113 protein-coding genes (2 of these 113 running past the window's edge) are annotated in these 112676 nt (G+C 74.7%); 85 read left to right on the top strand and 28 right to left on the bottom strand.

Annotated features, from left to right (window positions below; genetic code table 11):
* The 14 genes from O2W15_RS15655 to O2W15_RS15590 all read left to right on the top strand — a co-directional run.
* Nucleotides 1–947, top strand: the 3' portion of a protein-coding gene (locus O2W15_RS15655; protein WP_269180049.1) for a glycosyltransferase family 4 protein. 280 nt of this gene lie to the left of the window's left edge; the window shows 947 of its 1227 coding nt (coding positions 281–1227); its start codon lies off the left edge, out of view; it ends in the stop codon at nucleotides 945–947.
* Between the two features lie 11 nt (nucleotides 948–958).
* Complete coding sequence (locus O2W15_RS15650) at nucleotides 959–1495, top strand: hypothetical protein (RefSeq protein ID WP_269166780.1); 537 nt, start codon at nucleotides 959–961, stop codon at nucleotides 1493–1495.
* Nucleotides 1496–1559: 64 nt separating this feature from the next.
* Nucleotides 1560–2465, top strand: a complete 906-nt coding sequence (pdxS, locus tag O2W15_RS15645; RefSeq protein ID WP_269180048.1) for a pyridoxal 5'-phosphate synthase lyase subunit PdxS — start codon at nucleotides 1560–1562, stop codon at nucleotides 2463–2465.
* A complete protein-coding gene (pdxT, locus tag O2W15_RS15640; RefSeq protein ID WP_269180047.1) occupies nucleotides 2462–3139 on the top strand; it encodes a pyridoxal 5'-phosphate synthase glutaminase subunit PdxT in 678 nt (225 codons plus the stop codon). Before pdxS ends, pdxT begins: the two co-directional genes overlap by 4 nt.
* On the top strand, nucleotides 3136–3888 hold the full coding sequence (locus O2W15_RS15635) for a YebC/PmpR family DNA-binding transcriptional regulator (protein WP_269156890.1): 753 nt from the start codon (nucleotides 3136–3138) through the stop codon (nucleotides 3886–3888). The genes pdxT and O2W15_RS15635 overlap by 4 nt, the downstream gene beginning before the upstream one ends.
* Before the next feature lie 146 nt (nucleotides 3889–4034).
* Nucleotides 4035–4616 (top strand): crossover junction endodeoxyribonuclease RuvC, encoded by a 582-nt coding sequence (ruvC, locus tag O2W15_RS15630; RefSeq protein WP_231558013.1) that lies wholly within the window; start codon nucleotides 4035–4037, stop codon nucleotides 4614–4616.
* Entirely contained in the window at nucleotides 4613–5248 is a 636-nt protein-coding gene (gene ruvA / locus O2W15_RS15625) for a Holliday junction branch migration protein RuvA (RefSeq protein ID WP_164700382.1), read from the top strand. The genes ruvC and ruvA overlap by 4 nt, the downstream gene beginning before the upstream one ends.
* Complete coding sequence (gene ruvB / locus O2W15_RS15620; protein WP_331253874.1) at nucleotides 5245–6372, top strand: Holliday junction branch migration DNA helicase RuvB; 1128 nt, start codon at nucleotides 5245–5247, stop codon at nucleotides 6370–6372. Before ruvA ends, ruvB begins: the two co-directional genes overlap by 4 nt.
* 160 nt (nucleotides 6373–6532) lie before the next feature.
* Nucleotides 6533–6868 carry a preprotein translocase subunit YajC gene (yajC, locus tag O2W15_RS15615; RefSeq protein WP_269162271.1) on the top strand — a complete coding sequence of 112 codons (336 nt, stop codon included), beginning with the start codon at nucleotides 6533–6535 and terminating at the stop codon, nucleotides 6866–6868.
* 13 nt (nucleotides 6869–6881) lie between these two features.
* The gene (secD, locus tag O2W15_RS15610) at nucleotides 6882–8522 is read left to right on the top strand and encodes a protein translocase subunit SecD (protein WP_269180046.1); all 1641 of its coding nucleotides are present in this window, start codon (nucleotides 6882–6884) and stop codon (nucleotides 8520–8522) included.
* A complete protein-coding gene (gene secF, locus O2W15_RS15605; protein WP_269180045.1) occupies nucleotides 8519–10066 on the top strand; it encodes a protein translocase subunit SecF in 1548 nt (515 codons plus the stop codon). Before secD ends, secF begins: the two co-directional genes overlap by 4 nt.
* A complete protein-coding gene (locus O2W15_RS15600) occupies nucleotides 10063–10650 on the top strand; it encodes an adenine phosphoribosyltransferase (RefSeq protein ID WP_331253785.1) in 588 nt (195 codons plus the stop codon). The genes secF and O2W15_RS15600 overlap by 4 nt, the downstream gene beginning before the upstream one ends.
* Before the next feature lie 100 nt (nucleotides 10651–10750).
* Entirely contained in the window at nucleotides 10751–13156 is a 2406-nt protein-coding gene (locus O2W15_RS15595) for a RelA/SpoT family protein (protein WP_269162274.1), read from the top strand.
* Nucleotides 13156–13428 carry a hypothetical protein gene (locus O2W15_RS15590; protein WP_269180044.1) on the top strand — a complete coding sequence of 91 codons (273 nt, stop codon included), beginning with the start codon at nucleotides 13156–13158 and terminating at the stop codon, nucleotides 13426–13428. Before O2W15_RS15595 ends, O2W15_RS15590 begins: the two co-directional genes overlap by 1 nt.
* Before the next feature lie 19 nt (nucleotides 13429–13447).
* Here O2W15_RS15590 and O2W15_RS15585 read toward each other — a convergent pair whose 3' ends face one another.
* The gene (locus O2W15_RS15585; protein ID WP_269180043.1) at nucleotides 13448–14092 is read right to left on the bottom strand and encodes a methyltransferase domain-containing protein; all 645 of its coding nucleotides are present in this window, start codon (nucleotides 14090–14092) and stop codon (nucleotides 13448–13450) included.
* A gap of 77 nt (nucleotides 14093–14169) precedes the next feature.
* Nucleotides 14170–14970, bottom strand: a complete 801-nt coding sequence (locus tag O2W15_RS15580) for a peptidylprolyl isomerase (protein WP_269180042.1) — start codon at nucleotides 14968–14970, stop codon at nucleotides 14170–14172.
* Between the two features lie 159 nt (nucleotides 14971–15129).
* Here O2W15_RS15580 and O2W15_RS15575 point away from each other — a divergent pair, with 159 nt between their 5' ends.
* The 4 genes from O2W15_RS15575 to aspS are packed head-to-tail and all read left to right on the top strand — an operon-like array spanning nucleotide 15130 to nucleotide 19938.
* Entirely contained in the window at nucleotides 15130–15813 is a 684-nt protein-coding gene (locus O2W15_RS15575) for an MBL fold metallo-hydrolase (protein ID WP_269162278.1), read from the top strand.
* Nucleotides 15813–17078, top strand: coding sequence for a histidine--tRNA ligase (gene hisS / locus O2W15_RS15570; protein ID WP_269180041.1), 1266 nt, complete (start codon nucleotides 15813–15815; stop codon nucleotides 17076–17078). Before O2W15_RS15575 ends, hisS begins: the two co-directional genes overlap by 1 nt.
* The gene (locus O2W15_RS15565) at nucleotides 17075–18100 is read left to right on the top strand and encodes an aldo/keto reductase (RefSeq protein WP_269180040.1); all 1026 of its coding nucleotides are present in this window, start codon (nucleotides 17075–17077) and stop codon (nucleotides 18098–18100) included. The genes hisS and O2W15_RS15565 overlap by 4 nt, the downstream gene beginning before the upstream one ends.
* A 56-nt stretch (nucleotides 18101–18156) precedes the next feature.
* A complete protein-coding gene (aspS, locus tag O2W15_RS15560) occupies nucleotides 18157–19938 on the top strand; it encodes an aspartate--tRNA ligase (RefSeq protein ID WP_269180039.1) in 1782 nt (593 codons plus the stop codon).
* A gap of 90 nt (nucleotides 19939–20028) precedes the next feature.
* Here aspS and O2W15_RS15555 read toward each other — a convergent pair whose 3' ends face one another.
* Entirely contained in the window at nucleotides 20029–20907 is an 879-nt protein-coding gene (locus tag O2W15_RS15555) for a DUF559 domain-containing protein (RefSeq protein WP_269180038.1), read from the bottom strand.
* 209 nt (nucleotides 20908–21116) lie between these two features.
* A complete protein-coding gene (locus O2W15_RS15550) occupies nucleotides 21117–21974 on the bottom strand; it encodes an aldo/keto reductase (RefSeq protein WP_269180037.1) in 858 nt (285 codons plus the stop codon).
* A gap of 34 nt (nucleotides 21975–22008) precedes the next feature.
* On the opposite strand from O2W15_RS15550, the gene O2W15_RS15545 reads away from it, so the two are divergent.
* From O2W15_RS15545 to nusB, 16 genes are all read left to right on the top strand, one after another.
* Entirely contained in the window at nucleotides 22009–23343 is a 1335-nt protein-coding gene (locus O2W15_RS15545) for a replication-associated recombination protein A (protein ID WP_269162284.1), read from the top strand.
* Between the two features lie 97 nt (nucleotides 23344–23440).
* On the top strand, nucleotides 23441–23866 hold the full coding sequence (locus O2W15_RS15540) for a DUF948 domain-containing protein (protein ID WP_269162285.1): 426 nt from the start codon (nucleotides 23441–23443) through the stop codon (nucleotides 23864–23866).
* The gene (locus O2W15_RS15535; protein WP_036334195.1) at nucleotides 23866–24162 is read left to right on the top strand and encodes a hypothetical protein; all 297 of its coding nucleotides are present in this window, start codon (nucleotides 23866–23868) and stop codon (nucleotides 24160–24162) included. The genes O2W15_RS15540 and O2W15_RS15535 overlap by 1 nt, the downstream gene beginning before the upstream one ends.
* 63 nt (nucleotides 24163–24225) lie before the next feature.
* Nucleotides 24226–26895 (top strand): alanine--tRNA ligase, encoded by a 2670-nt coding sequence (gene alaS, locus O2W15_RS15530; protein ID WP_269180036.1) that lies wholly within the window; start codon nucleotides 24226–24228, stop codon nucleotides 26893–26895.
* Nucleotides 26892–27242 (top strand): hypothetical protein, encoded by a 351-nt coding sequence (locus O2W15_RS15525; RefSeq protein ID WP_269162287.1) that lies wholly within the window; start codon nucleotides 26892–26894, stop codon nucleotides 27240–27242. The genes alaS and O2W15_RS15525 overlap by 4 nt, the downstream gene beginning before the upstream one ends.
* A 40-nt stretch (nucleotides 27243–27282) precedes the next feature.
* A complete protein-coding gene (gene ruvX, locus O2W15_RS15520) occupies nucleotides 27283–27714 on the top strand; it encodes a Holliday junction resolvase RuvX (RefSeq protein ID WP_269180035.1) in 432 nt (143 codons plus the stop codon).
* Entirely contained in the window at nucleotides 27711–29750 is a 2040-nt protein-coding gene (gene mltG, locus O2W15_RS15515; protein WP_269180034.1) for an endolytic transglycosylase MltG, read from the top strand. The genes ruvX and mltG overlap by 4 nt, the downstream gene beginning before the upstream one ends.
* 28 nt (nucleotides 29751–29778) lie before the next feature.
* Nucleotides 29779–30570, top strand: a complete 792-nt coding sequence (locus tag O2W15_RS15510) for a shikimate dehydrogenase (protein WP_269162290.1) — start codon at nucleotides 29779–29781, stop codon at nucleotides 30568–30570.
* Nucleotides 30571–30580: 10 nt separating this feature from the next.
* The gene (locus O2W15_RS15505) at nucleotides 30581–31231 is read left to right on the top strand and encodes a prepilin peptidase (RefSeq protein ID WP_269180033.1); all 651 of its coding nucleotides are present in this window, start codon (nucleotides 30581–30583) and stop codon (nucleotides 31229–31231) included.
* A 72-nt stretch (nucleotides 31232–31303) separates the two neighbouring features.
* Nucleotides 31304–32482 (top strand): chorismate synthase, encoded by a 1179-nt coding sequence (gene aroC, locus O2W15_RS15500; RefSeq protein WP_269162292.1) that lies wholly within the window; start codon nucleotides 31304–31306, stop codon nucleotides 32480–32482.
* On the top strand, nucleotides 32479–33015 hold the full coding sequence (locus O2W15_RS15495; protein WP_269180032.1) for a shikimate kinase: 537 nt from the start codon (nucleotides 32479–32481) through the stop codon (nucleotides 33013–33015). The genes aroC and O2W15_RS15495 overlap by 4 nt, the downstream gene beginning before the upstream one ends.
* Complete coding sequence (gene aroB / locus O2W15_RS15490; protein ID WP_269180031.1) at nucleotides 33012–34076, top strand: 3-dehydroquinate synthase; 1065 nt, start codon at nucleotides 33012–33014, stop codon at nucleotides 34074–34076. Before O2W15_RS15495 ends, aroB begins: the two co-directional genes overlap by 4 nt.
* On the top strand, nucleotides 34073–34507 hold the full coding sequence (gene aroQ / locus O2W15_RS15485; RefSeq protein WP_036335050.1) for a type II 3-dehydroquinate dehydratase: 435 nt from the start codon (nucleotides 34073–34075) through the stop codon (nucleotides 34505–34507). The genes aroB and aroQ overlap by 4 nt, the downstream gene beginning before the upstream one ends.
* Nucleotides 34504–35601, top strand: a complete 1098-nt coding sequence (locus O2W15_RS15480; RefSeq protein ID WP_269180030.1) for a M24 family metallopeptidase — start codon at nucleotides 34504–34506, stop codon at nucleotides 35599–35601. Before aroQ ends, O2W15_RS15480 begins: the two co-directional genes overlap by 4 nt.
* Nucleotides 35602–36162: an elongation factor P gene (gene efp, locus O2W15_RS15475; protein ID WP_269162296.1), complete on the top strand. Its 561-nt coding sequence runs from the start codon at nucleotides 35602–35604 to the stop codon at nucleotides 36160–36162.
* A gap of 4 nt (nucleotides 36163–36166) precedes the next feature.
* Nucleotides 36167–36571, top strand: coding sequence for a transcription antitermination factor NusB (gene nusB / locus O2W15_RS15470; RefSeq protein WP_269162297.1), 405 nt, complete (start codon nucleotides 36167–36169; stop codon nucleotides 36569–36571).
* Nucleotides 36572–36687: 116 nt separating this feature from the next.
* Here nusB and bldD read toward each other — a convergent pair whose 3' ends face one another.
* On the bottom strand, nucleotides 36688–37230 hold the full coding sequence (gene bldD, locus O2W15_RS15465) for a transcriptional regulator BldD (protein WP_052091032.1): 543 nt from the start codon (nucleotides 37228–37230) through the stop codon (nucleotides 36688–36690).
* A 253-nt stretch (nucleotides 37231–37483) separates the two neighbouring features.
* Here bldD and pyrR point away from each other — a divergent pair, with 253 nt between their 5' ends.
* The 16 genes from pyrR to O2W15_RS15385 all read left to right on the top strand — a co-directional run bounded on the left by pyrR (nucleotide 37484) and on the right by O2W15_RS15385 (nucleotide 55107).
* Nucleotides 37484–38107 carry a bifunctional pyr operon transcriptional regulator/uracil phosphoribosyltransferase PyrR gene (gene pyrR, locus O2W15_RS15460; RefSeq protein ID WP_269180029.1) on the top strand — a complete coding sequence of 208 codons (624 nt, stop codon included), beginning with the start codon at nucleotides 37484–37486 and terminating at the stop codon, nucleotides 38105–38107.
* A complete protein-coding gene (locus O2W15_RS15455; protein WP_269162300.1) occupies nucleotides 38104–39024 on the top strand; it encodes an aspartate carbamoyltransferase catalytic subunit in 921 nt (306 codons plus the stop codon). The genes pyrR and O2W15_RS15455 overlap by 4 nt, the downstream gene beginning before the upstream one ends.
* On the top strand, nucleotides 39021–40307 hold the full coding sequence (locus O2W15_RS15450; RefSeq protein ID WP_269180028.1) for a dihydroorotase: 1287 nt from the start codon (nucleotides 39021–39023) through the stop codon (nucleotides 40305–40307). Before O2W15_RS15455 ends, O2W15_RS15450 begins: the two co-directional genes overlap by 4 nt.
* Before the next feature lie 73 nt (nucleotides 40308–40380).
* Complete coding sequence (carA, locus tag O2W15_RS15445; RefSeq protein WP_269180027.1) at nucleotides 40381–41541, top strand: glutamine-hydrolyzing carbamoyl-phosphate synthase small subunit; 1161 nt, start codon at nucleotides 40381–40383, stop codon at nucleotides 41539–41541.
* Entirely contained in the window at nucleotides 41541–44855 is a 3315-nt protein-coding gene (gene carB, locus O2W15_RS15440) for a carbamoyl-phosphate synthase large subunit (RefSeq protein WP_269180026.1), read from the top strand. Before carA ends, carB begins: the two co-directional genes overlap by 1 nt.
* Complete coding sequence (locus O2W15_RS15435; RefSeq protein ID WP_269180025.1) at nucleotides 44852–46216, top strand: dihydroorotate oxidase; 1365 nt, start codon at nucleotides 44852–44854, stop codon at nucleotides 46214–46216. Before carB ends, O2W15_RS15435 begins: the two co-directional genes overlap by 4 nt.
* Nucleotides 46213–47091 (top strand): orotidine-5'-phosphate decarboxylase, encoded by an 879-nt coding sequence (pyrF, locus tag O2W15_RS15430; protein ID WP_269180024.1) that lies wholly within the window; start codon nucleotides 46213–46215, stop codon nucleotides 47089–47091. Before O2W15_RS15435 ends, pyrF begins: the two co-directional genes overlap by 4 nt.
* Nucleotides 47088–47402 carry a hypothetical protein gene (locus O2W15_RS15425; RefSeq protein WP_269180023.1) on the top strand — a complete coding sequence of 105 codons (315 nt, stop codon included), beginning with the start codon at nucleotides 47088–47090 and terminating at the stop codon, nucleotides 47400–47402. The genes pyrF and O2W15_RS15425 overlap by 4 nt, the downstream gene beginning before the upstream one ends.
* Nucleotides 47403–47619: 217 nt before the next feature.
* Nucleotides 47620–47949 (top strand): integration host factor, actinobacterial type, encoded by a 330-nt coding sequence (gene mihF, locus O2W15_RS15420; protein ID WP_269162307.1) that lies wholly within the window; start codon nucleotides 47620–47622, stop codon nucleotides 47947–47949.
* 50 nt (nucleotides 47950–47999) lie between these two features.
* Nucleotides 48000–48575, top strand: coding sequence for a guanylate kinase (gene gmk, locus O2W15_RS15415; protein WP_036335032.1), 576 nt, complete (start codon nucleotides 48000–48002; stop codon nucleotides 48573–48575).
* A gap of 83 nt (nucleotides 48576–48658) precedes the next feature.
* Nucleotides 48659–48922 carry a DNA-directed RNA polymerase subunit omega gene (gene rpoZ / locus O2W15_RS15410; RefSeq protein WP_269162309.1) on the top strand — a complete coding sequence of 88 codons (264 nt, stop codon included), beginning with the start codon at nucleotides 48659–48661 and terminating at the stop codon, nucleotides 48920–48922.
* 114 nt (nucleotides 48923–49036) lie between these two features.
* Nucleotides 49037–50299, top strand: a complete 1263-nt coding sequence (gene coaBC, locus O2W15_RS15405) for a bifunctional phosphopantothenoylcysteine decarboxylase/phosphopantothenate--cysteine ligase CoaBC (protein ID WP_269180022.1) — start codon at nucleotides 49037–49039, stop codon at nucleotides 50297–50299.
* A gap of 127 nt (nucleotides 50300–50426) precedes the next feature.
* Nucleotides 50427–51653 (top strand): methionine adenosyltransferase, encoded by a 1227-nt coding sequence (gene metK, locus O2W15_RS15400; RefSeq protein WP_164700409.1) that lies wholly within the window; start codon nucleotides 50427–50429, stop codon nucleotides 51651–51653.
* On the top strand, nucleotides 51650–53647 hold the full coding sequence (locus tag O2W15_RS15395; RefSeq protein WP_269180272.1) for a primosomal protein N': 1998 nt from the start codon (nucleotides 51650–51652) through the stop codon (nucleotides 53645–53647). Before metK ends, O2W15_RS15395 begins: the two co-directional genes overlap by 4 nt.
* Before the next feature lie 69 nt (nucleotides 53648–53716).
* Complete coding sequence (locus tag O2W15_RS15390; RefSeq protein WP_269180021.1) at nucleotides 53717–54319, top strand: winged helix-turn-helix domain-containing protein; 603 nt, start codon at nucleotides 53717–53719, stop codon at nucleotides 54317–54319.
* A complete protein-coding gene (locus O2W15_RS15385) occupies nucleotides 54316–55107 on the top strand; it encodes an SRPBCC family protein (RefSeq protein ID WP_269180020.1) in 792 nt (263 codons plus the stop codon). The genes O2W15_RS15390 and O2W15_RS15385 overlap by 4 nt, the downstream gene beginning before the upstream one ends.
* A 32-nt stretch (nucleotides 55108–55139) precedes the next feature.
* Here the strand turns inward: O2W15_RS15385 and O2W15_RS15380 are convergent, their stop codons facing one another.
* Nucleotides 55140–55634, bottom strand: coding sequence for a hypothetical protein (locus O2W15_RS15380; protein ID WP_269180019.1), 495 nt, complete (start codon nucleotides 55632–55634; stop codon nucleotides 55140–55142).
* 61 nt (nucleotides 55635–55695) lie between these two features.
* Between O2W15_RS15380 and def the strand changes: the two genes are divergently transcribed.
* The 3 genes from def to O2W15_RS15365 are packed head-to-tail and all read left to right on the top strand — an operon-like array spanning nucleotide 55696 to nucleotide 58603.
* Nucleotides 55696–56253 (top strand): peptide deformylase, encoded by a 558-nt coding sequence (gene def / locus O2W15_RS15375; protein ID WP_036335020.1) that lies wholly within the window; start codon nucleotides 55696–55698, stop codon nucleotides 56251–56253.
* A complete protein-coding gene (gene fmt / locus O2W15_RS15370; protein WP_269180018.1) occupies nucleotides 56178–57191 on the top strand; it encodes a methionyl-tRNA formyltransferase in 1014 nt (337 codons plus the stop codon). Before def ends, fmt begins: the two co-directional genes overlap by 76 nt.
* Entirely contained in the window at nucleotides 57188–58603 is a 1416-nt protein-coding gene (locus tag O2W15_RS15365; protein ID WP_269180017.1) for an RsmB/NOP family class I SAM-dependent RNA methyltransferase, read from the top strand. The genes fmt and O2W15_RS15365 overlap by 4 nt, the downstream gene beginning before the upstream one ends.
* Before the next feature lie 3 nt (nucleotides 58604–58606).
* On the opposite strand, the gene O2W15_RS15360 is transcribed toward O2W15_RS15365, so the two are convergent.
* The 4 genes from O2W15_RS15360 to O2W15_RS15345 all read right to left on the bottom strand — a co-directional run bounded on the left by O2W15_RS15360 (nucleotide 58607) and on the right by O2W15_RS15345 (nucleotide 61657).
* Nucleotides 58607–59149, bottom strand: coding sequence for a hypothetical protein (locus tag O2W15_RS15360; RefSeq protein ID WP_269180016.1), 543 nt, complete (start codon nucleotides 59147–59149; stop codon nucleotides 58607–58609).
* 53 nt (nucleotides 59150–59202) lie between these two features.
* Nucleotides 59203–59556, bottom strand: a complete 354-nt coding sequence (locus tag O2W15_RS15355; protein WP_269180015.1) for a VOC family protein — start codon at nucleotides 59554–59556, stop codon at nucleotides 59203–59205.
* Between the two features lie 105 nt (nucleotides 59557–59661).
* Nucleotides 59662–60030 carry a hypothetical protein gene (locus tag O2W15_RS15350; RefSeq protein WP_269180014.1) on the bottom strand — a complete coding sequence of 123 codons (369 nt, stop codon included), beginning with the start codon at nucleotides 60028–60030 and terminating at the stop codon, nucleotides 59662–59664.
* 148 nt (nucleotides 60031–60178) lie between these two features.
* Nucleotides 60179–61657 (bottom strand): aldehyde dehydrogenase family protein, encoded by a 1479-nt coding sequence (locus tag O2W15_RS15345; protein WP_269180013.1) that lies wholly within the window; start codon nucleotides 61655–61657, stop codon nucleotides 60179–60181.
* Nucleotides 61658–62007: 350 nt separating this feature from the next.
* Here O2W15_RS15345 and O2W15_RS15340 point away from each other — a divergent pair, with 350 nt between their 5' ends.
* The 9 genes from O2W15_RS15340 (at nucleotide 62008) to O2W15_RS15300 (ending at nucleotide 69175) form a co-directional block, all read left to right on the top strand.
* Nucleotides 62008–62877, top strand: a complete 870-nt coding sequence (locus O2W15_RS15340; RefSeq protein ID WP_269162319.1) for an esterase/lipase family protein — start codon at nucleotides 62008–62010, stop codon at nucleotides 62875–62877.
* Between the two features lie 354 nt (nucleotides 62878–63231).
* Nucleotides 63232–63897: a ribulose-phosphate 3-epimerase gene (gene rpe, locus O2W15_RS15335; protein ID WP_269162320.1), complete on the top strand. Its 666-nt coding sequence runs from the start codon at nucleotides 63232–63234 to the stop codon at nucleotides 63895–63897.
* Nucleotides 63894–64949, top strand: coding sequence for a bifunctional diaminohydroxyphosphoribosylaminopyrimidine deaminase/5-amino-6-(5-phosphoribosylamino)uracil reductase RibD (gene ribD / locus O2W15_RS15330; RefSeq protein WP_269180012.1), 1056 nt, complete (start codon nucleotides 63894–63896; stop codon nucleotides 64947–64949). Before rpe ends, ribD begins: the two co-directional genes overlap by 4 nt.
* Before the next feature lies 1 nt (nucleotide 64950).
* On the top strand, nucleotides 64951–65568 hold the full coding sequence (locus O2W15_RS15325) for a riboflavin synthase (RefSeq protein WP_269180011.1): 618 nt from the start codon (nucleotides 64951–64953) through the stop codon (nucleotides 65566–65568).
* Nucleotides 65565–66860 carry a bifunctional 3,4-dihydroxy-2-butanone-4-phosphate synthase/GTP cyclohydrolase II gene (locus O2W15_RS15320; protein WP_269180010.1) on the top strand — a complete coding sequence of 432 codons (1296 nt, stop codon included), beginning with the start codon at nucleotides 65565–65567 and terminating at the stop codon, nucleotides 66858–66860. The genes O2W15_RS15325 and O2W15_RS15320 overlap by 4 nt, the downstream gene beginning before the upstream one ends.
* A gap of 70 nt (nucleotides 66861–66930) precedes the next feature.
* Nucleotides 66931–67440, top strand: coding sequence for a 6,7-dimethyl-8-ribityllumazine synthase (ribH, locus tag O2W15_RS15315; protein ID WP_036335008.1), 510 nt, complete (start codon nucleotides 66931–66933; stop codon nucleotides 67438–67440).
* Nucleotides 67437–67700, top strand: coding sequence for a phosphoribosyl-ATP diphosphatase (locus tag O2W15_RS15310; protein ID WP_269180009.1), 264 nt, complete (start codon nucleotides 67437–67439; stop codon nucleotides 67698–67700). Before ribH ends, O2W15_RS15310 begins: the two co-directional genes overlap by 4 nt.
* 94 nt (nucleotides 67701–67794) lie before the next feature.
* Nucleotides 67795–68658, top strand: a complete 864-nt coding sequence (gene hisG / locus O2W15_RS15305) for an ATP phosphoribosyltransferase (RefSeq protein ID WP_269162324.1) — start codon at nucleotides 67795–67797, stop codon at nucleotides 68656–68658.
* 19 nt (nucleotides 68659–68677) lie between these two features.
* Nucleotides 68678–69175 (top strand): SSI family serine proteinase inhibitor, encoded by a 498-nt coding sequence (locus tag O2W15_RS15300; protein WP_269180008.1) that lies wholly within the window; start codon nucleotides 68678–68680, stop codon nucleotides 69173–69175.
* A gap of 21 nt (nucleotides 69176–69196) precedes the next feature.
* On the opposite strand, the gene O2W15_RS15295 is transcribed toward O2W15_RS15300, so the two are convergent.
* Complete coding sequence (locus O2W15_RS15295; protein ID WP_269162326.1) at nucleotides 69197–70192, bottom strand: DUF2877 domain-containing protein; 996 nt, start codon at nucleotides 70190–70192, stop codon at nucleotides 69197–69199.
* 312 nt (nucleotides 70193–70504) lie between these two features.
* Between O2W15_RS15295 and O2W15_RS15290 the strand changes: the two genes are divergently transcribed.
* The 4 genes from O2W15_RS15290 to O2W15_RS15275 all read left to right on the top strand — a co-directional run bounded on the left by O2W15_RS15290 (nucleotide 70505) and on the right by O2W15_RS15275 (nucleotide 75408).
* Nucleotides 70505–72418 carry a PucR family transcriptional regulator gene (locus O2W15_RS15290; protein WP_269162327.1) on the top strand — a complete coding sequence of 638 codons (1914 nt, stop codon included), beginning with the start codon at nucleotides 70505–70507 and terminating at the stop codon, nucleotides 72416–72418.
* Between the two features lie 153 nt (nucleotides 72419–72571).
* Complete coding sequence (locus O2W15_RS15285) at nucleotides 72572–74020, top strand: uracil-xanthine permease family protein (RefSeq protein WP_269162328.1); 1449 nt, start codon at nucleotides 72572–72574, stop codon at nucleotides 74018–74020.
* Nucleotides 74021–74123: 103 nt separating this feature from the next.
* Complete coding sequence (locus O2W15_RS15280) at nucleotides 74124–74552, top strand: glyoxalase superfamily protein (protein ID WP_331253880.1); 429 nt, start codon at nucleotides 74124–74126, stop codon at nucleotides 74550–74552.
* A 136-nt stretch (nucleotides 74553–74688) separates the two neighbouring features.
* On the top strand, nucleotides 74689–75408 hold the full coding sequence (locus O2W15_RS15275) for an SDR family NAD(P)-dependent oxidoreductase (RefSeq protein WP_269180270.1): 720 nt from the start codon (nucleotides 74689–74691) through the stop codon (nucleotides 75406–75408).
* A 32-nt stretch (nucleotides 75409–75440) separates the two neighbouring features.
* On the opposite strand, the gene O2W15_RS15270 is transcribed toward O2W15_RS15275, so the two are convergent.
* Entirely contained in the window at nucleotides 75441–75836 is a 396-nt protein-coding gene (locus O2W15_RS15270) for an SRPBCC family protein (RefSeq protein ID WP_269180007.1), read from the bottom strand.
* 61 nt (nucleotides 75837–75897) lie between these two features.
* Here O2W15_RS15270 and O2W15_RS15265 point away from each other — a divergent pair, with 61 nt between their 5' ends.
* From O2W15_RS15265 to O2W15_RS15255, 3 genes are all read left to right on the top strand, one after another.
* A complete protein-coding gene (locus O2W15_RS15265; protein ID WP_269162331.1) occupies nucleotides 75898–76548 on the top strand; it encodes a hypothetical protein in 651 nt (216 codons plus the stop codon).
* Between the two features lie 100 nt (nucleotides 76549–76648).
* Complete coding sequence (locus tag O2W15_RS15260) at nucleotides 76649–77572, top strand: DMT family transporter (RefSeq protein WP_269162332.1); 924 nt, start codon at nucleotides 76649–76651, stop codon at nucleotides 77570–77572.
* Nucleotides 77573–77743: 171 nt separating this feature from the next.
* On the top strand, nucleotides 77744–78568 hold the full coding sequence (locus O2W15_RS15255; protein WP_269180006.1) for a sulfite exporter TauE/SafE family protein: 825 nt from the start codon (nucleotides 77744–77746) through the stop codon (nucleotides 78566–78568).
* Here O2W15_RS15255 and O2W15_RS15250 read toward each other — a convergent pair.
* Nucleotides 78561–78950: an ArsR/SmtB family transcription factor gene (locus tag O2W15_RS15250; protein ID WP_269180005.1), complete on the bottom strand. Its 390-nt coding sequence runs from the start codon at nucleotides 78948–78950 to the stop codon at nucleotides 78561–78563. The genes O2W15_RS15255 and O2W15_RS15250 overlap by 8 nt on opposite strands.
* A 117-nt stretch (nucleotides 78951–79067) precedes the next feature.
* Between O2W15_RS15250 and arsB the strand changes: the two genes are divergently transcribed.
* From arsB to O2W15_RS15230, 4 genes are read left to right on the top strand one after another with little or no spacing between them, the layout of a single operon-like run.
* Entirely contained in the window at nucleotides 79068–80195 is a 1128-nt protein-coding gene (gene arsB, locus O2W15_RS15245; protein WP_269180004.1) for an ACR3 family arsenite efflux transporter, read from the top strand.
* A gap of 49 nt (nucleotides 80196–80244) precedes the next feature.
* Entirely contained in the window at nucleotides 80245–81660 is a 1416-nt protein-coding gene (locus O2W15_RS15240) for an FAD-dependent oxidoreductase (RefSeq protein ID WP_269180003.1), read from the top strand.
* Between the two features lie 26 nt (nucleotides 81661–81686).
* Entirely contained in the window at nucleotides 81687–82100 is a 414-nt protein-coding gene (locus O2W15_RS15235) for an arsenate reductase ArsC (protein ID WP_269180002.1), read from the top strand.
* Nucleotides 82097–82522: an arsenate-mycothiol transferase ArsC gene (locus O2W15_RS15230; protein WP_269162337.1), complete on the top strand. Its 426-nt coding sequence runs from the start codon at nucleotides 82097–82099 to the stop codon at nucleotides 82520–82522. The genes O2W15_RS15235 and O2W15_RS15230 overlap by 4 nt, the downstream gene beginning before the upstream one ends.
* Nucleotides 82523–82554: 32 nt before the next feature.
* On the opposite strand, the gene O2W15_RS15225 is transcribed toward O2W15_RS15230, so the two are convergent.
* A complete protein-coding gene (locus O2W15_RS15225; RefSeq protein ID WP_269162338.1) occupies nucleotides 82555–83010 on the bottom strand; it encodes a hypothetical protein in 456 nt (151 codons plus the stop codon).
* A 161-nt stretch (nucleotides 83011–83171) separates the two neighbouring features.
* Between O2W15_RS15225 and O2W15_RS15220 the strand changes: the two genes are divergently transcribed.
* The gene (locus O2W15_RS15220; RefSeq protein WP_269180001.1) at nucleotides 83172–84425 is read left to right on the top strand and encodes an APC family permease; all 1254 of its coding nucleotides are present in this window, start codon (nucleotides 83172–83174) and stop codon (nucleotides 84423–84425) included.
* Here the strand turns inward: O2W15_RS15220 and O2W15_RS15215 are convergent.
* Together O2W15_RS15215 and O2W15_RS15210 are read right to left on the bottom strand one after the other, a co-directional pair.
* Entirely contained in the window at nucleotides 84389–85642 is a 1254-nt protein-coding gene (locus O2W15_RS15215; protein ID WP_269180000.1) for an MFS transporter, read from the bottom strand. The two genes, O2W15_RS15220 and O2W15_RS15215, sit on opposite strands and share 37 nt — an antisense overlap.
* Complete coding sequence (locus tag O2W15_RS15210; protein WP_269179999.1) at nucleotides 85642–87051, bottom strand: FAD-dependent oxidoreductase; 1410 nt, start codon at nucleotides 87049–87051, stop codon at nucleotides 85642–85644. The genes O2W15_RS15215 and O2W15_RS15210 overlap by 1 nt, the downstream gene beginning before the upstream one ends.
* A 91-nt stretch (nucleotides 87052–87142) precedes the next feature.
* Between O2W15_RS15210 and O2W15_RS15205 the strand changes: the two genes are divergently transcribed.
* The gene (locus tag O2W15_RS15205; RefSeq protein ID WP_269162342.1) at nucleotides 87143–87502 is read left to right on the top strand and encodes an ArsR/SmtB family transcription factor; all 360 of its coding nucleotides are present in this window, start codon (nucleotides 87143–87145) and stop codon (nucleotides 87500–87502) included.
* 19 nt (nucleotides 87503–87521) lie between these two features.
* On the opposite strand, the gene O2W15_RS15200 is transcribed toward O2W15_RS15205, so the two are convergent.
* A complete protein-coding gene (locus O2W15_RS15200) occupies nucleotides 87522–88322 on the bottom strand; it encodes a DUF998 domain-containing protein (protein WP_269162343.1) in 801 nt (266 codons plus the stop codon).
* 49 nt (nucleotides 88323–88371) lie between these two features.
* On the opposite strand from O2W15_RS15200, the gene O2W15_RS15195 reads away from it, so the two are divergent.
* A complete protein-coding gene (locus O2W15_RS15195; protein WP_269156815.1) occupies nucleotides 88372–88704 on the top strand; it encodes a YnfA family protein in 333 nt (110 codons plus the stop codon).
* 9 nt (nucleotides 88705–88713) lie between these two features.
* On the opposite strand, the gene O2W15_RS15190 is transcribed toward O2W15_RS15195, so the two are convergent.
* Nucleotides 88714–89139, bottom strand: coding sequence for a hypothetical protein (locus tag O2W15_RS15190; protein ID WP_269179998.1), 426 nt, complete (start codon nucleotides 89137–89139; stop codon nucleotides 88714–88716).
* A 101-nt stretch (nucleotides 89140–89240) separates the two neighbouring features.
* Here O2W15_RS15190 and O2W15_RS15185 point away from each other — a divergent pair, with 101 nt between their 5' ends.
* Both O2W15_RS15185 and O2W15_RS15180 read left to right on the top strand, forming a co-directional pair.
* Nucleotides 89241–90758, top strand: coding sequence for a Mur ligase family protein (locus O2W15_RS15185; protein ID WP_269179997.1), 1518 nt, complete (start codon nucleotides 89241–89243; stop codon nucleotides 90756–90758).
* Nucleotides 90759–90801: 43 nt separating this feature from the next.
* Nucleotides 90802–92013: an MFS transporter gene (locus O2W15_RS15180; RefSeq protein WP_269179996.1), complete on the top strand. Its 1212-nt coding sequence runs from the start codon at nucleotides 90802–90804 to the stop codon at nucleotides 92011–92013.
* Between the two features lie 64 nt (nucleotides 92014–92077).
* Here the strand turns inward: O2W15_RS15180 and O2W15_RS15175 are convergent, their stop codons facing one another.
* From O2W15_RS15175 to O2W15_RS15165, 3 genes are all read right to left on the bottom strand, one after another.
* A complete protein-coding gene (locus O2W15_RS15175) occupies nucleotides 92078–92281 on the bottom strand; it encodes a hypothetical protein (RefSeq protein WP_269162347.1) in 204 nt (67 codons plus the stop codon).
* Between the two features lie 91 nt (nucleotides 92282–92372).
* Nucleotides 92373–92732, bottom strand: a complete 360-nt coding sequence (locus tag O2W15_RS15170) for a hypothetical protein (protein ID WP_269179995.1) — start codon at nucleotides 92730–92732, stop codon at nucleotides 92373–92375.
* A 104-nt stretch (nucleotides 92733–92836) separates the two neighbouring features.
* The gene (locus O2W15_RS15165; protein ID WP_269179994.1) at nucleotides 92837–93898 is read right to left on the bottom strand and encodes a helix-turn-helix domain-containing protein; all 1062 of its coding nucleotides are present in this window, start codon (nucleotides 93896–93898) and stop codon (nucleotides 92837–92839) included.
* Nucleotides 93899–94098: 200 nt separating this feature from the next.
* Here O2W15_RS15165 and O2W15_RS15160 point away from each other — a divergent pair, with 200 nt between their 5' ends.
* Nucleotides 94099–94920 carry an alpha/beta fold hydrolase gene (locus tag O2W15_RS15160; protein WP_269179993.1) on the top strand — a complete coding sequence of 274 codons (822 nt, stop codon included), beginning with the start codon at nucleotides 94099–94101 and terminating at the stop codon, nucleotides 94918–94920.
* A 116-nt stretch (nucleotides 94921–95036) separates the two neighbouring features.
* Here O2W15_RS15160 and malQ read toward each other — a convergent pair whose 3' ends face one another.
* Genes malQ through hrpB form a run of 7 tightly spaced genes read right to left on the bottom strand, consistent with a single transcriptional unit; the run spans nucleotide 95037 to nucleotide 104009 of the window.
* Nucleotides 95037–96965 (bottom strand): 4-alpha-glucanotransferase, encoded by a 1929-nt coding sequence (gene malQ, locus O2W15_RS15155; RefSeq protein WP_269179992.1) that lies wholly within the window; start codon nucleotides 96963–96965, stop codon nucleotides 95037–95039.
* A 57-nt stretch (nucleotides 96966–97022) separates the two neighbouring features.
* Nucleotides 97023–98231, bottom strand: a complete 1209-nt coding sequence (locus tag O2W15_RS15150; protein WP_269162352.1) for an MFS transporter — start codon at nucleotides 98229–98231, stop codon at nucleotides 97023–97025.
* On the bottom strand, nucleotides 98228–98827 hold the full coding sequence (locus O2W15_RS15145; protein ID WP_269179991.1) for a TetR/AcrR family transcriptional regulator: 600 nt from the start codon (nucleotides 98825–98827) through the stop codon (nucleotides 98228–98230). Before O2W15_RS15145 ends, O2W15_RS15150 begins: the two co-directional genes overlap by 4 nt.
* Nucleotides 98824–99393, bottom strand: coding sequence for a sugar O-acetyltransferase (locus O2W15_RS15140; RefSeq protein ID WP_269179990.1), 570 nt, complete (start codon nucleotides 99391–99393; stop codon nucleotides 98824–98826). Before O2W15_RS15140 ends, O2W15_RS15145 begins: the two co-directional genes overlap by 4 nt.
* Before the next feature lie 58 nt (nucleotides 99394–99451).
* On the bottom strand, nucleotides 99452–100066 hold the full coding sequence (locus tag O2W15_RS15135) for a TetR/AcrR family transcriptional regulator (protein ID WP_269179989.1): 615 nt from the start codon (nucleotides 100064–100066) through the stop codon (nucleotides 99452–99454).
* Complete coding sequence (locus tag O2W15_RS15130) at nucleotides 100066–101478, bottom strand: amidase family protein (RefSeq protein ID WP_269179988.1); 1413 nt, start codon at nucleotides 101476–101478, stop codon at nucleotides 100066–100068. Before O2W15_RS15130 ends, O2W15_RS15135 begins: the two co-directional genes overlap by 1 nt.
* Nucleotides 101479–101534: 56 nt before the next feature.
* On the bottom strand, nucleotides 101535–104009 hold the full coding sequence (gene hrpB / locus O2W15_RS15125) for an ATP-dependent helicase HrpB (RefSeq protein ID WP_269179987.1): 2475 nt from the start codon (nucleotides 104007–104009) through the stop codon (nucleotides 101535–101537).
* A gap of 107 nt (nucleotides 104010–104116) precedes the next feature.
* On the opposite strand from hrpB, the gene O2W15_RS15120 reads away from it, so the two are divergent.
* The 6 genes from O2W15_RS15120 to O2W15_RS15095 form a co-directional block, all read left to right on the top strand.
* Nucleotides 104117–106201 carry an elongation factor G-like protein EF-G2 gene (locus O2W15_RS15120; RefSeq protein ID WP_269179986.1) on the top strand — a complete coding sequence of 695 codons (2085 nt, stop codon included), beginning with the start codon at nucleotides 104117–104119 and terminating at the stop codon, nucleotides 106199–106201.
* Between the two features lie 44 nt (nucleotides 106202–106245).
* Nucleotides 106246–107925, top strand: a complete 1680-nt coding sequence (locus O2W15_RS15115; RefSeq protein ID WP_269179985.1) for an SLC13 family permease — start codon at nucleotides 106246–106248, stop codon at nucleotides 107923–107925.
* A 115-nt stretch (nucleotides 107926–108040) separates the two neighbouring features.
* Complete coding sequence (locus O2W15_RS15110) at nucleotides 108041–109246, top strand: cation:proton antiporter domain-containing protein (RefSeq protein WP_269179984.1); 1206 nt, start codon at nucleotides 108041–108043, stop codon at nucleotides 109244–109246.
* Between the two features lie 47 nt (nucleotides 109247–109293).
* Entirely contained in the window at nucleotides 109294–110343 is a 1050-nt protein-coding gene (locus tag O2W15_RS15105) for a TIGR03885 family FMN-dependent LLM class oxidoreductase (protein ID WP_269179983.1), read from the top strand.
* Between the two features lie 11 nt (nucleotides 110344–110354).
* Nucleotides 110355–112034: an alpha-amylase family protein gene (locus tag O2W15_RS15100; RefSeq protein WP_269165517.1), complete on the top strand. Its 1680-nt coding sequence runs from the start codon at nucleotides 110355–110357 to the stop codon at nucleotides 112032–112034.
* Nucleotides 112035–112210: 176 nt separating this feature from the next.
* A protein-coding gene (locus O2W15_RS15095; protein ID WP_269165516.1) for a hypothetical protein crosses the window boundary here: on the top strand, nucleotides 112211–112676 show its 5' portion. It continues 167 nt past the right edge of the window; only the first 466 of its 633 coding nucleotides appear in the window; it begins with the start codon at nucleotides 112211–112213; its stop codon lies off the right edge, out of view.

The raw sequence follows: 112676 nt of genomic DNA, 5'->3' as shown, positions 1-112676 counted from the left end.
TGCACGAGCCGGCGTCGGTCTCGCTCTCCCTGCTCGTCTGCGTGATCGCCGACGGCCCGATCGTGGCCACCTTCCACGCGGCGACCACCCGGTCCAAGGTGCTGGCCGCGCTGGGTCCGGTGGCCCGCCCGTGGCTGGAGCGGATCAGCGGGCGGATCGCGGTCTCCGACTTCGCCCGTCGCGTCCAGGTGGAGCACCTGGGCGGGGACGCGGTGGTCATCCCGAACGGGGTGCACGTGGCGGCCTTCGCCGACGGGCCGACGCTGCCCGGCCACGCGCGGGGCACCGAGGCGCCGACGATCGGCTTCCTCGGCCGCTACGACGAGCCGCGCAAGGGCCTGCCCGTGTTGCTGGAGGCGATGCGGACGGTGGTCGCCGAGCACCCGCGGGCCCGCCTGCTCATCGCCGGCCGCGGCGATCCCGACGAGCTGGACGAGCTGGTGGCCGACGACCTGCGTCCGCACGTCACGGTGCTCGGGGAGCTGGACGAGTCGGCCAAGGCGGCCTTCCTCCGCTCGGTCGACGTCTACTGCGCGCCGAACCTGCTGGGGGAGTCCTTCGGCGTGATCCTGCTGGAGGCGATGGGGGCCGGCGCACCGGTGGTCGCCAGCGACCTGGACGCCTTCGCCCGGGTCCTGGAGGACGGCACCGCCGGTGTGCTGGTCAAGCGCGGGGACGCCGCCGCGCTGGCCACGGCGCTCGGTGGCCTGCTGGCCGATCCGGCCCGACGGGCCGAGCTGCAGGCGGCCGGCCGGCGGGCCGTGGCCGACTACGACTGGGCGGTGGTCGCCCAGCGGATCCTCGCCGTCTACGAGACCGTCGCCCCGCCGGGTGGCACCGGGGTCACCGCCTCCGCCGCCGACGACGACGCGCTGCTGGGGAACGTGCCGGACGCCACCGGCGGACTCGGGCCGTCGGGGCCCTTCCGCAGGCGGGCGCGCCGCTAGCCTCGGACCCCATGACCACCGCGACCTGGCTGCTCCTCGCCGCCGGTCTCCTGGTGGTCCTGGTGCTCGGCTGGGCCGGCTGGACGCTCACCCGGTTGCGTCGGCTGGCCGGGCGGGTCCGCCGCGCGCGGGAGGTGCTCGACGCCGGTCTGCTGCGGCGGGCCGAGCTGGCCGCGGCGCTGGCCCGGGAGCACGCCGAGGACCTCGGTCCCGAGCTCGCCGCCGCCCTGGCGACCGCAGCGGCCGGGGCCCGGGCGCCGTCGGCCGGGGACCGGGAGGCCGCCGAGAACCTGCTGGGCCGGCGGCTCCGCCGGGTCCCCACCGGGGTGCTGACCCCGGAGCTGCAGGACGCCGGCATGCGGGTGGGGCTGGCCCGGCGGTTCTACAACGACGCCGTCCGGGACACCCGGACGTTGCGCCGGGGCCGGCTGGCCCGGGTGCTGCGGCTGCACGCCGACCGGCCGCTGCCCCGGTACTTCGACATCGACGACGGCCTCGACGCGGTGCTCACCGGCCCCGGTTCCGGCGCCGCGCGGTCCGCCGGCTGACCCGCCGTACGCTGGGACGTCCCCTCCCGCCGGTCCCCGGCCCGACGACCTGCGAGGCAGCAGCATGTCCTTGAACCACAGCGAGCCCACCGGCACCGGCACCGAGCGCGTCAAGCGCGGGATGGCCGAGCAGCTGAAGGGCGGCGTCATCATGGACGTCGTCACCCCCGAGCAGGCCAAGATCGCCGAGGACGCCGGCGCGGTCGCGGTGATGGCCCTGGAGCGGGTGCCCGCCGACATCCGCGTCGAGGGCGGCATCGCCCGGATGAGCGACCCCGACATGATCGAGGGGATCATCGGCGCGGTCTCCATCCCGGTGATGGCCAAGGCCCGGATCGGCCACTTCGTCGAGGCCCAGGTGCTGCAGGCGCTCGGCGTCGACTACGTCGACGAGTCCGAGGTGCTCACCCCGGCCGACGAGGCCCACCACATCGTCAAGAGCGCGTTCACCGTGCCCTTCGTCTGCGGCGCCACCGACCTGGGGGAGGCGCTGCGGCGGATCTCCGAGGGCGCGGCGATGATCCGCTCCAAGGGCGAGGCCGGCACCGGCAACGTGGTCGAGGCCACCCGGCACATGCGGGCGATCCGGGCCGGCATCAAGCGGCTGGCGACGCTGGACGAGACCGAGCTGTTCGTCGCCGCGAAGGAGCTGCGGGCCCCGTACGACCTGGTGGCCGAGGTCGCCCGCACCGGCGCGCTCCCCGTCGTCCTGTTCACCGCCGGCGGCATCGCCACCCCGGCGGACGCGGCGATGATGATGCAGCTGGGCGCCCAGGGCGTCTTCGTCGGCTCGGGCATCTTCAAGTCCGGTGACCCGGCCCAGCGCGCAGCCGCGATCGTGCAGGCCACCACCTTCTTCGACGACCCGTCCGTGATCGCCAAGGTCTCCCGCGGGCTCGGTGAGGCCATGGTCGGCATCAACGTGAGCACGCTGCCGGAGAGCGAGCAGTACGCCAAGCGCGGCTGGTGACCCCGCCGACGATCGGGGTGCTCGCGCTGCAGGGTGACGTGCGCGAGCACCTGGCCGCGCTCCGGGCAGCCGGTGCCGAGGCCCGGCCGGTCCGCCGGCCCGCCGAGCTGGCCGAGGTCGACGGGCTGGTCGTGCCCGGCGGGGAGTCGACCACGATGGGCAAGCTCGCCGAGCGGTTCGGGATGCTGCAGCCGCTGCGGGACGCCGTCCGCGCCGGGTTGCCCGCCTACGGGTCGTGCGCCGGGATGATCATGCTGGCCGACACGGTGCTCGACGCCCCGGCCGACCAGCTGACCATCGGCGGGCTGGACGTGACGGTGCGCCGCAACGCCTTCGGCCGGCAGGTCGACTCCTTCGAGGCGGCGGTGCAGCTGGCCGGGGTCCCGGGGCCGCCGGTGCACGCCGTGTTCATCCGCGCGCCGTGGGTCGAGGCGGCCGGGCCGGACGTCGAGGTGCTCGGCCGGGTGGAGGGCGGACCGGCCGACGGTAAGATCGTCGCCGTCCGTCAGGGCCGGCTGGTGGCCACCAGCTTCCACCCCGAGCTGACCGGCGACAGCCGGGTGCACGCGCTGTTCGTGGAGCTGGTGCGGGAGGCGACGGCGATGAGGGCACGAGACCATGCGAGCAGTGCCGGCGCCGGAGCGGACGCGGGCAGTGAGGGGAGAACGTCGTGAGCGGGCATTCCAAGTGGGCGACGACCAAGCACAAGAAGGCCGGCATCGATGCCAAGCGCGGCAAGCTCTTCGCCAAGTTGATCAAGAACATCGAGGTCGCCGCGCGCACCGGTGGCGCTGACCTGTCGGGCAACCCGACGCTCTACGACGCCGTCCAGAAGGCGAAGAAGAGCTCGGTGCCCAACGACAACATCGACCGCGCGGTCAAGCGCGGCGGTGGCCTCGAGGCCGGTGGGGTCGACTACCAGGGCATCACCTACGAGGGCTATGCCGCCGGCGGCGTCGCCGTGCTGATCGAGTGCCTCACCGACAACAAGAACCGGTCGGCCATGGAGGTGCGCACCGCGATGACCCGCAACGGGGGGAACATGGCCGATCCCGGCTCGGTCTCCTACCTCTTCTCCCGCAAGGGCGTCGTCGTGGTCCCCGCGACCGGTACCACCGAGGACGACGTGCTGATGGCTGTGCTCGACGCCGGCGCGGAGGAGGTCCGCGACCTGGGCGACACCTTCGAGGTGGTCTGCGAGCCCACCGACCTGGTCGCCGTGCGCACCGCCCTGCAGGACGCCGGCATCGACTACGACTCCGCCGACATGGGCTTCCTGCCCAGCGTGCAGGTCGAGCTGGACGCCGACGGTGCGGGCAAGGTCTTCCGGCTCATCGACGCCCTCGAGGACCTCGACGACGTGCAGAACGTGTACGCGAACTACGACGTCTCCGACGAGGTCATGGAGTCCATCGACGCCTAGCAGAAGGACCCCGCTGCCCCCCACGCTTCGCGAGCTCAGCGCGGGACCCTGCAGCGGGGCCGCTCCGTGACGTCGCGTGGCGTGTCGGTGGGGGACCAGTGGACCTCGGCGGTTAGCGTGGTTCGAACACGTGTTCGCGTCGGCTGGTGGAGGTCCTCATGCGGGTGCTCGGCATCGACCCGGGGCTCACCCGGTGCGGGTGGGGCGTGGTCGAGGGGCGCCCCGGTGCCCGACCGGTGGCCCTGGGGGTCGGCGTCGTCCGCACCTCGCCCGACCTCGACCTGGAACTGCGTCTGCTGGAGGTGCACACCGCCGTGACCGCACTGCTCCGTGAGCACCGGCCGACCGCGGTCGCGATCGAGCGGGTGTTCACCCAGAACAACAAGGGGACGGCGACCGGCACCGCGCAGGCCGCGGGTGTCGCCGCGCTGGCCGCGGCGCAGGCCGACGTGCCGGTCGCCTGGCACACGCCGAGCGAGGTCAAGGCCGCCATCTCCGGCAACGGCCGGGCGGACAAGGACCAGGTCACCCTGATGGTCACCCGTGTCCTGGGGCTCGCCACCGCTCCCAAGCCCGCCGACGCCGCCGACGCCCTGGCCCTGGCCGTCTGCCACGTCTGGCGCGGGCCGGCGCAGCAGCGACTGCGGGTCGCGGCGCTGGCCGGCGGCATCGGCGCGCCGGTCCGCCCGGCGACCCTGCCCCGCTGGACGGGGGTGTCGGCGCGATGATCGCCTCGGTGAACGGCCGGGTCGCCGCGGTCTCGCCCGATGGCGCCGTCGTCGAGGTCGGCGGTGTGGGCCTGTCCGTGCAGTGCACCCCCGGCACGATCGCCCGGCTGGCGGTGGGGGAGCAGGCCCGGCTGTCGACCAGCCTGGTGGTCCGCGAGGACTCGCTGACCCTCTACGGCTTCGCCGACGACGACGAGCGGCAGCTGTTCGAACTGCTCCAGACCGCCAACGGCGTGGGCCCGCGGCTCGCCCAGGCGGTGCTGGCGATCCACCCACCCCGCGAGGTGCGCCGCGCGGTGTCCATGGGCGACCTCAAGGCGCTGATGCAGGTGCCCGGGATCGGCAAGAAGGGCGCCGAGCGGCTGGTCCTGGAGCTCCGCGACCGGCTGGGCACGACCGCCTCGGACACCTCGCTGGACGGCCCGCCGGCGGCCGGTCTCGGCGCGGTCACCCCGGTGGCCCCGTGGCGCGACCAGCTCACCGCGGCCCTGGTCGGGCTGGGCTGGACGAGCCGGGAGGCGGAGACGGCGCTCACCGCCCTCGAGCCGGTGGCCGAGGAGCAGCAGCTGGCCGGCGGCGTCCAGGTCGCGGTCCTCCTCCGCCAGGCGCTGCAGATCCTGGGGCGGTCGTGAGCAGCCCGTTCGACCGCGGGCTGTCCGCCGCCGACGCCGGGCCGGGGCGGTTCCCAGACGACCCCGTCGACCCCAGGGCCGGCGACGAGGAGCGGGTCGTCGAGACCGCGCTGCGCCCGCACTCGCTGACCGACTTCATCGGCCAGCCGAAGGTCGCTCGCCAGCTGGACCTGGTGCTGGAGGGCGCGAAGCGCCGTGGCCGGCCGCCGGACCACGTGCTGCTCTCCGGTCCGCCCGGGCTGGGCAAGACCAGCCTGGCCCTGATCATCGGCTCCGAGCTCGGCACCGCGGTGAAGATCACCAGTGGGCCGGCGATCGAACGCTCCGGTGACCTGGCCGCGATGCTGTCCAACCTCAGCCCCGGTGACGTGCTGTTCATCGACGAGATCCACCGCATCGCCCGGCCGGCCGAGGAACTGCTCTACATGGCGATGGAGGACTTCCGGGTCGACGTCGTCGTCGGCAAGGGGCCGGGCGCCACGGCCATCCCGCTGGAGATCCACCCGTTCACCCTGGTCGGGGCCACCACCCGGGCCGGGCTGCTCACCGGCCCGCTGCGCGACCGGTTCGGCTTCGTCGGGCAGATGGAGTTCTACGAGGTCGCCGACCTGCAGCGGGTGCTGGCCCGCAGTGCCGACCTGCTCGGGGTCGAGCTGTCCCCGGAGGGGTCGCTGGAGATCGCCGGGCGGTCCCGCGGCACCCCGCGGATCGCCAACCGGTTGCTGCGCCGGGTGCGCGACTTCGCCGAGGTGCGCGCCGACGGGCGGGTCACGCTCGAGGTGGCCCGGGCCGCGCTGGCGCTCTACGACGTCGACGACCTGGGTCTGGACCGGCTGGACCGGTCGGTGCTCGACGCGCTGGTGACCAAGTTCGGTGGCGGCCCGGTCGGGGTGGCCACCCTCGCGGTCGCCGTGGGGGAGGAGCCGCACACCGTCGAGGAGGTCTGCGAGCCCTTCCTGGTGCGCGCCGGGCTGCTCGCGCGCACGCCCCGCGGCCGGGTCGCCACCGAGGCGGCCTTCCGGCACCTGGGCCACCCGGTGCCCCGCGGTGGCGTCTCACTCGGCGGGGGCGCAGCCGACCCGCCGTCGGACGGGGCGTCGTCACAGACCCTGTTCGACGCCTAGACTCCTCCGCGCTGGCGCGCAACCCGGCTGCGGCCGGGGCGCCCCGCCCCGGAGCCACTCCCTGCGCAGGTGGGCGTGCGCCGGCGCCGATGTACCCGAGCGGCCCGATCCCGGGCCGCACCCACCGCGCGACTCGCTGCGGTAGAGAGGCTCACCCGTCGTGGAACAGTTCTTCCCCTTGATCCTGCTCGTCCTGGCGTTCGCCCTGCTGATCGTGCTGCCCGCCCGGCAGCGCAAGAAGATGCAGGCGAAGGCGGAGGCGCTGCAGGCCTCGCTGACCGTGGGCACCCCGGTCATGCTGACCAGCGGGATCCACGGCACCGTCGCCTCGCTCGGTGAGGGCACCGTCGGCCTGGAGGTCGCCCCGGGCGTCGTCATCACCGTGGCCCGCCCAGCGGTCATGGAGGTCCGCCAGCCGGCGTCCGGCGCCGTCCCGCCCCAGGGGGCGACCGGCACCATCGACGGCGACGGCGACCCCACCGACCGCACCCGCTGAGCCGGGTCGACGCATGGCCGCCCGCCAGCTCCCCGCCCGCCGCTACTTCGCGGCGTTCCTCGCGATCGTCGCGGGGCTGTACGCCCTGGTCTTCCTGACCGGCGACCAGCGCACCCCCCAGCTCGGACTCGACCTGCAGGGCGGGACGACGGTGACCCTCGCCGCCCGCACGCCGGACGGCCAGGCCCCGGACCAGGAGGACCTCGAGCTCGCCCGCCAGATCATCGAGCAGCGGGTCAACGGCCTGGGCGTGGCCGAGGCCGAGGTCGTCACCGAGGGCGACAGCAACATCGTCATCTCCGTGCCGGGCGACGACGGCGAGCGGGCCCGGGAGCTGGGCGCCACCGCGCAGCTGCGCTTCCGGCCGGTCCTCGGCGGTCCCGAGCCGGCGGCCGCGGCCGACCCCGAGGCGACCGACCCGGCGGCCACGGACCCCGCGGCCACCGACCCGGCGGCGACCGACCCGGCGACCGACCCCGAGTCGACCGACCCGGCGGCCGACCCGGCCGCCACGGACCCCGCCGCCACCGAGCCGGCCGTCGCCGACCCGGACGCACCGGCCGTGACCCAGGAGGAGGCGATCGCCGAGTACGCGACGCTCACCTGCGACACCACGACCACCGAGATCGACCAGCCCGACTCCTTCATCGCCGCCTGTTCCGACGACGGGACCGCCAAGTTCCTGCTCGGTCCGGCCGTCATCGAGGGCACCGACGTCGCCGACGCCACGTCCGGTACCGAGGTGGGCACCGGCGAGTGGGTCGTCAACCTGGACTTCACGTCGGCGGGCTCCGCCGCGTGGGCGGAGTACACGACCGCCAACGTCGGCAACAACGTGGCGATCACGCTGGACGGACGGGTCGTGTCGGCGCCGACGATCAACTCGGCCATCGCCGGGGGCACCACCCAGATCACCGGCAGCTTCGACCAGGCTGCCGCCACCGAGCTGGCCAACCAGCTGCGGTACGGCGCCCTGCCGCTGACGTTCAGCGAGGCGACGGCGCAGTCCATCACCACCGAGCTGGGCAGCGAGCAGTTACGCGCCGGGCTCATCGCCGGTGCGATCGGCGTCGCGCTGGTGTTCGTCTACGCGCTGCTCTACTACCGACTGCTCGGCCTGGTCATGATCGCCAGCCTGGTGCTGTCGGCCGTCGTGATCTACGCCTGCCTGGTGCTGCTCAGCCGGGAGATCGGCTTGGCGCTGAGCCTCGCCGGGATCGCCGGGTTCATCGTGTCGATCGGCATCACCGCCGACTCGTTCGTCGTCTACTTCGAACGGCTCAAGGACGAGGTGCGCGAGGGGCGCAGCCTGCGCAGTGCCACGCCACGTGCCTGGGTGCGGGCCCGCCGGACGATCCTGTCCGCCGACGCGGTGAGCTTCCTCGCCGCCGCCATCCTCTACTGGCTGGCCATCGGCGACGTGAAGGGCTTCGCGTTCACCCTCGGCCTGTCCACGGTGCTCGACCTGATCGTCGTCTTCCTCTTCACCCATCCGCTCATGGCGGTGCTCAGCCGGGTCAAGGGCTTCGGGAGCAACCGCTTCTCCGGGCTCGGCCAGGTCGACCACAGCCGACGCCCCGCCGGGCCGCCGCGGGGCGACCGCGAGCTGGTCGGCGCCGCCACCGGCAGCAGCACGAACGGGAGCAACCGATGACCCCCCGCGACCGGGCCGTCCCCGACGGCGCCGTCCCCGACGGTCTCACCCCGGAGGAGGCGCCGATGCCGGCGCACACCGGCGCGACCGCCGCCGGCGTCCCGGCGCAGGGCGCCGACGAGGCGCCGGCCGTCCCGGCCGACGAGCGGGTGGCCGTCCCGGCCGACGAGCGGGTGGACGCGACGGCGGACGAGCGGGTGGACGCGACGGCGGACGAGGAGGTCGACGACGCCGAGGTGCGCGACGAGGCGGCCGGGGACAGCACCGGCGACCAGGCGCTCGCCGACGCCGGGCTCCCGGCCGAGGGGACGACCCCGCCCGCGACCCCGGGACGGCCGCGGGCGTCGCTGGCCCACCGCCTCTACAACGGCGAGGCCGGTCTGGACGTGGTCGGCCGGCGGCGCTTCTGGTTCCGGGTGACCGCCGTCGTGATGCTGCTGTGCGTCGCGGCCATGGTCTTCCGCGGGTTCAACTTCGGGATCGAGTTCGCCGGCGGCAACAGCGTGCGGGTGGCGGCCACCAGCGCGGAGCTCGGTGACGTCCGGCAGGCCGCCGAGGACGCCGGGGCCCAGGTGTCCAGCGCCCAGGTGGTCGGCGGTGACTCCGTGCTGCTGCGCACCAGCGCCCTGGACGAGGAGACCGAGACCGCCGTCGTGGCCGCGGTCGCCGACGCCGCCGGCGTCGACCAGTCCCAGGTCAGCCAGCAGTCGGTGAGCGCGGACTGGGGCGGCGACGTCACCAACCAGGCGCTCATCGCGCTCGCCGTCTTCCTGGTCGCGGTGGTCGCCTTCCTCGCCGTGCGGTTCCGGCCGACGATGGCGATCGCCGCCATCGTCGCGCTGCTGCACGACATCGTCGTCACCGCCGGCATCTACGCGCTGGTCGGGTTCGAGGTCTCGCCGTCGACGGTCATCGGATTGCTCACCATCCTGGGCTTCTCGCTGTACGACACCGTCGTGGTGTTCGACAAGGTCGACGAGAACACCAAGGACCTGGAGAAGAACGCCCGGTCGACCTACGGCGAGGCCGCGAACCTGGCGGTCAACCAGACGCTGATGCGCTCGATCAACACCTCGGTCATCGCGCTGCTGCCGGTGGCCGGGCTGCTGTTCGTCGGCGCCGGGCTGCTCGGGGCGGGCACGCTGAAGGACCTCGCCCTGGTGCTCTTCGTCGGCCTGGCCGCCGGCACGTACAGCTCGATCTTCCTGGCCACCCCGGTCCTCGCCGAGCTGGAGGAGCGCCGGCCCGAGCAGCAGGCGCTGCGCCGGCGGGTGCTCGCCCGCCGATCGGCCGAGACCCGCCAGGGCGGCGCCCTGGTCGATGCCCCCGTGGCGACGGCCCGGCGGGGGAGCGGGGCCACCCGGCGGTCCGCGGTGGCGCTCGCCGAGCGGGACGAGGCCCTACCCGAACAGCCGACGGCGGACGTGCCGATCGAGTCGCCGGCGTCGGTGCGGCCCGGCGTCCGGGGCGGGACGACCACGCCCCGGCCCGGTCAGCGGCCGACCCGGCCGGGACAGCGTCCGGCCGGCCGGAAGCGGCGATGAGCACCCTCCGGGACGGCGAGCTGCCGATCGAGGAGCTGATCGCCACCTTCTCGGTGGACGTGCCCGACTTCCCCGCGCCTGGGGTGCTGTTCCGCGACCTGACCCCGGTCTTCGCCGATGCCGGGGCGTTCCGGCGGGTCGTCGACGCGCTCACCGAGCCCGCCGACGTCGACCCGCGGGCGGCTGCGCTGGGCCGGGCCGACGGTGGGCCGGGCTTCGACGTCGTCGCCGGCGTCGAGGCGCGCGGGTTCCTGCTCGCGGCGGCCGTCGCCCTGGACGCCGGGACCGGCGTCCTCCCGGTGCGCAAGGCCGGCAAACTGCCCCGCGAGGTCGTCTCGGCCGAGTACGCGCTGGAGTACGGGACGGCGACCCTGGAGCTGCACACCGACTCGATCACGCCCGGTCAGCGGGTGCTGCTCGTCGACGACGTGCTGGCCACCGGGGGCACGTTGCAGGCCGCGATCGCCCTGGTCGAGCAGCTCGGCGGGGTGGTGACCGCGGTCGCCGTCGTCGTGGAGCTCATGGCGCTCGGCGGCCGGGAGCGCATCGCGCCGCACCCGGTGCACGCGCTCTGGCGGGTCTGAGCCCGACAGCACCCCACCCCGGGTGAGCGCAGGGCGCGAGACCCGGCGGGGCGCGGCTAGCATGGGAAGGGTCCACCTCCTCAACAGTGCAGGAGCACCCGTGGCCTCTGACGTCGTCGCACCGCAGACGTCCGGCGCGCCTGCCGTCGAGGAGGCGCCGCCCCGGGTGGCGCTGCCCGAGCGGCCCGCCGTCCGTCGTCCCGACGACGTGGCCCCCGAGCCGGGCGGGGAGGCCGAGACCGCGCCCCGCCGCCGGGTCCGCGACCGGCTGGCCCGGCGCATCGTCGCCGGGCAGCGCTCCACTGGCATCCGCCCGGTGCTCGAGCCGCTGTCGGTGCTGCACCGGCAGAGCCACCCGAAGGCCGACCTCGCCCTGCTGCAGCGGGCCTACGACGTCGCCGAGGAGGCGCACGCCGAGCAGAAGCGCAAGAGCGGCGACCCCTACATCACCCATCCGCTCGCCGTCGCCACCGTGCTGGCCGGGCTGGGGATGGACACGACGACGCTGGTCGCCGCGCTGCTGCACGACACGGTCGAGGACACCGGCACCACGCTGGAGTCGATCACCGCCGACTTCGGCCCCCAGGTGGCGCACCTGGTCGACGGCGTCACCAAGATCGACAAGGTCAAGTTCGGCGACGGCGCCCAGGCCGAGACGATCCGCAAGATGATCGTGGCGATGTCCCGCGACCCGCGGGTGCTGGTCATCAAGCTCGCCGACCGGCTGCACAACATGCGCACGCTGCGCTTCCTCCCGCCGGAGAAGCAGGAGAAGAAGGCGCGCGAGACGCTGGAGATCCTCGCCCCGCTGGCCCACCGGCTGGGCATGAACACGATCAAGTGGGAGCTCGAGGACCTCGCGTTCGCCACGCTGTACCCCAAGCGGTACGACGAGATCGTGCGCCTGGTGGCCGAGCGTGCGCCGTCCCGGGACACCTACCTGGCCGAGGTCACCTCGGCGGTCACCGAGCAGCTGAAGGCGGCCAAGATCGAGGCCGCCGTCACCGGCCGGCCCAAGCACTACTACTCGATCTACCAGAAGATGATCGTCCGCGGCCGGGACTTCACCGACATCTGGGACCTGGTCGGCATCCGGATCCTGGTCGAGTCCGTCCGCGACGTGTACGCGGCGCTGGGCATCATGCACGCGCACTGGCAGCCGGTGCCGGGCCGCTTCAAGGACTTCGTGGCGATGCCGAAGTTCAACATGTACCAGTCGCTGCACACGACGGTCATCGGTCCGCAGGGCAAGCCGGTCGAGCTGCAGATCCGCACGCACGACATGCACCGCACCGCGGAGTACGGGATCGCGGCGCACTGGAAGTACAAGGACAAGGCCCGCGCCGCCGGCGGCAAGGCCGACCTGGCGCCGGCGCCGGGTGCGCCGGGCGACGACATGCTCTGGCTGCGCCAGCTGCTCGACTGGCAGCGCGAGGCGCAGGAGCCCGGCGAGTTCCTGGAGACACTGCGCTACGACCTCGGTCCGCAGGAGGTCTTCGTCTTCACGCCCAAGGGCGACGTGATCAGCCTGCCGGGGGAGTCGACGCCGGTCGACTTCGCCTACGCGGTGCACACCGAGGTCGGTCACCGGTGCATCGGCGCCCGGGTCAACGGCAACCTGGTCTCCCTGGACAGCCGGCTGTCCAACGGCGACGTCGTGGAGGTCTTCACCTCCCGCTCGCCGAGCGCCGCTCCCTCACAGGACTGGCTGTCCTTCGTCGGCAGCTCGCGGGCCCGCACCAAGATCCGCCAGTGGTTCACCAAGGAGCGTCGCGAGGACGCCGTCGAGGCCGGCAAGGACGCGCTGACCAAGGCGATGCGCAAGGCCGGCCTGCCGCTGCAGCGCCTGCTGGGCGGGGAGTCGCTGGCCACCCTCGCCGCCGACCTGCACTACCCCGACGTCAGCGCGCTGTACGCCGCCGTGGGGGAGAACCAGGTCTCCGCGCACTCGCTGGTGGAGAAGCTGCTCACCGCACTCGGCGGCTCCGAGGGCGCGGCCGAGGACATCGCCGAGACCGCGATCCCGACCAAGCGCACCGTCGCCCGCACCGCCAGCGGCGACCCGGGGATCGTCGTGCACGGCATGACCGACGTGTGGGCCAAGCTCGCCAAGTGCTGCACCCCGGTGCCCGGCGACGACATCCTGGGCTTCGTGACCCGCGGTGGCGGGGTGAGCGTGCACCGCACCGACTGCACCAACGCCGCGGACCTGCAGGCCAAGCCCGAGCGGCTGGTCGAGGTCGACTGGGCCTCCCAGCCCGGGGCGGTGTTCCTGGTCGCGATCCAGGTCGAGGCGCTGGACCGGCACCGGCTGCTCTCCGACGTCACCCGGGCGCTGGCCGACGAGCGGGTCAACATCCTCTCCGCCTCGGTGCAGACCAGCCGGGACCGGGTGGCGATCAGCCGGTTCACCTTCGAGCTGGCCGACCCGGCGCACCTGGGCTCGGTGCTGCAGACGGTCCGCAACGTCGACGGCGTCTTCGACGTGGAGCGCGTCACCGCCTGATGGACGTCCGGGGGGTCGACCCGCGGGACGTGCGCTGGGAGGTCGACCAGCCGCGGTACCGCGTCCACTTCTGGATCGGCTCGGCCGACCCGATGAGCATGCGGGTCTGCGACGAGTACGAGCTCGCCGGCCCCGACGTGGCCGCGGTGTCGGTGCTCGCCTGGGCCGCCGAGCAGGCAGGAGAACGCCGCGCCGACTGGTTCGAGGTGTTCGTCGTCGTCGACCACGTGCCCGGCGACCGCGGGCTCGTGCGGCTCACGCCGTCCCGCTGACGGCCGGGCCGACGGTCGGTCAGCCGCGGCGGGCGGCGACGACGGCGTAGAGGGGGTCGCCGACGCCCAGGGCGGTACGCAGCTGGATGGTCGGCTCGGTGAAGCGGCCGCTCCGGCGCACCAGCTCGGAGATGACGGCGCCGTGCTGCTCGTCGTCGGTGGCCAGCCACCCGCGGACGGCCTTGGTGGGGAAGCACCGGTTGGAGAAGGTCACCGCCAGCACCCCGCCCGGGCGCAGCACCCGGCCCAGCTCGGCCAGCACCTCGACCGGCCGGGTGAGGTAGTCGATCGACACGCAGCACACCGCCGCGTCGACGTCGTCGTCGGGCAGCGGGACGGTCGGGTCGGCGTTCAGGTCGTGCACCAGGCGCGTGGTGGCCGCGGGGTTCGCCGCGAGCTCGTCGGCGTTCATGCCCAGCACGACCAGGTCGGCCGGCGGGGTGCGGAAGTGCGACACCCAGGAGGACATCAGGTCCAGCACGCGGGTCGGCCGGGGCGCCGACCCGTCGATGCCCAGCTCGGCGTAGAGGTCCCCGACCGCGCTGACCGCCGCCTCGTCGATGTGGGTCACCAGCCGGGGCCGGTCGTAGAAGTGCACGTCCGGGCCGTCGTCGCTGCGGTCGAAGAAGCCCGGGGGGAAGCCCGCGTACGGGTCGGCGTCCATGGCCCCAGTGTGGCCGCGGACGCAGGAGGGCCCGGCCTCCAGGTGGAGACCGGGCCTTCCCGCCACGTGCGTGTGCGCTACTGCTGGACGGTGGCCGACTCGATCGTCACCGGCTGGGCCGGTGCACCGTCGGTGGCGCCGCCCTCTATGCCGGCGGCCGCGATCGCGTCCAGCGTCGCCAGCCCGGCCTCGTCGACGGTGCCGATGATGGTGTAGTCCGGCTGCAGCTGGCTGTCGGCGTAGACCAGGAAGAACTGGCTGGCGTCGGTGCCCTGCCCGGCGTTGGCCATCGCGAGCGTGCCGCGCGGGTAGGTCTCCTCGCCGGTCACCTGGGTCGGGAAGTCGTAGGTCGGGCCGCCGGTACCGGTGCCGCTGGGGTCACCGCACTGCAGCACGCTCAGCCCGCCGCTGGTCAGCCGGTGGCAGGGCGACCCGTCGAAGAAGCCCTGCTGCGCCAGGTAGACCATGCTCGCCGCGGCGCAGGGCGCGTTCTCCTGGTCCAGGGTCAGCCCGATGTCCCCGGCGGAGGTGGCCAGCGTCAGGCCCGTGGTGCCGGTCGTCGGCACCTCGGCCGGCGGGACGCCGACGTCGGTGAGGGTGTCGCTGCCGGAGGTGTCCGGGACGAAGTCGCAGGTCCCGTCGCTGCCGTCGACCACCGGGGCAGCGGTGGTGGTCTCGGGGGCGGCCGCGGTGTCGGGCTCCTCGTCGTCGCCCAGGCCGGTGATGAGGAACAGCGCGGCGACCACGGCGACGACGGCGAGGACGGTCACCCCGATCAGCGTGTTGCGCCGGCGCTTCTGGGCGAGCTCCTCGCGCCGCTCGAGCTGGCGCTGCAGCCGTCGCTGCGCAGCCTCACGACGCTGCTTGTTGGTCGGCACTCTTCTCGGCTCCTCGGGCTCTGCGCTGCGCCGGGGGCGGCCGCGACCTGGGCCGCGCGCCCACACCACGGCGTGTGTCGAGTGCGGAGTGTAGGTGGGTTCCCTGTCCGGACCCTGGCAGCGCCAGCTGGGCGGATGTCGCCCGCGTAACCTGCACGGGTGCTCATCCGCTCCTTCCCCGCCGGCGCGTTCGGCACCAACTGCTACGCCGTCGCCCCCGGGGCCGGGCAGGAGTGCATCGTCGTCGACCCGGGGATGGACGCCGTCGAGCCGCTGGCCCGGATGCTGGCCGACGACGGGCTCAAGCCGGTCGCGGTCGTGCTCACCCACGGCCACCTCGACCACACTTTCTCCGTGCTGCCGGTCTGCTCCGGCTACGACATCCCCGCCTACCTGCACCCCGAGGACGCCGGCATGCTGTCGGACCCGGCGCGCTGGCACGGCCCACAGCTCGCCCCGCTGATCACCGGCGTCCGGCTGCCCGATCCCGCCGACGTGCTGCCGCTCGCCGACGGGGCGACGATCTCGCTGGCCGGCGTCGACCTCACCGTGCGGCACGCCCCAGGCCACACCCGCGGCTCGGTGGTCTTCTCCCTGGACCTGGGCGAGGCCCCCGGACTGCTCGCCGGCGACGTGCTGTTCGCCGGCTCGGTGGGCCGGGTCGACCTCCCCGGCGGGTCCTGGGAGGACATGCTCGGCTCGCTGCGCGACGTCGTCCTGCCGCTGGACGACGAGACCGTCGTCCTCCCCGGGCACGGGCCGGCCACCACGATCGGGCGCGAGCGCGCCACCAACCCGTACCTCGCGGAAGCCGCGAGTGCACCGAAGGGACGAGGACTCTGATGACCGAGCCCATGCGGGCTCCCAAGGGCACGTTCGACACGCTGCCCCCGGACTCGGCGCAGTTCCTCGCCGTCCGCGACACCCTCACCGCGCCGCTGCGGCGCGCGGGTTACGGCTACATCGAGACGCCGACGTTCGAGGACACCGCCGTCTTCTCCCGCGGGGTCGGGGAGTCCACCGACGTCGTCTCGAAGGAGATGTACACGTTCACCGACCGCGGTGGCCGGTCGCTGACGCTGCGACCCGAGCTCACCGCCGGGCTGATGCGGTCGTTCATCGAGCACCGGCTCTACTCCGGTGCGCTGCCGGTGAAGCTGTGGGCGGTCGGGTCGGCGTTCCGCTACGAGCGCCCCCAGGCCGGCCGCTACCGGCACTTCACCCAGGTCGACTGCGAGGCCCTCGGCGTCGACGACCCGGCGCTGGACGCCGAGGTCGTGGCGCTGGCGGTGCAGGGGTTCCGCGACCTGGGCCTGCGCGACTTCGAGCTGCAGCTGACCTCGCTCGGCGACGCCACCTGCCGCCCGCAGTACCGCGAGCTGCTGGTCGACTTCCTGGCCAAGCTGGACCTGGACTCCGACACCCGGCGCCGGGCGGAGATCAACCCGCTGCGGGTGCTGGACGACAAGAGGCCCGAGGTGCAGGCCCAGCTGGACGACGCCCCGCTGATGGTCGACCACCTCTCGGACTCCACGAAGGCGCACTACGACGCCGTCCGCGAGCACCTCACCGACCTCGGGGTGGCCTGGACCGAGGCCCCGCGGCTGGTGCGCGGGCTGGACTACTACACGAAGACGACGTTCGAGCTGGTCCACTCCGGGCTCGGCTCGCAGTCGGCGATCGGCGGCGGCGGCCGCTACGACGGGCTGTCGGAGTCCCTCGGCGGGCCGGACCTCTCCGGCATCGGCTACGCCGTCGGGGTGGACCGCACGCTGCTGGCTGTGCAGGCCGAGGGGCTGGACCTCGCCACGTCGGCCGGCGTGCAGGCGTTCGTCGTCCCGCTCGGCGCGGAGGCCAAGCGGCTCGCGGTGAAGCTGGTCGGCCAGCTGCGGGAGGCCGGGGTCTCTGCCGACACCGTCTACGGCGACCGCGGGCTCAAGGGCGCGATGAAGGCCGCCGACCGGTCGGGTGCCACGCACGCGGTGGTGCTCGGCGACCGGGACCTGGCCGAGGGGGTCGCGCAGCTGCGCGACCTGCGATCGCACGAGCAGGTCGCCGTCCCCCTGGGCGAGCTGTTCGAGCGGGTGCGTGCGACGGTGGGTGCGTGACAGTCACCGACGGCATCGCCGAGTCCGCCAACACCCCGCTCGAGACCCGCCCCCTGGGCCGGACCGGTGCCGACGTCTCCGTCGTCGGCCTCGGCACCTGGCAGCTGGGCGGTGACTGGGGGAACGTGTCCGAGGACGACGCCGCCGCGGTCCTCGACGCCGCGCTGGACGCCGGCGTCACCCTGCTGGACACCGCCGACGTCTACGGCGACGGCCGCTCCGAGGAGCGCATCCGCAAGGCGCTGGCGGCCCGCGGCGAGCGCCCCTTCGTGGCCACCAAGGCCGGCCGTCGCGCCGACCCGTTCGCCGCCGAGACCTACACCCCGGAGAACCTGCGGGCCTGGATCGACCGGAGCCGGCGCAACCTCGGCGTCGACACCCTGGACCTGGTGCAGCTGCACTGCCCGCCCCCGGCCGTCTACTCCGACGAGCGGGTCTACGAGACCCTCGACGCGCTCGTCGAGGAGCAGGCGATCGCCGCCTACGGCGTCTCGGTCGAGACCGTCGCCGAGGGCCTGACCGCGCTGCAGCACCCCGGCGTGCAGTCGATCCAGGTGATCCTCAACGTCTTCCGGCGCAAGCCGCTGGAGCAGCTGCTTCCCGCCGCCCAGCGCGCCGAGGTCGGCATCCTCGCCCGGGTGCCGCTGGCCAGCGGCCTGCTGTCGGGCAAGTACTCCACCGACACGACCTTCGCCGCCGACGACCACCGGAACTTCAACCGCAACGGTGAGGCCTTCGACGTCGGCGAGACCTTCGCCGGGGTGCCCTTCGAGGTCGGTGTCGCCGCCGCCCGCGAGGTCGCCGAGATCGCCGGCCCGGACGTCACCACCGCCGCCTTCGCGCTGCGCTGGGTCATCGACCAGCCCGGTGTCACCACCGTCATCCCGGGTGCGCGCAACGTGCAGCAGGCGCTGGGCAACGTCGCCGCCGCCTCGCTGCCGTCGCTCAGCGCCGGCCAGCTCGCCGACCTCGAGCGGGTGTACGACGAGCGCATCCGCGCCCACGTGCACGACCGCTGGTGACCGCCGCCCCGTCCCGCACCTGTTGAGAGTCCGCACCCCCTGAGAGAGGCACTACCTTGCTCCGCACCCACGACGCCGGCACGCTCCGCGCGACCGACGCCGGTTCCACGGTCACCCTCGCCGGCTGGGTCGCCCGCCGGCGCGACCACGGCGGGGTCGTCTTCCTCGACCTGCGCGACGCCTCGGGCTACGCCCAGGTCGTCGTCCGCGAGGAGGAGGCGCACGCGCTGCGCAACGAGTACTGCGTGCTCGTGACCGGCGACGTCCAGCGGCGTCCGGCCGGCAACGAGAACGCCGACCTGCCCACCGGGGAGATCGAGGTCGTCGCCAGCACGCTGCAGGTGCTCTCGGCGTCCGCGCCGCTGCCGTTCCCGATCGAGACGGCCCAGGCCGCCGGTGACGACGTCCGGTACGCCCACCGCTACCTGGACCTGCGCCGGCAGGGGCCGGCCTCGGTGCTGCGGCTGCGCAGCGAGGTCAACCGGATCGCCCGCGGCGTGATGGCCGGTCACGGGTTCACCGAGGTGGAGACGCCGTCGCTGACCCGGTCCACGCCCGAGGGGGCACGGGACTTCGTCGTCCCGGTGCGGTTGCAGCCGGGCCACTGGTACGCCCTGCCGCAGTCGCCGCAGCTGTTCAAGCAGCTGCTGATGATCGGTGGGCTTGAGCGGTACTACCAGATCGCCCGCTGCTTCCGGGACGAGGACTTCCGCGCCGACCGGCAGCCGGAGTTCACCCAGCTGGACTTCGAGATGAGCTTCGTCGACCGGGACGACGTGCTCGCCATCGCCGAGGACGTCATCCGGGCGCTGTGGCAGGAGCTGGCCTCCTACACCGTGCCGGAGATCCCGCGGATGACCTACCGCGAGGCGATGGACCGGTTCGGGTCCGACAAGCCCGACCTGCGCTTCGGCATCGAGCTCACCGAGCTGACGTCGTACTTCGCGGACACGCCGTTCCGGGTGTTCCAGGCGCCCTACGTCGGCGCGATCGTGATGCCCGGCGGCGGCTCGCAGCCGCGGCGGGCCTTCGACGCCTGGCAGGACTGGGCCCGCTCGCGCGGCCACAAGGGCCTGGCCTACGTGACCATCGCCGAGGACGGCACCCTCGGCGGCCCGGTCTCGAAGAACATCTCCGAGTCCGAGCGGGCCGGCCTGGTCGAGGCCGTCGGGGCTGAGCCGGGGGACTGCGTCTTCTTCGCCGCCGGGCCCCGCCGCGGTGCCCAGGAGCTGCTCGGGGCCGCGCGCAACGAGATCGCCAAGCGACTGGAGCTCATCGAGCCCGGGTCGTGGTCGTTCCTGTTCGTCGTCGACTTCCCGATGTTCGAGGAGACCGAGGACGGCGACTGGACCTTCATGCACCACCCGTTCACCTCGCCCACCCCGGAGTGGCGGGAGCGGTTCGCCGAGGACAAGGGCGCGGCGCTGTCCGACGCCTACGACCTGGTCTGCAACGGCAACGAGCTGATGAGCGGCTCGGTCCGCATCGCCGACGCCGCGCTGCAGGAGCGGGTGTTCCAGACCCTGGGCATGACCCAGGAGGAGGCCCGGGCGCAGTTCGGCTGGTTCCTGGAGGCCTTCGACTACGGCCCGCCGCCGCACGCCGGTGCAGCGATCGGCTGGGACCGCACCGTGGCGCTGCTGGCCGGCGTCGACTCGATCCGTGAGGTCATCGCCTTCCCGAAGACCGGCGCCGGCTACGACCCGCTGACGGGTGCCCCCACCCCGATCACCCCGGCCCAGCGCACGGAGGCCGGCATCGACGTCGACCCCGACGCCGAGCCCGCCCCGGGTGAGCCCGGCGCCCCCGGCCCGACCGACCCGACGAAGCCGGCCTGAGTCCCGCCCTGGCGCTTGCCGGGGCCGAGTGAGCAGTTGTGGTCGCTCGACGCGGCGTGTCCCGCCGTGTCGACGACCACAACTGCTCACTCACGCGCGCCGCAGCGCGGCACCTCGGCTGAGCAGGGCGTCTGCGACCCGGTCGACCACCATGTCCCGCCGACCCAGGTGGAGGGCACCGAAGCGCAGGACGAGCCAGCCGCGGCTGGCCATGAAGGAGTAGCGGTCGATGTCCCGGCCGAACTGCCGCCACTCAGCGTGCTGGCGGCCCTCGTACTCCACGGCGATCTTCCAGCGGCTGTAACCGAGGTCCCCGTGCACCACCGCGACGCCCCGGTGGTCGAACACCGGTACCTGCACCTCGGGCGCAGGGAGATCGCTGACCACCAGCCAGTACCGGATCAAGCTCTCCGGGCGGGAGGCGGCCAGCGGCGTCAGGATCGGGGCGCACCGCCGGGCCAGCACGACTCCGCGCACGCGCCCCGCTCGGGCGAGACGCCGCTCCAACGCGTCGGCGCTGAGGTGCCCGGCCCGCACGAGGGCGTCCCCGATGGCCACCAGCTCGTCCGGTGGAGTGTCGGCGGCGAGGTCGAGCCAGGTCTGGGCGCCGCTGGTCACCGGCAGTCCGCGGTGCACGACCCGGTCAGCGGCGCCCAGGTCGCGGACGTGCACTCGTAGGCCGCGGCGCCGGGGGCGGGGGCTGTCCGGAGGCACCACGATCCGCAGTGGATCGACGTCCCGCACGGGCGCGCCCATGAGTCCGGCCGCCGTGTAGTGGCTGAACGCCGCGCCGTCGGGCAGCACGGCCACGAGCGATCGGCACATCGCGTGCACGGTCAACGGCAGGGCCTTGGAGACGTACACCCCGCGGCTGATCCGGACGCCGTCGTCCCGCAGTTGTGCTCTGGTCATGCCGGCTGACCGGGCGTCCTGGCGGGTGTACGTCGGCGGCAGCCCAGCGGTGGTCATCCACCGACGCTCGATCGGGCAGGGATGGAAGCGCCAGGCGCCCACCCAGTCTGTGGAGACCGGTGGTGGTTGTGGACGAGTTGGCTGCGCACGTCGAGTGGGCAGTTGTGGTCACCCGGGCCGGCGTGTCCCTCTGCGCCGGCGACCGCAACTGCTCACTCACGGGGCGGGCGACAGCAGAACCATCGACCTGGACTAGAGGTCGAGGGTCAGGCGGCGTTCAGGCGGGCGAGGTGTTCCGGGGCCAGGTGCAGGGCGGCGCCGGCTGCGGAGTCGGTGATCGACTCCTGCCGTGAGGCCCCGGGGATGGGCACGACGACGTCGGCCTGGGCCAGGTGCCAGGCCAGCGTCACCCGGTACACCGAGACGCCCAGCTCGTCGGCGACGGCGCCGAACTCCGCGGCCGTCGATCCCAGCGACTTGGCGGCCGACACCCCGCCGAACGGGCTCCACGGTAGGAAGGCCAGCCCGTGCTGCGCGCAGTGCGCGAGCTCCCCGGCCGAGGACCGCCAGCCGGGGGAGAACTGGTTCTGCACGCTGAACAGCGCATCGCCCACGATCTCCCGGGCCGCGTCGATCTGGCCGACGTCGGCGTTGGAGATCCCGGCCAGCTGCACCAGCCCGTCGTCCACCAGCCCGCGGAGCGCCCCCATCGACTCCTCCCACGGCGTCTCCGGGTCGGGCCGGTGGAACTGGTACAGCCCGATCGCCTCGACGCCCAGCCGGCGCAACGAGGCCTCGCAGGCCCGGCGGAGGTAGGCGGGCGAGCCGTCGAGGCCCCACTCGGCGCCGCTCCGGGTGTGCCCGCCCTTGGTGGCCACCAGCACGTCGTCCACGTTGCCGTAGGAGGCCAGCGCGCGGGCGACCAGCTCCTCGTTGTGGCCGAAGTCCGCGTCGGTGTGCGAGTAGGCATCGGCGGTGTCGATCAGCCTGACGCCGGCGTCCAGCGCGGCGTGCACCACGGCCGCGGCCTCGTCCGATGACGGGCGAGGGTCCTTCGTGGACAGGGGCATCGCCCCGAGCCCCACTGCGCTGACGGTCCGATTTCCGATGCGTCGCTGCTCCATGGGACGGTCGTGCCCCCCAGGTAGCTTCGCAACCGTGACCTCCCTGTTCGACCCCGAGCCCGCCGACGGCCCGCCGCCGGTCGACCCGGGGGCTCCGCTGGCGGTCCGGATGCGGCCGCAGTCGCTGGACGAGGTGGTCGGCCAGCAGCACCTGCTCGGCCCGCGCGCCCCGCTGCGGCGGCTGGTCGAGGCCGACGAGCCGATGTCCCTGGTGCTCTACGGCCCACCGGGCACCGGGAAGACGACGCTGGCGCACGTCATCTCGTTGGCCACCCAGCGCTCCTTCGTCCAGCTGTCCGCGCTGGACTCCGGGGTCAAGGAGGTCCGCGCGGTCATCGCGAACGCCAAGCGCGAGCTGACCCACGCCGGCCGGCGCACCGTGCTGTTCATCGACGAGGTGCACCGCTTCTCCAAGACCCAGCAGGACTCGCTGCTGTCCGCGGTCGAGGACCGGATCGTGAGCCTGATCGCCGCGACCACCGAGAACCCGTTCTTCTCCGTCGTCAGCCCGCTGCTGTCGCGCAGCCTGGTGCTGGCGCTGCAGTCGCTGGACGACGAGGACGTGCGCACGGTGCTGCGCCGGGCGCTGACCAGCGAACGCGGGCTGGACGGCGCCGTGACGCTGACCGCCGAGGCCGAGGAGCACCTGCTGCGGGTGGCCGGCGGCGACGCCCGGAAGGCGCTGACCGCGCTGGAGAGCGGCGCCGGCGCGGCCCGGGCGGCCGGCTCCGACGTCCTGGACCTGGCCACCCTGGAGACGGCGGTCGCCCAGGCCGCGGTGCGCTACGACCGCTCCGGCGACCAGCACTACGACATCGCCAGTGCGCTGATCAAGAGCATCCGGGGCAGCGACGTCGACGCGGCGCTGCACTACCTGGCGCGGATGGTGGAGGCGGGTGAGGACCCCCGCTTCATCGCCCGCCGGCTGGTGATCTCCGCGAGCGAGGACATCGGGATGGCCGACCCGACCGCGCTGCTCACCGCGGTCGCCGCCGCCGATGCGGTCGCCTTCATCGGCATGCCGGAGGGGCACTTCCCGCTGGCGCAGGCCGTCGTCCACCTGGCCACCGCACCGAAGTCCAACGCGATCACCACGGCGATGGGGGAGTCGGTCGCCGACGTGCGCGCCGGGCTGGCCGGTCCGGTGCCGGCCGGGCTGCGCGACGCGCACTACGCGGGGGCGAAGAAGCTCGGGCACGGGAAGACCTACGTCTACCCGCACGCCCACCCCGACGGCGTCGTCCCGCAGCAGTACCCGCCCGACGCGCTGGTCGGCCGCGACTACTACCGCCCGACCGGGCGCGGGGTGGAGGCGCAGATCGGTGCGCGGCTGGCCAAGCTCCGGGCGATCGTCCGCCGCCGCAGCTGAGCCGCACGAGCGGGCGTCGTCGGTGGCGGCGGATAGGGTGACCCGACCGGTGGGCTGCCACCGCGAACGTGCACGAGACGACGAAGGGGACCCTCGAGTGTCTGCAGGAGAGTGGGCCGGGCTGATCGCAGCCGGTGCCTTGGTGCTGCTGGTGGTGTTGGTGGCGGTGCCGCTGCTCAAGCTCGGGCGCACCCTGGACGAGACCACGCTGACCATCCGCCAGGTCCGGGAGCAGAGCCAGCCGATCCTGAGCCAGGCGTCGACGACGGTCACCCACGTCAACGCCAACCTCGAGCGGGTCGACGACATCACCGGCAACGCCGCGAACGTCTCCAGCAACGTCGCCGCCCTCACCAGCGTGTTCGCCGCCACCCTCGGCAGCCCGCTGATCAAGGTCGCCGCCTTCAGCTACGGGGTCCGCAGCGCCGCCCGCAAGAAGCGGGAGGGCCAGGCCGTCGCCGACGCCCAGCGCTCCGCCCGTGAGGACCGTCGCAACCGGCGCGCAGCCCGGCGGGCCGCCTGATGCGCCGGCTGTTCTGGCTGGCCATGGGGATCACCATCGGTGCCCTCGTCGTCCGCAAGCTGACCAAGACCGCGGAGAAGCTCACCCCGCAGGGCATCGCCGGCCAGCTCGCCGAGGGCTTGCGGGAGCTGGCCGACGCGATCGGTGACTTCGGCGCCGACGTCCGCGCCGCCGCCGCGCTGCGGGAGGACGAGCTGCGTGCCGGCACGGGGCTCGACGCCCCGCTGCCCGACAGCGGCCAGGTCTCCCTGCCCGACGCGCTGCCCCGCCGCGGCGCCCACGCCGCGGACAGCTGAACCACCTCCTCTCCGGGCGCCGCCCCTGCGCCCACCCCGCGCTGAAGGACCGAGACCACCCGCATGCAGACCGCCGAGATCCGCCGCCGCTTCCTGGAGCACTTCGAGAGGCGGGGGCACACCGTCGTCCCGAGCGCCTCGCTGGTGTCGCCCGACCCCTCGCTGCTGTTCACGGTGGCCGGGATGGTGCCCTTCATCCCGTACCTGACCGGCCGTGAGCCGGCGCCGTACCCACGCGCGACCAGCGTGCAGAAGTGCGTCCGCACCCTCGACATCGAGGAGGTGGGCAAGACCACCCGGCACGGCACGTTCTTCCAGATGAACGGCAACTTCTCCTTCGGCGACTACTTCAAGGCCGAGGCGATCCAGTTCGCCTGGGAGCTGGTGACGGGGCGGGTCGACGACGGCGGCCTGGGGCTGGACGCCGAGCGGATCTGGCCGACGGTCTACCTGGACGACGACGAGGCCTTCGACGCCTGGCGGGCCTATGTCCCGGCCGAGCGCATCCAGCGCCGCGGCAAGGACGACAACTACTGGTCCACGGGTGCGGCCGGCCCGGCCGGGCCCTGCTCGGAGATCCACTACGACCGCGGGCCGGAGTACGGCCCCGACGGTGGCCCGGAGGCCGATCCCACCGGCGACCGGTTCCTGGAGATCTGGAACCTGGTCTTCATGCAGTACGAGCGGGGCCCGGGGGAGGGGAAGGAGTTCCCGATCCTCGGTGACCTGCCGAAGAAGAACATCGACACCGGCATGGGTCTGGAGCGGGTGGCGTTCCTGCTCCAGGGCGTCGACAACATGTACGAGATCGACCAGGTCGCCCCGGTTCTGCACCGGGCCGCGGCCCTCGCCGGGGTGCGCTACGGCGCCGACCACGAGGCGGACGTGCGACTGCGGGTGGTCGCCGACCACGTGCGCAGCGGCCTGATGCTCATCGGCGACGGTGTGACCCCGGGCAACGAGGGGCGGGGCTACATCCTGCGCCGGCTGCTGCGCCGCGCGGTCCGCTCGATGAAGCTGCTCGGGGTCGAGGAGGCGTCGCTGCCGGAGCTGCTGCCGGTCTCCCGCGACGCGATGAGCCCCAGCTACCCCGAGCTGGCCACCGACTTCGCCCGCATCTCCGGGATCGCCTACGCCGAGGAGGAGGCGTTCCGGCGCACCCTCACCGCCGGCACGGCGCTGTTCGACACCGCCGTCGGCCAGGCCAGGAAGGCGGGCACCCCGGCCCTGTCGGGGGAGCAGGCCTTCTCGTTGCACGACACCTACGGCTTCCCGATCGACGTGACCCTGGAGATGGCCGCGGAGCAGGGCGTCCGGGTCGACGAGGAGGGCTTCCGCGCCCTGATGAGGGAGCAGCGGGACCGGGCTCGCGCCGACGCCCGTGCCAAGCGCACCGGCGCGGTCGACGTGCTGGCCTACCGGCGGCTGCTGGGCGAGCACGGGCCCACCGACTGGCGGGCCTACGACACCCTGCGCACCGACTCCCGGGTGCTCGGCGTGGTCGACGAATCCGACACCGACGGTGAACCGGTCGTCGGCGCGGGCGCGGTCACCCGGGTCGTGCTGGACCGGACGCCCTTCTACGCGGAATCCGGCGGTCAGGTCGCCGACGCCGGCGAGCTGACCTGGGACGGCGGCCGGGCCGAGGTCATCGACGTCCAGCGCCCGGTCAAGGGCCTGGTCGCCCACCAGGTGCGGGTGCTCGAGGGAGAGCTGCGGGCCGGCACCGAGCTCACCGCCCAGGTCGACCGCGAGTGGCGGCTCTCGGCCTGCCAGGCGCACTCCGGCACGCACGTGGTGCACGCCGCGCTGCGCCAGGTGCTGGGCCCGCAGGCACTGCAGTCCGGGTCGTACAACCGGCCGGGCTACCTGCGACTGGACTTCGCCTGGCAGGGGGCACTGTCCGCGCAGCAGCGGATCGACGTCGAGGACGTCGCCAACGCCGCCGTCCGGGCCGACCACGGGGTCCGCGCGCTCTACATGACGCTGCCGGAGGCGCGGGAGTTCGGTGCACTGGCGCTGTTCGGGGAGACCTACGGCGAGCAGGTCCGCGTCGTGGAGATCGGCGGCGAGTGGTCCCGCGAGCTCTGCGGTGGCACGCACGTCCACGGCAGCGCCCAGATCGGCACCCTCGCGCTGACCGGCGAGAGCTCGGTCGGCTCCGGGGCCCGCCGGGTGGAGGCCGCCGTGGGCCTGGAGGGCTTCCGGTACCTGGCGCGCGAACGCGACCTGGTCCGCCAGCTGGCCGACCTGCTCAAGACCCCGCAGGACGGGATCGCCGACCGGGTGAGCGGCATGCTCGAGCGGCTGCGGGAGGCCGACAAGGAGCTGGCGGACCTACGCGCCCGGCAGACCCTGGCCGCCGCCGGTGACCTGGCTGCCGGCGCCCGCGACCTCGGTGGGGTGGCCGTCGTGACCGGCGCACCGGCCGGGCTGTCCGGTGGCGACCTGCGCAGCCTCGCCCTGGACGTGCGCGGCCGGCTCGGTGAGCGGCCGGCGGCCGTGTTGCTCGCCTCCGCCGCGGACGGCAAGGTGGCCCTGGTGGCCACCGTGAACCCGGCGGCCCAGCAGCAGGGCCTGTCGGCGAACGACCTGCTGCGGGCGGCAGCGCCGGCCGTGGGTGGTCGCGGTGGTGGCAAGGCCGACGTGGCGCAGGGTGGCGGTACCGATCCCTCCGGCATCCCTGCGGCCCTCGCGGCCGTCGAGCAGACGATCGGAGCGGCCACGACGTGAGCGAGGCGTCCGACGGGCCCGGCACCGGGCCGGTGGAGGGGCAGACCAGACGGTCCGGTCGCCCGCCGGTGCCGCCCGCCGCGCCGCCGGAGGACGCCGCGCCCGCGCGGGACGGCACCGGGAACGACGGCACCGAGCACGACGGCCAGCACCGCACCGAGCGGGTGACGTTCCCGGTCCCCGGGCCCGGTGGGCGAGCCGCCGCACCGCCGGCCACCGTCGAGCAGCCTGCCGCTCGGCCGCCGGAGACCGGCCGGCTGCACCTCGGTGGCTACCCGCCCCGGGTGCCCGGGGCCGCCCGCCGCGAGGCCGCGCCGCCGCACGACGGTGCCCGCGATGACGACTGAGGGGAGCGGGCCCGCCTGGGTGCCCGGCCGCAGACTCGGCGTGGACGTCGGGACCGTCCGCGTCGGGCTCGCGCTCTCCGACGCCACCGGCATGCTGGCCAGCCCGTTGGAGACGGTCCGGCGCGCCAAGGACCAGCGCGACCTGGACCACCTCGCTGAGCTGGTTGTGACACACGAGGTGGTCGAGGTAGTTGTGGGATTGCCAAAGCATTTGTCCGGAGCGTCGGGCGCGTCGGCAAGAGATGCCAGTGCATACGCTGAAGCCCTGGCCAGTCGCATCGGGAACGTCCCGGTGCACCTCGTCGACGAGAGGCTCTCCACAGTGACCGCAGCGAGTCACCTGCGCGCCGGCGGCATCGATGCCCGCCACCAGCGCTCGGTGATCGACCAGGCGGCTGCCGTGGTGATCCTGCAGAGCCACCTCGACGAGCGACGACGCACTGGCCCCGACCTCAGGGGGCGCCACTCGTGACGGACCCGACCCAGCCGCACGCGAGCGGCCGCCACTCCGACGCCGACGCCGGCTCCGGACGCCCTGCAGCCGAGTTCCTGGCCGCCTGGGCGGGCGCCGCGACCCTGCAGCTCCCCGACGACCCGGCCGACGCCACCCTGCGACCGCGCCGACGCCGCCGGCACGCCCCGGACACCGGTGCCCAGGTCAGCGCGGCAGGCGGTGGCGTCGACGTGGCCGACGTGGAGATCACCGGGCTGGCCGCCTCCGGCATCGCCGATGCCGGCCTCGCGGCCGCCGGCCTCGACATGAGCGCCTTCGACCTCGGTCGGCGGAACTCGACCGCAGCGGCCCCCAGGGGTCTGGGTCCGGGTGGGATCGTCCCCGGCGCACGGGCCCGCGAGGTCACCGTGCCGCAGACCGCCGAGATGCCCGCCGTACCGCCGGCCGTCCCGACCATCGGGGGAGCCGCGCGCGGCGCCGGTCCGGCCGCCGCCCGGCGCCTCCCGGCCCCTCGGCCGTCCACCGAGCCCACCACCGCCGACCACGTCCGGGCGGACCGGTTCGCCGACGCCGGGACCGACCCTGGTTGGCTGTCGGCAGCCAACCGTCCCGTCCCCGGGCCGGTTGGACCGTCGTCGGTCCCGACGAGCGGGCCCTCCGGTGCGCTGGCCGGGCTCGTGACCGGGCAGGGCGGCGCCGAGGTGCACACCGCACCTCGGGACACGCCTGTCGACGAGCCGGCGACGGTGGTGCACGCTGCACTGACCGTCGACGGCGCCGACCCGGACGAGGAGCGCTGGCGGATGGTCTCCGAACGGCACGGGAGCGATGAGGGCGACCTCGACCCCGCCCATCACGACCCGCACGACGACGGTGCCTTCGCGTCGGCGTCCCCGCAGACCGGCGGCCTCGACGTCGTCGGTGGCGGTGACCACGACGAGCACCACGACGAGTACTACGACGGACACGACGACGGCGGTGTCGGCGGCGGTCGTCGCGGGCGCGGTGGACGCGGCCGTCGCCGGGGCCCGATGGTCGTCGGCCTGTCCCTGGTCGTCCTGGCCGCGCTGATGGCCGGGATCTTCGTCGGCGGCAAGGCCCTCTGGGACCGGGTCAACCCGGTGGCGGAGGACTACCCGGGGGCCGGCACCGGCGAGGTCGACGTCCGGGTGGAGCCGGGCGACTCGCTGCGCGCCATCGGCACCACGCTCGTGGAGGCCGACGTCATCGCCTCGGTGGCGCCGTTCACCGAGGCGGCCGAGGCCAACCCGGCCGCGACCGGCATCCAGCCCGGCGTCTACCGGCTGCGCCAGCAGATGTCCGGGCAGGCCGCGCTGGACCTGCTGCTGGACCCGGCGTCCCGCCAGGTCACCCGGGTCACCCTGCCCGAGGGCCTGCGGGTCACCCAGGTGCTGCAGCGACTGGCCGACGAGAGCGGTCTGCCGCTCGCGGAGCTGGAGGCCGCCGCCGCCGACCCGGCCCAGCTGGGGCTGCCCGCCTACGCCAACGGCCTGCTGGAGGGCTTCCTCTTCCCGGCCACCTACGACATCGAGCCCGGCGAGACCGCGGTCGAGGTGCTCAGCGAGATGGTGGCGCGCACCGATCAGGTGCTCACCGACCTGCAGATCCCGGTGGAGCAGCGGCTCACGGCGCTGACCAAGGCGAGCCTGGTCCAGGCTGAGGCCGGCTCGGTCGAGGACATGGGCAAGGTCGCCCGGGTGCTGGAGAACCGGCTGGCCGACGGCATGCCGCTGCAGCTGGACACCACGGTGAACTACGCCAACGACAAGGCCGGGATCACCACCAGCGCCGAGGACCGCGCCAACCCCTCCCTCTACAACACCTACGTCCACCCGGGCCTGCCGCCCGGCGCCATCAACAACCCGGGGGAGGAGGCGCTGCGCGCGGTGCTCGCCCCGACCCCGGGTGACTGGCGCTTCTTCGTGGTGGTCGACCCCGACACCGGGGAGACCCGGTTCGCCGCGACCGGCGCCGAGCACCAGCAGAACGTGCTGCTGTTCCAGCAGTGGCTGCGGGACAACCCGGGCAATTGACGCACCGTCGCACCCCGGTCCGGCCGGCATGAGGGCAGCTGTCCTCGGCCGGCCGGTCGGGCACTCGTTGTCGCCCCTGCTCCACCGGGCGGCCTACGCCGCGCTCGGGCTGGACGACTGGAGCTACGACGCCCTGGACGTCGGGGCCGAGGACCTGCCGGTGCTGCTGGCCGGGCTGGGCCCGGAGTGGCGGGGCTTCTCGGTGACCATGCCGTGCAAGCAGGCGGCGGTGGCGGTGGCCGACGAGGTCGACCAGCTGCCGCGCCTGCTGGGCGCGGCGAACACCCTGCTGCGCACCGACGCCGGCTGGCGGGCGGAGAACACCGACGTCACCGGCGTGGGCATGGCCCTCCAGCTGGGCGGTGTCGAGCGGGTCGAGCACGCCGCCGTCCTCGGGGCCGGGGGGACGGCGGCCGCAGCGGCCACCGCGCTCGCCTCCCTCGGTGCCCAGCAGGTGGACGTCGTGGTCCGGGAGCCTGCGCGGGCCGGTGACCTGCTGCGGGTGCTCGGCGCCCTCGGGGTGAGCGCCGACGTCCAGCGGCTGGACCGCACCGGCACGCTCACCGCACCGGTGGTGGTGAGCACGGTCCCGGCCTCCGGTCAGGCGGCCGTCGCCGACCTCACCTGGTGGCGCGGGCAGACGGTGCTGGACGTGCTCTACGCCGGTTGGCCGACGCCGCTCGCCCAGCGCGTACAGGCGGCGGGGGGCCGGACCATCAGCGGCTTGGAGGTGCTGTTCTGGCAGGCGACCGCCCAGGTCGAGCTGATGACCGGTCATCCGGCGCCGATCGAGGCCATGCGCGCCGCGCTGGACGCCTGACCGCACCCCGGTGACCGGGCTGCTCACCGTTGCCGCCGCCGTCCTCGGCCTGCTGCTCGGCCCTCGGCTGGCCACCACCACGGTGCGGCTGGCCGAGCGTGACCGTGCGGCGCGTCCGTCGTCCCGGCGGGTGGTGGGCACGGCGGTCGTCACGGCGGCGGCGCTCGCCGCCGCGCCCGCCCTCGCCGGACCGCGGCCGGCCACCGTCGCCCTCGCCTGGTTCGGTGCGGCCGCCGTGGTGCTGGCCGGGGTGGACCTCGCCCGGCACCGGCTGCCCGACCGGGTCGTCTTCCCGGCGGCCGCGGTCGGCGTCCTCGCGTTGGCCGTGGACGCCGCCGTGCTGGGCACCTGGCCCGCGCTGGGCCGGGCCGTCGCAGCCGCCGCGGTGGCCTGGGGGCTGGGCACCCTCGCCCGGCTGGTGCAGCCCGGCGGGTTCGGCGGCGGCGACGTGAAACTGCTCGGCCTGCTCGGTCTGCTGCTGGGCTGGGTGGGCTGGAGCGTGCTGCTGGCCGGGGTGCTGGCCGGCTTCGTGCTCGGTGCGCTGGGCGCGCTGCTGCTCATCGCCCTGGGGCGGGCCGGCTGGCGCACGGCCGTGGCGTTCGGCCCGCCGCTGCTGGGCGGCGCCTACGTCGCCCTGGCGCTGGCCGCGCCGCTGCCGTGATGCCCCCGCCCAGTGGCCCGTCCCCGGCCCGCGGCGGACGGCGGGAGAGGGGGTCCTTCTAGAATCGCCGGCATGTTGCGCTGGTTGACCGCAGGTGAGTCGCACGGTCAACAGCTCACCGCCATCCTGGAGGGGCTGCCCGCCGGGGTGCGGGTGCAGACCGCCGACCTCGACGCCCAGCTCTCCCGCCGCCGGCTCGGCCACGGCCGGAGTGCACGGATGAGCTTCGAGGAGGACGTCGTCACCCTCACCGGCGGCGTCCGGCACGGGGTGACCCAGGGCGGACCGATCGCCGTCCAGGTCGGCAACACCGAGTGGCCGAAGTGGCAGAGCGTCATGGCCGCCGACCCGGTCGACGCGGAGGTGCTGGAGGGGCAGGCGCGCAACGCCCCGCTCACCCGCCCCCGGCCCGGCCACGCCGACCTCGCCGGCATGCAGAAGTACGGCTTCGACGACGTCCGGCCGGTGCTGGAGCGGGCCAGCGCGCGGGAGACCGCCGCCCGGGTGGCGCTGGGCACCGTGGCGCAGGCGTTCCTGCACCAGGTGCTCGGCGTGCGGGTGGTCAGCCACGTGGTGGGGATCGGGCCGGTCACCGTCCCCGACGGGGTGCTGCCCGGCCCGGAGGACAACCCGCGGCTGGACGAGGACCCGGTGCGCTGCGCCGACCCGGCCACCAGCGCGCGGATGACCGCCGAGATCGACGACGCCCGCAAGGCCGGCGACACCCTGGGCGGCGTGATCGAGGTCGTCGTCCACGGCCTGCCGCCGGGCCTGGGCAGCCACGTCCACTGGGACCGCCGGCTGGACTCCCGGCTGGCCGGGGCGCTGATGGGCGTGCAGTCGGTCAAGGCGGTCGAGGTCGGTGACGGGCTGGAGACCGCCCGCCGGCGCGGCTCGGTCGCCCACGACGAGATCGAGCTGGACGGGGGCGAGCTCCGCCGGCTCACCGACCGGGCCGGCGGTGTCGAGGGCGGCATGACCAACGGCGAGGTGCTGCGGGTGCGCGCCGCGATGAAGCCGATCAGCACCGTGCCGCGCGCGCTGGCCACGATCGACACCGCCACCGGCGAGGCCGCGGTCGCGATCAACCAGCGCAGCGACGCCTGCGCGGTGCCGCGCGGCAGCGTGGTGATGGAGGCGATGGTCGCCCTGGTGCTCGCCGACGCGGTGCTGGAGAAGTTCGGTGGTGACTCCGTGCCGGAGACTCGCCGCAACGTCCAGGGGTACCTCGACGCCCTCACCTACCGATGAGCGGGACCGGCCCCGCGCTGGTCGTGGTCGGCCCGCCGGCGTCGGGCAAGTCGACGGTGGGGGCGGCTGTCGCCCAGGCCCTGGGCCTGCCGTTCCGGGACACCGACGCCGACGTGGAGGCCCAGACCGGGACGACGGTGGCCGACCTCTTCGTCCAGCAGGGCGAGCCGCACTTCCGGGCGCTGGAGGAACAGGCCGTGGCCCGGGCGATGGCCGAGCACGACGGGGTGCTGGCCCTCGGCGGCGGTGCGGTCACCAGCGCGGCCACCCGGGAGCGGCTGGTCGCTCACGGCCGGGCCGGCCGGGCGGTCGTCTGGCTGGACGTCGACGTCACCTCGGCGGCCAAGCGGGTGGGGCTGTCCCGGGACCGGCCGCTGCTGGCGGTCAACCCACGCGCCATGCTGCGGACCATGCTCGAGACCCGCGCCCCGCTCTACGCCGAGGTCGCCACCGCGACCGTCGTCACCTCGGCCCGTCCGGTGGAGGACGTGGTGGCCGACGTGCTCACCGCCGTCGGGGCGGGCACCCCGTGACCGCCCAGCGGATCACCGTCGGCGGTGACCGGCCCTACGACGTGCTCATCGGCGCGGGCGTGCAGGCGCAGCTCGGTCTGGTGCTCGACGGCACCGCCCGCGCGGCCGTGGTGCACAGCCGGGCGCTGGCGGCCGCGGCCGGTGCCGCGGTCGAGACGCTGCAGCAGGCGGGGGTCGCCGTCGAGGCGGTCGTCGTCCCCGACGGCGAGGCCGCGAAGACCGCCGAGGTCGCCGCCGGCGCCTGGGAGGAGTTCGGCCGGCTGGGGCTCACCCGGTCCGACGCCGTGGTGGGCATCGGTGGGGGAGCGGTCACCGACCTGGCCGGCTTCCTGGCCGCCACCTGGACCCGCGGGATCCGGGTGGTGCAGGTGCCGACCAGCCTGCTGGCCATGGTGGACGCCGCGGTCGGCGGCAAGACCGGCATCAACACCGCCGCCGGCAAGAACCTGGTCGGCGCCTTCCACCCACCGGCCGCTGTGCTGGCCGACACCGATGCGCTGGCCGACCTGCCCGAGGCGGAGTTCCGGTCCGGGCTGGCCGAGGTGGTCAAGTGCGGGTTCATCGCCGACGGGCGCATCCTCGAGCTGCTGGCGGCCGATCCCACCGGCCGGGCGGACACCGCCGAGCTGATCGCCCGCGCCGTGCAGGTCAAGGCCGACGCGGTGGCCGACGACCTCTACGACACCGGACGCCGGGAGTTCCTCAACTACGGCCACACCCTGGGGCACGCGATCGAGCGGGTCGAGGACTTCGGCTGGCGGCACGGGGAGGCCGTGGCGGTGGGGCTGGTGTTCGCCGCCGAACTGGCCTGCCAGGCCGGGCGGCTCTCCCGCGCCGACGCCGACCGGCACCGTGAGCTGGTCGCCGCCCTGGGGCTGCCGACCACCTACCGGGGCGACTGGGCACAGCTGCAGTCGGTGATGCGGGTGGACAAGAAGGCCCGCGGTGCCTCGCTGCGCTTCGTCGTCCTCGACGGGCTGGGCGCCCCGGCCATCCTGACCGATCCCGACCAGGCCTGGCTGGACGCCGCCTGGGCAGCCGTGAACGGAGACCGTGCATGACGATCCAGGTGCTCAACGGCGCCAACCTCGGCCGGCTCGGCACCCGCGAGCCCGAGGTCTACGGCACGACCACGCACGCCGAACTGGTGCAGCTGATCGAGGCCGCCGCCGCCGAGCTGGGGCTGGACGTCGTCGTCCGGCAGACCGACTCCGAGGGCGAGCTGCTCGGCTGGGTGCACGACGCCACCGACGCCGGCGACCCGGTGGTGATCAACCCCGGCGGGTGGTCGCACACCTCCGTCGTCCTGCGCGACGCGCTGGCCGCCGTCCCCGCCCCGGTGGTGGAGGTGCACATCAGCAACGTGCACACCCGCGAGCCGTTCCGGCACCACTCCTACGTCTCCGCCGTCGCCGACGGGGTGATCGTCGGGCTCGGCGTGCAGGGCTACGAGCTGGCGCTGCGCCACCTGGCCGCGCGGGGTGCACGATGACCCGGCCCGAGGCCGGGCGCCGGGACCGGCTGCGCGCCACCGCAGCGTCGGCCGGGCTGGACGCCGTCCTGGTCACCGACCTGCTCAACGTCCGGTACCTGACCGGCTTCACCGGCTCCAACGGCGCGCTGCTGCTGCGCGTGGACGGGGCCGACGTGTTCGGCACCGACGGCCGGTACACCACCCAGGCCGGCACCCAGGTGCCCGACGTGGAGCTGCTGGTCGACCGCGCCACGATGCCCGCCCTGGCCCGGGCCGCGCGCACCGGCGGGGCGACCCGGCTGGGCTTCGAGTCCCACGTGGTCACCGTCGACGAGCTGCGCGGCCTGGAGCGGCTGCTCGGTGAGGACGGCGCGGCCGTGGAGCTGGTGAGCGTCCGGCGGGCGGTCGAGGCGCTGCGGGCGATCAAGGACGAGGGCGAGGTGGAGGCGCTCCGCCGGGCCTGCGCGGTCGCCGACGCCGCGCTGGCCGAGCTGGCCGCCGAGGGTGCGCTGCGGCCGGGGCGCACCGAGCTGCAGGTGGGCCGGGAGCTGGACGCCCGGATGCTCGCCCTGGGTGCCGAGGCGCCGAGCTTCGAGACGATCGTGGCGACCGGGGCGAACTCGGCCATCCCGCACCACCGGCCCGACTCCACCGAGCTGGCCGAGGGCGACTTCCTCAAGCTCGACTTCGGGGCCACCGTCGACGGCTACCACTCCGACATGACCCGCACCCTCGTGCTGGGCCACGCCGCCGACTGGCAGCGCGAGGTGTACGAGCTGGTGGCGGCCTCGCAGGCGGCCGGCCGTGCGGCCCTCGCGGTGGGTGCCGAGGTGACTGCGGTGGACGCCGCGGCCCGGGACGTCATCGTCGCCGCCGGGCACGGTGAGCACTTCACCCACGGCCTCGGGCACGGTGTCGGCCTGGAGATCCACGAGGCTCCGGGCATCTCGGCGCTGGGCGCAGGTACCCTGGCCGCTGGCATGGCCGTCACCGTGGAGCCAGGCGTGTACCTGCCCGGCCACGGCGGTGTCCGGATCGAGGACACCTTGATCGTCACGGACGACGAGCCCGAGTTGTTGACCCTCACGAGCAAGGAACTGCTGGTCCTCTAGATGGCTACCACCAACGACCTCAAGAACGGCACCGTCCTCAACCTGGACGGGCAGCTGTGGACCGTCACCGACTTCCAGCACGTGAAGCCGGGCAAGGGCGGCGCCTTCGTGCGCACGACCCTGAAGAACGTGCTCTCCGGCAAGGTCGTGGACCGGACGTTCAACGCCGGCACCAAGGTCGAGACGGCGAACGTCGACAAGCGGTCGATGACCTACCTCTACCAGGACGGCGCCGACTACGTCTTCATGGACGGCGACACCTTCGACCAGATCCCGGTCTCGGCCGCGACGCTGGGCAGCGGGGCCGACTACCTGCTGGAGAACACCGAGGTCACCGTGGCGGTGCACGACGGCACTCCGCTGTACGTCGAGCTGCCGGTGACCCTGGAGCTGGTCGTGCAGCACACCGACCCGGGCCTGCAGGGCGACCGCTCCACCGGCGGCACCAAGCCGGCGACCCTGGAGACGGGGGCGGAGATCCAGGTGCCGCTGTTCATCACCACCGGCGAGAAGCTGAAGGTCGACACCCGCGACGGTCGCTACCTCGGCCGGGTCAGCTGACCTCGTGGCAGCCCGTTCCAAGGCGCGCAAGCGCGCGGTCGACGTCCTCTACGAGGCCGACCTGCGCTCCAGCGACCCGCTGGAGGTCCTGCGCGACCGCGTCGCCGACGGCAACCCGCCGGTGCCCGAGCACGCCGTCCGGCTGGTCGAGGGCGTCGTCGGGCAGCAGGCCCGGATCGACGAGCTGATCGAGGAGCACGCCTCCGGCTGGTCGCTGGACCGGTTGCCCGACGTCGACCGGGCCATCCTGCGGATGGCGGTCTACGAGCTGCTGTGGGTCGACGACGTCCCCGACGCGGTGGTGATCGACGAGGCGGTGGAGTTGGCCAAGGCGCTGTCCACCGACGACTCGCCGGCCTACGTGAACGGAGTCCTCGGCGGCATCGTCCGCGCCGAGATCCCCACCTGATGAAGGACCCCGTTGCCCCCCACCACTCGCAGGCTCGCGGCGGGGCCCTGCAACGGGGCCACTGACGCCGACGGCCCACTCCGCAGCGCGGAGTGGGCCGTTCGCGTCCGGTCCTGCTAGCGCGGGGCGCGGCGGCGGTCGCCCCAGTTCGCCTCGTCGTCGTCCTCGGTGGCGTAGCCGACGCCGTCGGCGCCCGGGGAGAGCACACCCCACTCGATGAGCCGGGTGGTCAGCTCGTCGGGGCTCATGTCGTAGATGATCGCCAGCGACTTGAGGTCCTCGGCACGGATCGAGAGCACCTTGCCGTTGTAGTCGTGCCGCTGCGCCTGGATGGTCGAGGCGTAGCGGGCCAGCGGGCCCGCCTCGTCGGCGGGCAGCGAGCCCAGCGACTCCAGGTTCAGCACGATCTTGGTGCTCTTGGTGACCGCGGAGCTCGGCCGCGGGTCGGGCAGCAGCTCGGAGACGGGGACGCCGTAGAAGACGGCCAGCTCGGACAGCCGCTGCACGGTGACCGCCCGGTCGCCGCGCTCGTAGGAGCCGACGACGACGGCCTTCCACCGGCCGTGGGACTTGTCCTCCACGCCCTGCAACGACAGCCCTTGCTGGTTGCGGATGGCCCGCAGGCGGGCGCCCAGCGCCCTGGAGTAGTCGGTGCTCATGACCTCTGCTCACTGACTGTCGTCGGTAGGGAACGGTTCTGGTGACGCAGAGTACTGGCACAGCCCGCGCGGCGACAGTCCGGGCGCCCCCAACGGGTCAGATCCCGTTCACGTGGCCGCCTCCCGGGCGCGATGCGGGTCACCTGCGCCGGTGCAGTACCGTCGTCGCCGGTCCCACTCGCCGTCGGCCGATCCGGCCGGCGGCGCAGATCTCCTTTAACGACCCGTCCCGTGAGGCGGGGAAGGAGGCTTGATGACCATGTCATCAGAGCTGCCCGCACCACCGCCCACCGAGCCTTCCGCCGGTGGCCCCCCGCCGTTGCTGAGCGCGGACGACGTCGCCCGGGTGGTCGACCGGATCGCCCACCAGCTGATCGAGCGGGCCGCGAGCGCCTCGGCCGCCGGTGCCTCCGACGGTGGCCTCGCCGACCTGGTGCTCGTCGGCATCCCCACCCGCGGCGCACCGCTGGCCCGCCGGCTGGCCGCCCGGATCGAGGCGTTCAGCGGCACGGCGGTCGACGTCGGCACCGTCGACATCACCCTCTACCGCGACGACCTGCGGCTGCGCGGGGTCCGTGCGCTGGAGGACACCCGGCTGCCGGGGGCCGGGGTCGACGGCCGGCTGGTGGTGCTCGTCGACGACGTCCTGTTCTCCGGCCGGTCGGTGCGCGCCGCCCTGGACGCACTGCGTGACCTCGGCCGCCCCCGCGCGGTGCAGCTGGCGGTGCTGGTCGACCGCGGCCACCGGGAGCTGCCGATCCGGGCCGACTACGTGGGCAAGAACGTGCCGACCTCCCGCACCCAGTCGGTGAAGGTGCACCTGGCCGAGGTCGACGGGCTCGACGAGGTCCTGCTGACCGAGGGGGCGGACGCGTGAAGCGGCACCTGCTGGAGGCCGGGGACCTGGACCGGGCCGACGCGACCCTCGTCCTGGACACCGCCGGCCAGATCGAGTCGGCGCTCGCCGGCCGGGAGGTCAAGAAGCTCCCCACCCTGCGTGGGCGCACCGTGGTCAACCTCTTCTACGAGGACTCCACCCGCACCCGGATCTCCTTCGAGCTGGCGGCCAAGCGGCTCTCCGCCGACGTCATCAACTTCTCCGCCAAGGGCAGCAGCGTCTCCAAGGGCGAGAGCCTCAAGGACACCGCGCTGACCTTGGAGGCGATGGGCAGCGACGCGATCGTCATCCGGCACCAGGCCTCCGGCGCCCCGCACCGGCTGGCGCAGTGGGTGAAGGGCAGCGTCGTGAACGCCGGCGACGGCACCCACGAGCACCCGACCCAGGCGCTGCTGGACGCCTACACGATCCGGCAGCGGCTGGGCCGGCTCGACGGGGTGCGGGTGGTCCTCGTCGGCGACGTGCTGCACAGCCGGGTGGCCCGCTCCAACGTCTGGCTGCTGTCCACGCTGGGCGCCGAGGTCACCCTGGTCGCGCCGCCGACGCTGCTCCCCGTGGGGGTGGGCAGCTGGCCGGTGCAGGTCAGCTACGACCTGGACGCCGTCCTGTCCAAGGCCGACGTGGTGATGATGCTGCGGGTGCAGGCCGAGCGGATGAACGCCTCGTTCTTCCCCAGCGCCCGCGAGTACAGCCGCCGCTACGGCCTGGACGCCCGCCGGATGGCGGTGCTGCCGGACGACGCGATCGTCATGCACCCCGGCCCGATGAACCGCGGCATGGAGATCGCCGCCGAGGTGGCCGACTCGCCCCGCTCCACGATCGTCGACCAGGTCGGCAACGGCGTGAGCGTCCGCATGGCCGTCCTGTACCTGCTGTTGGGAGGGGCTCCCGAATGAGTCTGCTGATCACGAACGCCCGCCCGTACGGCGAGGACGCCGTCGACATCCGCATCGAGGACGGCCGGATCGCCGCGATCGGCTCGGGTCTGGAGGCCGACGGCGCCCAGGTGGTCGACGCGGCCGGGCTGGTCGCGCTGCCCGGCCTGGTCGACCTGCACACCCACCTGCGCGAGCCGGGCCGGGAGGACGCCGAGACGGTCGAGACCGGCAGCCGGGCGGCGGCGCTCGGCGGGTTCACCGCGGTGCACGCGATGGCCAACACCGACCCGGTCGCCGACACCGCCGGCGTGGTCGAGCAGGTCTGGCGGCTGGGCCAGGAGGCCGGGCTGGTCGACGTCGTCCCGGTCGGGGCGGTCACCGTCGGCCTGCGCGGGGAACGGCTGGCCGAGCTCGGCGCGATGGCCGACTCCGCCGCCCGCGTGCGGGTGTTCTCCGACGACGGGCACTGTGTCGCCGACCCGGCGCTGATGCGCCGCGCCCTGGAGTACGTCAAGGCGCTGGACGGCGTCGTCGCCCAGCACGCCGAGGAGCCCCGGCTCACCGTGGGCGCCCAGATGAACGAGGGCGACCGCTCGGCCCGGCTCGGGCTGGTCGGCTGGCCGGCCGCGGCCGAGGAGGCGGTGATCGCCCGCGACGTGCTGCTGGCCGGGCACGTCGGCGCCCGGCTGCACGTCTGCCACGTCTCGACGGCGGGTTCGGTGGACATCCTGCGCTGGGCGAAGTCACGGGGGGTCCAGGTGACCGCCGAGGTCACCCCGCACCACCTGCTGCTCACCGACCAGTGCGCGGAGACCTACGACCCGGTGTTCAAGGTGAACCCGCCGCTGCGCAGCGACGCCGACGTCCAGGCGCTCCGGGCGGGGCTGGCCGACGGCACGATCGACGCCGTCGCCACCGACCACGCGCCGCACGCGGTGGAGGACAAGGAGAGCGAGTGGGCCTCGGCCCGCCCGGGGATGCTCGGCCTGGAGCAGGCGCTCTCGATCGTCGTGCAGACCATGGTCGAGCCCGGGCTGCTCGACTGGCGCGGCGTCGCCGACCGCATGTCGGTCCGACCGGCGGCCATCGGCCGTCTGGACGGGCACGGCCGCCCGCTCGCCGTCGGCGAGCCGGCCAACCTGCTGCTGCTGGACCCCACGCACCGGGCCACCGTCGACCCGGCCGCGCTGGCCAGCCGCAGCCGCAACAGCCCCTATGCCGGCCGGGAGCTCCCCGGCCGGGTGGTCGCCACGTTCCTGCGGGGCGCGGCGACCGTGCTCGACGGAAAGGCACAGAAGTGAGCGAGCTGGCGAGCTCACCCAGGTACACAGCAGTGGTCGCGAACGCGGCCGACGAGCGCAGCGAGGAGAACAAGTGAGTGACGCGATCCTCGTGCTCGAGGACGGCAGGACCTTCCACGGCGACGCCTACGGCGCGACCGGCACGACGGTCGGCGAGGCGGTGTTCTCCACCGGGATGACCGGCTACCAGGAGACGCTGACCGACCCCAGCTACGCCGGCCAGATCATCACCATGACGGCGCCGCACGTCGGCAACACCGGCGTCAACGGCGAGGACGACGAGAGCCGCCGCATGTGGGTCGCCGGCTTCGTCGTCCGCGACCCCGCCCGGCGCCCGGCGAACTGGCGGGCCACCGGCAGCCTGGACGACGAGCTGGTCGCCCAGGGCGTGGTGGGGATCAGCGGCATCGACACCCGCGCACTGACCCGCCACCTGCGCGACCGCGGGGCGATGCGCGCCGGGATCAGCACGGAGCTGGGCGCGGACGAGCTGCTGGCCCGGGTGACCGAGAGCCCGAGCATGACCGGCGCGGACCTGGCGCCGAGCGTCAGCGCCAGCGAGCCCTACGTCGTCCCGGCGGTGGGGGAGAAGCGGTTCACCATCGCCGCCCTCGACCTGGGCATCAAGACCGCCACCCCGCGGTACCTGGCCGAGCTCGGTGTCGAGACGCACGTGCTGCCCGCGACCGCGACCGCCGAGCAGCTGCTCGAGCACGGGGTGGACGGCGTGTTCGTCTCCAACGGCCCCGGCGACCCGGCGGCCGCCGACTACGCGGTCGCTGCGGTGCGCGGGGTGCTCGAGGCCCGCCGTCCGCTGTTCGGCATCTGCTTCGGCAACCAGATCCTCGGCCGCGCGCTGGGCCTGGGCACCTACAAGCTGCGCTTCGGGCACCGCGGGCTGAACCAGCCGGTGCTGGACCGGGTCAGCGGCACGGTGCGGGTCACCAGCCACAACCACGGCTTCGCCGTCGACGCCCCGCTGGACCGGCCGACCGACACCCCGTTCGGGCCGGTCGAGGTCAGCCACGTCGGGCTCAACGACCAGGTGGTCGAGGGCCTGCGGCTGCTGGAGACCCCGGCGTTCAGCGTGCAGTTCCACCCGGAGGCCGCGGCCGGGCCGCACGACGCCAACCCGCTGTTCGGCCGGTTCGTCGACCTGATGGCCGCGTCCAAGGAAGGCAGCGCTGTGACGCCTGCGCCCATCGTCGGGACGAGCACGGGGGAGAAGGCCTGATGCCCAAGCGGACAGACCTGCAGCACGTGCTGGTGATCGGCTCGGGGCCGATCGTCATCGGTCAGGCCAGCGAGTTCGACTACTCGGGCACCCAGGCCTGCCGGGTGCTCAAGGCCGAGGGGCTGCGGGTCAGCCTGGTCAACAGCAACCCGGCGACGATCATGACCGACCCCGAGGTCGCCGACGCCACCTACGTGGAGCCGCTGACCCCGGAGTTCGTCGAGCGGGTGATCGCCAAGGAGCGCCCCGACGCGCTGCTGGCCACCCTGGGCGGCCAGACGGCGCTGAACCTCGCCATCGGGCTGTACGAGAACGGGGTGCTGGAGAAGTACGGCGTCCAGCTCATCGGCGCCGACGTCGACGCGATCAACCGCGGCGAGGACCGGCAGAAGTTCAAGGACATCGTGCGGTCCATCGGCGCCGACGCCCCGCGCTCCACGGTCTGCGGGACCGTCGAGGAGGCGCTGGCCACCGCGGCCGAGGTCGGCTACCCGGTGGTCATCCGGCCCAGCTTCACCATGGGCGGGCTGGGCTCGGGCATCGCCACCGATGAGCCGATGCTGCGCCGGATGGCTGGCCACGGGCTCGCCGACTCACCCGTGCACACCGTGCTGATCGAGGAGTCGGTGCTGGGCTGGAAGGAGTTCGAGCTCGAGCTGATGCGCGACCGCAGCGACAACGTGGTGGTCATCTGCTCGATCGAGAACATCGACGCGATGGGCGTGCACACCGGTGACTCGGTGACCGTCGCCCCGGCGATGACGCTCACCGACCGCGAGTACCAGCAGATGCGCGACGTCGGCATCGCCGTCCTGCGCGAGGTCGGCGTGGACACCGGCGGCTGCAACATCCAGTTCGCCGTGCACCCGGAGACCGGGCGCCTGGTCGTGATCGAGATGAACCCGCGGGTGTCGCGGTCCAGTGCCCTGGCGTCGAAGGCCACCGGTTTCCCGATCGCCAAGATCGCCGCGAAGCTGGCCATCGGCTACACCCTCGACGAGATCACCAACGACATCACCGGGGTCACCCCGGCGTCGTTCGAGCCGTCGCTGGACTACGTCGTGGTGAAGATCCCGCGCTTCGCCTTCGAGAAGTTCCCCGGGGCCGACCCGCGGCTGACCACGACGATGAAGAGCGTCGGCGAGGTCATGGCGATGGGCCGCAACTTCACCGAGGCGCTCGGCAAGGCGATGCGCTCGACGGAGACCTCGGCGGCCGGGTTCTGGACCGACGCCGCCCAGCCCGCGGACGCCGCGGCACTGGTGGAGCAGCTGCGCACTCCCGTCGACGGCCGGCTGTACACCGCCCAGCGGGCCCTGGCCGCGGGCGCCACCGTCGAGCAGGTGTCCGAGGCCAGCGGCTTCGACACCTGGTTCGTCGACCAGATCGCCCTGGTCAACGAGATCGGCGAGGAGGTCCGGGAGGCGCCGTCGCTGACCCCGGAGCTGCTGCGCCGGGCCAAGCGGCACGGTCTGTCCGACCGCCAGGTGGCCGTGCTGCGGCCGGAGCTGGCGGGGGAGGACGGCGTCCGCACGCTGCGCTGGCGGCTGGGCATCCGGCCGGTCTACAAGACCGTGGACACCTGCGCCGCCGAGTTCGCCGCCCGGACGCCGTACCACTACTCCTCCTACGACTCCGAGACCGAGGTGGAGCCGCGGGAGAGGCCGGCGGTGCTGATCCTCGGGTCGGGGCCGAACCGGATCGGGCAGGGCGTGGAGTTCGACTACTCCTGCGTGCACGCGGTGATGGCCCTGCAGGACGCCGGCTACGAGGCGGTGATGGTCAACTGCAACCCGGAGACCGTCTCCACCGACTACGACACCGCCGACCGGCTGTACTTCGAGCCGCTCACCTTTGAGGACGTCCTGGAGGTCGTGGAGGCCGAGCGCGCCGCCGGCCCGGTCGCCGGGGTCATCTGCACCCTGGGCGGGCAGACCCCGCTGGGCCTGGCGCAGCGGCTCAAGGACGCCGGCGTCCCGGTGCTGGGCACGTCCCCGGAGTCGATCGACGCGGCCGAGGACCGCGGCGAGTTCTCCCGGGTGCTGTCCGACACCGGCCTGCTCGCGCCCAAGCACGGCATGGCGACGACGTCGGCCGAGGCGGTGGCGATCGCGGCCTCCATCGGCTACCCGGTGCTGGTGCGGCCCTCCTACGTGCTCGGCGGGCGCGGGATGGAGATCGTCTACGAGGACGCCATGCTGGAGGCCTACATCACCAAGGCCACCGACGTGAGCGCCGACCACCCGGTGCTGGTCGACCGGTTCCTCGAGGACGCCGTGGAGATCGACGTCGATGCGCTCTACGACGGCACCGACCTGTACCTGGGCGGGGTCATGGAGCACATCGAGGAGGCCGGGATCCACTCCGGCGACTCGGCGTGCGCCCTGCCGCCGATCACCCTGGGCGGGGAGGACCTGCACACCATCCGGCGGGCCACCGAGGCGCTGGCCGCCCGGATCGGTGTGCGCGGGCTGATGAACGTGCAGTACGCGCTGAAGGACGACGTCCTCTACGTGCTGGAGGCCAACCCGCGCGCCAGCCGGACCGTGCCGTTCGTGTCGAAGGTGACCGCGGTGCAGCTGGCCAAGGCCGCGGCCCGGATCGCGGTCGGCCAGACGATCGCCCAGCTGCGCACCGAGGGCGTGCTGCCGGCCACCGGGGACGGCACCGACCTGCCGGTCGACGGCCCGATCGCGGTGAAGGAGGCGGTGCTGCCCTTCCACCGGTTCCGCACCATCGAGGGCCACGGGGTGGACACCGTGCTCGGGCCGGAGATGAAGTCGACCGGTGAGGTGATGGGCATCGACGCGGAGTTCGGAACCGCGTTCGCCAAGTCCCAGGCGGCCGCCTACGGCGACCTGCCGACCGGGGGCACGGTGTTCGTGTCGCTGGCCAACCGGGACAAGCGCTCGGCGGTCTTCCCGGTGAAGCGGCTGGCCGACCTCGGGTTCCGGGTGCTGGCCACCGTCGGCACCGCCCAGGTGCTCCGCCGCAACGGCGTCTCCTGCGAGGTGGTGGGGAAGTTCTCGCAGGGGCCGGGCAACATCGTCGAGCGGATCCTGGCGGGCGAGATCGACCTGGTGGTCAACACCCCGTTCGGCACGCCGGGCAACAGCGGCCCGCGGCTGGACGGGTACGAGATCCGCGCCGCCGCGGTGAGCGCCGGCATCCCGTGCATCACCACCGTGCAGGGCATGGCGGCCACCGTGCAGGGCGTCGAGTCGCTCCGCCGGGGCGACATCGGGGTGCGCAGCCTGCAGGACCTGCACGAGTCGCTGGCCGCCGCCCAGGCGGCAGCCGGGACCACGGCGTGAGAGGGGGCGGGGGCGCGACCGCTGCGGCCGAGCTGGGCCGGGAGGCGCGCGCGGCCGGGCTGACCGGCCCGGTGCTCCGGGCCCTGCACACCGCCGCCGTCGCCCGCCTGGACGGCGCTCCCGCCCCCGAACCGGTCTGGCTCACCGAGCTGACGACCGCACTCGACCGGGACGGGCTGGACGCCGGCGACCTGCCCGCGCTGGTCCGGCTGCTGGCCACCACGGGGCAACACCGGCTGCTGGCCCGCTCGGGGGTGCAGTTCCCGGCGTACGCCCTCACCGACGACGTGGCGGCTGCGCGCGTCGGGCCGCCGGGGCCACGGCTGCCGGTCCGCCCGCGGGCCGCCGGCAGCTGGCAGGTGCTCGGCCGGCGGACCGGGTTCCCGATCGGCGTGCCCGCCTGCCCGATGACCGGCACCGCCGCCTGGGTGCAGTACCTGGCCGGCAACGGCTTCAACCTGCTCACCTACAAGACCGTCCGCAGCCGGGCGCACGCGGCCAACGAGTTCCCCAACTGGGCGTTCGTCCCCGGGGTGCGCGAACCGTTCGCGCTGGACGGACCGCCGCCGGTGGTCACCGCCGAGCCGTCGGACTGGGTGCCGCCCGGCGACCCGGCGGTGACCAGTGCGAACTCCTTCGGGGTGCCGTCGCCGGACCCGGCGGTCTGGACCGAGGACGTCGCCGCCGCCGTCCGCTGCCTGGCCGACGACCAGCTGCTGCTGGTCAGCGTGCTGGGTGAGGACGCCGGCGAGGGCCCGCCGCAGCTGCAGGCGATTGCCGAGGACTTCGCGCGCACGGCACGCCTGGCCGAGTCCGCCGGCGCCCCGGTGGTCGAGCTCAACCTGTCCTGCCCCAACGCACTGGACGCAGCACGGGGCGGGGTGCAGCCGCCGATCTGCCTGGACGCCGAGCTGACCACCGCGATCGTCGAGACCACCCGGCGCGCGCTGTCCAGCAGCACCGGGCTGGTCGCCAAGCTCTCCTGGCTGGACGGACCCGCCCTGGCCCGGCTGCTGCCGCGGATCGCGCCGCACCTGGACGGGGTGGCCGCGATCAACACGGTGCAGTGCACGGTGCAGCGCGCCGACGGCCGGCCCACCTTCCCGGGCCGGCCACTGGCCGGGGTCTCCGGCCGGGCGGTGCGCGACCTCGCCCTGGACTTCACCGCCCGGCTGCTGGACCTGCGGGCGGCCGGCGGCTTCGACTTCGACGTCCTGGCGATGGGCGGGGTGACCGACCCGGCGAGCTGCGCGGCGCTGCTGGAGCTCGGCGCGGCCGGCGTGCAGACCGCCACCGGCGCCTTCGCCGACCCGTTCCTCGCCCGGGCGTGCATCACCGAGCTCGCCGGGGCAGCGGCGTGAGCGGCACCTTCGGCGAGCGGCTGGCCGACGCCGTCGCCGCGCGCGGCCCGCTGTGCGTCGGCATCGACCCGCACGTGCCGCTGCTGGAGCGCTGGGGGCTGCCGGACAGCCCCGACGGGCTGGCCCGGTTCACCGACGCCGTCGTGGACGCGCTGGCCGGGCACGTCGCGGTGCTCAAACCGCAGCTGGCCTTCTACGAGCGGCACGGCTCCCGCGGGCTGGCCGTGCTCGAGGACGCCGTCGCCCGGGCCCGGGCGGAGGGGGCGCTGGTGCTGCTGGACGCCAAGCGCGGCGACATCGGCTCCACGATGGACGCCTACGCCGACTACCTGCGCCCCGAGCACCCGCTCGCCGTCGACGCCCTGACCGTCAGCCCGTTCCTGGGCCCGGGTTCCCTGCAGCCGGCCGTGGACACCGCCCGCCTGCACGGCGGCGGGCTGTTCGTGCTGGCCCGCACCTCGAACCCGGACGCCGGCACGCTGCAACACGCGCTGGTGGGGGAGCGGACCGCCGCCCAGGTCGTCATCGACACCGTGCGCGGCTGGAACACCCCGGGGTGGGTGGTGGGCGATCCGCTGCCCGACATCGCCGCGGTGCGCGACCTGGCGGGCCGGTGGGGCCCGACCACGGGCTCGTTCGGCGTCGTCGTGGGCGCCACCCTGGCCGACCTGGACGTCGACCTCGACGGGCTCGGTGGGCCGGTGCTCGCCCCGGGCCTGGGCGCCCAGGGCGGGTCGGTCGCCGACCTGCGCCGGTTGTTCGGGACCGGGCGCGCCGTCGTCCCCACCGTCTCCCGCGACGTGCTGCAGGCCGGGCCGGACGCCGCCGCGCTGCGGGCCGCCGCCGACCGCTGGACGGCAGAGCTCACCGCGTGAGACGCGCGGCGCCCCGGCTGGTGCTGGCCCTCGGGGCGGTGCTGTGCGCGCTGGGCGTCGCGCTGTTCTGGCGGGCCAACCGGCCGGGGCCACCGGCCGACGGCGGCTGGGCCGCCTACACGCCCCTGCCGGCGGAGACGGCGTACCAGAGTCGGCTGACCCTCTCCTTCGACGACGACCGCTGGGCGGTGCTCTGGACCGCCGGCCACGTCGTCGGTGCCGTGCTGGTCGTGGCCGGGCTGCTGGTGCTGTCCGGCCTGGCCGGGTGGCTGCTGGGGCGGCGGCGGGCCGGCCGACGACGCGCCGCCTGACCAGCGGTGACGGCACGGTTACTGCACCGTCCGGTCCGATCGCGTGTCCGTGCAGCACACCGGCCCGGCGCAGATGACACGGGGTCCAGGATGACCAGCGGGTTCGAGGTGACTAGGTTGGCGCCCAGGCTCATACCGAGGGCCGCCGTCCAGGCACACTCCACACCGAACGACACCGCCGGTCGCAGCGCCGGCACGAACACGATTGGGTTGCTCCGTGCCCCTTCCCGAACTGACCCCCGAACAGCGCGCGGCTGCCCTGGAGAAGGCCGCCGCGGCCCGCAAGGCCCGTGCCGAACTGCGTGAGCGGCTGAAGACCAAGGGCGCGACGGTCGGAGACGTCCTCAAGCAGGGCGAGACCGACGAGGTCATCGGCAAGATGCGCGTCTCCGCGGTGCTCGAGTCCCTCCCCGGGGTCGGCAAGGCGCGTGCTGCCAAGATCATGGAGCGCCTCGAGATCTCCCCGACCCGTCGCGTCCGTGGTCTCGGCGCCAACCAGCGCAAGGCGCTGGAGGCCGAGTTCGCCGGCGAGGTCGTCGAGCCCTGAGCACGTCCCTGTCCCGACCGACGCAGACCCCCAGCCCGAGGACGCCGAGCGTGGCCCGCACCCCTGCCCGCCTGACGGTCCTCTCGGGTCCCTCCGGGGTGGGGAAGGGCACGGTCGTCGCCGAGGTCCGGCGCCGGCACCCGGAGGTCTGGGTGTCGGTGTCGGTCACCACGCGTGCCCCGCGCCCCGGCGAGGTGGACGGCGAGCACTACTGGTTCGTCGACGCCGAGTACTTCGACTGGCTGATCGAGCACGACGGCCTGCTCGAGTGGGCCGAGTACGCGGGCAACCGCTACGGCACCCCGGTCGCGCCGGTGCAGGAGCAGCTGGCCTCCGGGGCCCCGGCGCTGCTGGAGATCGAACTGCAGGGCGCCCGGCAGGTGCGCGAGCGCGCGCCCGAGGCGCAACTGGTCTTCCTGGCCCCGCCGTCCTGGGCGGAACTGGTCAGCCGGCTGGCCGGCCGGGGCACCGAGCACCCCGAGGTGCAGTCCCGCCGGCTGGCGCTCGCCCAGGCCGAACTGGACGCCTCCGGGGAGTTCGACGTGGTCGTCGTGAACGACGACGTGGCCAGGGCAGCGGACGAGTTGGTAGGCTTGCTGACTGCGTCTCCGCCCGCTGGTCCCTGACCGCGGCCGAGGGCGCACCCGAGGCGACCGAGCGGAGCCATCCGCCGCCCGCCCGCACACCGAGTTGAGGAGCACGCCCGCCCGTGTCCGGAGTCGCACCTGCCCCTGAGGGCATCACCAACCCGCCGATCGACGAGCTGCTCGAGCGGACCACCAGCAAGTACGGGCTGGTCATCTACGCCGCCAAGCGCGCGCGTCAGATCAACGCCTACTACAGCCAGCTCTCCGAGGGCCTGCTGGAGTACGTCGGCCCGCTGGTCGACACCGCGCCCCAGGAGAAGCCGCTCTCCATCGCGCTCCGCGAGATCAACGACGGCCTGCTGGCCCACACCGCCGGCGAGAACTAGGAGGACCCCCGCCGCTCGCGGCGGGAGCCTGCGAGGGGGCCGAACGGCCCCCGAACTGATGAGGGAGCCCCCGGCTGGTGCCGGGGGCTTCTTCGTGTGTGGAGGATGGACCTCATGAGCCAGATCGTCCTGGGCGTGGGTGGCGGCGTCGCGGCCTACAAGTCCGCGCTGCTGCTGCGCGCCCTCACCGAGTCCGGCCACGACGTCCGGGTGGTGCCCACGGCCTCCGCGCTGCGCTTCGTCGGTGCCGCGACGTTCGAGGCGCTCAGCGGGAACCCGGTGTCCACCGAGGTCTGGGACGACGTGCCGGAGGTCGCCCACGTCCGGATCGGGCAGACCGCCGACCTGGTCCTGGTCAACCCGGCCACCGCAGACCTGCTGGCTCGGGCAGCGGCCGGCCGGGCCGACGACCTGCTCACCGCGACGCTGCTCACCGCGCACTGCCCGGTCGTCTTCGTGCCGGCCATGCACACCGAGATGTGGCTGCACCCGGCCACCCAGGACAACGTCGCGACGCTGCGCCGCCGCGGAGCCGTCGTGCTGCCCCCCGCGGTGGGGCGGCTCACCGGCCCGGACTCCGGCCCCGGACGGCTGCCCGAGCCGGCCGACGTCGCCGCGCTGGCCGAGCTGGTGCTGTCCGCCGGTGCCGGCGCGCTCGCCCCGGACCTCAGCGGACGCCGGGTCGTGATCAGCGCCGGTGGCACCCGGGAGCCGCTGGACCCGGTGCGGTTCCTGGGCAACCGCTCGTCCGGGCTGCAGGGCTGGGCGCTGGCCCGGGTCGCCGCCGCCCGGGGCGCCGAGGTGGTGCTGGTCGCGGCCAACGTCGAACTGCCGGCCCCCTTCGGGGTGCGGCAGGTCCCGGTCGAGACCGCCGAGGAGCTGCGGCTCGCGATGCACACGGAGTCCTCCGGACGGCAGCACGCCGAGTCGTCCGGTGGGGAGACGGGGCGCCCGGCCGACGTCGTCGTCATGGCCGCCGCTGTCGCCGACTTCCGGCCCACCACGGTCGCCGGCAGCAAGCTGAAGAAGGGCGGGGCCACCGAGCCCAGCTCGCTGGAGCTGGTCCGCAACCCCGACGTCCTGGTCGAGCTCGTGGGCGCCCGGCCGGCCGGTCAGCTCGTCGTCGGTTTCGCCGCGGAGACCGGCGACGCCGAGGGCGACGTGCTGACCCACGCCCGCGCCAAGCTGGCCCGCAAGGGCGTCGACCTGCTGGTGGTCAACGACGTCTCCGCCGGCCGGGTCTTCGGCCGGTCGGAGAACGAGGTGACGGTGCTGGCCGCCGACGGGACGGCGACCGCCGTGCCGGCCGGTCGCAAGGACGCGGTCGCCGCCGCGATCTGGGACGTGGTGGCCGGCCGGGTCGCCCCGCAGCCGTGAACCCACCGCCTCACCGAACGGGCGTCAGCTCCCGCCGGTAGCCTCAGCCGTCGGGCCGACCACTGTCGTGGTGCAGCCCCGCCGACCGCGAACAACGCGCTCGGCAGCCGACTGCAGGGAGAACCGAGTGCCACGCCGTCTCTTCACGTCCGAGTCGGTGACCGAGGGCCACCCCGACAAGATCGCCGACCAGATCAGCGACTCGATCCTGGACGCGATGCTCGCGCAGGACCCGCGCAGCCGCGTCGCCGTCGAGACCCTCATCACCACCGGCCAGGTGCACATCGCCGGTGAGGTCACCACCTCTGGCTACGTCGACATCGCCGACATCGTGCGCAAGACGATCCTCGGCATCGGCTACGACTCCTCCCGCAAGGGCTTCGACGGCGCCTCCTGCGGCGTCAGCGTCTCCATCGGCGCCCAGTCCCCGGACATCGCCCAGGGCGTGGACACCGGCTACGAGGCGCGCAAGGCCGAGCTGAGCGCAGCCGAGCACCGGGCCGCGGTGGCCGACGACCTGATCGAGCGGCAGGGGGCCGGCGACCAGGGGCTGATGTTCGGGTTCGCCACCGACGAGACGCCCGAGCTGATGCCGCTGCCGATCGCGCTGGCGCACCGGCTGTCCCGGCGGCTGTCGGCCGTCCGCAAGGACGGGTCGGTGCCCTACCTGCGTCCCGACGGCAAGACCCAGGTCACCGTGGTCTACGAGGACGACCGCCCGGTCGCCGTGGACACCGTGGTGGTCTCCTCCCAGCACGCCGAGGACATCTCCATCGACACGCTGCTGGCCCCCGACGTCCAGGAGCTGGTGGTCGAGCCCGCGCTGCGCGAGCTGGGCCTGCCGACCACCGGCTACCGGCTGCTGGTGAACCCGACCGGCAAGTTCGTCATCGGTGGCCCGATGGGCGACGCCGGGCTGACCGGCCGCAAGATCATCGTCGACACCTACGGCGGCATGGCCCGGCACGGCGGCGGCGCCTTCTCCGGCAAGGACCCCTCGAAGGTCGACCGGTCCGGCGCCTACGCGATGCGCTGGGTGGCCAAGAACGTCGTCGCCGCCGGGCTGGCCCGCCGCTGCGAGGTGCAGGTCGCCTACGCGATCGGTGCTGCGCACCCGGTCGGCCTCTTCGTCGAGACCTTCGGCACCAACACGGTGCCGGAGGAGGCGCTGGAGAAGGCGATCACCTCGGTGTTCGACCTGCGGCCCGGTGCGATCGTGCGGGACCTGGACCTGCTGCGGCCGATCTACGCCCCGACGGCGGCCTACGGCCACTTCGGGCGCACCGACGTCGAGCTGCCCTGGGAGCGACTGGACCGCGTCGACGCGCTGAAGTCGGCGGTGGGCGTCTCCTGAGCACGGCACGGCCGTTCGACGACGACCCGGGCACCCGCACACAGCGGGTCGCCCGGGTCGTCGTCGATGTGCCGTTGGCACACCTGGACCGGCCCTTCGACTACGCCGTCCCCGACGAGCTCGCCGAGCAGGTGGTGGCCGGCTGCCGGGTCCGGGTGCGGTTCGCCGGCAAGCTGGTGGACGGCGTCGTCCTGGAGCTGGCCGGCGACACCGACCACACCGGCAAGCTGGCCCCGCTGGCCAAGGTGGTCTCCGCCGAGCCGGTGCTCACCCCCGAGGTCGCCGAGTTGGCCCGCTCGGTCGCCGACCGCTACGCCGGGTCGCTCACCGACGTGCTGCGGCTGGCGCTGCCACCGCGCCGCGGCGCCCCGGAGAAGCGGCCCCGGCTCGACCCGCCGCCCCCGCCGGAGGCCCCCGACCCGGCGGGCTTCGCCCGCTACCCGACCGGGCCGCAGCTGCTGACCGCGGTGGCCGAGGGGCGGGCGGCCCGCGCGGTGTGGACGGCGCTGCCCGGGGAGGACTGGCCGACCCGGCTGGCCGAGCTGGCGCAGGCCGCGCTGTCGGGCGGACGCGGCGCGCTCGTCGTCGTCCCCGACGGCAAGGACCTGGACCGGCTGGCCGCCGCGGCCGAGCGGCTGCTGCCGGCCGGTTCGGTCGCGGTGCTGCGCGCCGACTCCTCGCCGGACACCCGCTACGGGCGCTTCCTCGCCGCCTCCCGCGGCACCGCCCAGGTGGTGCTCGGCACCCGCGGCTCGGTGCTCGCGCCGGTGCGTGAGCTGGGCCTCGTGGCGATCTGGGACGACGGCGACGACCTGCACGCCGAGCCGCGGGCGCCCTACCCGCACGCCCGCGACGTGCTGGTGCACCGGGCGCACCTGGCCTCCTGCGCGGCCGTGGTCGCCGGTACGGCGCGCACCGCGGAGGCGGCGCTGCTGGTGGAGTCCGGGTGGGCGCACGAGCTGATCGCCGACCGGGCCACCCTGCGGGCCGCCGCGCCGCGGGTGGAGGCCCTCGGCAGCGACTTCGAGCTGGCCCGGGACCCGGCCGCGCGCTCGGCCCGGTTGCCCACGCTCGGCTTCACCGTGGCCCGGCGCGCGCTGGCCGACGGCACCCCCGTGCTGATCCAGGTGCCGCGCTCCGGGTACGTGCCCTCGCTGGTCTGCGACCGCTGCCGGGCGCCGGCCCGCTGCGCGCACTGCGCCGGCCCGCTGGGGATCGCACCGGCGCCCGGGCCGAACGGGGTGCGGATCGCGGCCTGCCGGTGGTGCGCCCGCCCGGCGGCGACCTTCGACTGCCCGCACTGTCACGGCACCAAGCTGCGGGCCGCCGTCATCGGCGCCTCCCGCACGGCGGAGGAGCTGGGCCGGGCGTTCCCCGGCGCGGCCGTGCGGGTCTCCGGCCGCAGCTCCGGCGTGCTGGCGGAGGTCTCCGGTGACCCGGCGATCGTGGTGGCCACGCCGGGGGCGGAGCCGGTGGCCGAGGGCGGCTACGGCGCGGCGCTGCTGCTGGACTCCTGGGCGCTGCTGGGCCGGGCCGACCTGCGGGCGGGGGAGGAGACGCTGCGCCGCTGGATGAACGCCGCCGGGCTGGTACGGGCCGGTGGCCAGGTGGTGGTCGCCGCCGACGCCGCGCACCCGGTCGTGCAGGCGCTGGTGCGCTGGGACCCGGCCGGGCTGGCCACCCGGGAGCTGGCCGACCGCCGGGAGCTCGGCTTCCCGCCGGTCACCCGGATGGCCTCGCTGTCGGCGTCACCGGCGGCGCTGGCGGACTTCCTGGCGGCGCTGCGGCTGCCCGAGGGCGCCGACGTCCTCGGACCGGTCCCCGAGCCCCCACGGCCGGGGCAGGTGGGCGAACGGGAGCGCTACCTGGTCCGGGTGCGGCGCAGCGACGGGGCGGCCCTGGCGCGGGCGCTGCACGACGTCCAGGGGGTGCGCAGCGCCAAGAAGGTCGCCGAGCACGTCCGCGTGCAGCTGGACCCGCTCGAGCTGGCCTAGGCGCCTCCTCGTTCGTGGCAGCTCGCAGCAGGCCTTGACAACTTTTCTTGTCAGGAGCACGGTGACGTCATGCAGGACGTCGAGGTCATCGAGGACGCGGAGGCGGCGGCCGCCGCGCTGGACCCGGTCCGGGCCCAGCTGCTCGGCGAGCTGGCCGTCCCGGCCTCCGCCGCCGGGCTCGCCGCCCGGGTCGGCATCGCGCGCCAGAAGGTCAACTACCACCTCAGGGCGCTGGAGGCGCACGGCCTGGTGAGGCTGGCCGAGGAGCGCCGGCACGGGGGCATCACCGAACGGGTGCTGCAGGCGTCGGCGGCGTCGTACGTCGTGTCGCCGGCGGCCGTCAGCGCGTCCGCGGCCGATCCGGACGCCAACGCCGACCACCTGTCGGCGGGCTACCTCGTCGCGCTGGCCGGCCGGCTGGTGCGCGAGGTCGGCGCCCTGGCGCGCCGGGCCGGTGCGTCCGGCACGCGCCTGCCGACGCTGACCATCGACACGGAGATCGGCTTCCGGTCGGCCGCCGACCGGGCTGCCTTCGCCGACGACCTGACCGCGGCGGTGCTCGACCTGGCCGCTCGGTACCACCACGACGACGGGCGCCCGCACCGGCTCGTCGTCGCCGCCCATCCCGTTCCCGAGGAGAGAACCCACCCCGTTCCCGAGGAGAGAACATGAGCACGACCACGGACGTCCCGTACCGCCTGGAGTTCAGCGTCGAGGTCCCGGGCGCGCCAGAACAGGTCTGGCAGGCCATCGCGACCGCCCGGGGCATGAGCGCCTGGTTCCTGCCGACCGAGCTGGAGGAGCGCGAGGGCGGCACCCTGCACTTCTCCATGGGCCCCGAGATGGGCTCGGACGGCCGGGTCACCGGCTGGGACCCGCCGCGCCGGATCGCCTACGAAGAGGACTGGGCCGCCCTCATGGGCAAGGACCCGGATGCGCTGAGCCCGCTGACGTCGGAGTTCCTCGTCGAGGCGCAGTCCGGCGGCACCTGCGTCGTGCGGGTCACCAGCAGCGGCTTCGGGACCGGCGCCGCCTGGGAGTCGGAGTGGTGGGACGACATGGGCTCGAGCTGGCGGCCCTTCTTCGACAACCTGCGCCTCTACCTGGCGCACTTCCCCGGCCAGGAGGCCACGCAGCTGGAGGCCAGCGCCTCCCACCCCGGCGACGCGGGAGCGCTCTGGTCGACCGTGCGCGACGCGCTCGGCCTGGGTGAGGTAGGCGCGACGGTCGAGGTGCGCGGCGCCACCGGCACGGTCGAGCGGGTCGGCGAGCGGCAGGCGCTGGTCCGGCTCACCGCACCGGTTCCCGGGATGCTCAGCGTCTTCACGTACGGCGAGGGCGACGGCACGGCGATGGCGGGCGTGCGGGCGTACCTGTTCTCCGCCGACGCCGCGGACCACGTGCGGCGCGAGCAACCGGCCTGGCAGGCCTGGCTGCAGGAGCTCTCCGTCCCGGCCTGATCTCCTGCACCTGCTGCCCGGGCCGTCCGGCGTCAGTCGATCGGCTGGTCCAGCAGCTGCGCCAGCTCGGCGTCCAGCTGGGCGGCGGCCATGTCCTCGATGGCGCGCTCGGTGGCCCGGCGCCAGCGCACCGGGAGCGTCGTGGCGGCGGTGCCCACGCCGACCACGATCCCGACCAGCAGGTGCGGGCGCGGGTGGCCGCGAAGGCGCAGCGCCCGGACGGCCGGGCGGTGCACGGCCGTCGCCGCCAGCCCCCAGCCGGCCGTCGCGAGCGCCTGGTGGCGGGTCACCGCCTGATCGGCGGGGGACGCCGACTCGACCGGCATGCCCTGGAAGGTGCGCCGCAGCGAGGGCAGGTCGTGGGCCACCGTGTCGGCGGCGACCGCGACCAGCAGCGCCAGGTACACCCGTGCCCGGGCCGCGGACCGAGGCGGCAGGTCGAGGGCCGCCTCGGCACCGCCGACCGTCAGGCCGTCGACGAGGGTGCTGATCACGGCGTGGACGCGGTGCGAGGCGAGTGAGGCCATTGCAGCACCGTAACCAGATCACCCTGCGGGCGCCGCTGCGCACGGCACCTAGGATCGTCGGGTGAGCGTCACCCCGATCCGGATCATGGGCGACCCGGTGCTCCGCACCCCGGCCGCCCCCGTCGTCGACTTCGACGCCGAACTGCGTCAGCTCGTCGCCGACCTGACCGACACCATGCACGCGGCCGGCGGCGCCGGCATCGCGGCGCCGCAGATCGGCGTCGGCCTGCGCGTGTTCACCTGGTACGTCGACGGCGAGGTCGGCCACCTGGTCAACCCCGACGTGACGCCGGTGGGCGAGGAGACCGAGGAGGACGCCGAGGGCTGCCTGTCCATCCCCGGCTTCCGGTTCGACTGCCGCCGGCACCTCTACGTCGCCGCCACGGGCTGGGACATGCACGGCGAGCCGATCCGGGTGGAGGGCTCGCACAAGCTGGCGCGGGCCATCCAGCACGAGACCGACCACCTCGACGGCGTGCTCTTCGTCGACCGGCTCGACGCCGAGGCCCGCGCCGCCGCCCTCGACGTGCTGCAGGGCGCGGAGTGGCAGGGTGCGCAGGCCTGGCTGCCCGACGGGTCGCCGGTGCCGGCACCCGTGGTGAAGGTGAGCCCCCACTGAGGCTCCTGTTCGCCGGTACCCCGGCGCCGGCCGTCGTCGCCCTCGACGCGCTGCTGGACTCCGCCCACGAGGTCGTCGCCGTCCTCACCCGGCCCGACGCACCGTCCGGCCGCGGCCGGCGCACCAGCCGGTCGCCGGTCGCCGAGCGCGCCGACGCCGCCGGCATCCCGGTGCTGCAGCCCCGCTCGCCGCGGGAGCCGGAGTTCCTGTCCGAGCTCGCCGACCTCGCCGTCGACTGCGCCCCGGTCGTCGCCTACGGCGCCCTGGTGCCGCCGGCGGCCCTGCAGGTCCCGCGGCACGGCTGGGTGAACCTGCACTTCTCGCTGCTGCCCGCCTGGCGCGGTGCGGCACCGGTGCAGCACGCGATCATGGCCGGTGACGAGGTCACCGGCGCGGCCACCTTCCAGCTGGAGGCCGGCCTGGACACCGGCCCGGTCCTCGGCGTCGTCACCGAGCCGATCGGGGCCACCGACACCGCCGGTGACCTGCTGGACCGGCTGGCGGTCAGCGGTGCCCGGCTGCTGGTAGCGACGCTGGACGGCATCGCCGACGGCTCGCTGCGGCCCGAGCCCCAGCCGGCCGAGGGGGTCAGCCTGGCGCCGCGGATCGAGACCGCGGACGCCCAGGTCGACTGGACCCTGCCGGCCCACGTCGTCGACCGGCGGGTGCGCGGTGTGACACCGGCCCCGGGCGCCTGGACGACGTGGCGGGGGAACCGGCTGCGGCTGGCGCCGGTCGAGCCGCTGTCCTCGTCGCTGGCGCTCGAACCCGGGGAGCTGTCGATCGGGTCGACCGGTGTGCTGGTGGGCGCCGGGCGCGGCGCCGTCCGGCTGTCGTCGGTGCAACCGGCCGGCAAGAAGATGCTCCCGGCGGCCGACTGGGCGCGCGGTGCGCGCCTGGAACCGGGCGAGCGACTCGGTGAGCAGGTGGGCGCATGACCGGCCCGGAGAAGCGGGCCGGCCACAAGCGGCGCAACGACCCCGGCACCGGCAACCAGCGGCCCCAGTCCCGGCGGCACCGGCCGATGCTGGACGGGGCCCGGCTGACCGCCTACGACGTGCTCGACGGCGTCTCCAGCCGGGCGGCCTACGCCAACCTGCTGCTGCCCCAGCTGCTGCGCGAGCGGCAGCTGGAGCCCCGGGACGCCGCCTTCGCCACCCAGCTGGCCTACGGCACGCTGCGCGCCACCGGCACCCTGGACGCCGTCCTGACCACGCTGGTGTCCCGGCCGCTGGCCGAGCTCGACCCCAAGGTGCTGGACCTGCTGCGGCTGGGCGCCTACCAGCTGATCGACCTGCGGGTGCCGGCGCACGCCGCGGTCGACACCACCGTCGCCCTCACCCGGGCGATCGTCGGCACCGGTGCCTCCGGGCTGGTCAACGCGGTGCTGCGCAAGGTCGCCGCCGGCGGTGACCGGGCCGCCTGGGTCGCCACCCTCGCCCCGGCCGACGACGACGAACGGCTGACCCTCACCACCGACCACCCGCGCTGGATCGTCGAGGCGTGGCGCGAGGCGCTGGCCGACGACGCCGAGGTGGAGGCCGCGCTGCTCGCCGACGACGCCGCACCCGAGGTGCACCTGGTCGCCCGGCACATCGACCGGGACGAGCTGGCCGCCGACTCCGGTGGGGAGCCCGGGCCGTGGTCGCCGCACGCCGTCCGGCTGCACGGCGGTGACCCCGGGAAGCTGGCCGCGATCCGCTCCGGTGCGGCCGCGGTGCAGGACGAGGGCAGCCAGCTGGCCACCCTCGCCCTGGTCCGGGCGCCACTGGAGGGCCCGGACGCGCGCTGGCTGGACATGTGCGCCGGCCCGGGCGGCAAGGCGGGGCTGCTGGCCGCCGTCCGGCCGGCCGGGGTCCACCTGACCGCTGCCGACCGCAGCGAGCACCGCGCCGAGCTGGTGCGCGGCGCCCTGTCCGGTGCCGACGACGTCGAGGTCCTGGTCGCCGACGGCACGGCGCCGAGCTGGCCGGCCGGGTCGTTCGACCGGGTCCTGCTGGACGCACCGTGCACCGGTCTCGGCGCGCTGCGCCGCCGGCCGGAGGTGCGCTGGCGCCGGACGGCTGCCGACGTCGAGCCGCTGGCCGAGCTGCAGCGGCAGCTGCTGGACAGCGCACTCGCCTCGGTGCGGCCCGGGGGAGTGGTCGCCTACGTGACCTGCTCCCCGCACGCCGCCGAGACCGTCGCCGTGGTCGACGCGGTCGCCGGCCGGGACGACGTCGAGGTGCTCCCCGTGGCCCCGCTGTTCCCCGAGGTGCCCGGCATCGAGCGCGGCGAGCACGCCCAGCTGTGGCCGCACCGGCACGGCACCGACGCGATGTTCATGGCCCTGCTCCGCCGCACCCGCTGACGGTCAGGCCGGCGGGTCGGCGAGCCAGCGGCGGGCCTCGGCCAGGCTCCGCTCGTGCAGCCAGAGCTGGACGCCGGAGGCCACCAGCGCCACGCCGGCGACCACCGCCAGCTGCGGCCTGGGCGGGTCGGCGACCAGCGGTACGACGACGCAGGCGGCGAGCACCACCGGCACGGTGAACCAGACGGCGCGGACCACGCCGGCCCGGCGGAGCCGCTGCTGGGCCCGGGCCCGGACCGCGTCGGCGCGGGTCCAGCCGACCAGCCGGTGGTGGCGCAGCGCGAAGTCGACCCGGGCGCCGTCGATGCGGGCTGCCCGGTCGCCCCAGTGCCAGCTGGCGGTCCGGATCAGCACCGCCAGCACGAGGAACCCCCAGGAGACGACGGCCGGAGCCTCTCCGCCGCCGAGCACGAGGAAGGCGTAGAGCGCGGCGAACACCAGGACGACGGCCTCGACGACGAGCCGGCGCCGGTGGTCCCAGCTGTGCAGGTCGGCCTCGCCCTGCCGGATCGCGGCGTCGTCCGCTGCGCTGCGCTCCCTGGCCACCGGCGCACGGTAGCGGGTGGCCGGCGCTGCCCGACCTGCGCCGAGCCCGAGGTTCAGTAGACGACCCGGAAGCCGCCGATCAGCGTCACCACGTTGTCGTCCGGGTCGGTGACCGACGCCAGCAGCACGCCCTTGCTCGCCGTCTGCACCTCACCCGGCGAGAGCCCCCGGCTCCGCAGCTGGTCGAGGTGGACAGCCAGGTCGTCGACCGCGAGGTTGAGCAGCGCCCGGCCGGCACGGTCGGCGTCCACGTGCACCTGGACCCAGCCGGTATCGGTGACCCGCCACTCCGCGAGGGTCGGCATCGGCCGGTTGTCGGCAGCGCGCCCGAACAGGCGCTCGTACCAGGCCGCGGCGGCCTCCAGGTCGGTGACCGCGACGACGGCGAGCAGGTGTGCGACGGCCATCGGTGCTCCTCTGCTGGGTGACGGGAGAGAGGACCGCCGGCGTACCCAGGAGTCATCGCCTGGCGGTCGGCGTCCCCGCGGGAACGCGTCCACCGCACGGACCGGTCAGCCGGCGCCCCTCCGGGTCAGCTGCTCGTGCCGCTGCTGGGCCTCCTGCGCACCGTCCAGGCCCAGCCGGTCCGCGATCTGTGCCCAGGTCAGCCCCTCACCGCGGGCCATGGTCAGCAGGCCGAGTTCGAGGTCGTCGGTCTCCGCGCGCAGCAGCGGGAGCAGGCTGAGCGCGGCGACCAGGTCCTCGCCCTGCACCGAGGGCTCGGCGTCGTCGGTGTAGGCGAGGCTGCCACCGGCCAGGCCGGCCACCAGCCGGACCGCCTCGTGCGGGCTGAGGGTGTACGGGTTCAGCAGCCGCGTCCGCGCCTCCGGAGTGGCCGCGTACCGCTCGTGGAGGCGGACCAGCGCGGCGTACGGGTTCACCGGCGGCTGGCAGCGGGCGTCGCGCCGGACCGGTCGGGGTGCAGGGACATGTGGTCAGCGTGGAGCGCCGGCCGGCCGGTGGGCAACGGGATTCCCCGTCCCCGGCCGGCGTTCCCGCGGGAACGCCGGCCGGGGACGCGGGAACGGCTCAGAAGGGGAACTGGCGCTTCGTGTGCTGGACGCTCACCCAGTGGTCGGTGGTGAACTCCTCGATCGCCCAGTCGCCACCGAACCGGCCCAGCCCCGAGTCCTTCTCCCCGCCGAACGCGGTGTTGTTCTCGTCGTTGAGGGGGGAGTCGTTGACGTGGGTCATCCCGGCCTCCACCCGCAGCGCGAACTGCACCCCGCGCAGGGTGTCCTCGGTGAACACGGCGCTGGAGAGGCCGTACTCGGTGTCGTTGGCGATCGCCAGGGCGTCGTCCTCGTCCCGGGCCCGGATGATCGTCGCGACCGGCCCCAACATCTCGGTGCGGGCGCTGGTCACCTCGTTGCTGCCGAGCAGCACGTGCGGGGGCAGCACCGACCCGATGGGGCCGGTCGGGTCGCCGCCGAGCAGCTGCTGGGCGCCGTCGGCGATCGACTGGGCGACCTTCTCCTGGATGCCCTCGAGCTGCTTGGCGTTGATGATCGGGCCGATCACCGTGTCCTCCTCGGCCGGGTCGCCGGCCTTGAGCCCGCGCACCCGCTCGACGTAGCGCTCCACGAACTCGTCGTGCACGGCGTCGTCCACGATGATCCGGTTGGTGATCATGCAGACCTGGCCCTGGTGGAAGAACTTGCCGAACACGGCGGCGTCCACCGCATAGCCGACGTCGGCGTCGTCCAGCACCACCAGCGGGCCGTTGCCGCCGAGCTCCAGCGAGAGCTTCTTCAGCCCGGCCTTCTCCGCGATCCCCTTGCCCACCGGGGTGGAGCCGGTGAAGGAGACCACCCGCGGCGTCGGGTGGGCGACGATCGCGTCGCCGATGTCGCTGCCCGAGCCGATCAGCACCGACAGCAGCCCCTCGGGCAGCCCGGCCTCCTCGTAGACCTTGGCCAGCAGCAGCCCACCGGTCACCGGGGTGTCGCCGGCGGGCTTGAGGACGACGGCGTTGCCGGTCGCCAGCGCAGGTGCCACCGAGCGGTTGGACAGGTGCATCGGCACGTTCCACGGGCTGATGACCGCGACCACGCCGACCGGACGCCGGTAGACGCGGCTCTCCTTGCCCTCGATGTCGGCGGGCAGGATCCGGCCCTCGACGCGGTAGGGGTAGGACGACGCCTCGTGGAAGTCCCGCAGCGTGATGGCGTACTCGAACGCGGCGGCGGGGGCGGCAGCACCGCTCTCCTTGATGTGCCAGTCGACGATCTCGTCCTTGCGGTCCTCCATGATCCGGGCGGCGCGGCGCATCACGTCGGCGCGCTCGCTGGGCAGTCGGGCGGCCCAGTCCCGCTGGGCCTCCTTCGCCCGGGCGTAGGCCTCGTCGAGGTCGTCGGCGTTGGCGAGCGGGATCTCGGTCAGGGTCTCGCCGGTGTAGGGGTTGGTGTCGGTCGCGGTCTTCCCGGCCCGGCCGGCGCGCCAGGTGCCGGCGATCGGCATCCGGTCGAAGCCGTCGTAGCGGGCAGGTGCTGAGTTGTCCGATGCCATGCCGGAACGCCTACCCGGACGTGCACAACGGACACGTCGGCGGCTGGCCTGTCGAGTGCTGGGCTGTCGACGTCTCCGGCCCGGGCCAGACGTCGAGGAGTCGGCGGTCGACGCGCTGCTGGTCCGGCGAGGCCGACGAGCACCCGGGTCCGTCGGCGGCTGCCTCAGCTGGGCACATCGCCGGTCGGACGGCCGTCCGAGTTGCCGGTCCGCTGATCACGGGGAGACTGCCCAGTAGCCGCAGCGTCGCGGTCGTCGGCGGCAGCACGTCCTCCGGCGGACAGCACCGGCGTCGGCGGCTCCGCAGCTCCCGAGGAGAAGAGGACGTCGTGCGCAGTCGCAGGTCCCGGATGACCACGGTCGCTCTCAGCCTGGCGCTGGGAGCCTTCCTCGGCGGCGCACCCGTGGCCGTGGCCGCCCCGGCCGTGACCGTCGCCGCCCCGGCCGTGACCGTGACCGGCGTCCTCGACGTGCCGCCCCCCGGGGCGAACGACTGGTCGTGCCGCCCCTCGGCGGCGCACCCGTACCCGGTCGTCCTGGTCCCGGGCACCTTCGAGAGCATGGCGAAGAACTGGTCGACGCTGTCCCCGGTGCTGAAGGCCGCCGGCTACTGCGTCTACTCCCTGAACTACGGCGTGACCAACGGCGTCCCTGCCACCGGGCCCATCGCCGAGTCGGCGGAGGAGCTCGCGGTCTTCGTCGACCGCGTGCTGAAGGCCACCAAGGCCAAGCAGGTCGACCTGGTCGGACACAGCCAGGGCGGGATGATGCCGCGGCACTACCTGGCCTTCCTCAAGGGCGCGAGACACGTGCACGCCCTGGTCGGCATCGCTCCTTCCAACCACGGCACCCAGGGGCTGGTGTTCCCGGAGTCGGGCCTCGGCAGCAGCGGCGACAACGTGCTCTGCGCGGCCTGCACCGACCAGCAGGCCGGCTCGCCGTTCCTCACCACGCTCAACTCCGGTGGTGACACCGTCGCCGGGCCGTACTACACGGTCATCTCCACCGTCTACGACGAGGTGGTCACCCCGTACACCAGTCAGGCGTTGGACGGAGCGCCGCAGCAGGTCACCAACATCGTGCTCCAGGACAAGTGCCCGCTGGACCCGATCGAGCACGACCAGGCACCCAATGACCCGGTCGTCCACCAGTGGGTGCTCGAGGCGCTGTCCCAGCGCACCGGCCCCGCCGACCCGGACTTCGAGCCGGCCTGCGCCTGAGCGGCCTCGATCCGGGCGACGCGACGGACACGTGCGGTGGCGGCCCGTCGAGTGCCGGGACATCGACGTCTCGGGATCGGGCCAGGGGGCGATGGCTCGACGGCCGATGCATCGCCAGGCCGGACGACCGGTAAGGCATGGCCCCCGGTCAGCACCACGAGCGCGGCGAGCCAGCCGGCCAGCAGCGGTACGGCCGCCCAGCCCCAGAGCCGGGCCCGACGCTCGACGGCGACCCGGTCGACGTCCTGGCTGCTCGACACGGCGGCAGCCGAGGGGAGGCCCGGCCGATCCCGGGACGCCGGCGCACTCCGGTCGCCGGTCCGGCCGGGCGGGGGTGGCCCCTACGATCACCGGGTGCCACGGGAACCCATGATCGCGCCCAGTCTGCTGTCCGCGGACTTCGCCCGGCTCGCCGACGAGGTGCAGCGGATCGCCGACGCCGACTGGGTGCACGTCGACGTCATGGACGCCCACTTCGTGCCCAACCTGACCCTGGGCCTGCCGGTGGTCCAGGCGATCCAGGCGGTCAGCCCGGTCCCGCTGGACTGCCACCTGATGATCGACGACCCGGAGCGATGGGCGCCGGGCTACGCCGAGGCCGGCGCCCGCAACGTCACCGTGCACGCCGAGGCCTGCACCGACCCGCGGGCCGTCGCGCGTGACCTCAAGGCCGCCGGGGCGCTCGCCGGCCTGGCGCTCAAGCCGGGCACGCCGTTGGAGGCCTACCTCGACGTGCTGCCCGAGTTCGACACCCTGCTGGTGATGACGGTGGAGCCCGGCTTCGGCGGGCAGTCGTTCATGCCGGAGGTGCTGCCGAAGGTCCGGGAGGCCCGGCGGCTGGTCGAGGCCGGCCACCTCCAGCTGTTCCTGGAGGTCGACGGCGGCATCAACGCCGACACCATCGAGCAGGCCGCCGAGGCCGGCGCCGACGTCTTCGTCGCGGGCTCGGCCGTCTACGGCGCCGACGACCCCGCCCGGGCGATCGCCGCCCTGCGGGCCCAGGCCGCACGCCCCCGGTGAACGCCGCCGAGCAGGCGGCGATGGCCCGGGCCCGGGAGCTGGGGCAGCGGGTGCTGGGCACCACCAGCCCGAACCCACCGGTCGGTGCGGTGGTGCTCGATGCCGCCGGTGCCGTCGTGGGGGAGGGGGCGACCTCCCCGCCGGGTGGACCGCACGCGGAGGTGCACGCCCTCGCCTCGGCGGGGGAGCGCGCTCGCGGGGGCACCGCCGTCGTGACCCTCGAACCGTGCGCGCACACCGGTCGCACCGGCCCCTGCGCCGACGCGCTGATCGCCGCCGGGGTCGCCCGGGTCGTCGTCGCCGTCCCCGAGCCGACCCGGCTGGCCACCGGCGGCGCCGGCCGGCTGCGCGCGGCCGGCATCGACGTCGAGCTGGGCGCCGAGCAGGCCGCGGCCGCCGAGGGCGCCCTGGCCGGCTGGCTGACGGGGGTGCACGAGCACCGCCCGCAGGTCATCTGGAAGGTCGCCACCACCCTGGACGGGCGGGTCGCCGCCGCCGACGGCACCAGCCGCTGGATCACCGGGCCCGAGGCGCGGGCCGCCGTGCACCAGCTGCGGGCCACCTGTGACGCGGTGCTCGTCGGGTCCGGGACGGCGCTCGCCGACGACCCGCAGCTCACCGTCCGCGACGCCGACGGCCGCACCGCCGACCGGCAGCCGCTGCGGGTGGTGCTGGACCGCCGCGACCGGGTGCCGGCCACCGCCCGGGTGCACGACGCCGCCGCGCCCACGCTGGTCAGCCGGGCCGCCACCCCGGCCGCGCTGCTGGCCGAGCTGTTCGACTCCGACGTCCGCCGGGTTCTGCTGGAGGGCGGGCCGACGCTGGCCGCCGCCTTCCTCGCCGCCGGCTTGGTCGACGAGGCCGTGGTGCACGTCGCGCCCACGCTGCTCGGGGCCGGTGCCGCCATGGTGGGCGGGCTGGGAATCAGCACGATCACCGAGGCGCTGCACCTGCAGGTCACCGACGTCACCCGCATGGGCGGGGACGTGCAGATCCGGTTGCGGCCCACCCGGCACACTGGGTGGACAGCGTCGACCGGCGGAGGGAGCTGAGGTGTTCACCGGCATCGTGGAAGAGCTCGGCACCCTGGTCGTGCGCGAGGACGGCGCGGACAGCGCGGTGCTGCGCATCCGGGCCCGCAAGGCACTGGAGGACGTCGTGCTGGGCGACTCGATCGCGGTCAACGGCGTCTGCCTGACCGTCACCGGCGTCGAGCCCGGGCCCGACGGCACCGGCGTGTGGAGCACCGACGTGATGGCCGAGACGCTGCGCCGCAGCAGCCTCGGCGCCACCGGCTCCGGCGACCGGGTGAACCTGGAGCGCGCCGTCACCCCGCAGACCCGGCTGGGCGGCCACATCGTGCAGGGCCACGTCGACGGCGTGGGCACCGTGGTCTCCCGCACCCCCGGCGACGACTGGGAGGTCGTGCGGATCGCCGTCCCGGCCGAGCTGGCCCGCTACGTGGTGGAGAAGGGCTCGATCACCGTCGACGGCGTCTCGCTGACCGTGAGCGCGCTCGCCGACTCACCCGAGCCCTGGTTCGAGGTCAGCCTCATCCCGACCACCCTGCGCGAGACCACCCTGGGCGACCGAGCCCCCGGTGACCCGGTCAACCTGGAGGTGGACGTCATCGCCAAGTACGTCGAACGACTGTTGGGAGCACGAGGATGACCGCCTTCCGGCTGGACTCGGTGGAGAGCGCGATCGCGGCGGTCAAGAGCGGCCGGCCCGTCGTCGTCATCGACGACGAGGACCGCGAGAACGAGGGCGACCTGATCTTCGCCTCGGAGCTCGCCACCCCCGAGCTGGTGGCCTTCATGGTCCGGTACACCTCGGGCTACATCTGCGTGGCGGTCACCGAGGAGGACGCCGACCGGCTCGACCTGCCCCCGATGTTCCGGGTGAACCAGGACCGCCGCGGCACCGCCTACACCGTCACCGTCGACGCCCGGGAGGGCGTCACCACCGGCATCTCCGCCGCCGACCGGGCGCACACCATCCGCACCCTGGCCGCCGCGGACACCGGCTCCGCCGACCTGGCCCGCCCCGGGCACGTGGTGCCGCTGCGCGCCAAGGACGGCGGCGTGCTGCGCCGCCCCGGCCACACCGAGGCCGCCGTCGACCTCGCCGTCCTGGCCGGCCTGCGCCCCTCGGGGACGCTGTGCGAGGTGGTCAGCGAGAAGGACCCGATCGGGATGGCCCGCGGTGACGAGCTGCGCGTCTTCGCCGACGAGCACGACCTGGTGATGGTCTCGATCGCCGACCTGATCGCCTACCGCAAGCGCTTCGACAAGCTGGTCGAGCGGGTCGCCGAGGCCCGGGTGCCGCTGCGCGCCGGGGAGTTCACCGCGGTCGGCTACCGCAGCTCCTACGACGAGCGCGAGCACGTGGCCTTCGTCTACGGCGACATCACCGCCAACGACGGTGAGGACGTACTGGTGCGGGTGCACTCCGAGTGCCTGACCGGCGACGTGTTCGGCTCGCTGCGTTGCGACTGCGGCCCGCAGCTGGACGCCGCGCTGGCCGCCGTTGCCCAGGAGGGCCGCGGCGTCGTCCTGTACATCCGCGGGCACGAGGGTCGGGGCATCGGCCTGCTGCACAAGCTGCAGGCCTACCAGCTCCAGGACACCGGCGTGGACACCGTCGACGCCAACCTCGACCTGGGGCTCCCCGCCGACGCCCGCGACTACGGCACCGGTGCGCAGATCCTGGTCGACCTGGGCATCCACACCATGCGCCTGCTCACCAACAACCCGGCCAAGCGCGCCGGGCTGGAGGGCTACGGCCTCAAGATCACCGGCCGGGTCGCGCTGCCCAGCAACGTCACCGTCGACAACGTCGGCTACCTGCGCACCAAGCGGGACCGGATGGGACACCTGCTGGAGATCATCGAGCCCGACGGCCCCGACACCGGCGGCCAGCCGCCCGCGCCGGAGCGGCGCGCCGACGAGCAGCCGTTGTGACCGGGTCGCGACCCGTCCCACGGCACACTGCACCGTCCCACCTGACGACGAACAGCACCGAGGAGAACTCATGAGCGGGTCCGGAGCACCGGGGCAGGAGCCGATCGACGCCGCGGGGCTGACCCTGGGCATCGTGGCGACCACCTGGCACGGCGACATCACCGAGTCGCTGCTGCAGCGGTCGATCGCCTGCGCGAAGGCCGCCGGCATCGCGGAGCCGACCGTCGTCCGGGTGCCCGGTGCCATCGAGCTGCCCGTCGTCGCCCAGGCCCTGGCCGCCACCCACGACGCAGTCGTGGCGCTGGGGGTCGTCGTCCGCGGCGGCACGCCGCACTTCGAGTACGTCTGCGACTCCTTCACCGCCGGCCTCACCCGGGTGTCGCTGGACTCCGGCAAGCCGGTCGGCAACGGCGTCCTCACCACCGAGGGCGAGCAGCAGGCCCGCGACCGCGCCGGCATGGACGACTCCGGCGAGGACAAGGGCTGGGAGGCCACCGCCGCGGCGCTGCAGACCGCCCTGGTGCTGCGCGAGCTTCGCAGCCCGAAGCAGAGCACCGGCTTCGTGGTCGGCCCGGCATGAAGACGTTCGACCAGCTGTTCGCCGAGCTGAGCGAGAAGGTCGAGTCCGGCGACCCGGCCTCGGGCACCGTCACCGCCGTGCGGGACGGCGTGCACGCCGCCGGCAAGAAGGTCGTGGAAGAGGCGGCCGAGTCCTGGATGGCCGCCGAGCACGAGGGCGCCGAGCGGACGGCGGAGGAGATCAGCCAGCTCCTCTACCGCGTGCAGGTGCTCATGCTGGCCCGCGGGCTCGGCCTGGACGACGTCTACGCTCACCTCTGAGGAAGGACCCCGTCCTCCTCACCCCTCGCACGCTCGGGGCGAGCCTCGGGACGGGGCCTGACCGTCCGACCGTTCTCATCGAAGGAGCTCCACCGTGCTGCGCGTCGCCGTGCCCAACAAGGGTGTCCTCAGCGAGCCGGCGGCCGCGATGCTCGCCGAGAGCGGGTACCGGCAGCGGCGCACCACCAGTGAGCTGGCGGTCTACGACCCCGAGAACGACACCGAGTTCTTCTACCTGCGTCCGCGGGACATCGCGATCTACGTCGCGGCCGGCACGCTGGACGTCGGCATCACCGGCCGGGACATGCTGCTGGAGACGACGCCGCCCGAGGGGGGTGACGTGGCGGCCGAGGTGATGCCGCTGGGCTTCGGCCGGTCGTCGTTCCGCTTCGCCAGCCCGGCGGAGTCCCCGGTCGACGAGGTGGCGAAGCTGGAGGGCAAGCGGATCGCCACCGCCTACCCGGGGCTGCTGCAGCGCTTCCTGGACGAGACGGGCATGAAGGCCGCCGTGGTCAAGCTCGACGGCGCCGTGGAGACCGCCTGCCGGCTCGGCGTCGCCGACGCCGTCTGCGACGTGGTGGAGACCGGGACGACGTTGCGTGCGGCCGGCCTGCGGATCATCGGCGACCCGGTGCTGGCCAGCGAGGCCGTCCTGGTCGGCCGGGCCGGGGCCGACGAGGTGCCGGCCGTGGCCCAGCTGCGCCGCCGGCTGCAGGGCGTCCTGGTCGCCCGGCGCTACGTGATGCTCGACTACGACTGCCCCAACGACCTGCTGGCCCGGGCCACCGCCCGCACCCCGGGGCTCGAGGGCCCCACGGTCAGCCCGCTGCAGACGCCGGGCTGGTCGGCCGTGCGGGCGATGGTCCTCAAGGACGACACCAACCGGGTGATGGACGAGCTCTGGGAGCTCGGCGCGCGGGCGATCCTGGTCACCAGCATCGCCGCCTCCCGCATCTGACCCGGGCACACTGGCGGGCATGCGCCGCGTCGTCCTCTCCTCCCTGGTCGTCCCGCTGATGCTGCTCGCCGCCTGTGGCACCGGGGACGACAACGGCACGGCGGCGGGCTCCTCGACGCCACCCCCGACGAGTCCTGCGGCCGGCCCGACCGCGTCGGACCCGGCGACCGATCCCGGCTCCGGGGGCATCGGCAGCGCCGACAACGACCTGGTGATCGAGTACGACCCCGGCGACGGGGCACCGGTGGAGCGCTACACCCTCACCTGCGTCGGCTCCGTCGAGGGCGACCTGCCCGACGCCGAGGCCGCCTGCCAGCACCTGGAGAGCCTCGAGGAGCCCTTCGCCCCGGTGCCGGACGACGCGATGTGCACCCAGCAGTTCGGCGGACCCCAGACGGCACACGTCACCGGTCTCTGGCGCGGCGACCCGGTCGACCTCCAGCTCTCCCGGACCGACGGCTGCCGGATCTCGCAGTGGGACCGGCTCGGGCCGCTCCTCCCGGGCCCGGCCCGCTGATCGGTCGGACCCCGACCGGGCTCAGCGCGGGCGGCTGGTCCGGTCGACGAGGTCGATCGCGGTGCACAGCCCCAGTGCCATCGCCCGCCCACTGGTCGAGCCGGTGGCCAGCAGCGTGGCGATCGCCGGTGCGAGCGCACCGTGCCCGACCAGGCCCCGCAGCACGGCGGCGAACTCGCCGCTGACCCGCCCGGCGGCCGCGTGCCGCAGCAGCGCCCGGGACAGCTCGGTGGTGCGCCCGGCGGCCAGCCCGGTCACCCCGGCGCCGAACCGTTCGGCGGCGGGGTGCCCCAGCAGCACCAGCCCGGCGGTGACGCCGGCGAGGACGTCGTCCCCGGCGGGGGTCAGGCCGGGGCCCAGGCCGATCAGCCGGGTGGCGGTGCGCAGCGCTGCGTCGACGTCGGCCCGGCGGACGGCGCCGCGCAGCGCGGCGAGCGGACCGCTGGGCCCGCTGGGCAGGCCGGGGAGGACGAACGCGCTGTGCGGCACGCCCTCGCCGTAGAGCGCCGAACGCAGCTGGCGGACCCCTTCGGGGAGCAGCGCCGGGCGCGCGGTGGGCAGCTTGGGGCGGGGGTCCCACCACGCGGCGGCGCTGACGGTCAGGTCCCCGACGGTCAGCCGGCCGCCGCCCAGCCGGGCGGGGGCGCCGCTGGGGACCGAGACCAGCGGCCGGCCGTTCGAGGGCCGGAAGAGCACACAGCCCAGCGGGAGCCGGGCCGCGTCGGAGGTGAGCACGCCGACCACGTCGGGGCCGTGCGGGGTCTGCACCGTCAGGTACACCGCGGCAGGGACCGACAGCAGGACCCGCGCCGACCGGACCGGCCCGCGCAGCAGGTCGGCGATCCCCGTGCTGGCCTGGGCGGGCACCGAGGTGCCGGGAGTCCGGGCGCCGCCTGCGGCGGACTCGCGTGGCAGGGGGATGGTCGGGACGCCGGCCCGGGCGGCCTGCCCGGTGTGGGGGTCGTCGTGGGTCGTGTCCCGGCCGTGGCCGCCAGTGCTCTCGTCGATGGTGCGCATGTGCCCTCCACCCGTGCGGTCGGCGGGCGACGCCGGCAGCGGGCCCGTCCCGATCTGGATCTCCTGGCCGGGACACCGAGCCGCCCGTCGATCGACCAAGCCGCCTACCATCCGAGCCGGGACACAGGACCGGGGCCCGAACCCACGTGGCGCGTCCCCCGTGCCTGTATGGCGATTGTCGCCAAGCGTGCCTTCTGCCGTCCAGAGACGTCTGACAGAATCTTGCGCAGCAGGCTCGTGCACGGTGTTTTGGGGGTACGTACAGTGACTGAACGTGATGCATCTGTGACATACGCTGCACCCAGCGACCGGATGGCTACCTTCAGTGCCATCCCGGCGTCCTCCGAGCCGGTGCTCTCCCAGCTCCCGCCGTCGGATCGGACCGCGCTCCAGGACAGCATGGGCCTGACCGTCGACCAGCTCCTGCAGCTGCCGGGGCTGGCCGGCACGCTCGTCGTCGGCGGGGCCACCGGCACCCGCCGGATCGTCCGGCACGTGGCCGTCGACGGCCCGGCCGACCCGCTCGCCGGTGCTGGCCCCGACCTGCTGGTCGTGCTGGGCGCCCGGCTGCCCAGCGGCGACCCGGCACAGAGCCGGGCGCTGATCGAGCGGCTGCACCGGGCCGGCAGTGGCGCGCTCGCGTACCGCTCGGAGGCCGGCTCGGGCAACCCGGCCGGCGACGTCCCCGCCGAGCTGCTGGCCGAGGCCGACCGCCGGGGCTTCCCGGTGCTCGCGCTGCCCGCGCGCGCGCGGCTGGACGAGGTGGTCGCCGAGGTGCTCGGCGCCATCATCGACAAGCAGACCCAGGCCCTCAGCCTCGCCAACCGGATGCACAACCAGTTCATCGACGTGGCGCTGTCCGGCGGTGGGCTGTCCGAGGTCACCACGCAGGTGTCGACCTTCCTCGCGGGGGCTGCCGTGCTCGGCCTGGGCCCCGACCGCGAGGTGGCCACCCATGCCGGCCCGGCGGAGGAGGTCGCCGAGATCCGCGACTGGCTGTGGCTGCTCGACGCCGCGGCCGACGACGCGTTCGCCGACCTCACCCCCTCCCGCCGGCTGTCGGGCAACCGCGCCGACCAGGGCGTGGTCACCCCGGCCGACGTGCTCGCCGACGCCGACCTCTCACCGGCCGACGGCATCCTGCTGGTGCCGGGGCACCACGAGCTGCCCGGCGGGCTGGGGGAGTACGCGGTCGCGCCGATCATGGCCGGTGACCAGCGGCACGGCTGGCTGGTCGCGGTGAACCGGCACGGCCCGATGCTGCTGGGCGCCGGCGCGGTGCTCGAGCAGGCCGCCGTCATCGCCGCGCTGTCGGAGATCCGTTCGCAGGCGGTCCACTCGGTGGAGCTGCGGTTCCAGGGCGACATGGTGCGCCGGCTGGTCGGCGGGACGTTCGCGCACACCGAGCGGGCGCTGGCCTACGCCCGTTCCTTCGGCTGGCGGCTCGACGGCCCGGTCGTCGTCCTGGTGACCGCCACGGAGACGGTGGCCGACGCCGGGGCCGACCCGACCCGGGCACTGGACGTGCTGGACCGGCTGGCCGACGGCTGGCGGGCGGCGGTGGACAGCGAGGTCGCCGGTGCGGCGGTCGCCGGGCTGGCCACGGAGATCGTCACCGTGCTGCCGCTGGACGGGCGCACCCCCGAGGAGCTCTCCAGCCTGGTCGCCTCGGTGACCGCCCGGGTCAACGCCCGGCTGCGCCGGGTGGGCCGGCTGCTGGGCACCGGGATCGGCCGCCCCGCCGAGTCGCTGTCGGCACTGGGGGAGGCCTACCAGCAGTCGCAGCGGGCCCTGGTGGTCGGTCAGGAGATCCACGGCGGCCACGCGGTCACGCACTTCGACCAGCTCGGCGTCTTCCGGCTGTTGTCGCTGATCCCGGACAGCAACGAGCTGCGCTCCTACGTCGATGAGGTGCTCGGCACGCTGGCCGACTCCTCCGACCCGGACTCGGTCGACCTGCGGGAGACGCTGCGGGTGCTGCTGGAGACCAACCTCAACGTCGCGGAGTCCGCCCGCCGGCTGCACTTCCACTACAACACGATGCGCTACCGGATCGGCAAGCTGGAGCGGCTGCTCGGCCCCTTCACCAGCGACCCCACGCTGCGGCTGAACCTGCTGCTCGCGCTGCACGCCTCGCGCATCCGCGGACTGGACCAGCCGCACCGGCCGCCGGTGGAGAGCGTGGTCGCCGCGGTCCTGGACGACGGGCTCGAGTCCCTGGTCTGAGGCGGTCGCGCGTCCGGAGTGTTACGGCCGTGTTCACCCGGTGCTCCGTGATGGGAACGTGTCCACGACCCCCTGGTGTGATCCGCAGACTTCTGCCACTGTCCGGTACCTCAGCGCTGAGCTACTTGCTCGGCGGAGCTGCGAGGAGGACTGATGGCGCTCGGCTGGAAGCTCTACGGGGACGGGAAGACCCCGCCGCTGGGTGAGGCGGTGGCCCCCGACGAACGACTGTCGTGGCCGCTGACGGTCGGCATCGGCGCGCAGCACGTCGTCGCCATGTTCGGGGCGACCTTCGTCTTCCCGCTGATCATGGGGTTGGACGCCAACCTGGCGATCATGATGAGCGGGATCGCGACGATCATCTTCCTGCTCATCGTGCAGGGGAAGGTGCCCTCCTACCTGGGCACCAGCGCCGCCTTCGTCGGCGGCGTGACCGCCGTCCGGGCACAGGGCGGGGACAGCAGCGACGTCGTCGGTGCGATCCTGGTCGCCGGCATCGTGCTCGCGCTCGTCGGCCTGCTCATCCAGGCGGCCGGCCCGCGGATGGTCAACAAGGTGCTGCCCCCGGCAGTCACCGGCGCCGTCGTGCTGCTGATCGGCTTCAACCTGGCCCCGGTCGCCGCGCAGACGTACTGGCCGCAGGACCAGTGGGTCGCGGTGGCCACCATGGCCTTCGTCATCGTCGCCTCGCTGGCGCTGCGCGGCTTCTGGGCCCGCATCTCCATCCTGCTGGGCCTGGTGTTCGGCTACCTGCTCTCGCTGCTGCTGGACGCCACCACCGGTCAGATCACCTCGTTCGACGCCGGGGTCGGTGAGGTCACCACCCACGACCGGGTCAACCTGGACGGCGTCGGTGCGGCCGACTGGTTCGGGCTGCCCACGTTCACCGGGCCGTCGTTCTCGCTCAACTTCACGTTGCTGGTGCTGCCCGCGGTGATCGCCCTGGTCGCGGAGAACGCCGGGCACGTCAAGGCGGTCGGTGAGATGACCAAGCGCGACCTCGACCCGGTGCTCGGCCGGGCCGTGTTCGCCGACGGCATCGGCACCGTGGTGGCCACCTCGGTCGGTGGGTCGCCGACGACCACGTACGCCGAGAACATCGGCGTCATGGCCGCGACCCGGGTCTACTCGACCGCGGCCTACTACGTCGCCGCCCTGGTGGCGATCCTGTTGGGGCTGGTGCCCAAGTTCGGCGCGATCGTCAACGCCACCCCCGGTGCGGTGCTCGGCGGGATCACCGTCGTCCTCTACGGGATGATCGGCCTGCTCGGCGCCAAGATCTGGAAGGAGAACCGGGTCGACTTCGCCAACCCGATCAACCTGGTGCCGCTGGCCGCCGGGATCATCATCGGGATCGGCAACGTCGACCTGTCCTTCACCGACGACTTCTCCCTGGGTGGCATCGCGCTCGGCACGATCGTCGCCGTCGTCGGTTGGCATGTCGCCCGGATGCTGGCCCCGGCGGAGATGAAGGCGGCGCTGTACCAGGAGGGTGGCTTCGCCGCCGGCACCGGTCCGGCGCTGGGGGCCGCCGGCAGTCACAACACCGACCCGGGTGGGCCCGACCCCTCCGACGTCGACCGGGTCAACCGGACCCGCTGACCCGTCCGTCCACCGGCCCGGCTCCTCGCGAGGAGCCGGGCCGGTGGCACGTCCGGGACCGTGCCGCGACGGCGTGCCTGTACGGATCCTGCCGGGGCACGTGATGATGGCCGCCGACACCAGCCGGACGCGTGATCAGCACGGCCAGCCAGGAGGCCACGTGGACTTCCGACTCCAGCTCGTCACGGTCCCCGTCACGGACGTGGACCGGGCGAAGGCGTTCTACGTCGACCAGGTCGGCTTCCGGGTCGAGCAGGACATCGAGGTCGACGCGGCCCACCGGTTCGTGGAGCTCGTGCCACCGGGCTCGGCCTGCTCGATCGCCCTGACCGCCGGCTACGTCGACGCCGAACCCGGCTCGTTGCGCGGCGTGCAGCTCGACGTCGACGACGTCCACGCGGCACACGCCACCCTGCGCGCCGGCGGTGTCGCGGTCACCGACGTCGAGGAGCACCCCTGGGGGAGCTTCTGCTTCTTCTCCGACCCGGACGGCAACGGCTGGTCGGTGCACCAGCCGCCAGGCCTCGGCTGAGCAGCCGGCCCGGCGCGCCGCGGGGGCGTGCGGCCCGCCGTCCCGGGGCACTGCGACTCCGGGGCCGCACCGGTCGGCCCGGGAGAGAGGGATCGCATGAACGAGGACAGCCGGCCGCTGCAGGGGGAAGGTCGCCCTGGTCACCGGGGCGTCGTCGGGGATCGGCGAGGCGACCGCGATCGCGCTGGCCGAGGCCGGGGCGGCGGTCGCCATCGGCGCCCGGCGCAAGGACCGGCTCGACGCGCTGGCCACGAAGCTGCGCGACGACGGTGCCCGGGTGCTGCAGCTGGACCTCGACGTCACCGACGAGCAGGCCTGCGCCGCGGCGGTCGCCCGCACCCGCGAGGAGCTCGGCGGGCTCGACGTCCTGGTCAACAACGCCGGGGTGATGCTGCTGGGCACCATCGTCGGCGCCGACCCGGAGGACTGGCGCCGCATGATCGACACCAACGTGCTGGGCGTGCTGTACATGACCCACGCCGCGATCGAGGGCATGGTCGAGCAGGGGTCGGGCGACGTCGTGAACATGTCCAGCGTCGCCGGCCGGACCGCCCGCAAGGGCGCCGGGGTCTACAACGCCAGCAAGTGGGCGGTGAACGCCTTCAGCGAGTCGCTGCGCCAGGAGGTCACCGGCCGCGGCGTGCGGATCAGCCTGGTCGAGCCGGGTGCGGTGGCCACCGAGCTGACCGACCACATCACCCAGCCCGACGCCAAGCGGGCGTCGCAGGAGATGGCGGCGGGGATGACCCGGCTGCAGGCCGAGGACATCGCCCGGGCGGTGCTCTACGTGGTCAGCCAGCCGGCCCACGTGGCGGTCAACGAGGTGCTGGTGCGCCCCACCGACCAGGAGCGCTGAGACTCGCAGCGCAGGCCGACCAGCAGTGGGGGTCAGCCGGCCTCGAGCACCCGCTTCAGGGTCTCGAGGTCGGCGGCCACCGCCGCGGTGTCGGCGTCGAACTCCTCCGCCGTGGCGCCCGCCGCCCGGCGGAGGGTGAAGACCACCTCGCTCCCGGCGCCGTCGGCGAGCACCCGCACCGGGTTGGTGGTGGTCGTGCCGTCGGGCAGGACGACGTCGTGGTCGAGCACCCCGTACTCGTTGACCGGCACGAACCGCACGAGCACGCGGCCCATCGGGGAGTCCGCCACCCACTCGCCCCGTTCCCGCCGGATGCCGCTGGCCAGGCCGGCGGCCCACAGCGGCAGGTGGGCCGGGTCGCGGACCCAGGCGTAGACGCCGGCGGCGGGCCGGTCGATGGAGACGGTGAGGTGCCGGGACTCGCTCATGCCGGCATCGTGCCAGCCACGGGCTGGCGTCGGCGGGGTCCCCTGCGACACCCTGCCCACCGTGGACCCCACCTCGGCGCGCACCGGACCTGCGGAGACGGACGACGATCCCCGCTGGGCCCAGGCGCTGGCCAGGGCCGGACGGGCCCCGGGCACCAGGGCACGCCCACGGCTGCTCACCTGGTCGTGGGTGCTGGCCCTCACGGTGCTGGCGCTGGCCGGCGCGCTGCTCGTGGCGGTGCTGTCCACGGACGCACTGGTGCCCGACCCCGGACCGTCCGGTGGCTGGGAGGCGGCCGGCCTCGTCGTCCAGGGCGCCGGCCTGGCGGTGATGGTCGGCTACGGGTTCGTCGCGTGGCTGACCGGGCTGTTCCAGGCCGCGTGGTGGCAGCCGACCGCCGTGCTCAGCTGGGCACAGCGACGCAGCCTGCTCGCCCAGGTCCACGGGCGGTCGGCGGTCGACCCGGCGCGGCTGCCGCTGGCCAGGGCCCAGGCCCGACGGCTGGTGCTGCAGCGCGACCAGCTCCTGCTGCTCGTCGGCGTCCTCGTGCAGCAACTGGGACGCGCGATCGGCGAACCGACACAGTGGACCGTGGCCTTCACGGCGCTGGCGACGGTGGTGCTGCTCGCCGTGGCCGGCCTGCTGTGGCGGCAGGCCCGGCGGGCGGAGCGGTTCCTCGCCGACCACCCCGACCCCGGGTCCCGGGTCTGACCGCATCGATCCGGCCATCGTCCGGGACGGGACGGCCAATGCGGGTGCGACGACCGGAAACCGCCGGATCCCGTCGTCGGCGCCGCCTAGCGTCCGGTGCGTGTCCAGCCCCGCTCCGCGCGACCCGCTCACCCTCCTCGCCGTCAGCGTCACCGTCCTGGCCTGGGCGTCGGCGTTCATCGGCATCCGGGCGGTGGGCGAGGACCTCTCACCGGGGGCCCTGGCGCTCGGCCGGCTGGCCGTCGGCACCGCCGTCCTCGGTGCGCTGCTCGCCCGGCGCGGCTGGGTGGCGCCGACCGCGGGGGAGTGGCGGCTGCTCGCCGTCTGCGGGATCGGCTGGTTCGGCATCTACAACGTGGCGCTCAACGCCGCGGAGCAGCACCTGGACGCCGGCACCACGGCGATGCTGGTCAACATCGGCCCGGTGCTGATCGCGGTCTTCGCCGGCCTGCTGCTGGGCGAGGGCTTCCCGCGCTGGCTGGTCATCGGCCTGGGCGTGGCCTTCTGCGGGGTGCTGCTGATCGGCTTCGCCACCCGCAGCGCCGGTGCCGACCTGCTGGGCGTCGCGCTGTGCGTCGTCGCGGCGGTCACCTACGCCGCCGGCGTCGTGGCGCAGAAGCCGTTGCTGCGCCGGCTGCCCGCCCTGCAGGTGACCTTCACCGCCTGCGCCATGGGGGCGGTTTGCACCCTGCCCTGGGCCGGGGTGCTCGTCGACGAGCTGGGCACCGCGCCCGCGTCCTCGATCGCCGGCACCGTCTACCTCGGCGCGGTGCCGACCGCGCTGGCCTTCAGCACCTGGGCGTACGCGCTGCGCCGGATGGACGCCGGCCGGCTGGGCGCGACCACCTACCTGGTGCCGCCGATCGTCGTGCTGCTGGGCTGGGGGTTGCTGGACGAGGTGCCGCCGGCGCTGGCCGTCGTCGGGGGCGGGGTGTGCCTGCTGGGCGTGGCCCTCTCCCGCCGGCGCACCCGGGTGCGCCGGCCGGTGCCGGTGCCGCAGGAGGCCGGGACCTCGACGGTCTGAACGGCTCCGCGCGGCGGGTGAGCCGCGGTCGGCGGCGGGGAGTTGCCGAGCTCTCACGCGTCGTCGCAGGGACCAACGGTGGGCGGGACGCAGACTCTCGGTGAGCGGCCGCGCCGTCCCGTTCCGTCGACGGGGAGACGACCGGGCCGAGGAGAGGAGTCGGTGGCCGGGATGACGCACGTGTTCCCGGGCGAACTGCTCCCCGAGGGGCTGACCCCCGAGGTGCTCGCGCTCGTGCTGGTCGCCGCACTGGCAGCCGGGTGGATCGACGCCGTCGTCGGTGGCGGCGGCCTCCTGCAGCTGCCCGCGTTGTTGCTGGTCCCGGGGATGAGCCCGGTCCAGGCCCTCGCGACCAACAAACTGGCCTCCGTCTTCGGCACCACGACGAGCGCCGTCACCTACTACCGCCGCGTGCACCCCGACCTGCGGACCGCCCTCCCGATGGCGGGGGTCGCTCTGGTGTGCAGCTTCGCGGGGGCCTCGGTGGCCGCCGCGCTGCCGGCCAGCGTGTTCAAACCGGTCATCGTGGTCGCGCTCATCGCGATCGCGGCGTTCACCGTGCTGCGTCCCTCCCTCGGGGAGGTGACCGCGTTGCGCCACAGCGGGCGTCGCCACCACGGCGTCGCCGCGGCGACGGGCGCCGGGATCGGCTTCTACGACGGCATCCTCGGTCCGGGCACCGGGTCGTTCCTCGTGTTCGCCATGGTCTCGCTGCTGGGGTACGACTTCCTCCATGCCAGCGCCAAGGCCAAGATCGTCAACGTCGCCACCAACCTGGGGGCCCTGCTCTTCTTCGCCCCGTACGGCGCCGTCTTCTGGGGTCTGGGCCTCCTCCTCGGTGCGGCCAACACCTTCGGGGCGTACCTGGGTGCGCGGACGGCGACCGCCCGGGGCAGCCGCTTCATCCGGGTCGTCTTCCTGGTCGTCGTCACCGCGCTGATCGGCCGGGTCGGCTGGGACGTCTGGACGGAGAACCTGCGGCCTCTCCTCAGGTGAGACCGCTGCGTCCACGGACGCCGGGCAGCGCGGTCACCACCGCGTCGAGCGCCCCGGGCACCAGGGAGAAGTAGGCCCAGACCCCGCGCTTGTCGCGCGTGAGGAAGCCGGCGTCCACCAGCACCTTGAGGTGGTGGGACACGGTCGGCTGGGACAGGCCCAGCGGTTCGGTGAGGTCGCAGACGCAGACCTCGCGGCCCTCGTTGCCGGCCACCAGGGCGAGCACCCGGAGCCGCGCCGGGTCCGCCAGCGCCTTGAGGGTGCGGGCCAGGTCGGCGGCCTGCTCGGCGCTCATCGCGCCGGCGAGCTCGGCCGGGGAGCACCCGGGCGCACCCACGTCGACCAGCTCGAGGTCCAGCCCCGCCGTTCGGCTGCTGTTCACCCGGCCAGTATCGGCCGGGCATTGACGGCTGTCGATACCCCCGGCATCCTCTGGAACAGATAGACCGACGTCGATGCACAGCCTCCCTCACCGGGGGGCAGAGGAGCAGCCCACCCCATGAGCGATCTCGCCGCAGAGACCCCCCGCTCCGGCACCGACCTCGAGACCCCGGTGCTGGCACGGTTGTCCACCCTGGACCGCTTCCTGCCGGTGTGGATCGTCGCCGCGATGGTCCTCGGCCTGCTGCTCGGCCGGTTCGTCCCCGGGCTGGACGACGCGCTGGACGCCGTCCGGGTCGGCGAGGTGAGCCTGCCGATCGCCATCGGGTTGCTGCTGATGATGTACCCGGTGCTGGCCAAGGTCCGGTACTCCGAGCTGGACAGGGTCACCGGCGACCGCAAGCTGCTCGTCGCCTCGCTGGTGCTCAACTGGCTGGTCGGCCCCGCGCTGATGTTCGCGCTGGCCTGGCTGCTGCTCCCCGACCTGCCGGAGTACCGCACCGGGCTGATCATCGTCGGCCTGGCCCGGTGCATCGCCATGGTGCTGATCTGGAACGACCTGTCCTGCGGTGACCGCGAGGCCGGCGCCGTGCTCGTGGCGATCAACTCGGTCTTCCAGATCCTCGCCTTCGCCGTCCTCGGCTGGTTCTACCTGCAGGTGCTGCCCGGCTGGCTGGGCCTGTCGACCACGTCGGCGGACTTCAGCTTCTGGGCGATCGTCGTCTCGGTGCTGGTCTTCCTCGGCATCCCGCTGGTCGCCGGCTTCCTCACCCGCACGATCGGCGAGCGCGCCAAGGGCCGGGACTGGTACGAGGGGAGCTTCCTGCCGAAGATCGGCCCGGTCGCCCTCTACGGCCTGCTGTTCACCATCGTCATGCTCTTCGCCCTCCAGGGCGATGCGATCACCTCGAACCCGTGGGACGTCGTCCGCATCGCGCTACCGCTGCTGGCGTACTTCTTCCTCATGTTCGGCGGGTCGTTCCTGCTCGGCATGCGGCTGCGGCTGGGCTACGCCAAGACCGCCACGCTGGCCTTCACCGCCGCCGGCAACAACTTCGAGCTCGCGATCGCGGTGGCGATCGGCACCTTCGGCGTCACCTCCGGGCAGGCGCTGGCCGGGGTCGTCGGCCCGCTGATCGAGGTGCCGGTGCTGGTCGCGCTGGTCTACGTCTCGCTCTGGGCCGCCCGCCGCTGGTTCCCGGGCGACCCCACCGTCCCCGCCACCGCACCCGAGGGAGTCCGCTGATGACCAGCGCGGAACCCACCATGGTCGGACTGCTGGCCGAGCTCGGCGCGTGAGCCGCCGCCTGGTGGTCATCGGCGGCAGCGACGCAGGCATCTCCGCCGGCCTGCGTGCCCGGGAGGTCGACCCGACCGCCGAGGTCACCGTCGTGGTGGCCGACGCCTACCCCAACTTCTCCATCTGCGGGATCCCTTACCACGTGTCCGGCGACGTGCCGGCCTGGCAGTCGCTGGCGCACCGCACGTACGCCGAGCTGGAGGACGCCGGGCTGACCCTCCGGGTCGAGACCCGGGCGACCGGGATCGACGTGGTGGGGCAGCGCGTCGCGGTGACCACCGCGGACGGGGCGACGGACACGCTGGCCTACGACGGGTTGGTCGTGGGGACCGGCGCCCACCCGGCGGTCCCGGCCATGACCGGGGTCGGGGGTCCGGACGGCCTGTCAGCGGCCGATGGCGTGCACCTGCTGCACACCATCGACGACACGCACGCCCTGATGGCGGGCCTCGAGGCGCGCACGGTGCGCAACGCGCTGATCGTGGGCGCCGGCTACATCGGCGTGGAGATGTCCGAGGCGCTGGTCGCCCGCGGCATCGCCACCACCGTCGCCCAGCGCCCGAGCGAGGTGCTGGCCACCGTGGACGCCGAGCTGGGCGCCCTCGTCCGCGCGGAGATGGAGGGCCACGGGGTCGAGGTGCTCACCGGCACCAGCGTCACCGGGCTGGCCCGCACCGACGACGCTCGGATCGCGGTCTCCACCGCGGGCGGCCGCCTGGAGCGTGCGTTCGACCTGGTGGTCCTGGTCGCCGGGGTCCGCCCCGACGTGCAGCTGCTGGTCGACGCGGGCGCCAGCACCGGTGCCGGCGGCGCAGTGGTGGTGGACGAGACGATGGCCACCGGGCTGCCGCACGTGTGGGCGGCCGGGGACTGCGTGGTCACCCACCACCGGCTGCTGGACGTGACCTACCTGCCGCTGGGCACCACGGCGCACAAGCAGGGCCGGGTCGCCGGTGCCAACGCCGTCGGCGGGCACGCCCGCTTCGCCGGCAGCGTCGGTACCCAGGTGGTCAAGGTCTTCGACCTGGTCGTCGCCCGTACCGGCCTGCTCGAGCACGAGGCGCGGGCCGCCGGCTTCCGCCCGGTCACCACCCAGGCCACCCCCGATGACCACAAGGCCTACTACCCGGGGGCCCGGCCCATCACGATCCGGGTCACCGCCGACGCCGACACGGGCCGGCTGCTCGGTGCCCAGCTCGTCGGCCGACTGGGCAGCGAGGTGGCCAGGCGCGCCGACGTCGTGGCCACCGCCCTGTTCCACGGCATGGCGGTCGAGGACCTGGCGGACCTGGACCTGGCGTACACCCCGCCCCTGGGCTCACCCTGGGACGCGGTCCAGCTGGCCGGCCAGGCGTGGACCAGGGAACACCGACCCCCCGCCCGCGCTGCACGATCCGCGGCCCTGGCGTGACCCGCCCCACGAACGAGGAGACCCCCGTGAACGACCGCCCCAGCGTCCTGTTCGTCTGCGTGCACAACGCCGGCCGCTCCCAGATGGCCGCCGGCTGGCTGCGGCACCTGGCCGGCGACGCCGTCGAGGTGCGTTCGGCCGGTTCGGTGCCCGGCGACCAGGTGAACCCGTCCGCGGTCGCGGCCATGGCCGAGGTCGGCATCGACATCTCCGACCAGCGGCCCAAGGTGCTCACCACCGACGCCGTCGAGGCCTCCGACGTCGTCATCACCATGGGCTGCGGGGACGCCTGCCCGGTCTTCCCGGGCAAGCGGTACCTCGACTGGGCGCTGGAGGACCCGGCCGGCAAGGGCGTGGACTCCGTGCGCCCGATCCGGGACGAGATCGAGTCGCGCATCCGCGGGCTGCTCACCGAGCTCCAGGTGCCCGTCACCCCGTGACCGGCCGGCCGAGCGTGCTGTTCGTCTGCGCGCGGAACTCCGGGAAGTCGCAGCTGGCCGCGGCGCTGATGGCGGACCTCGCCGGGGACGCCGTCGAGGTGGCCTCCGCCGGGACGGCGCCCGGCGACGCGCTGAACGAGCAGTCGGTCCGGTCGCTGGCCGAGCTGGGCATCGACATCAGCGGCGAGCGCCCGAAGCCGGTCTCTGAGCGGCTGGTGCGGGACGCCGACGTCGTGGTGACCCTCGGCCGGGAGGCCCGGGTCGAGCCGGTGCCCGGCACCCGTCTCCTCACCTGGGACGTCGACGAGCCCTCCGCGCGCGGCGTCGAGGGCATGGACCGGATGCGGCTGGTCCGGGACGACATCGCCCGGCAGGTGCGGTCGCTGGCCGCCGAGCTCGGCGTCGACCCGCGCCCGCGGTGAGCCCGGGGCGCGACCGCGGGTGCGGCCTCCGGTCAGGTGCGGGCGTCGGCGTCCTGGTCGGCCGTGAGCTGGGTGACCGGGACGTCCGTGGCCTTGCGCAGCCGGGCCGGGAGGTCGCGGCGCAACCACTTCGACAGCCCGTGCGGCAGGGTGGAGACGACGATCTCGTCGGCCGCGACGTGCTGGAGGGCCCCGCGGACCGCCTCCAGCACGTCCGGGTCACCGACCTCGCCGTCGACCGTGGCACCCAGCGTCCGGAGGTGTTCGAGCGCCTGCTCCAGGCGCTGGGCGGCCACGGCATAGGCGCGGTCGGCCGGCGAGGGGCCCAGGCTCGCGTAGGCGCCGGGGCCGTCCAGCTGGTCGTCCAGCGGCGTGGCCGGGGCCACGATGTGGAACTCGTGCGGTTCGGCGGCGATGCGTTGTTCCACGGCGGCACTGAGCGTGTCGGTGGTGAGGGTCTGGTTGGCGACGATCAGGCAGTGGCGCATGCTCGTGCTCCGGTTCGGTCGGTGACCCGCAGACGCCGTCATCGTGGCGCGGATCACGGTGGTGCGCCAGGGGTGCCGGGGGACGATGTCGGCGTCCGGACCCGACTCGACCTGGGCGCGGGGGCCGGAGCCGAGCTGCAGACCGGGAACGAGGAGTCGGTGTGACCGTCGGACCAGGCCTGTCCCGCCGACTCGGCACCGGCGACGCCGTCGTCATCGGCCTGGGGTCGATGATCGGCGCCGGCGTGTTTGCCGCGTTCGCCCCGGCCGCCCAGGCCGCCGGCGCCGGGCTGCTCATCGGGTTGGCGATCGCGGCCGTGGTCGCGTGGTGCAACGCGACCGCCTCGGCCCAGCTGGCCGCGCAGTACCCCGCCTCCGGTGGCACCTACGTCTACGGGCGCGAGCGGCTCGGGCACTGGTGGGGCTTCCTCGCCGGCTGGGGCTTCGTGATCGGCAAGACGGCCAGCTGTGCGGCGATGGCGCTCACCTTCGCCGCGTACGCCGCGCCGGCCGGCTGGCAGCGCCCGGTGGCCGTGGCCGCCGTGCTGGCGCTCACCGCGACGAACTACCGCGGCGTGACCCGCACCGCCGGGCTCACCCGGGTCATCGTCACCGTCGTGCTGACCGCGCTGGCCGTCGCGGTCGCCGCGATGCTCCTCGGCGGTCCGGCGGGCGGGACGGCGCCGGGGGACTGGGCGGTCGAGGGCGGCGTCCTCGGGGTGCTGCAGTCGGCCGGCCTGCTGTTCTTCGCCTTCGCCGGCTACGCGCGCATCGCGACCATGGGCGAGGAGGTCCGGGACCCGGCGCGGACCATCCCGCGCGCGGTGCTGCTGGCACTGGGCCTCACCGTCGTGGTGTACCTGGTGGTCGCGGTGTCCCTGTTGACGACGCTGGGCGCCGACGGCGTCGCCGCCACCGCCGAGCCGCTGGCCGCCGCCGTGGCCGCCGGCAGCTGGGACTGGGCCGGCCCGGTCGTGCGGATCGGCGCGGCCACCGCCGCGCTCGGCGCGCTGCTCGCGCTGATCGCCGGCGTCGGCCGGACCAGCCTGGCGATGGGCCGGCAGGGCGACCTGCCGCGGTACCTGGCCGCGGTGCACCCCCGGTTCGCCGTCCCGCACCGCGCCGAGGTCACCGTCGGGCTCGTCGTCTGCCTGCTGGTGCTGACCGTCGACCTGCGCGGCGCGATCGGCTTCTCCTCCTTCGGGGTGCTGCTCTACTACGCCGTCGCCAACGCCGCGGCGTTCACCCAGGACGGCGCCCACCGCCGGTTCCCCCGGGCGCTGCAGGTGCTCGGCCTGGTGGGCTGCCTGGTCCTGGTGGCGACCCTGCCGTGGCAGGCCGTCGTCGGCGGCACCGCGGTCTTCGCCGTGGGGATCGCCTACCGGGCCACCCGGCTGCGGCTGGCGAGCCGGTGACCCCGTGACGGGCCGCCGGCCGACTCCAGCCGGGCGCTGAACGCCGCGGCGCCGGCCGCGACGGCCACCAGCACCGCCAGCCCGGCGAAGGTCGCCGGGTAGCTGCCCACGGACTCCGCCAGTGCGGTGCCCGCCCACGGGGCGAGCGCAGCGGCTGCGGTGATCGGGGCGGCGAACCAGCCGGACAGGGCGCCGTACCGGGCGCTGCCCCACCGGTCGGCGACGACGGTCGCCTGCAGCAGCGTGGCGGCGCCGCGCGCCGCCCCCGCGAACACGGCCAGCCCGACGAGCAGCGGGACCGGCCCCGGGACCGCGGCCAGCAGGCCGATCGCCAGTGCGGAGGCGGCCAGGATGACGACCGTCCGCGTGCCGGGGGTGGTCCGGGCGGTGAGCGGGGCGTAGCCGATTCGGCCGAGCAGCTGGCCGGCGCCCAGCAGACCGAGCGTGGTGGCCGCCAGGGACGCCGACATCCCCCGCCCGGTGAGCAGCGGGATCAGCGTCAGGCTGGCCGCGTACATGCCGAAGGCGGTGAGCGTGAGCGCCCCGGACAGCAGCAGGAAGCCGGAGCTGGACACGATCGAGCGCACCGACGCCGGCGCGGCGTCCGAGGAGCCGCGCTCGGGCGCCGGGGTCCACGGGGGTGTGAGCGCCAGGGCGTGCAGCGGGACCGTCACCACGGCCAGCACCCCGGCCAGGACGACGTAGGTGGCCCGCCAACTGAGGTGCGCCAGCAGCAGACTGGTCAGTGGCGCGAAGACCGTGCTCGCGAGCCCCGCCACCAGCGTCAGCGTGGTCAGCGCCCGCACCCGGCCCGGCCCGTACCAGCGGGTGAGCGCGGCGAAGCCGGCCTGGTAGAAGACCGCGGCCATGGCGACCCCGGCCACCAGCCAGGCCACGACGAACCACGCCAGGCTGGGTGCCAGCCCGATCCCCGCTGTCGCGGGCACGGCGAGCAGCGAGCCGGTGGTCATCACCCGCCGGGGGCCGGCCCGGTCGAGCCACCGCCCGACCGGGATCCCGGCCAGCGCAGAGACCACCAGCCCCGCGGAGAACGCCGCGGTGGTCGCCGACGCCGACCAGCCGGTGTCGGCGGTGATCGAGGCCAGCGCGACCGGGAAGGCGTAGTAGAGGACCCCCCAGCTGACCACCTCGGTGGCACACAGCGCCGGCAGCACGTGCCGGGGCGGACGCCGCTGGAGGTCCGCGGAGCCGCTCATCAGTCCAGGGCGGAGGTTCCGGTGGTCACCGGCTGCGGCGCCGGGCCGCAGCAGCTCGCCGGCTGTGCCTCCTCCGCCGACCGGCCGTGCGCGCTGCCGGTGGGGAAGCCGACGCCCGCGGTCTCGGCGGTCTCCCGGGCGCCCAGGTCGGTGCTGCACACCCCGGTCGAGGGCAGCCGCAGCTGCACTCGATCGGCTGCCTCGAGGTCCCCGGCGAGCGCGGCGGCGATCGAGCGCACCTGCTCGTAGCCGGTGGCCAGCAGGAACGTGGGGGCCCGGCCGTAGGACTTCATGCCGACCAGGTAGAAGCCCTCGTCGGGGTGGGCGAGCTCGCGGTGCCCGTGCGGGGGCACGGTGCCGCAGGAGTGGAAGTCGGGGTCGATCAGCGGGGCCAGCCGGGCCGGCGCCTCCACGCCCGGGTCCAGGTCCAGCCGCACCTCGCGCAGCACGTCCAGGTCCGGGCGGAAGCCGGTGGCGGCGGCCACCGCGTCGACCTGCAGGTCGACCGGGGCGCCGTCCCGGCCGGTCCCGGTCACCCGGAGCCGGCCGTCGCCGGTCGGTGCCAGCTCGGTCAGCGTGACCTCGCGGTGCAGCTCGACGTGCCCGGCCCGGACGGCGGACTTCAGGGTCGAGCCGAGCAGCCCGCGGGCGGGCAGCCCGTCGGAGTCGCCGCCGCCGTAGAGCCGGGCGGGGGAGCGGCCCCGGATGGCCCAGCTGATCCGCGTGCCGGGCGCGCTGCCCTGCAGCTCGACCAGCGCCAGCAGGGTGTTCGCCGCCGAGTGCCCCATGCCGACCACCAGGGTGTGCTTCCCGGCGAACCGGGCCCGGTCCCGGCCGAGCACGTCGGGCAGCGGACCGACCAGCCAGTCACCGGCCTGCTCCTCACCGATCGCGGGGAGACCGGCAGCGCCCAGGGGGTTGCGCTGGCCCCAGGTGCCGGAGGCGTCGACGACCGCGCGCGCGGTCAGGTCCTGCACCCGGCCGTCGACGACGGTGCGCACCACGAACGCCCGGCCCTCCCGGCCGACGGAGCGGGTCTTGTCCACGCCGGCCCGGCTCACCGCGACCACCCGGGTGCCGGTGCGGATCCGGCCGGCCAGCTGCGGCGTCGCGGCGAGCGGCGCCAGGTACCGCTCGGCGAGCTCGGCGCCGGTGGGCAGCGCGTCACGGTCGGGGGACTCCCAGCCGGTCTGCTCGAGCAGCCGGACGGCGGCGTCGTCGACGTCGTACTCCCAGGGGGAGAACAGCCGCACGTGCCCCCAGGCCCGCACCGCGGACGCGGGCTGGTCGCCGGCCTCCAGCACCAGGGGCTCCAGGCCGCGCTCCAGCAGGTGGGCCGCGGCGGCCAGCCCGACCGGGCCGGCACCGATCACCACGACCGGCAGGTCGTCCGTCGTGTACGCGCTCATGCGATCCGCACTCCTCGCTCGTCGACCAACGCGGGGTGACATTAACAGCGAACACTGTTGACAACAACCACCGTGTGGCAAACTCTCCGGCATGCGCCAGGACCTGGACGTGCGACTGCTCGACGTCGACGAGCTGACCTCTCCCGCCGATCGTGCCCGCCTGCTCGCCCCGCAGCTGAAGGCGCTCGGCGACCCCAACCGGCTGCACCTGCTCCTGCTGCTGGCCGAGGGGCCGCGCACCGTCCGCGAGCTGACCGACGCCGCGGGCATGAGCCAGACCCTGGTCAGCCACCACCTGGCGCCGCTGCGCGACCAGGGGCTGGTCACGAGCACGCCGAAGGGGCGCAGCAACGTCTACGCGCTCTGCTGCGAGGCCCTCGCCGGGCCGGTCAAGGCGCTGGCCACGCTCGCGGCGCTGACCCCCGAGGGTGCCGACGCCTGCTGCTCCTGATCGGCGGTGCGCCCCGGCCTCAGCGCCGCCGGGGGGCCCAGGGGTCGTCGGGGTCGAAGTCGTCGGCCTCGTCCACGGCGTCCGTGCTCGGGCGCGCCGGGCCTGGGGCCGGGTGGCGGGTCGCTGCCTCCAGGGCGGCGTCCCGCTCGGCGGCCCGCTGTGCGCGCTCCAGTCGCGCGTCCTCCCGCAGCTGCCGGCGGCTCGGCGTCCCGTCGGGGTTGGTGAGCGCCAGCCAGTCGTCCTTCTGCCGCCAGAGCAGGGCACCGGCCAGGGGGAGGCCCAGCGGCACGACGTACCCGGCCACCCGCTCCATGCCGCCCTCGCCGAGCCCGATGAACACCGCAGAGGCGAAGAAGATCGTGCCGATCACCCCGACGAGGCCCAGCACGGCCAGCGTGGTGCCCACCGCCTCCGAGCGGGGCCGCACGCCGTAGGCCAGGGCGATCAGCCCGATCGCTCCGGCGACGAAGTGCACCCCCGCCGCAACCGTGTGGACCGTGGTGTCGCCGTCGGAGGGGAAGAGCCCGACCAGCAGCACCCCGAGCCCGGACAGGGCCAGCAGTGGGCCGGCCAGGCGGCCGCCGGTGCCGGACAGCCCGGGTCGCACCAGCACCGCCCCGGCGATGATCAGCACCCCCTGCAGGACGAAGGAGGCGTTCATCAGCAACCGGGCCGGGGAGGTGGCCGTCCCGAGGTCGCTGATCACGTCCGCCGAGTACGAGTAGCCGTCGTACTGCAGCGCGGCGATCGCCTCGACGACGAAGAACTGCAGGGTCAGCACCCACGCGAGCCCGCCCCAGCGGTACCGGCTGTCCGTCACGGTGAGCCATGGTCCCAGCCCCGGCTGTGCGACCAGGAGACTGGCCGGTGTGACGATCCGCTCCATCGCCCTGTTCGTGCTCGCCGCTCTGCTGGAGATCGGCGGGGCCTGGCTGGTCTGGCAGGGCCTGCGGGAGCACCGCGGCTGGCTCTGGGTGGGCATCGGGATGGTGTCGCTGGCGCTCTACGGCATGGTCGCCACACTGCAGCCGGAGGCCGCCTTCGGCCGGGTGCTCGCCGCCTACGGCGGGGTCTTCGTCGCCGGGTCGCTGCTGTGGGGGATGGCCGCCGACGGCTTCCGGCCGGACCGCTGGGACGTCGCCGGTGCGCTGGTCTGCCTGCTCGGCGTCGCGCTGATCATGTACGCGCCCCGGGGCGCCTGAGCGGCTCGGTCAGGCGGTGGCCCCGGCGTGGGTGAGCACGGCCGCGTACTGGTCGGGCGACAGCCACGACGGGTTGCTCCCCGCGGGCATCCGCAGCACCTCGGCCGCACGGGTCGCCGGATCGGCCAGCAGCTCGGCCCGGTCGACCGGGTGGGCCAGCCGGGTCCACCGGACGGCGACCGCCGGCCCGCCCGGAGCAGCGTCGTCCACCGGCCCGGCCAGCTCGCCCAGGGCGTGCACCCCGGGCCGGTCGCGGCCGCTGACCCACAACAGACACGGCTGGCCCGGCGCCATCAGGCTCAGCCGGTAGGAGGGTCGCACGCACCGGTCCAGCACCACAGCGTCACCCGGCCGCCACCGGGGGGCCAGCGCCTCGGGCGGCCGGTTGCTCTTGAGCACCCAGCAGGCGACGTCGACGGTGGTCAGCTGCGGCACGGCCCGAGCCAACCAGCCGCGCGGTGCGTCGGCGACAGGACGGTCGTGCGCCACCGGATCTCGCACTGCCGGGTACGCGCCGCTGGCCTACCGTCGACCGGGTGTCGCTCCCCGCGGTCCCCTGGGCTGCCGTCGAGTCCCGTGCCCGCAGCGTGGCCGCCGGTCCCGTCGTCCGCTCCGGTGGCGCCGACGACCTGCTGGTGCGGGACCTGGTCACCGATTCGCGGGCGGTGACCCCCGGCTGCCTGTTCGCCTGCGTCCGCGGGGCGAGCAGCGACGGCCACCGGTTCGCCGAGGCCGCCCTGGCCGCCGGGGCTGCGGCGCTCCTCGTCGACCGGCTGCTGCCGCTGGACGCACCGCAGCTGCTGGTGCCGTCGGTCCGCGCGCTGCTCGGGCCGCTGGGCGCCCTGCTGACCGGCGACCCCGCCGAGCACCTGCGGCTGGTCGGCGTGACCGGGAGCAACGGCAAGACGACGACCAGCACGCTGGTGCGCGGCGTGCTCGAGGCCGCCGGTGAGTGCGCCGGAGTGGTCACCACACTCGGCGCACGGGTGGCCGGTCAGACCCGCGGCACCCGGCTGACCACCCCCGAGGCGCCGGAGCTGCACGGGCTGCTGCGCTGGATGCTCGACGCGGGCGCCACCAGCGCGGTGGTAGAGGCCTCCTCCATCGCCCTGGACGTCGGCCGGGTCGACGCCGTGCACGTCGAGGTGGCGGTCTTCACCGGCTTCGAGGAGGACCACCTCGATCACCACGGCACGATCGAGCAGTACTGGGCGAGCAAGGCGCTGCTGTTCACCCCCGAGCGCACCGACAGCGCCGTCATCGTGGTGGACGACCCGTGGGGCCGTCGGCTGGCCGACCAGGCGCGGGTGCCGGTGACCCGGGTGAGCACCCGGCCGGAGGTGCCCGCCGACGTCCGGGTGGTGGGCTGGCGCACCGGCCTGGACGGCACCAGCGTGGTCGTCGAGGACGACGGCGGGCGGCACTGGATCTGCTCGCCACTGGTCGGCCGGGTGCACGTGGGCAACATCGCCGCCGCCTGGGCGACCGGCCGCTCGCTCGGGCTGGCGCCGGAGACCATCGCCGCGGGCCTGGCCACGACCGCGGCACCGGCGGGGCGCAACACCCTGCTGCGCGAGCCGGGTGGGCCGCTCGTCGTCGTCGACTACGCCCACACCCCTCGGGCGCTGGCCGCCGCCGTGCAGACCGCCCGCGACCTCACCGGTCCCGGCGGGGAGGTGCACCTGGTGCTGGGCGCCCGCGGCCGCCGCGACCGGTACAAGCGCCAGGGGCTCGGTGTCTCCGCCCGCGCCGCCGACACCGTGTGGCTGACGAACGAGGGCAGCCACGGCGAGCGGCCCGAGGCGATCGTCGAGGAGCTGCGGGTCGGGCTGATCGGCAGCAGCGCGGTCGTGCACACCGTGCTCGACCGCCGGGAGGCGATCACCGCTGCGGTGGAGGCCGCCGGGAGCCGGGACGTGGTGCTCGTCGTCGGGCGCGGCCACGAGACGACGCTGACCGACGACGGCGCCGCGGTGCCCTTCGACGACGCCGAGGTGGCGCAGGAGGCACTGGACTCCCGGGCCGACGAGTTGGTGGCCGGGCAGGCCTCCTGACCCCGCCGCGGGTGCCGCGGCTCACACGGGCAGGCTCCCGGGCGTGACGACGGGGGAGTGGCCGGGCCACCGGGCCGGTGAGCCGGGCTTCCGGCGGGCCGCGACCGCCGTCTTCCTCGCCGGGATCGCCGTGTTCGTCAGCCTGTACGCCCCGCAGGCCCTGCTGCCGGAGTTCAGCCGCTCCTTCGAGGTGACCCCGGCGGCCTCGACGCTGGTCATCTCGGTGAGCACCGCCGCGCTCGCCGTGGGGCTGCTGGTGCTCGGTCCGCTGTCGGACCGCCGCGGCCGCACCGGCATCCTGCACGCCAGCCTGGCCGCCGCCGCGCTGCTCGCGGTGCTGATCGCGCTGGCGCCGGGGTGGGAGGCGCTGCTGGTGCTCCGCGGGCTGCAGGGCTTCGCCCTGGCCGGGCTGCCCGCCGTGGCGGTGGCCTACCTGCGCGAGGAGCTGCACCCGGCGATGAGCTCGCGGGCCATCGGGCTCTACGTCAGCGGCACCGCGATCGGTGGCCTGTCCGGCCGGCTGCTCACCGGCGTGCTGACCGAGCTGGGCGGCTGGCGGACGGCGCTGGGCGGCGCGGCGGTGGTCGCCGTCGCCTGCGCGGTCGCCGTCCGGCTGCTGCTGCCCCCGGCCCGCCGGTTCACCCCACTCTCCGGGCAGGGGAGGTTGCTGCGCCAGCTGGGCTCGGCGTTCACCGACCCGGCGTTGCTGGCGTTGTACGGGCTGGCCGCGCTGCTGATGGGCGGGTTCGTCGCCGTCTACAACGCCGGCACCTTCCGGCTGGAGTCCGCGCCCTACTCGCTGACGCCCGCGGTGGCCGGGCTGGTGTTCCTGGCGTACCTGCTGGGTTCGGCGAGCTCGCCGACCGCCGGCTGGCTGGCCGACCGGATGGGCCGGCGGGTGGTGGTGCCGGGGGCCGTGGCGTTGATGGCGGCGGGCATCGCACTGACCCTGCCGACGCCGTTGTGGTGCGTCGTCCTGGGGCTGTGCGTGCTGACCGTCGGGTTCTTCGCCGCCCACGGTGTGGCCAGTGGCTGGGTGGCGGCGCGGGCCCAGCTGGGCGGCCGGCCGGTCGGGCAGGCGGCCTCGCTCTACTCGTTCTGGTACTACGTCGGCTCGTCGGTGGGCGGCACGCTGGCCGGCCGGGCCTGGCAGGACGCCGGCTGGCCCGGGGTCGCACTGCTCGCCGGTGGGTGCGCGCTCGCGGCCCTGGTGCTCACCGGCGCGCTCGGCCGCACCCGCTCCCTGCAGCCCTGACCGGACGCGACGAGGGCGGCGACCCGGGGTCCCGGGTGCGCCGCCCTCGTCGGAGCCGGTCGGCTCAGCCCTCGGTGGCGTCGTGCTCGTAGGCGCCGGCCGGGTCGGCGTCGTCGGACTGCACCGCCTGGCGCTCCAGCTCGGTGCGGTGCTCGAGCGCCTCGTCGGACAGGTGCGGGTCCTTGGCGTGCTCGCTGCGGTCCCGGGGGGCCGGCTCCTGCGGGGTCATCACGTCGTCGAGCGTCGGCTCGTCGTGCGGGCTGGTCATCGCGTCCTCCGCTCTCATGGCCCGGCGGTTCCGGGCGGGATCCCCTCCTCGGTATCCCGCGATGGGCCACCCGCAAACCGGGGTGGCCCCGTCAGCCCTGGGCCAGCTGCTCAGCGGGGAGCCAGGCCTCGACCAGCACCGGGCCGTGCGCACCGACGACGGTGTAGGCGACCCGGCCGTGCCAGCCGTCCTCCCGCTGTCGCCACTCCACCAGCAGGCCCGGCCAGGTGCCCGGCGCGTCGGGCGGGTCGTGCACCCAGCAGTGCCGTCCGTGGCCGCCGGCCGGCCGGCGGACGGCGTCGGCCGGGGTCGCGGGCCCGGACGGCGGTGGCCCGGACGGCGGTGGCTCGGACGGCGGGGGCCCGGACGGCGGTGGCCCGGGGAACCCGGACCGGGCTGCGCGGTCGGCCAACGAGCCGGCGTGCCGCCCCCGCTGCATCCCCCCGGCCACCCGGACATCCTCGCACGCCGGTCGAACACACGTTCGAAGCACGCCGGACCGCCGTCGACTGACAGCTGAGCGGGCTTTCCGGCCCCGGGATCCCCGCTCAGCTGTCACTCGACGCCGACGCCGACGCCGACGCCGACGCCGGCGCCGGCGCCGGCGCCGGCGCCGACGCGGGCGCGGGCGCTGGCGCTGGCGACGGCGCCGGGGGGCGGGGGCGTCACCGGGGGTGGTCGCTGGTCGCGCCACTCCCGGGGCGTCGTCCCGAAGGCCGCCCGGAACCGGCGGCTGAAGTGCGACGGGTCGCTGAACCCCCATGACCGGGCGACCGCGGCGATCGGCCGGCCGCCGGGCCGCGCCAGCTCGGCCCGGGCGCCTTCCAGGCGCTGGTCGATGACCCACTGCTCCAGGCTGAACCCGGCTGCCGAGCACAGCCGGTAGAGCTGGCGGACGCTGATCGTGTGCTCGGCCGCGACCCGGGCGGCGTCGAGGTCGGGGTCGGTCAGGTGCTGGTCGACCCAGGTGCGGATCCGGGTCAGCAGGGTCTCGCCCGGCACGGCGCAGGTGGTGCCGTCCGCATCCGCCGCGGAGATGACCAGGGCCCGCGCCAGCTCCACGGTGGCCACGGACAGCGCCGGCCACCCCGGGTCTGCGGTCAGCCTCTCGGCGTCGCGGGTCACCTGGGCGACGTGCGCCCGGACCAGCTCGTACAGCGGGCTGTCCGCCACGTGCGGTGCCGCCCGGCGCACGACGTCCACCGACAGCCCGAGCCGGGCGACCGGGATCTGCAGGGCCCGGCCCGCGCCCTCGGTGTCCCCCCAGGCGAAGGAGTAGGGGGAGGTCACGTCGGTGACCGCGAGGGTGCCAGGGGTCAGGGCACGTTGCCGGCCGCCCTGCTCGTGCCGGCCGGTGCCGTGCTCCTGGACGTAGAGCGACACCACCGGCGGGGCGTCCGGCGGCGGCCGGCGGCGGCCGACGGCCAGGGGACCCACGACGTCGGCGCGCAGCACCGGCAGCCCGCCGAGCTCCCAGGCGTCCAGGCGCACCTGCACCGGTGCCGCCGGCTCGCGCAGCCACACCCGGGAGCCCATCCCGGCCTGTAGCCGCGCGACGACGGCGGCCGGACGGCGGTCGGCACCGGTGAGCTGCCGGCTGTCCAGGACCGTGACCATCGCGCCTCCCCGTGCGGGTGGTCGGCGACGCTGCCGCGAGCACCGACATCCTGTCGCCCCGACCGACTGTGCGGAAGGGCGTCCGTCCCGGGTGGTCGGCACGCAGGGGCCAGCACCGGGCACCGAGGGCACAGTCCCGCGGCGGCGTCGTCCCTAGCGTGCTCAGCGCCATCACCCACAGCACCCACGGAGGAGACGCCATGCCCGTCCTGGCCCACGACGGCATCGAGACCTACTACAAGGACTGGGGGACCGGTCAGCCGATCGTGTTCAGCCACGGCTGGCCGCTGTCGTCGGACGACTGGGACGCCCAGCTGATGTTCTTCGTGCAGCACGGCTACCGGGTCATCGCCCATGACCGCCGGGGCCACGGCCGCTCCACCCAGACCGACGACGGCCACGACATGGACCACTACGCCGACGACCTGGCGGCGCTCACCGCCCACCTGGACCTGCGCGACGCGGTGCACGTGGGGCACTCGACCGGCGGCGGCGAGGTGGTGCACTACATCGCCCGGCACGGCCAGGACCGGGTCGCCAAGGCGGTGCTGATCAGCGCGGTGCCGCCGATCATGGTGCAGACCGACGCCAACCCGGGCGGGCTGCCCAAGAGCGTCTTCGACGGCATCCAGGAGCAGGTGGCCACCAACCGGGCGCAGTTCTACCGCGACCTGCCGGCCACCGCGTTCTACGGCTTCAACCGGCCGGGCGTGGAGCCGGTCGAGGGGCTGATCCAGAACTGGTGGCGCCAGGGGATGATGGGCGGCGCCAAGGCCCACTACGACGGCGTCGTCGCCTTCTCCCAGACCGACTTCACCGACGACCTGAAGAAGATCACCGTCCCGGTGCTGGTCATGCACGGTGACGACGACCAGGTCGTGCCCTACGCGGACTCGGCGCCGTTGTCGGTCGAGCTCCTGCCGAACGGGACGCTGAAGACCTACGCCGGCTTCCCGCACGGCATGCCGACCACCGAGGCGGCCACCATCAACGCCGACCTGCTGGAGTTCATCCGGAGCTGACGGCGGCCGGGGTGCGTACCGGCACCCCGGCGGTGATCACCACGGGCTGGTGGCTGCCTCGCGGCGGCACAGGCAGCCACCAGCCCGGTCTCGCCCCACGATGCGGGGCGCGGTGCTCAGCGGTGCTTGGTCCGGGTGCTCCTGCCGGTGCTCTTGCTCCGCTTGCCGCTCTTGACCTTGCCCTTGGTGGTGACCGGGTGCAGCCCCGCGCCCAGCACCCCCGCGACGGCTTGGACGCCGGGGTGCGCGGCCAGCTCCTCGGTGGGCACCGGCAACGGCAGGCACCAGTTGGGCCGGTCGTTCGCGCCGGGCATGTTGGGCCGGCGCTCCTCGGCGAGCGCGTCGTCCAGCGTCGCCGACAGCAGGGTCGAGGGTGCGGTGGCCAGCTGCCGGTGGGCCGCCTCGACCGCCTCGGCCGGGTCGGCGCCCTCCGGGACGAAGTCCAGGTGCCCGAGCAGCGAGGTGCGGCCGCGCAGCAGCTCCTCCTCGGTGCCCAGCCCGCGTTCCCGCTGCTCGGCCAGGTCGGAGCCGGTCCACAGCCCGGCGACCGTCGGCAGGTCGTGGGTGGTGATCGCGGCCATCGCCTCGGCGGGCCACTGCGCGGGCTCGTCGTCCTCGAACCACAGCAGCCGGTAGGACAGGATCCCGTGCTCGGCCATCGCCTCGCGGACGCCGTCCTCGACGGTGCCCAGGTCCTCGCCGACGACGATGGCCTGCGCCCGGTGGCTCTCCAGGGCGACGATGTCCAGCAGGTCCTCGTGCGGGTAGCGGACGTACGCGCCCTCGGCCGCGCTGCCGTCCGAGGGCACCCACCACAGCCGGAACAGCCCCATCACGTGGTCGACCCGCAGGCCGCCCGCACCGGCCATCGTGGCCCGGATCGACTGGATGAACGGCTCGTAGTCGGCTGCCTGCAGCCGCCAGGGCACCAACGGCGGGGAGCCCCAGTCCTGGCCCTGGCTGTTGAACGCGTCAGGCGGGGCGCCGACGCTCACGCCCTGGGCCAGCACGTCCTGCCAGGCCCAGGCGTCCGCGCCGCCGCCGGCCACCCCGATCGGCAGGTCCTGGATCACGGTGGTGCCCTCGGTGGCCGCCCGCAGCTGGACGTCGAGCAGCCACTGCAACCAGGCGTGGAAGGCGATCTCCCGGTCGTGGCCGGCCACGAAGTCGGCCACGGCACCGCCGCGGGGGTCGCGGAGCGGCTCGGGCCAGGTGTGCCAGTCCGGGCCGTGCTCGTCGGCGAGCGCGCACCAGGTCGCCCAGTCCATCAGCGGCTGACCCTGGTGCCACCACCAGTCGCGGAAGGGCCCCTCGTCGACCCCGGCGTCGAAGACCCGCTGGAGCACCCGGCGCTTGAGCGCCCAGATGGCGTCGCGGTCGATGAGCTCGCCGTCGTTGAGCGCCCGGCCGGCGTCGGCCTCGATGTCGACGGCGTCGGCGCCGGGCACCTCGGCGATCCGCAGGTAGACCGGGTTGCGGAAGCGGCGGGTGGCCGGCAGGTAGGGGCTGTCCTCCTGGCCGGGGGTCGGGGCGACCGCGTGCAGCGGGTTGACCAGCACGAAGCCCGCGCCCTGCGCCTGGGCGAACTCGCGCACGGTGCGCAGGTCGCCGAGGTCGCCGATGCCCCAGCTCTCACGCCCGCGGGTGGCGTACAGCTGCACCGCCCAGCCCCAGGCGCGCCAGCCCTCGGGCAGCCAGCAGCGGCCGGGGGAGACGATCAGCCGCCGCTCCCGGCCGTCGGGAGTGCGCAGCCGGTGGTAGCCGAGCGGGAAGTCCTCGGGGAGCTCGCCGTCGACCTGCCGGGTCTGCCCGTCCTCGCACTCGACGTCGGCGCGGTCGACCTCCAGGGCGTCCCCGGGCCGCGCCACGATCGGCGCCCGGTCGAGGAGGTCCTCGGGCGGGGTGCCGATCACCTCCCGCAGCCGGTCGATGGTGGCCTGCGCGATCGTGTGTTCCTCGTCGAGGGCGTCGAGCCAGCTGGCGTCGATGCCCCATGCGTCCGTCGTCGGGGCGCCGGTCACGGGGTTCGGGGCGGAGCTCGTCACCCCCCGATCCTCACCGGTCGGGGCCGGCTCTGCCGAGTGGGGTGGCTGCGGAGGTGGTCACACCCGGTCCGCCGGTGTCCGGACCGGCGGGCGCAGCGACCCGGCGACCAGCACGGCCACGCCCAGCAGGACGGCGACGACGGTCAGCGCACGCAGCACGGTCACCTGCTGCCCGAGCAGCCCGATCAGCGGCGGCCCGGCCAGGAAGGCGCAGTAGCCGATGGAGGCGACGACGCTGACGCGGGCGGCTGCCCCCGCCGGGTCGTCGGCCGCGGCGCTCATCCCGGTCGGGAAGCCGAGCGAGGCGCCGGCACCCCAGAGCAGGGCGCCGAGGAAGGCGACCGGCGGGGACCCGAACACGAACAGCAGCAGGCCGACGACGGCCAGCCCGGCCAGCAGCCGGATCACCGGGACCCGGCCGTACCGGTCCAGCAGCGAGCCGCCGAACCAGCGGGCCAGGGTCATGGCGGTGAGGAACAGCGCGAAGCCCAGCGTGCCGGTCGTCTCCGACGTGCCGTGGTCGTCGATCAGCGCCACCGCCAGCCAGTCGTTGGCGGTGCCCTCGGCGAAGGAGAAGGCCAGCACGACCACCCCGATCACCAGCGTGCGCGGCTCCCGCCAGGCGGCCAGCGCGCTGAACCGCTCGGCCGGGACCCCGTCGGGGTCGGTGTCGACGTCGGGGACGAACCCCCGCGTGGTGAGCGGCACGACCACCGCGACGAGCACGGCGACCCCGGCCAGGTGGACCGGCACGGGTACGTCGAGGGCGACCATCGCCGTCCCCAGGAGCGCCCCGATGACCGTGCCCAGGCTGAAGCCGGCGTGGAAGCGGGACATGACGACCCGGCCCAGGTGCCGCTCGACGACGGCGCCCTGGACGTTCATCCCGACGTCCCAGGCGCCGTTGGACAGGCCCATGACGAACAGCCCGGCCGTCAGCACGGCCACCGAGGTGACCGAGCCGATGGCGATGACGCCCGTCGCCGCGGCGAGCACGAGCGCCATCACGATCACCGTCGCGCGAGAGCCGATCCGCCCGATCAGGGTGCCGGCCAGCGGCAGGGCGATCACCGACCCGGCGGCGATGGCCAGCAGCACCAGGCCGAGCGCGGCCGGGTCGAGGTCGAGCCGGTCGCGGACCTGCGGGATCCGGCTGGCCCAGCTGGCGAAGGCGAACCCCGCGCCGATGAAGGCGACGTAGACCGCCCGCATGGCCGTGGTCACCTGGGCCGGGTCGGGCGACCGGCGGACGTCGGTGCTGGTCAACGCGGGAGCTCCTGGGAGTCGGTGGGCCGAACGGCCCGGGCGATGATCTCGTGGGTCTCGGCACGGGAGACCGGCCGGGTGGAGAGGACCTTGTGCATGACCAGGCCCTCGACCAGCGCGTCGAGCCCCCGTGAGGTGGTCGGGTCGACGAACCGCTCGAGCACCCCGCGGCTGCGGCGCATCCACGACTCGGTGACCGACCGCAGCGCCGGGTCGCGCAGCGCAGCGAGGAAGAGCTCGTAGGCCACCGCCCAGTCGCGGTCGTCGGCATCGGCGTCGGCGTGCACCAGCTCGGTGACGGCGTCCACGACGTCTGCGGTGCTGGCGACCTCGGCGAAGTGCGCCTCGTACTTGACCGCCATCCGCTCGGCGTGCAGGGCGAAGGCCTGCGCGCGCAGGTCCTCCAGGCCGGTGAAGTGGTAGGTCAGCGAGCCCAGCGGGACGTCGGCGGCCGCGGCGATCAGCCGGTGGGTGGTGCCGGCGACGCCGTGCTCGGCGATGACGTCGACGGTCGCCTCGACGATCCGCGCCGCCCGGTCGGGGTCGTGCCGCCGCACCGGCCGGTCGCCCGTCTCGGAGTCGGGGGCCTGGCTCACGGGAGCGGTCGGACGACGCGGGCCGGGCTGCCGACCGCGACGACGTCGGCGGGCAGGTCCCGGGTGACCACCGAGCCGGCGCCGACCACCGTGTTGGCGCCGATCGTGACGCCGGGGCAGACGATCACACCGCCGCCGAGCCAGACGTTGTCCTCGACGACGATCGGCTCGGCGGACTCCCACTTGTCCCGGCGCGGGCCGGGCTCCAGCGGGTGGGTCGCGGTGAGCAGCTGGACGTTCGGGCCCATCTGTACGTCGTCACCGATGGTGATCCGGGCGACGTCGAGGCAGACCAGCCCGAAGTTCGCGAAGGTGCGCGCGCCGACCGTGGTCTGGGAGCCGTAGTCGCAGTGGAACGGTGCGCGGATCTCACTGCCCGGGCCGAAGGCGCCGAGCAGCTCCTCGAGCACGGCACGTCGGGCGGCCCCGTCGGTGGGGTCCATCGTGTTGTAGCGGTGGGTGAGCGACTGCGCCCGGGTGCTCTCCGCCGCCAGCTGCGGGTCGTCGGCGATGTACGGGTCGCCGGCGAGCATCCGGTCGCGCATCGAGCGCGGGTCGTCCGTCATGTGTACGAGCGTACACATCACTGTGTACGCGCGTACACATCCGGGTGTGGGCGGCGGGTCACTCGCGGACCGGGTCGGCCGACAGGTCCGCCGCGATCCCGGCGAGCAGGCCGTCCAGCCCGGGCAGCTGGTAGCTCCAGAACCCGGTGACGAGTGCGCGCGCGTGCTCGTCGTCCGTGGCGGTCGACAGGATCCGCGCCACCGCACGCCGGGTGTTGTCGAAGACGAGGTGGAGCAGGTCCCGGTGCACGGGCCGGGGGGTGCCCGGCAGCGCGCGCACGGTGTGGTCGACCAGGCGCTGCACGAAGGCGGCGGGGTACCCGGCCACGGGCGTGCCGTCGGCACGGTCCAGCAGCACGCTGACGGCCAGCCGGTGCGCGAGCCAGAAGTCCAGCAGCTCTGCGGCGGCGGCGGCGCGGTTGCCGCTCCCCTCGGCGAGGGCTGCGATCCGGCCGTCCAGCAGCTCGTCGTGGCGGGCGGCGAGCTCGGGGGGCACCACCTCGGCGAACAGCGCCTCCTTGGACGGGAAGTACCGGTAGACGTTCCCCGGGGCCGTGCCGGCGACGGCGGCGATGCCGGCCATCGAGGTCCCCGCGTAACCCTGGTCGGCGAAGCACCGCAGTGCGGCGGCCCGGATGCGGGCGCGCACCGCTTCCTTGAGGACCTGCGCCATCAGCTGCGCCCCGCCAGCCAGTCGACGTCGGGCTGCACGTCGGCCCACGGTGCGGCGGCCTCGAGCTCGTGGGCCAGGGCCAGCAGGAGCCGGTCCGCCCCCGGCCGGGCGGCGAAGTGGACGCCCACCGGCAACCCGCCCGAGCGACCCAGCGGCACCGACATCGCCGGGCACCCGGCGATGTTGTCCATCGGGGTGTAGCCGACGGCCTCCTCGGTGCGGCGGATCAGCGTCTCCCGGCCGGCTGCCGGCGACAGGTGGCCCAGTGGCCAGCAGACCCGGGCCAGGGTGGGGCTGAGGACCACGTCGCAGTGCTCGAACAGGGCGAGCCGGGCCCGGGTCGCGTCGGTGAACGCCCGCTCGCCGTCGGCCCGGGCCGTGGGGCCCAGCCCCGCTGCCCAGTCGATCAGCTCGAGCGTGAACGGCTCCAGCTCCGCGGGCCCCGGCGGGCGGCCGAACAGGGGCGTGACCATCGCCGCGACGTCGGTCATGGTCCGGGCCGCCGCGGAGAAGAAGGCGCGGCTGAGAGCGTCGCCGTCCACGTCCTGCGCCGGAGCCGCCTCGACGTGGTGCCCCAGCGCCGCGCACAGCTCGGCGGCGCGGGCGACCTCCCGGGCCACGGCGTCCTCCGGTTCGCGCCCGGTGAGGGTCTGCGTGAGCACGGCGATCCGGAGCCGCGCGCCGTCCGGTCCGGTGACCAGCCCGACCGGCGGGTGGACCGCGTCGGGGCCGGTGCGCTCGGTCGCGGCCAGGAGGTGGGCGCTGTCCCGCACGCTGCGGCTGATGCAGTGCTCGACCACCAGGGCCGGCAGTCCGGGCAGCTCTGGTCCGGACGGGACGGTCCGCAGGTTCGAGGGCTTGAAGCCGAACAGGCCGGTGAGGCTGGCCGGCACCCGCAGCGAGCCCCCGGCGTCGTTGCCGTGGGCCAGCGGCACGATCCCGGCAGCCACCAGGGCGGCCGAGCCGCCCGAGGAGCCGCCGGCCGACAGTCCCTCACCCCACGGGTTCAGCGTCGGTCCGCGGAGCGCGGACTCGGTGCTGCCCAGCAGCCCGAACTCCGAGCTGGTGGTCGAGCAGAGGACGGCGAGTCCGGCGTCCCGTAGCCGGGCGGCGTAGGGAGAGACGCCGGGTGCCGGGTTCGTGGCCATCAGCCGTGAGCCCATGGTCCACCGCAGCCCGGGCCAGGCCAGCAGCTCCTTGACGGCGAACGGGACGCCGGCCAGCGGACCCTCTGCGGTGGGCTCGGCGGGCGCCTCCGCGACGGTGTCGGCGACCGCGTTCAGGGTGGGGAGGTCGGCGATCAGGCCGCGGGCGGTCTCGGCCAGGTCGGCGGCGGACACCTCTCCCGCGCGGACCAGGCGGGCCATCTCCACCCCGTCCCACCTGCGGTACTCCTGCGCAGCGATGAGCATGGACGAACAGTGAACGCCTCATTCGCGCTTGGCAAGGGGATCCTGGGCGGTCCCGGTCAGCTGCGGGGCTTGGCCCGTCGGGTCGGGACGGCGGTGGCCGGGTCCTCCGGCCACGGGTGCCGGGGGTAGCGGCCGCGCAACTCGCTGCGGACCGCCGGGTACCCGGTGACCCAGAAGCCGGCCAGGTCCGCGGTCGTCGCGACCACCCGGGACGCGGGGGAGAGCAGCTGCAGGCGCAGCGGCCGGCCGGCGACCACCGGTGCTGCCGCCCAGCCGAACACCTCCTGCACCCGCACCGACAGGGTCGGCACCGTGGGATCGGCGTAGTCGACCCGCAGGTTCGAGCCGGTGGGCACCTCGACCCGTTCGGGCACCAGCTCGTCCAGCCGCCCGGCCAGCTGCCAGGGCAGCAGTCCGCGCACCGCGGCGACCAGGTCGATCCGGGCGAGGTCCCGGCGGCTGCGGGCGCCGGACAGCGCCGCGCCGTCGGCCAGCGCGGCGAGCAGCGCCTCGTCGTCCACCGCCGGCCACGGCTCGCCCAGCCCGGCGTGCGCGGCGGCCAGCCGTTCGCGCAGCGCCCGGGCGGCCGGCGTCCAGGTCAGCAGGGTCAGCCCGTCCCGGCGGAGGCCCTCGGCGAGCGCCGCGGTCACCGCCGCCGGGTCTGGGTCGGGCAGCGGGCGCTCGGTGAGCACGATGGCGCCCAGCCGCTCGACCCGGGCCGCCCGGACGTCGCCGTCCCGCCAGGTCACCTCCGGCCCGTCGGTGTGCGCGGCCGCACCGGCCGCCAGGGCGGTCGCCTCGTCCACCGCGACCGCGGCGCGCACCCGGGCGTCGCGTCGCCCCGGGGCGCGGTCGGCGGCGGCCACGGCCAGCCAGCCGGCGCCGGACAGCGCGGTGCCGGGCGCCAGCTCCGCACCCGTGCCGGCGGCCAGCAGGTAGGTGCGTTCGGTGCCGGGACGGCGGCGGGCCAGCCACTCCGGGTGCGCCAGCCCGACGAGCAGCCCCGCGGCGGCGTCGTCCGGCAGGCCCGTGTCCGGAGCCACCGGCGCCGCCCGGGACAGCCGGGCCACCTCCTCCCGCCAGCGGGCGGCCGGTCCGCCGGACTGACCGCGCAGCGCCCGCCACTCGGCGACCAGGTCGTCGGAGCGCGGCGCGACGTCGGCCGACAGCAGCGCCACGACCTCCGCCGCGCGTCGCCGGCCCACCTGCGCGGCGCCGTCGAGCAGCGCCCGGGCCAGCCGCGGGTGCGCCCCGACCGCCGTCAGCGCCCGGCCGCGCGGGGTGACCCGGCCGTCGTCGTCCACCGCGCCCAGCTGGCGCAGCGTCGACCGGGCGACGGTGAACGCGGCCTCCGGCGGTGCGTCCGGCAGCGCGAGGCCGGCGCCGTCCGGGGCGCCCCAGACCGCCAGCTCCAGGGCCAGCCCGGTCAGGTCGGCCAGGGCGATCTCCGGTTCGCCCGAGGCGGGCAGCCGGTCGTGCTCGGCGGCCGACCACAGCCGGTACACCCGCCCGGGCGCCTCCCGCCCGGCCCGGCCGGCCCGCTGCACCGCCGAGGAGCGGGAGACCCGGACGGTGACCAGTGCGCCCATCCCGCGGGCCACGTCGAACCGCGGCACCCGCGCCAGGCCTGCGTCGACGACGGTGCGCACCCCGGGCACGGTCAGGCTGGTCTCGGCGACGTCGGTCGACAGGACCACCCGGCGCCGGGGGCCCGGAGTGAGTGCGGCGTCCTGCTGGTCGGGCGGCAACCGGCCGTGCAGCGGCCGGACGTCGGCGTCCACCCCGCTCAGCAGCCCGGCGACCCGGCCGATCTCGGCGGCGCCCGGGAGGAAGACCAGCACGTCGCCGGTCTGCTCGGCCAGCGCCCGGCGCACGGTGTCGGCGACCGCGGCCAGCAGCCGCGGGTCCACGGACGGACCGTGGGGCGGGGCGACGGGTGGGCTCGGCGGGCACCACACCGGCTCGACGTCGTGCAGCGAGCCGGTCGCCTCGATGACCGGCGCGCCGCCCATCAGCTCGGCCAGCCGGTCGGCTGCGGCGGTCGCCGACATGGCCAGCAGCTCCAGCTCCGGGCGCAGCGCGGCCCGGACGTCGAGGGTGAAGGCCAGTGCGAGGTCGGTGTCCAGCTGCCGTTCGTGGCACTCGTCGAGCACCACGGCCGACACCCCGGGCAGCTCCGGGTCGGCCTGCAGCCGGCGGACGAGCAGTCCGGTGGTGACCACCTCGACGCGGGTGGCGTCGCTGCGCCGGCTGTCACCGCGCACGCTGTAGCCCACCGAACGGCCCACCGGCTCGCCCAGCAGCGACGCCATCCGGCGGGCCGCGGCCCGGGCGGCCACCCGCCGGGGCTCGGCCACCAGCACCCGGCCGGGCAGCCGGCCGGCCAGCGCCAGCGGGACGAGCGTGGTCTTGCCCGTGCCCGGCGGGGCGACCAGCACCGCGGCACCGGCGGCGGTCATCGCCGCGTCGAGGGCGGACAGCACCGATCGGACCGGCAGGTCGGTCCCGGGCGTCCCCGGCGGCGGCAGCACGACGGCCAGTCTCGCCTGGCCGGTCAGGCCCGGTGCGCCCAGCTCTTGTCCTGGCCGACCTCCGGGTTCAGGGTGGGCACCTGGGACGACGACGTCCGGAGGTCTGCGTGGCGACGCACAGCGGCAGCAGCAACCGAACCGGCGCGGGTGCACCGGCACCCCGCCCGCCCGAGCAGGTGCGCAACGTGGCGCTGGTCGGCCGCGCCGGAGCCGGGAAGACCACCCTGGCAGAGGCGCTGCTGGCGGCTGCCGGCGCGTTGCCCCGCGCCGGCCGGGTGGAGGAGGGCACCACCTGCCTGGACACCGAGGAGGTGGAGGTCCGGCTCCAGCACTCGGTCTCGCTGGCCGCGGCCACCGTCGAGCACGCCGGCCACCGGGTCACCCTGCTGGACACCCCGGGCGCCCCGGACTTCGTCGGTGAGCTGCGGGCCGCGCTGCGGGCCGCCGACGCCGCGCTGGTCGTCGTCTCCGCCGTGGCCGGGGTGGACGCCGGCACCGTGCAGCTGTGGGACGAGTGCGCCGCCGTAGGGCTGCCGCGGGCGGTCGTGGTCACCCAGGTCGACCGGCCGCGGGCCGACGTCCCGGCGGTCGTGCGCAGCTGCCGGGAGCTGCTCGGCGCCGGGGTGCACCCGTTGCACGTGCTGGGCGACGACGGCGCGCTCACCTCTCTGCTGGAACCACTGCCCGGGGACCCGGAGCGCGACCGGCTGCGCGCCGAGCTGATCGAGGGGGTGATCGCCGAGAGCGAGGACGAGACGCTGATGGACCGCTACCTCGCCGGGGAACCGATCGGGGTCGCCGACCTGGTCGCCGACCTGGAGACGGCGGTCGCCCGCGGCGACTTCCACCCTGTGCTGTGCACCGCGCCGCCCACCGGGCTCGGGGTGGCCGAGCTGCTGGACCTGCTGGTGAGCGCCTTCCCCTCGCCGCTGGAGCGCCCGTGCCCAGCGGTCGCCCGGCCGGACGGTCGACCCGCCGGGCACGTGGGCTGCGACCCGGCCGGGCCGCTCGTGGCCGAGGTGGTGAAGACGACGACCGACCCCTACCTCGGCCGGATCTCGCTCGTGCGGGTCTTCTCCGGCACCCTGCGCCCCGACGTCCCGGTGCACGTGGGCAGCCACGGCTCCGGCTGGGGCGAGCAGCACCCCGACCACGACGCCGACGAGCGGGTCGGCGGCCTCGCCAGCGTGCTGGGCAGCGTGCTGCGGCCGGTCGCCGAGTGCCCGGCCGGCGACCTGTGCGCGGTGGCCCGGCTGAGCAGCGCGGAGACCGGGGACACCCTCTCCGACCCGGAGCACCCGCTGGTGGTGCGGCCCTGGCCGCTGCCGGACCCGCAGCTGCCGGTGGCCGTCGAGGCGGCCTCGCGCAGCGACGAGGACCGGCTCGCCGGTGCGCTCACCCGGCTGGCCGCCGAGGACCCGGCGGTGCGGGTGGAGCGGCGGCCGGACACCGGGCAGCTGCTGCTGTGGTGCGTGGGCGACGCGCACGCCGAGGTGCTGCTGGACCGGCTGCGCGGCCGGTACGGGGTCGCCGTGCACACCCCGCCGGTGCAGGTGCCGATGGTCGAGACGCTCGCCGGTCCGGCCACCGTGACCGGGCGGCACGTCAAGCAGTCCGGCGGGCACGGGCAGTACGCCGTCGTCGTCCTCGAGGGGCGGCCGGGTGCGGCCGGGTCCGGGGTGACCTTCAGCCAGCGGGTGGTCGGCGGGGCGGTGCCCATCCAGTTCCACGCCAGCGTGGAGAAGGGGGTCCGCGCCCAGGCCGCCCGCGGGATCAGCGGGAACCGCCCGCTGGTCGACGTGGAGGTCGTCCTCGTCGACGGCAAGGCGCACTCCGTCGACTCCTCCGACGCCGCGTTCTCCGCCGCCGGCGCGCTGGCCCTGCGGGAGCTCGCCGCCGCGGCCGGCACCCAGGTGCTGGAGCCCTGGTGCGCCGTGGAGGTGACGGTCCCCGCCGAGCACGTCGGCCCGGTCCTCGGCGACCTCGCCGGGCGGCGGGCCCGGGTCACCGGTAGCGTCGCCGAACCCGAGCGCGAGGAGACGACGGTGCACGCCGAGGTGCCCGAGCGGGAGCTGATCACCTACCCGCGTGCGCTGCGGTCGGTGTCGCACGGCACCGGCCGGTTCACCCGGCGTCCGCTGGGCCACGAACCGGCCCCGGCCGCCGTCGTCGCCGACCTGCAACCGGCCTGACCCGGGCCGGCGGTGCCGGTCGAACGTCGAGGAGAGGACCCACCGTGGCACGACGGGCAGACCAGCAGCAGGCACCCGCGGCGGAGGCGACCGACCGCAGCCGGCCCGCCACCGGCCGGGGTGGGGAGCAGGCGAACGTCACCGACACCTCGGTCCCGCCCGGCCGGCAGTGGGCGGGCCGGATCGGCGGGCCGGTCGCCGCGCTGGTCGTCTACTTCCTGCTCCGCCAGGACGATGCCCTGAGCACCGCCGGCCGGACGACGGCGGCGATCGGCGTGCTGCTCGCCGTCTGGTGGATGACCGAGGCGCTCCCGCTGCCGGCGACCGCGCTGGTGCCGATCGTTGCCTTCCCGCTGCTCGGCGTGCTGTCGGTGGAGGAGGCGGCCGCGCCCTACGCGAACCCCAACATCTTCCTGTTCATGGGCGGCTTCATGGTCGCCCTGGCCATGCAGAAGTGGGAGCTGCACCGGCGGATCGCGCTGCTCACCGTGCGCGCGGTGGGCACCAAGCCACCCCGGCTGATCGCCGGGTTCATGCTCGCCACCGCCTTCCTGAGCATGTGGGTGAGCAACACCGCGACCACGGTGCTGATGCTGCCCATCGGGCTCAGCGTGCTGATGCTCGTGCTGGACCGGGTGGCCGCCGGCAGCGTCGACGCCGAGGCCGTCGAGGCGGCCACCGACACCGACGGCGGCGGCGACACCCCCGGCGACGGCGGCCCGGCGGTCACCGAGCTCATCCAGGACTCCGACACCCGGAACTTCGCCGTCGCCCTGATGCTGGGCATCGCCTACGCGGCCAGCATCGGCTCGCTCGCCACGCTGATCGGCACCCCGCCCAACCTCATCCTCGCCGGCTTCGTGGAGCAGAACTACGACATCGAGCTGGGCTTCGGCGAGTGGATGCTGATGGGCCTGCCGCTCGCCGCGGTCTTCCTGGTGCTCGCCTGGCTGGTGCTCACCAAGGTGGCCTTCCGGTCCGGGCTGCGCGACATCCCGGGCGGGAAGCGGGTGATCCAGTCCGAGATCGAGAAGCTCGGCTCGATGTCCCGGGGCGAGTGGACCGTGCTGGTGGTCTTCGTGACCACCGCCCTGCTGTGGGTGTTCCGCCAGCCGCTGACCGGTTGGGGCGCGCTGACCGACGTGCTGCCGTTCGTGGCGAACCTCGACGACGCCACCATCGCCATCGCCGCGGCCGTCGCGCTGTTCCTCATCCCGGTCAAGGCCCGGGAGGGCGTCTCCGCACTGGACTGGCAGCAGGCGCAGAAGCTGCCCTGGGGCGTGCTGCTGCTCTTCGGTGGCGGCCTGAGCCTGGCCGCCGCGGTGCAGGCGAGCGGGCTGGACGAGTACGTGGGCAACCAGGTGGGCGCGGTGGGGACGCTGCCGACCATCCTCCTGGTGGTCGTCACCGCCGGGGTGGTCCTGCTGCTCACCGAGGTCACCAGCAACACGGCGACGGCGGCGGCCTTCCTGCCAGTCCTCGGTGGGGTCGCCCTCGGGCTCGACCTCTTCCCGCTGGTGCTGCTGGTGCCCGCGGCGCTGGCCGCCACCTGCGCGTTCATGCTGCCGGTGGCCACCCCGCCCAACGCGATCGTGTTCGGCTCCGGCTACGTCACCATCGGGCAGATGATCCGCGCGGGCGTCGTCCTGAACGTGATCGGCATCGTGCTGATCACCGCCGCGGTCTACTTCCTCGGCGGGATCGCCCTGGGCATCACCTTCTGAGCTCCCGAGGACGAGCGGTCGGTGTTTCCCGGCGGGCGGCCGGTGGGCAGGGGGCGCCGGGGCACGTGACCGGCGCGTCGTCCTGGGTCAGCCGAGCCGGGCGGAGAGGGAGATCGTGGAGGACCTGCACCTGGGGTACGCGCTGGTCGGCAGCCTGGCGGTCGCCCTGGCCGCGCTGTCCAGCAAGATGCGCGACCTGCCGTTCAGCGAGCCGTTGCTGGCGCTGCTGCTCGGGGTGGTCGTGGGCCCGCAGGTCCTCGGGCTGATCGAGGTGGCCGACCCGCTCCGCACGCCCCTGGTGCACGAGATGGCCCGGGTGCTGCTCGCGATCTCGCTGATCGGGGTGGCGCTGCGCTTCCCGGTGCGCCGGCTGCGCCCGGTGGTCACCCCGACGACGGTGCTGGTGACGGTGGGCATGCTCGGGATGGCCGCGCTCTCGGCCGGCCTGGCCTGGCTGGTGCTCGGCATCCCGGTCGCCCTGGCCGCGCTCATCGGCGCCTGCATCACCCCCACCGACCCGGTGCTCGCCTCCAGCGTGGTCACCGGGAAGCCGGCCGAGGAGCACCTCCCGGCCCGCACCCGGCAGCTGCTGTCGGAGGAGTCGGGCGCCAACGACGGCCTGGCCCTGCCCTTGGTGCTGCTGGGGATCGCGCTGGTGCTCGCCGACTCCCTGGGGCACGCCGCCCTCGACGGCCTCTACCAGGTCGTCGTCGGCATCGTGATCGGGATCGTGGTCGGCCTGATCGCCGGCCGCGCCATGAGCTTCGCGATGAGCCGCTCCGACGTCGACGAGGGCCCGTCGCTGGTGTTCACGCTGGTGCTGGCGGTCGCGGTGCTCGGCATCGCCCGGATCGCGAACTCCGACGGCGTCCTGGCCGTCTTCGTCGCCGGGCTGGCCTACAACTTCGCCGTCGCCCAGGACGAGGTCGGCCCGCAGAACACCATCGACGAGGGCGTGAACCGGTACCTGGTGCTCCCGCTGTTCCTGCTGCTCGGCATCCTGCTGCCCTGGTCGGCGTGGGCCGACCTCGGCTGGGCGGCGGTGGTCTTCCCGGTGGCGGTGCTGCTCCTTCGGCGCCTGCCCGTGCTGCTGGCACTGGCCCGCCCGCTGGGGCTGCGACTGCGGGACGCGGTGTTCCTGGGCTGGTTCGGGCCGATCGGGGTGAGCGCGCTGTTCTACCTGACCCTCAGCGAGGAGGACGGCGTGACCGACCCGCGGCTGTGGGCGGCCGGCACGCTGGTGGTCGCGGCCAGCACCGTCGCGCACGGGATCAGCTCCGCGCCCGGCCGCCGGCTGTACCGCCGGGCCGCGGGCAGCTGACCGGCGCTCGCCGTGCGGTTGATCACCACTGACGGTAGGCATGCGCCATGACGGTGATCGGCTTCCACAACTCCCACGAGCAGGTGCACCCCACCGACCTGCTCCGCGCGGTGCAGCACGCCGAGCAGGTCGGCTTCACCGCGGCCATGTGCTCCGACCACCTCCAGCCCTGGAATCCGCGGCAGGCCGAGTCGGGTTTCGCCTGGTCCTGGCTGGGTGCGGCGCTGGCCACCACCGGGCTGCCCTTCGGGGCGGTCAACGCCCCCGGCCAGCGGTACCACCCGGTGATCATCGCCCAGGCGATCGCCACCCTCGGCGCGATGTTCCCCGGCCGGTTCTGGGTCGCGCTCGGCTCCGGCGAGGCGATGAACGAGCACGTCACCGGGCACGTCTGGCCGCGCAAGGAGCTGCGCGACGCCCGGCTGCGCGAGTGCGTCGACATCATCCGCGCCCTGCTGGCCGGGGAGGAGGTCAGCCACGACGGGCTGGTCACCGTCGACCGGGCGCGCATCTGGACGCTGCCGGAGCAGCAGCCGGCGCTCATCGCCCCGGCCGTCTCGGCGCGGACGGCCGCCCGGCACGCGGAGTGGGCCGACGGGCTGGTCACCATCAACCAGCCGCACGACGTGCTGCGCGAGGTCATCGCCGCCTACCGGGACGCCGGCGGGCAGGGCACGCTCACCATCCAGGTGCACGTCTCCTACGACCCCGACCCGGAGCGCGCCACCGCGATCGCCCACGACCAGTGGCGCAGCAACGTCTTCCCGCCGCCGCTGTGCTGGGACCTGGACACGACCGAGGCCTTCGACCTGGCCAGTCAGCACGTGCGACCCGAGGACATGGGGACGAGCGTGCGCATCTCCAGCGACCTCGGCCAGCACGCGGCCTGGCTCGCCGAGTACGTCGACCTCGGGTTCGACCAGGTGTACCTGCACCACGTGGGCAAGGAGCAGCTGCCGTTCCTGGACGCCTTCGGTGAGCACGTGCTGCCTCAGCTCGACGTCACCGCACCGGCCCCCGCGGTGGCGATCGACCCACCCGGCCCACCCCAGCCCCGCCGTCCGGCGCAGGCGCCCGAGCCCGCCGTCCTGGACTGAGGAGGAGACCGGTGCGGATCACCGACACGTCCGACCTGTGGTGGAAGAACGCCGTCGTCTACTGCCTGGACGTCGAGACGTTCATGGACTGGAACGACGACGGGGTGGGCGACCTGGAGGGCCTGGCCCAGCGGCTGGACCACCTGGCCGACCTCGGCGTCACCTGCCTGTGGCTGATGCCCTTCTACCCGACCGCCGGGCGGGACGACGGCTACGACATCACCGACTACTACGGGGTCGACCCGCGGCTGGGCACGCACGGTGACCTGGTGGAGATGATCCGGACGGCGAAGGACCGCGGCATGCGGGTCATCGCCGACCTGGTGGTCAACCACACCTCCGACCAGCACCCGTGGTTCCAGTCGGCCAAGGCCAGCAAGGACTCCCCGTACCGGGACTTCTACGTCTGGCGGGCGGAGGAGCCCCCGGACACGAGCGACCAGGTGGTCTTCCCCGACGCCGAGGGCGGCATCTGGACGCACAGCCCGGAGACGGGGGAGTGGTACCTGCACCGCTTCTACTCCGAGCAGCCCGACCTCGACGTCACCAACCCCCGGGTGCGGGACGAGATCGCCAAGATCATGGGCTTCTGGCTGGAGCTGGGCCTGTCCGGCTTCCGGGTCGACGCCGTCCCGTTCCTGCTGGAGACGGACGGCGTGGACGAGGACGACGCCGCGCACTTCCCCGACCCGCACGAGTACCTGCGCGCGCTGCGGGCCTTCCTGGGCCGCCGCACCGGCTCGGGCGTCCTGCTCGGGGAGGTGAACCTGCCGTTCGAGCAGCAGGCGGAGTTCTTCGGCGGGCAGGACGGCGACGAGCTGACCATGCAGTTCGACTTCAACACGATGCAGCAGATGTACCTGTCGCTGGCCCGCGGGGACGCCGGCCCGCTGGCCGCCTCGCTGGCCGCCCGCCCGGCGATCTCCCCGGACAGCCAGTGGGGCACGTTCGTGCGCAACCACGACGAGCTCACCCTGGACAAGCTCGGCGACGACGAGCGGGCCGAGGTGTTCGCCGCCTTCGGCCCCGACCCCGAGATGCAGGTCTACGACCGGGGCCTGATCCGCCGGCTGCCGCCGATGCTGGCCGGCGACCCGAGGCGGGTGCGGATGGTCTACAGCCTGCTGTTCTCCCTCCCCGGCACCCCGGTCCTCTTCTACGGCGAGGAGATCGGGATGGGGGAGGACCTCTCAGCCGGCAGCCGGCTGTCGGTGCGCACCCCGATGCAGTGGACCGGCGGGGCCAACGGCGGCTTCTCCGAGGCGCCGGCCGACCAGCTGACCCGGCCGGTCGTCGACGGCGGCTTCGCGCCGGAGTTCGTGAACGTCGCCGACCAGCGCCGTGACCCGGACTCGCTGCTGTCGTTCATGAAGCTGCTCATCCGGCGCTACCGCGAGTCGCCGGAACTCGGCTGGGGCGGGTTCCAGCTGCTGGACCAGCCGCACGCCGCCGTCCTGGCGCACCTGTGCACCTGGGACGACGGGGCGCTGGTCGCCGTGCACAACCTCGGCCCGGACCCCCTGACGGTGCCGCTCACGGTGCCCGGCTGCGGAGCCGGTCACCGGCTGGAGGACCTGCTCACCGCGGGCGGCGAGCAGCTCGCGGAGGACGGGTCGGTCGAGCTGGCGCTGGAGGGCTACGGGTACCGCTGGCTGCGGCTTGTCGCCGAGGACAGCCGGCGGTTGCTGTAGCCGACGCTCTGCCGGCGGAGCGGACGCTCCGCCGGCAGAGCTGACGCTGTGGACCTGGGGGACCACGGTGGGTCACTCCCCGCCGGTGTCCCGCGCGTCCCGCGCGCCACACCCGAGCACCTGCGCCGCTTCGTCGCAGGGCCCACCTAGCGTCCGCACCCGAGGTGATCACACAGATGAGCGACGAGCAGGACGTGCTGGCGGCCGGACCGGTCGAGCAGGACGGACGACGGACGGACACCGGGTCGACGGCGGCGGTGGTGCCCGGCCAACGGACGCAGGGCGAACCGGGACCGGCCGTGCCGGAGACCCCGGACGAGGTGCCCCAGGGTGCACCGGTCGAGGCGGCTGCCGCGGCCGAGCCGGACCAGCGGGAGGAACCGGCCACCGAACCACCGGCTCCTCCCCACCCGACCGCTCCGGTCGGCTTCCGGCCTCGGCCGCGGCTGCCCCGGCGCGGGGGGCCGATGGTGCGGATGGGCCCCTGGGCGCCGGTGGCCGGCGCGGGGATCGGCCTGCTGCTCGGTCTCATCGTGGTGCTGTTCCTGGCGCCGGCGGTGGACACCTTCGACCAGCGGCTGTCCCTGGTGTTCGTCGTCCTCGGGCTGACGCTGCTGGGCGCCGGCGGCACCCTGCTGGCCG

The sequence above is a fragment of the Modestobacter sp. VKM Ac-2979 genome (genome assembly GCF_026967995.1).
In the GTDB taxonomy this organism is placed as follows: Bacteria; Actinomycetota; Actinomycetes; order Mycobacteriales; family Geodermatophilaceae; genus Modestobacter.
This window is presented reverse-complemented; position numbering and strand designations above follow the sequence as displayed.

Coding starts and splice junctions, on each gene's coding strand:
- O2W15_RS15650 (WP_269166780.1), top strand. CDS start 959: ATGACCACCGCGACCTGGCTGCTCCTCGCCGCCGGTCTCCTGGTGGTC.
- pdxS (WP_269180048.1), top strand. CDS start 1,560: ATGTCCTTGAACCACAGCGAGCCCACCGGCACCGGCACCGAGCGCGTC.
- ruvA (WP_164700382.1), top strand. CDS start 4,613: ATGATCGCCTCGGTGAACGGCCGGGTCGCCGCGGTCTCGCCCGATGGC.
- secD (WP_269180046.1), top strand. CDS start 6,882: ATGGCCGCCCGCCAGCTCCCCGCCCGCCGCTACTTCGCGGCGTTCCTC.
- secF (WP_269180045.1), top strand. CDS start 8,519: ATGACCCCCCGCGACCGGGCCGTCCCCGACGGCGCCGTCCCCGACGGT.
- O2W15_RS15600 (WP_331253785.1), top strand. CDS start 10,063: ATGAGCACCCTCCGGGACGGCGAGCTGCCGATCGAGGAGCTGATCGCC.
- O2W15_RS15590 (WP_269180044.1), top strand. CDS start 13,156: ATGGACGTCCGGGGGGTCGACCCGCGGGACGTGCGCTGGGAGGTCGAC.
- O2W15_RS15585 (WP_269180043.1), bottom strand. CDS start 14,092: ATGGACGCCGACCCGTACGCGGGCTTCCCCCCGGGCTTCTTCGACCGC.
- hisS (WP_269180041.1), top strand. CDS start 15,813: ATGACCGAGCCCATGCGGGCTCCCAAGGGCACGTTCGACACGCTGCCC.
- O2W15_RS15555 (WP_269180038.1), bottom strand. CDS start 20,907: ATGACCACCGCTGGGCTGCCGCCGACGTACACCCGCCAGGACGCCCGG.
- O2W15_RS15550 (WP_269180037.1), bottom strand. CDS start 21,974: ATGGAGCAGCGACGCATCGGAAATCGGACCGTCAGCGCAGTGGGGCTC.
- O2W15_RS15535 (WP_036334195.1), top strand. CDS start 23,866: ATGCGCCGGCTGTTCTGGCTGGCCATGGGGATCACCATCGGTGCCCTC.
- alaS (WP_269180036.1), top strand. CDS start 24,226: ATGCAGACCGCCGAGATCCGCCGCCGCTTCCTGGAGCACTTCGAGAGG.
- O2W15_RS15510 (WP_269162290.1), top strand. CDS start 29,779: ATGAGGGCAGCTGTCCTCGGCCGGCCGGTCGGGCACTCGTTGTCGCCC.
- aroC (WP_269162292.1), top strand. CDS start 31,304: ATGTTGCGCTGGTTGACCGCAGGTGAGTCGCACGGTCAACAGCTCACC.
- O2W15_RS15495 (WP_269180032.1), top strand. CDS start 32,479: ATGAGCGGGACCGGCCCCGCGCTGGTCGTGGTCGGCCCGCCGGCGTCG.
- aroQ (WP_036335050.1), top strand. CDS start 34,073: ATGACGATCCAGGTGCTCAACGGCGCCAACCTCGGCCGGCTCGGCACC.
- O2W15_RS15480 (WP_269180030.1), top strand. CDS start 34,504: ATGACCCGGCCCGAGGCCGGGCGCCGGGACCGGCTGCGCGCCACCGCA.
- efp (WP_269162296.1), top strand. CDS start 35,602: ATGGCTACCACCAACGACCTCAAGAACGGCACCGTCCTCAACCTGGAC.
- bldD (WP_052091032.1), bottom strand. CDS start 37,230: ATGAGCACCGACTACTCCAGGGCGCTGGGCGCCCGCCTGCGGGCCATC.
- pyrR (WP_269180029.1), top strand. CDS start 37,484: ATGACCATGTCATCAGAGCTGCCCGCACCACCGCCCACCGAGCCTTCC.
- O2W15_RS15450 (WP_269180028.1), top strand. CDS start 39,021: ATGAGTCTGCTGATCACGAACGCCCGCCCGTACGGCGAGGACGCCGTC.
- carB (WP_269180026.1), top strand. CDS start 41,541: ATGCCCAAGCGGACAGACCTGCAGCACGTGCTGGTGATCGGCTCGGGG.
- coaBC (WP_269180022.1), top strand. CDS start 49,037: ATGAGCCAGATCGTCCTGGGCGTGGGTGGCGGCGTCGCGGCCTACAAG.
- O2W15_RS15390 (WP_269180021.1), top strand. CDS start 53,717: ATGCAGGACGTCGAGGTCATCGAGGACGCGGAGGCGGCGGCCGCCGCG.
- O2W15_RS15385 (WP_269180020.1), top strand. CDS start 54,316: ATGAGCACGACCACGGACGTCCCGTACCGCCTGGAGTTCAGCGTCGAG.
- O2W15_RS15380 (WP_269180019.1), bottom strand. CDS start 55,634: ATGGCCTCACTCGCCTCGCACCGCGTCCACGCCGTGATCAGCACCCTC.
- O2W15_RS15365 (WP_269180017.1), top strand. CDS start 57,188: ATGACCGGCCCGGAGAAGCGGGCCGGCCACAAGCGGCGCAACGACCCC.
- O2W15_RS15355 (WP_269180015.1), bottom strand. CDS start 59,556: ATGGCCGTCGCACACCTGCTCGCCGTCGTCGCGGTCACCGACCTGGAG.
- O2W15_RS15345 (WP_269180013.1), bottom strand. CDS start 61,657: ATGGCATCGGACAACTCAGCACCTGCCCGCTACGACGGCTTCGACCGG.
- O2W15_RS15340 (WP_269162319.1), top strand. CDS start 62,008: ATGACCACGGTCGCTCTCAGCCTGGCGCTGGGAGCCTTCCTCGGCGGC.
- O2W15_RS15320 (WP_269180010.1), top strand. CDS start 65,565: ATGACCGCCTTCCGGCTGGACTCGGTGGAGAGCGCGATCGCGGCGGTC.
- ribH (WP_036335008.1), top strand. CDS start 66,931: ATGAGCGGGTCCGGAGCACCGGGGCAGGAGCCGATCGACGCCGCGGGG.
- O2W15_RS15310 (WP_269180009.1), top strand. CDS start 67,437: ATGAAGACGTTCGACCAGCTGTTCGCCGAGCTGAGCGAGAAGGTCGAG.
- O2W15_RS15300 (WP_269180008.1), top strand. CDS start 68,678: ATGCGCCGCGTCGTCCTCTCCTCCCTGGTCGTCCCGCTGATGCTGCTC.
- O2W15_RS15295 (WP_269162326.1), bottom strand. CDS start 70,192: ATGCGCACCATCGACGAGAGCACTGGCGGCCACGGCCGGGACACGACC.
- O2W15_RS15290 (WP_269162327.1), top strand. CDS start 70,505: ATGGCTACCTTCAGTGCCATCCCGGCGTCCTCCGAGCCGGTGCTCTCC.
- O2W15_RS15285 (WP_269162328.1), top strand. CDS start 72,572: ATGGCGCTCGGCTGGAAGCTCTACGGGGACGGGAAGACCCCGCCGCTG.
- O2W15_RS15280 (WP_331253880.1), top strand. CDS start 74,124: ATGATGGCCGCCGACACCAGCCGGACGCGTGATCAGCACGGCCAGCCA.
- O2W15_RS15270 (WP_269180007.1), bottom strand. CDS start 75,836: ATGAGCGAGTCCCGGCACCTCACCGTCTCCATCGACCGGCCCGCCGCC.
- O2W15_RS15255 (WP_269180006.1), top strand. CDS start 77,744: ATGACGCACGTGTTCCCGGGCGAACTGCTCCCCGAGGGGCTGACCCCC.
- arsB (WP_269180004.1), top strand. CDS start 79,068: ATGAGCGATCTCGCCGCAGAGACCCCCCGCTCCGGCACCGACCTCGAG.
- O2W15_RS15225 (WP_269162338.1), bottom strand. CDS start 83,010: ATGCGCCACTGCCTGATCGTCGCCAACCAGACCCTCACCACCGACACG.
- O2W15_RS15215 (WP_269180000.1), bottom strand. CDS start 85,642: ATGAGCGGCTCCGCGGACCTCCAGCGGCGTCCGCCCCGGCACGTGCTG.
- O2W15_RS15210 (WP_269179999.1), bottom strand. CDS start 87,051: ATGAGCGCGTACACGACGGACGACCTGCCGGTCGTGGTGATCGGTGCC.
- O2W15_RS15205 (WP_269162342.1), top strand. CDS start 87,143: ATGCGCCAGGACCTGGACGTGCGACTGCTCGACGTCGACGAGCTGACC.
- O2W15_RS15175 (WP_269162347.1), bottom strand. CDS start 92,281: ATGACCAGCCCGCACGACGAGCCGACGCTCGACGACGTGATGACCCCG.
- O2W15_RS15165 (WP_269179994.1), bottom strand. CDS start 93,898: ATGGTCACGGTCCTGGACAGCCGGCAGCTCACCGGTGCCGACCGCCGT.
- O2W15_RS15160 (WP_269179993.1), top strand. CDS start 94,099: ATGCCCGTCCTGGCCCACGACGGCATCGAGACCTACTACAAGGACTGG.
- O2W15_RS15140 (WP_269179990.1), bottom strand. CDS start 99,393: ATGACGGACGACCCGCGCTCGATGCGCGACCGGATGCTCGCCGGCGAC.
- O2W15_RS15135 (WP_269179989.1), bottom strand. CDS start 100,066: ATGGCGCAGGTCCTCAAGGAAGCGGTGCGCGCCCGCATCCGGGCCGCC.
- O2W15_RS15130 (WP_269179988.1), bottom strand. CDS start 101,478: ATGCTCATCGCTGCGCAGGAGTACCGCAGGTGGGACGGGGTGGAGATG.
- O2W15_RS15105 (WP_269179983.1), top strand. CDS start 109,294: ATGACGGTGATCGGCTTCCACAACTCCCACGAGCAGGTGCACCCCACC.